Annotated in this window: 103 protein-coding genes, 1 other RNA gene, 1 pseudogene and 1 riboswitch (2 of these 106 only partly in view); of the genes and pseudogenes, 53 read left to right on the top strand and 52 right to left on the bottom strand. The window is 73.1% G+C overall.

The window, feature by feature from the left end; genetic code table 11:
- Positions 1-264, top strand: a pseudogene (locus ACH427_RS02340) (DNA-binding response regulator); its annotated part reaches 123 nt to the left of the window's first position; the annotation flags it as partial.
- 208 nt (positions 265-472) lie between these two features.
- On the opposite strand, the gene ACH427_RS02335 reads toward ACH427_RS02340, so the two are convergent.
- Complete coding sequence (locus ACH427_RS02335) at positions 473-1,432, bottom strand: LysR family transcriptional regulator (protein WP_398867447.1); 960 nt, start codon at positions 1,430-1,432, stop codon at positions 473-475.
- Positions 1,433-1,633: 201 nt separating this feature from the next.
- Here ACH427_RS02335 and snpA point away from each other — a divergent pair, with 201 nt between their 5' ends.
- The gene (gene snpA, locus ACH427_RS02330) at positions 1,634-2,290 is read left to right on the top strand and encodes a snapalysin (RefSeq protein ID WP_398867446.1); all 657 of its coding nucleotides are present in this window, start codon (positions 1,634-1,636) and stop codon (positions 2,288-2,290) included.
- 122 nt (positions 2,291-2,412) lie between these two features.
- Positions 2,413-2,637 (top strand): hypothetical protein, encoded by a 225-nt coding sequence (locus ACH427_RS02325; RefSeq protein ID WP_398867445.1) that lies wholly within the window; start codon positions 2,413-2,415, stop codon positions 2,635-2,637.
- A 152-nt stretch (positions 2,638-2,789) separates the two neighbouring features.
- On the opposite strand, the gene ACH427_RS02320 is transcribed toward ACH427_RS02325, so the two are convergent.
- The 4 genes from ACH427_RS02320 to ACH427_RS02305 all read right to left on the bottom strand — a co-directional run bounded on the left by ACH427_RS02320 (position 2,790) and on the right by ACH427_RS02305 (position 7,127).
- Entirely contained in the window at positions 2,790-3,428 is a 639-nt protein-coding gene (locus ACH427_RS02320) for a DedA family protein (protein ID WP_398867444.1), read from the bottom strand.
- 333 nt (positions 3,429-3,761) lie between these two features.
- Positions 3,762-4,238 (bottom strand): DoxX family protein, encoded by a 477-nt coding sequence (locus ACH427_RS02315; RefSeq protein WP_398867443.1) that lies wholly within the window; start codon positions 4,236-4,238, stop codon positions 3,762-3,764.
- Between the two features lie 58 nt (positions 4,239-4,296).
- Positions 4,297-6,174, bottom strand: coding sequence for an FAD/NAD(P)-binding protein (locus tag ACH427_RS02310; protein ID WP_398867442.1), 1,878 nt, complete (start codon positions 6,172-6,174; stop codon positions 4,297-4,299).
- Positions 6,175-6,458: 284 nt separating this feature from the next.
- The gene (locus ACH427_RS02305; RefSeq protein WP_398867441.1) at positions 6,459-7,127 is read right to left on the bottom strand and encodes an HNH endonuclease family protein; all 669 of its coding nucleotides are present in this window, start codon (positions 7,125-7,127) and stop codon (positions 6,459-6,461) included.
- 363 nt (positions 7,128-7,490) lie between these two features.
- Between ACH427_RS02305 and ACH427_RS02300 the strand changes: the two genes are divergently transcribed.
- Both ACH427_RS02300 and ACH427_RS02295 read left to right on the top strand, forming a co-directional pair.
- Positions 7,491-8,339, top strand: a complete 849-nt coding sequence (locus tag ACH427_RS02300; RefSeq protein WP_398867440.1) for an ABC transporter permease — start codon at positions 7,491-7,493, stop codon at positions 8,337-8,339.
- 183 nt (positions 8,340-8,522) lie between these two features.
- Positions 8,523-9,104, top strand: coding sequence for a TMEM165/GDT1 family protein (locus ACH427_RS02295; RefSeq protein ID WP_398867439.1), 582 nt, complete (start codon positions 8,523-8,525; stop codon positions 9,102-9,104).
- 12 nt (positions 9,105-9,116) lie between these two features.
- Here the strand turns inward: ACH427_RS02295 and ACH427_RS02290 are convergent, their stop codons facing one another.
- Together ACH427_RS02290 and ACH427_RS02285 are read right to left on the bottom strand one after the other, a co-directional pair.
- Positions 9,117-9,629 (bottom strand): DinB family protein, encoded by a 513-nt coding sequence (locus ACH427_RS02290; protein WP_398867438.1) that lies wholly within the window; start codon positions 9,627-9,629, stop codon positions 9,117-9,119.
- Between the two features lie 442 nt (positions 9,630-10,071).
- Complete coding sequence (locus tag ACH427_RS02285; protein WP_398867504.1) at positions 10,072-10,746, bottom strand: HAD-IA family hydrolase; 675 nt, start codon at positions 10,744-10,746, stop codon at positions 10,072-10,074.
- Positions 10,747-11,033: 287 nt separating this feature from the next.
- On the opposite strand from ACH427_RS02285, the gene ACH427_RS02280 reads away from it, so the two are divergent.
- Together ACH427_RS02280 and ACH427_RS02275 are read left to right on the top strand one after the other, a co-directional pair.
- Positions 11,034-13,103, top strand: coding sequence for an MFS transporter (locus ACH427_RS02280; protein ID WP_398867437.1), 2,070 nt, complete (start codon positions 11,034-11,036; stop codon positions 13,101-13,103).
- Between the two features lie 170 nt (positions 13,104-13,273).
- Entirely contained in the window at positions 13,274-15,319 is a 2,046-nt protein-coding gene (locus tag ACH427_RS02275; protein ID WP_398867436.1) for a bifunctional glycosyltransferase 87/phosphatase PAP2 family protein, read from the top strand.
- Between the two features lie 37 nt (positions 15,320-15,356).
- Here ACH427_RS02275 and ACH427_RS02270 read toward each other — a convergent pair whose 3' ends face one another.
- The 4 genes from ACH427_RS02270 to ACH427_RS02255 form a co-directional block, all read right to left on the bottom strand.
- On the bottom strand, positions 15,357-16,046 hold the full coding sequence (locus ACH427_RS02270; RefSeq protein WP_398867435.1) for a hypothetical protein: 690 nt from the start codon (positions 16,044-16,046) through the stop codon (positions 15,357-15,359).
- Complete coding sequence (locus ACH427_RS02265) at positions 16,033-17,049, bottom strand: DUF6114 domain-containing protein (RefSeq protein ID WP_398867434.1); 1,017 nt, start codon at positions 17,047-17,049, stop codon at positions 16,033-16,035. Before ACH427_RS02265 ends, ACH427_RS02270 begins: the two co-directional genes overlap by 14 nt.
- A 1-nt stretch (position 17,050) precedes the next feature.
- Positions 17,051-17,683, bottom strand: coding sequence for a DUF6230 family protein (locus tag ACH427_RS02260; RefSeq protein WP_398867433.1), 633 nt, complete (start codon positions 17,681-17,683; stop codon positions 17,051-17,053).
- Between the two features lie 167 nt (positions 17,684-17,850).
- Entirely contained in the window at positions 17,851-19,089 is a 1,239-nt protein-coding gene (locus ACH427_RS02255) for a cytochrome P450 (RefSeq protein ID WP_398867432.1), read from the bottom strand.
- Positions 19,090-19,370: 281 nt separating this feature from the next.
- Between ACH427_RS02255 and ACH427_RS02250 the strand changes: the two genes are divergently transcribed.
- Entirely contained in the window at positions 19,371-20,540 is a 1,170-nt protein-coding gene (locus tag ACH427_RS02250; RefSeq protein WP_398867431.1) for a steroid 3-ketoacyl-CoA thiolase, read from the top strand.
- 146 nt (positions 20,541-20,686) lie between these two features.
- Here the strand turns inward: ACH427_RS02250 and ACH427_RS02245 are convergent, their stop codons facing one another.
- Positions 20,687-21,151 (bottom strand): NUDIX hydrolase, encoded by a 465-nt coding sequence (locus ACH427_RS02245; RefSeq protein WP_398867503.1) that lies wholly within the window; start codon positions 21,149-21,151, stop codon positions 20,687-20,689.
- Positions 21,152-21,167: 16 nt separating this feature from the next.
- Between ACH427_RS02245 and ACH427_RS02240 the strand changes: the two genes are divergently transcribed.
- The 3 genes from ACH427_RS02240 to ACH427_RS02230 all read left to right on the top strand — a co-directional run bounded on the left by ACH427_RS02240 (position 21,168) and on the right by ACH427_RS02230 (position 22,960).
- Positions 21,168-21,947 (top strand): GntR family transcriptional regulator, encoded by a 780-nt coding sequence (locus ACH427_RS02240; protein WP_398867430.1) that lies wholly within the window; start codon positions 21,168-21,170, stop codon positions 21,945-21,947.
- A 120-nt stretch (positions 21,948-22,067) separates the two neighbouring features.
- Positions 22,068-22,400, top strand: coding sequence for a hypothetical protein (locus ACH427_RS02235; protein ID WP_398867429.1), 333 nt, complete (start codon positions 22,068-22,070; stop codon positions 22,398-22,400).
- A 41-nt stretch (positions 22,401-22,441) separates the two neighbouring features.
- Complete coding sequence (locus ACH427_RS02230) at positions 22,442-22,960, top strand: GNAT family N-acetyltransferase (RefSeq protein ID WP_398867428.1); 519 nt, start codon at positions 22,442-22,444, stop codon at positions 22,958-22,960.
- Here ACH427_RS02230 and ACH427_RS02225 read toward each other — a convergent pair.
- Genes ACH427_RS02225 through ACH427_RS02205 form a run of 5 tightly spaced genes read right to left on the bottom strand, consistent with a single transcriptional unit; the run spans position 22,957 to position 28,670 of the window.
- Positions 22,957-23,799, bottom strand: a complete 843-nt coding sequence (locus tag ACH427_RS02225; protein ID WP_398867427.1) for an ECF transporter S component — start codon at positions 23,797-23,799, stop codon at positions 22,957-22,959. The two genes, ACH427_RS02230 and ACH427_RS02225, sit on opposite strands and share 4 nt — an antisense overlap.
- Positions 23,796-25,535 (bottom strand): ABC transporter ATP-binding protein, encoded by a 1,740-nt coding sequence (locus ACH427_RS02220; RefSeq protein ID WP_398867426.1) that lies wholly within the window; start codon positions 25,533-25,535, stop codon positions 23,796-23,798. Before ACH427_RS02220 ends, ACH427_RS02225 begins: the two co-directional genes overlap by 4 nt.
- Positions 25,532-26,710, bottom strand: a complete 1,179-nt coding sequence (locus ACH427_RS02215; RefSeq protein ID WP_398867425.1) for an energy-coupling factor transporter transmembrane component T — start codon at positions 26,708-26,710, stop codon at positions 25,532-25,534. Before ACH427_RS02215 ends, ACH427_RS02220 begins: the two co-directional genes overlap by 4 nt.
- 32 nt (positions 26,711-26,742) lie before the next feature.
- Positions 26,743-27,396, bottom strand: coding sequence for an SCO2322 family protein (locus ACH427_RS02210; protein ID WP_398867424.1), 654 nt, complete (start codon positions 27,394-27,396; stop codon positions 26,743-26,745).
- Positions 27,393-28,670, bottom strand: coding sequence for a prenyltransferase/squalene oxidase repeat-containing protein (locus tag ACH427_RS02205; RefSeq protein WP_398867423.1), 1,278 nt, complete (start codon positions 28,668-28,670; stop codon positions 27,393-27,395). The genes ACH427_RS02210 and ACH427_RS02205 overlap by 4 nt, the downstream gene beginning before the upstream one ends.
- 212 nt (positions 28,671-28,882) lie before the next feature.
- Positions 28,883-28,968: riboswitch (cobalamin riboswitch) on the bottom strand.
- Positions 28,969-29,248: 280 nt separating this feature from the next.
- Between ACH427_RS02205 and ACH427_RS02200 the strand changes: the two genes are divergently transcribed.
- The 5 genes from ACH427_RS02200 (at position 29,249) to ACH427_RS02180 (ending at position 37,588) form a co-directional block, all read left to right on the top strand.
- The gene (locus ACH427_RS02200) at positions 29,249-30,697 is read left to right on the top strand and encodes an aldehyde dehydrogenase (RefSeq protein WP_398867422.1); all 1,449 of its coding nucleotides are present in this window, start codon (positions 29,249-29,251) and stop codon (positions 30,695-30,697) included.
- A gap of 143 nt (positions 30,698-30,840) precedes the next feature.
- Positions 30,841-33,492, top strand: a complete 2,652-nt coding sequence (gene lanKC / locus ACH427_RS02195) for a class III lanthionine synthetase LanKC (RefSeq protein WP_398867421.1) — start codon at positions 30,841-30,843, stop codon at positions 33,490-33,492.
- A 35-nt stretch (positions 33,493-33,527) separates the two neighbouring features.
- Positions 33,528-33,650: a SapB/AmfS family lanthipeptide gene (locus ACH427_RS02190; protein ID WP_398867420.1), complete on the top strand. Its 123-nt coding sequence runs from the start codon at positions 33,528-33,530 to the stop codon at positions 33,648-33,650.
- 185 nt (positions 33,651-33,835) lie between these two features.
- Positions 33,836-35,524 carry an ABC transporter ATP-binding protein gene (locus ACH427_RS02185; RefSeq protein ID WP_398867502.1) on the top strand — a complete coding sequence of 563 codons (1,689 nt, stop codon included), beginning with the start codon at positions 33,836-33,838 and terminating at the stop codon, positions 35,522-35,524.
- A gap of 366 nt (positions 35,525-35,890) precedes the next feature.
- Positions 35,891-37,588, top strand: a complete 1,698-nt coding sequence (locus tag ACH427_RS02180; RefSeq protein ID WP_398867419.1) for an ATP-binding cassette domain-containing protein — start codon at positions 35,891-35,893, stop codon at positions 37,586-37,588.
- Between the two features lie 39 nt (positions 37,589-37,627).
- On the opposite strand, the gene ACH427_RS02175 is transcribed toward ACH427_RS02180, so the two are convergent.
- Together ACH427_RS02175 and ACH427_RS02170 are read right to left on the bottom strand one after the other, a co-directional pair.
- Positions 37,628-38,239 (bottom strand): response regulator transcription factor, encoded by a 612-nt coding sequence (locus ACH427_RS02175; protein ID WP_398867418.1) that lies wholly within the window; start codon positions 38,237-38,239, stop codon positions 37,628-37,630.
- Positions 38,240-38,473: 234 nt separating this feature from the next.
- Positions 38,474-39,133, bottom strand: a complete 660-nt coding sequence (locus ACH427_RS02170; RefSeq protein WP_398867417.1) for a TetR family transcriptional regulator — start codon at positions 39,131-39,133, stop codon at positions 38,474-38,476.
- Between the two features lie 220 nt (positions 39,134-39,353).
- On the opposite strand from ACH427_RS02170, the gene ACH427_RS02165 reads away from it, so the two are divergent.
- From ACH427_RS02165 to ACH427_RS02140, 6 genes are all read left to right on the top strand, one after another.
- The gene (locus ACH427_RS02165; protein ID WP_398867416.1) at positions 39,354-40,718 is read left to right on the top strand and encodes a glycosyltransferase family 4 protein; all 1,365 of its coding nucleotides are present in this window, start codon (positions 39,354-39,356) and stop codon (positions 40,716-40,718) included.
- Positions 40,719-40,825: 107 nt separating this feature from the next.
- A complete protein-coding gene (locus ACH427_RS02160; protein WP_398867415.1) occupies positions 40,826-41,560 on the top strand; it encodes a methyltransferase domain-containing protein in 735 nt (244 codons plus the stop codon).
- Positions 41,557-42,636 carry a prenyltransferase gene (locus ACH427_RS02155; RefSeq protein WP_398867414.1) on the top strand — a complete coding sequence of 360 codons (1,080 nt, stop codon included), beginning with the start codon at positions 41,557-41,559 and terminating at the stop codon, positions 42,634-42,636. The genes ACH427_RS02160 and ACH427_RS02155 overlap by 4 nt, the downstream gene beginning before the upstream one ends.
- An 89-nt stretch (positions 42,637-42,725) precedes the next feature.
- On the top strand, positions 42,726-43,289 hold the full coding sequence (locus ACH427_RS02150; RefSeq protein ID WP_398867413.1) for a hypothetical protein: 564 nt from the start codon (positions 42,726-42,728) through the stop codon (positions 43,287-43,289).
- A 60-nt stretch (positions 43,290-43,349) separates the two neighbouring features.
- Complete coding sequence (locus ACH427_RS02145; protein ID WP_398867412.1) at positions 43,350-44,153, top strand: maleylpyruvate isomerase family mycothiol-dependent enzyme; 804 nt, start codon at positions 43,350-43,352, stop codon at positions 44,151-44,153.
- 52 nt (positions 44,154-44,205) lie between these two features.
- Complete coding sequence (locus ACH427_RS02140) at positions 44,206-45,603, top strand: M1 family metallopeptidase (RefSeq protein ID WP_398867411.1); 1,398 nt, start codon at positions 44,206-44,208, stop codon at positions 45,601-45,603.
- A gap of 283 nt (positions 45,604-45,886) precedes the next feature.
- On the opposite strand, the gene ACH427_RS02135 is transcribed toward ACH427_RS02140, so the two are convergent.
- From ACH427_RS02135 to ACH427_RS02110, 6 genes are all read right to left on the bottom strand, one after another.
- Entirely contained in the window at positions 45,887-46,897 is a 1,011-nt protein-coding gene (locus ACH427_RS02135; RefSeq protein ID WP_398867410.1) for an LLM class F420-dependent oxidoreductase, read from the bottom strand.
- Between the two features lie 133 nt (positions 46,898-47,030).
- Positions 47,031-47,888: a hypothetical protein gene (locus tag ACH427_RS02130; protein ID WP_398867409.1), complete on the bottom strand. Its 858-nt coding sequence runs from the start codon at positions 47,886-47,888 to the stop codon at positions 47,031-47,033.
- A gap of 164 nt (positions 47,889-48,052) precedes the next feature.
- Positions 48,053-48,997, bottom strand: coding sequence for an N-acetylmuramoyl-L-alanine amidase (locus tag ACH427_RS02125; RefSeq protein ID WP_398867408.1), 945 nt, complete (start codon positions 48,995-48,997; stop codon positions 48,053-48,055).
- Between the two features lie 22 nt (positions 48,998-49,019).
- Complete coding sequence (locus tag ACH427_RS02120) at positions 49,020-49,673, bottom strand: class I SAM-dependent methyltransferase (RefSeq protein WP_398867407.1); 654 nt, start codon at positions 49,671-49,673, stop codon at positions 49,020-49,022.
- Between the two features lie 289 nt (positions 49,674-49,962).
- Complete coding sequence (locus tag ACH427_RS02115) at positions 49,963-50,568, bottom strand: response regulator (protein WP_398867406.1); 606 nt, start codon at positions 50,566-50,568, stop codon at positions 49,963-49,965.
- On the bottom strand, positions 50,565-51,722 hold the full coding sequence (locus ACH427_RS02110) for a sensor histidine kinase (protein ID WP_398867405.1): 1,158 nt from the start codon (positions 51,720-51,722) through the stop codon (positions 50,565-50,567). The genes ACH427_RS02115 and ACH427_RS02110 overlap by 4 nt, the downstream gene beginning before the upstream one ends.
- Before the next feature lie 275 nt (positions 51,723-51,997).
- On the opposite strand from ACH427_RS02110, the gene ACH427_RS02105 reads away from it, so the two are divergent.
- Genes ACH427_RS02105 through ACH427_RS02095 form a run of 3 tightly spaced genes read left to right on the top strand, consistent with a single transcriptional unit; the run spans position 51,998 to position 54,941 of the window.
- The gene (locus ACH427_RS02105) at positions 51,998-52,855 is read left to right on the top strand and encodes a MaoC/PaaZ C-terminal domain-containing protein (RefSeq protein ID WP_398867404.1); all 858 of its coding nucleotides are present in this window, start codon (positions 51,998-52,000) and stop codon (positions 52,853-52,855) included.
- Between the two features lie 56 nt (positions 52,856-52,911).
- The gene (locus ACH427_RS02100; protein ID WP_398867403.1) at positions 52,912-53,988 is read left to right on the top strand and encodes a Zn-dependent alcohol dehydrogenase; all 1,077 of its coding nucleotides are present in this window, start codon (positions 52,912-52,914) and stop codon (positions 53,986-53,988) included.
- An 11-nt stretch (positions 53,989-53,999) separates the two neighbouring features.
- Positions 54,000-54,941: a 3-oxoacyl-ACP reductase gene (locus tag ACH427_RS02095; RefSeq protein WP_398867402.1), complete on the top strand. Its 942-nt coding sequence runs from the start codon at positions 54,000-54,002 to the stop codon at positions 54,939-54,941.
- Between the two features lie 774 nt (positions 54,942-55,715).
- Here the strand turns inward: ACH427_RS02095 and ACH427_RS02090 are convergent.
- Entirely contained in the window at positions 55,716-58,505 is a 2,790-nt protein-coding gene (locus ACH427_RS02090) for a hypothetical protein (protein ID WP_398867401.1), read from the bottom strand.
- A gap of 300 nt (positions 58,506-58,805) precedes the next feature.
- Here ACH427_RS02090 and ACH427_RS02085 point away from each other — a divergent pair, with 300 nt between their 5' ends.
- From ACH427_RS02085 to ACH427_RS02070, 4 genes are all read left to right on the top strand, one after another.
- The gene (locus ACH427_RS02085; protein WP_398867400.1) at positions 58,806-59,843 is read left to right on the top strand and encodes an ABC transporter substrate-binding protein; all 1,038 of its coding nucleotides are present in this window, start codon (positions 58,806-58,808) and stop codon (positions 59,841-59,843) included.
- A gap of 65 nt (positions 59,844-59,908) precedes the next feature.
- A complete protein-coding gene (locus ACH427_RS02080) occupies positions 59,909-60,748 on the top strand; it encodes a Nif3-like dinuclear metal center hexameric protein (RefSeq protein WP_398867399.1) in 840 nt (279 codons plus the stop codon).
- 16 nt (positions 60,749-60,764) lie between these two features.
- On the top strand, positions 60,765-61,508 hold the full coding sequence (locus tag ACH427_RS02075; RefSeq protein ID WP_398867501.1) for a zinc ribbon domain-containing protein: 744 nt from the start codon (positions 60,765-60,767) through the stop codon (positions 61,506-61,508).
- A 5-nt stretch (positions 61,509-61,513) separates the two neighbouring features.
- Positions 61,514-62,692, top strand: coding sequence for a bifunctional RNase H/acid phosphatase (locus ACH427_RS02070; RefSeq protein ID WP_398867398.1), 1,179 nt, complete (start codon positions 61,514-61,516; stop codon positions 62,690-62,692).
- A gap of 40 nt (positions 62,693-62,732) precedes the next feature.
- On the opposite strand, the gene ACH427_RS02065 is transcribed toward ACH427_RS02070, so the two are convergent.
- The 4 genes from ACH427_RS02065 to ACH427_RS02050 all read right to left on the bottom strand — a co-directional run bounded on the left by ACH427_RS02065 (position 62,733) and on the right by ACH427_RS02050 (position 66,111).
- Positions 62,733-63,173 carry a hypothetical protein gene (locus tag ACH427_RS02065; protein WP_398867397.1) on the bottom strand — a complete coding sequence of 147 codons (441 nt, stop codon included), beginning with the start codon at positions 63,171-63,173 and terminating at the stop codon, positions 62,733-62,735.
- A gap of 220 nt (positions 63,174-63,393) precedes the next feature.
- Complete coding sequence (eda, locus tag ACH427_RS02060) at positions 63,394-64,017, bottom strand: bifunctional 4-hydroxy-2-oxoglutarate aldolase/2-dehydro-3-deoxy-phosphogluconate aldolase (RefSeq protein WP_398867396.1); 624 nt, start codon at positions 64,015-64,017, stop codon at positions 63,394-63,396.
- Positions 64,018-64,168: 151 nt separating this feature from the next.
- An RNA gene (rnpB, locus tag ACH427_RS02055) (RNase P RNA component class A) lies at positions 64,169-64,570 on the bottom strand.
- 68 nt (positions 64,571-64,638) lie between these two features.
- A complete protein-coding gene (locus tag ACH427_RS02050; RefSeq protein WP_398867395.1) occupies positions 64,639-66,111 on the bottom strand; it encodes an RNB domain-containing ribonuclease in 1,473 nt (490 codons plus the stop codon).
- Positions 66,112-66,219: 108 nt separating this feature from the next.
- Here ACH427_RS02050 and yaaA point away from each other — a divergent pair, with 108 nt between their 5' ends.
- A complete protein-coding gene (gene yaaA, locus ACH427_RS02045; protein WP_398867394.1) occupies positions 66,220-67,026 on the top strand; it encodes a peroxide stress protein YaaA in 807 nt (268 codons plus the stop codon).
- Between the two features lie 92 nt (positions 67,027-67,118).
- Here yaaA and ACH427_RS02040 read toward each other — a convergent pair whose 3' ends face one another.
- Positions 67,119-67,535 carry a hypothetical protein gene (locus ACH427_RS02040; protein ID WP_398867393.1) on the bottom strand — a complete coding sequence of 139 codons (417 nt, stop codon included), beginning with the start codon at positions 67,533-67,535 and terminating at the stop codon, positions 67,119-67,121.
- 211 nt (positions 67,536-67,746) lie between these two features.
- Between ACH427_RS02040 and ACH427_RS02035 the strand changes: the two genes are divergently transcribed.
- Positions 67,747-69,027, top strand: a complete 1,281-nt coding sequence (locus ACH427_RS02035) for a Bcr/CflA family multidrug efflux MFS transporter (protein WP_398867392.1) — start codon at positions 67,747-67,749, stop codon at positions 69,025-69,027.
- A 31-nt stretch (positions 69,028-69,058) separates the two neighbouring features.
- A complete protein-coding gene (locus tag ACH427_RS02030) occupies positions 69,059-70,093 on the top strand; it encodes a small ribosomal subunit Rsm22 family protein (RefSeq protein ID WP_398867391.1) in 1,035 nt (344 codons plus the stop codon).
- Between the two features lie 196 nt (positions 70,094-70,289).
- Here ACH427_RS02030 and ddaH read toward each other — a convergent pair whose 3' ends face one another.
- Together ddaH and ACH427_RS02020 are read right to left on the bottom strand one after the other, a co-directional pair.
- On the bottom strand, positions 70,290-71,120 hold the full coding sequence (gene ddaH / locus ACH427_RS02025; protein ID WP_398867500.1) for a dimethylargininase: 831 nt from the start codon (positions 71,118-71,120) through the stop codon (positions 70,290-70,292).
- A gap of 122 nt (positions 71,121-71,242) precedes the next feature.
- Positions 71,243-71,425: a DUF6243 family protein gene (locus tag ACH427_RS02020; protein WP_398867390.1), complete on the bottom strand. Its 183-nt coding sequence runs from the start codon at positions 71,423-71,425 to the stop codon at positions 71,243-71,245.
- A 126-nt stretch (positions 71,426-71,551) separates the two neighbouring features.
- On the opposite strand from ACH427_RS02020, the gene ACH427_RS02015 reads away from it, so the two are divergent.
- Together ACH427_RS02015 and ACH427_RS02010 are read left to right on the top strand one after the other, a co-directional pair.
- Complete coding sequence (locus tag ACH427_RS02015; RefSeq protein WP_398867389.1) at positions 71,552-72,160, top strand: TetR/AcrR family transcriptional regulator; 609 nt, start codon at positions 71,552-71,554, stop codon at positions 72,158-72,160.
- Between the two features lie 121 nt (positions 72,161-72,281).
- Positions 72,282-72,995 (top strand): bifunctional DNA primase/polymerase, encoded by a 714-nt coding sequence (locus tag ACH427_RS02010; protein ID WP_398867388.1) that lies wholly within the window; start codon positions 72,282-72,284, stop codon positions 72,993-72,995.
- A gap of 187 nt (positions 72,996-73,182) precedes the next feature.
- On the opposite strand, the gene ACH427_RS02005 is transcribed toward ACH427_RS02010, so the two are convergent.
- From ACH427_RS02005 to ACH427_RS01975, 7 genes are all read right to left on the bottom strand, one after another.
- Positions 73,183-74,049 carry a hypothetical protein gene (locus ACH427_RS02005; RefSeq protein WP_398867499.1) on the bottom strand — a complete coding sequence of 289 codons (867 nt, stop codon included), beginning with the start codon at positions 74,047-74,049 and terminating at the stop codon, positions 73,183-73,185.
- On the bottom strand, positions 74,036-75,004 hold the full coding sequence (efeU, locus tag ACH427_RS02000; protein ID WP_398867387.1) for an iron uptake transporter permease EfeU: 969 nt from the start codon (positions 75,002-75,004) through the stop codon (positions 74,036-74,038). The genes ACH427_RS02005 and efeU overlap by 14 nt, the downstream gene beginning before the upstream one ends.
- Positions 75,005-75,047: 43 nt before the next feature.
- Entirely contained in the window at positions 75,048-76,328 is a 1,281-nt protein-coding gene (efeB, locus tag ACH427_RS01995; protein WP_398867386.1) for an iron uptake transporter deferrochelatase/peroxidase subunit, read from the bottom strand.
- Positions 76,329-76,346: 18 nt separating this feature from the next.
- Positions 76,347-77,477 carry an iron uptake system protein EfeO gene (gene efeO / locus ACH427_RS01990; RefSeq protein WP_398867385.1) on the bottom strand — a complete coding sequence of 377 codons (1,131 nt, stop codon included), beginning with the start codon at positions 77,475-77,477 and terminating at the stop codon, positions 76,347-76,349.
- Positions 77,478-77,578: 101 nt separating this feature from the next.
- Complete coding sequence (locus tag ACH427_RS01985) at positions 77,579-78,457, bottom strand: heme ABC transporter ATP-binding protein (protein WP_398867384.1); 879 nt, start codon at positions 78,455-78,457, stop codon at positions 77,579-77,581.
- Complete coding sequence (locus tag ACH427_RS01980) at positions 78,457-79,530, bottom strand: FecCD family ABC transporter permease (protein ID WP_398867498.1); 1,074 nt, start codon at positions 79,528-79,530, stop codon at positions 78,457-78,459. Before ACH427_RS01980 ends, ACH427_RS01985 begins: the two co-directional genes overlap by 1 nt.
- A 10-nt stretch (positions 79,531-79,540) precedes the next feature.
- A complete protein-coding gene (locus ACH427_RS01975) occupies positions 79,541-80,587 on the bottom strand; it encodes a hemin ABC transporter substrate-binding protein (protein WP_398867383.1) in 1,047 nt (348 codons plus the stop codon).
- Between the two features lie 337 nt (positions 80,588-80,924).
- On the opposite strand from ACH427_RS01975, the gene ACH427_RS01970 reads away from it, so the two are divergent.
- Positions 80,925-82,514, top strand: a complete 1,590-nt coding sequence (locus tag ACH427_RS01970; RefSeq protein WP_398867382.1) for an HtaA domain-containing protein — start codon at positions 80,925-80,927, stop codon at positions 82,512-82,514.
- A gap of 152 nt (positions 82,515-82,666) precedes the next feature.
- Here the strand turns inward: ACH427_RS01970 and ACH427_RS01965 are convergent, their stop codons facing one another.
- Positions 82,667-82,894, bottom strand: a complete 228-nt coding sequence (locus ACH427_RS01965) for a hypothetical protein (protein ID WP_398867381.1) — start codon at positions 82,892-82,894, stop codon at positions 82,667-82,669.
- 133 nt (positions 82,895-83,027) lie between these two features.
- Between ACH427_RS01965 and ACH427_RS01960 the strand changes: the two genes are divergently transcribed.
- The 4 genes from ACH427_RS01960 (at position 83,028) to ACH427_RS01945 (ending at position 85,793) form a co-directional block, all read left to right on the top strand.
- Positions 83,028-83,963 carry a Scr1 family TA system antitoxin-like transcriptional regulator gene (locus ACH427_RS01960; protein WP_398867380.1) on the top strand — a complete coding sequence of 312 codons (936 nt, stop codon included), beginning with the start codon at positions 83,028-83,030 and terminating at the stop codon, positions 83,961-83,963.
- Positions 83,875-84,060 (top strand): DUF397 domain-containing protein, encoded by a 186-nt coding sequence (locus ACH427_RS01955; protein WP_398867379.1) that lies wholly within the window; start codon positions 83,875-83,877, stop codon positions 84,058-84,060. The genes ACH427_RS01960 and ACH427_RS01955 overlap by 89 nt, the downstream gene beginning before the upstream one ends.
- A gap of 218 nt (positions 84,061-84,278) precedes the next feature.
- Entirely contained in the window at positions 84,279-85,133 is an 855-nt protein-coding gene (locus ACH427_RS01950; protein ID WP_398867378.1) for a hypothetical protein, read from the top strand.
- A gap of 135 nt (positions 85,134-85,268) precedes the next feature.
- The gene (locus ACH427_RS01945) at positions 85,269-85,793 is read left to right on the top strand and encodes a hypothetical protein (RefSeq protein WP_398867377.1); all 525 of its coding nucleotides are present in this window, start codon (positions 85,269-85,271) and stop codon (positions 85,791-85,793) included.
- Positions 85,794-85,926: 133 nt separating this feature from the next.
- Here the strand turns inward: ACH427_RS01945 and ACH427_RS01940 are convergent, their stop codons facing one another.
- Both ACH427_RS01940 and map read right to left on the bottom strand, forming a co-directional pair.
- Positions 85,927-86,589: a heme oxygenase (biliverdin-producing) gene (locus ACH427_RS01940; protein WP_398867376.1), complete on the bottom strand. Its 663-nt coding sequence runs from the start codon at positions 86,587-86,589 to the stop codon at positions 85,927-85,929.
- Positions 86,590-86,733: 144 nt separating this feature from the next.
- Positions 86,734-87,591, bottom strand: coding sequence for a type I methionyl aminopeptidase (gene map, locus ACH427_RS01935; protein WP_398867375.1), 858 nt, complete (start codon positions 87,589-87,591; stop codon positions 86,734-86,736).
- A gap of 69 nt (positions 87,592-87,660) precedes the next feature.
- On the opposite strand from map, the gene ACH427_RS01930 reads away from it, so the two are divergent.
- Positions 87,661-87,888: a hypothetical protein gene (locus ACH427_RS01930; protein ID WP_398867374.1), complete on the top strand. Its 228-nt coding sequence runs from the start codon at positions 87,661-87,663 to the stop codon at positions 87,886-87,888.
- A 266-nt stretch (positions 87,889-88,154) separates the two neighbouring features.
- On the opposite strand, the gene ACH427_RS01925 is transcribed toward ACH427_RS01930, so the two are convergent.
- On the bottom strand, positions 88,155-89,486 hold the full coding sequence (locus ACH427_RS01925; RefSeq protein WP_398867373.1) for an MFS transporter: 1,332 nt from the start codon (positions 89,484-89,486) through the stop codon (positions 88,155-88,157).
- 55 nt (positions 89,487-89,541) lie between these two features.
- On the bottom strand, positions 89,542-90,168 hold the full coding sequence (locus ACH427_RS01920; protein ID WP_398867372.1) for a hypothetical protein: 627 nt from the start codon (positions 90,166-90,168) through the stop codon (positions 89,542-89,544).
- A 118-nt stretch (positions 90,169-90,286) separates the two neighbouring features.
- On the opposite strand from ACH427_RS01920, the gene npdG reads away from it, so the two are divergent.
- Complete coding sequence (npdG, locus tag ACH427_RS01915) at positions 90,287-90,991, top strand: NADPH-dependent F420 reductase (RefSeq protein WP_398867371.1); 705 nt, start codon at positions 90,287-90,289, stop codon at positions 90,989-90,991.
- Positions 90,992-91,305: 314 nt separating this feature from the next.
- Positions 91,306-91,494 carry a hypothetical protein gene (locus ACH427_RS01910; RefSeq protein ID WP_398867370.1) on the top strand — a complete coding sequence of 63 codons (189 nt, stop codon included), beginning with the start codon at positions 91,306-91,308 and terminating at the stop codon, positions 91,492-91,494.
- On the opposite strand, the gene ACH427_RS01905 is transcribed toward ACH427_RS01910, so the two are convergent.
- Positions 91,487-92,293, bottom strand: coding sequence for a site-2 protease family protein (locus tag ACH427_RS01905; protein ID WP_398867369.1), 807 nt, complete (start codon positions 92,291-92,293; stop codon positions 91,487-91,489). The two genes, ACH427_RS01910 and ACH427_RS01905, sit on opposite strands and share 8 nt — an antisense overlap.
- A gap of 153 nt (positions 92,294-92,446) precedes the next feature.
- On the opposite strand from ACH427_RS01905, the gene ACH427_RS01900 reads away from it, so the two are divergent.
- Positions 92,447-96,160: an AfsR/SARP family transcriptional regulator gene (locus ACH427_RS01900; RefSeq protein ID WP_398867368.1), complete on the top strand. Its 3,714-nt coding sequence runs from the start codon at positions 92,447-92,449 to the stop codon at positions 96,158-96,160.
- A 27-nt stretch (positions 96,161-96,187) separates the two neighbouring features.
- Here the strand turns inward: ACH427_RS01900 and ACH427_RS01895 are convergent, their stop codons facing one another.
- The 3 genes from ACH427_RS01895 to panB all read right to left on the bottom strand — a co-directional run bounded on the left by ACH427_RS01895 (position 96,188) and on the right by panB (position 99,078).
- Positions 96,188-97,018, bottom strand: coding sequence for an ABC transporter permease (locus tag ACH427_RS01895; protein WP_398867367.1), 831 nt, complete (start codon positions 97,016-97,018; stop codon positions 96,188-96,190).
- A complete protein-coding gene (locus ACH427_RS01890; protein ID WP_398867366.1) occupies positions 97,015-98,034 on the bottom strand; it encodes an ATP-binding cassette domain-containing protein in 1,020 nt (339 codons plus the stop codon). Before ACH427_RS01890 ends, ACH427_RS01895 begins: the two co-directional genes overlap by 4 nt.
- Before the next feature lie 174 nt (positions 98,035-98,208).
- On the bottom strand, positions 98,209-99,078 hold the full coding sequence (gene panB, locus ACH427_RS01885) for a 3-methyl-2-oxobutanoate hydroxymethyltransferase (RefSeq protein WP_398867365.1): 870 nt from the start codon (positions 99,076-99,078) through the stop codon (positions 98,209-98,211).
- A 157-nt stretch (positions 99,079-99,235) separates the two neighbouring features.
- On the opposite strand from panB, the gene ACH427_RS01880 reads away from it, so the two are divergent.
- From ACH427_RS01880 to ACH427_RS01850, 7 genes are all read left to right on the top strand, one after another.
- Positions 99,236-100,846, top strand: a complete 1,611-nt coding sequence (locus ACH427_RS01880; protein ID WP_398867364.1) for an MFS transporter — start codon at positions 99,236-99,238, stop codon at positions 100,844-100,846.
- Positions 100,843-101,508: a TetR/AcrR family transcriptional regulator C-terminal ligand-binding domain-containing protein gene (locus ACH427_RS01875; protein WP_398867363.1), complete on the top strand. Its 666-nt coding sequence runs from the start codon at positions 100,843-100,845 to the stop codon at positions 101,506-101,508. Before ACH427_RS01880 ends, ACH427_RS01875 begins: the two co-directional genes overlap by 4 nt.
- Positions 101,509-101,813: 305 nt before the next feature.
- Positions 101,814-102,755, top strand: coding sequence for an endonuclease/exonuclease/phosphatase family protein (locus tag ACH427_RS01870; protein WP_398867497.1), 942 nt, complete (start codon positions 101,814-101,816; stop codon positions 102,753-102,755).
- Positions 102,756-102,900: 145 nt separating this feature from the next.
- Entirely contained in the window at positions 102,901-104,130 is a 1,230-nt protein-coding gene (locus ACH427_RS01865; RefSeq protein WP_398867362.1) for an MFS transporter, read from the top strand.
- Positions 104,131-104,183: 53 nt separating this feature from the next.
- Complete coding sequence (locus ACH427_RS01860; RefSeq protein WP_398867361.1) at positions 104,184-104,423, top strand: DUF2277 domain-containing protein; 240 nt, start codon at positions 104,184-104,186, stop codon at positions 104,421-104,423.
- An 83-nt stretch (positions 104,424-104,506) separates the two neighbouring features.
- Entirely contained in the window at positions 104,507-104,758 is a 252-nt protein-coding gene (locus ACH427_RS01855; RefSeq protein WP_398867360.1) for a hypothetical protein, read from the top strand.
- Positions 104,755-104,877: a hypothetical protein gene (locus tag ACH427_RS01850; protein ID WP_398867359.1), complete on the top strand. Its 123-nt coding sequence runs from the start codon at positions 104,755-104,757 to the stop codon at positions 104,875-104,877. The genes ACH427_RS01855 and ACH427_RS01850 overlap by 4 nt, the downstream gene beginning before the upstream one ends.
- 183 nt (positions 104,878-105,060) lie before the next feature.
- Here ACH427_RS01850 and ACH427_RS01845 read toward each other — a convergent pair whose 3' ends face one another.
- Positions 105,061-106,815, bottom strand: a complete 1,755-nt coding sequence (locus ACH427_RS01845; protein ID WP_398867358.1) for an NAD+ synthase — start codon at positions 106,813-106,815, stop codon at positions 105,061-105,063.
- 184 nt (positions 106,816-106,999) lie between these two features.
- Between ACH427_RS01845 and ACH427_RS01840 the strand changes: the two genes are divergently transcribed.
- A complete protein-coding gene (locus ACH427_RS01840; protein WP_398867357.1) occupies positions 107,000-107,476 on the top strand; it encodes a DUF4234 domain-containing protein in 477 nt (158 codons plus the stop codon).
- Between the two features lie 62 nt (positions 107,477-107,538).
- On the opposite strand, the gene ACH427_RS01835 is transcribed toward ACH427_RS01840, so the two are convergent.
- Together ACH427_RS01835 and ACH427_RS01830 are read right to left on the bottom strand one after the other, a co-directional pair.
- Positions 107,539-109,113 carry a multicopper oxidase family protein gene (locus ACH427_RS01835; protein WP_398867356.1) on the bottom strand — a complete coding sequence of 525 codons (1,575 nt, stop codon included), beginning with the start codon at positions 109,111-109,113 and terminating at the stop codon, positions 107,539-107,541.
- Between the two features lie 85 nt (positions 109,114-109,198).
- On the bottom strand, positions 109,199-109,597 hold the full coding sequence (locus ACH427_RS01830) for a DUF6153 family protein (protein ID WP_398867496.1): 399 nt from the start codon (positions 109,595-109,597) through the stop codon (positions 109,199-109,201).
- Positions 109,598-109,729: 132 nt separating this feature from the next.
- Here ACH427_RS01830 and ACH427_RS01825 point away from each other — a divergent pair, with 132 nt between their 5' ends.
- Together ACH427_RS01825 and ACH427_RS01820 are read left to right on the top strand one after the other, a co-directional pair.
- Complete coding sequence (locus tag ACH427_RS01825) at positions 109,730-111,199, top strand: APC family permease (protein ID WP_398867355.1); 1,470 nt, start codon at positions 109,730-109,732, stop codon at positions 111,197-111,199.
- Between the two features lie 131 nt (positions 111,200-111,330).
- On the top strand, positions 111,331-112,197 hold the 5' portion of the coding sequence (locus ACH427_RS01820; RefSeq protein WP_398867495.1) for an alpha/beta fold hydrolase. The gene runs 3 nt beyond the window's last position; only the first 867 of its 870 coding nucleotides appear in the window; its start codon is at positions 111,331-111,333; its stop codon lies beyond the right edge, outside the window.

Here is a 112,197-nt window from a genome sequence, read left to right as displayed (position 1 = left end):
CTGCGCCGGATGGTCGCGGCCCGCACGCTGGGCTCCGCCGCGACGCTGCCGAAGGCGGCGCTGACCGGGCGGGAGGAGGAGGTGCTGCGCCTGATGGCCACGGGCCTGTCCAACCCGGAGATCGCGCGGTCCTGCACGGTGAGCCTGGAGACGGTAAAGACGCACGCCGGGAACGTGCGGACCAAGTTCGGCGCGCAGAACCGCACCCACGCGGTGGTGATCGCCTACGAGTCCGGCCCGGTGGTGCCGGGCCGCGCCGGCTAGCGCCCATCCGGACGGGCCTTGCCCGATCGCCGGGCAGAGCTTCTCCGCCACGCGGCGCGCCGCGTGAGGCGTCGGCCGCCTCTCCGGAGGTACCCGCAGCCGCGGGGCGGCCGGCTCAAGAGTCATCGGACACGGCCTGGCGCACGGGCGTCGGACGACCAGGGCAGGCGCGTCCGTCAGGCGCGGCCCGTCGGCCGCCGCGCGGGCATCAGCCGCGGAGGAGCGGGACGCCCCTCATGTCCAGCCACGTGCCGTAGGCCGCGCTCCGGGAGGCCGCCTCCGTGTAGGCCGCCTCCAAGTCGGTGAAGAGCGCGTCCAGTTCGGGCAGGGGGAGGGCGCAGGCGCGGGCGGCCAGGGAGAGTTCGGTGGTCAGGGGGTCGCCGTGCAGGGGGCGGACGACCGTGCCGGGGGCCGGTTCGGCCGTGGGCTGGCAGGGGCGTACGGCCTCGCCGGAGGCGACCAGGTCCGCGGCGGTGGCGTTGTCACGGACGTGGATCAGCCGGGGGTCGAGCCCGATCCCCGCGAAGGCCCGGCACAGCGCGGCCCATTCGTGATCGGCGGTCGGGTCCACGATCCAGGAGTCGTCGGCGAGTTCGGCGAGCTTCACCACCGGCCGGCCCGCGGCGGGGTGCCCGGCGGCGAGGGCGACGAACCTCGGCTCCCGCGCGGTGAGCACGCGCCGCTCGACACCGCCGGGCACGTCCAGCGGGAAGCCCTCGGTCTCGTGCACGAAGGCCACGTCGAGCTGGTGGGTGGCGAGCAGTTGGAGCAGTGTGTTCGCCGATACCTCTATATGGATGGTGATATCCGTATCGGGCAGTCGCTCGTGGAGGCGGCGCAGCCACCCCGTCACCACCCGGCTGCCGACGCTGCCCACCCGCAGCCGCTCACCGCCCGTGCGGACAGCGGCATTTCGGGCGGCCGTCACCAGGGCCGACATCTCGGCGACGATGGGCCGCGCGCGGAGCAGCACGGTGTGGCCGAGCGGCGTGGGGTGGCTGCCGGTCTGGCCGCGGGTGAAGAGGAGACCGCCGACGGCACTCTCGATGCGGCGGAGTTGGGTGGTGAGGGAGGGTTGTGTCATGCCGAGCCGGAGCGCGGCCTTCCGCACACTTCCGGTGTCGGCAATGGCGCAAAGCGCGCGCAGATGCCTGACCTCGAGCTCCACGGGGGGAGCATAACCGCACCTCGGATGTCACACCAGGCACATCGGGGGCAGGGTAGGTGATTGGACGGAGCTATGGCCAATTGGCATCATCCGTATCACTGATATCTCGTCAGAGACTGCCCGGGACCAGCAGTTCACCGACGCGCTCCGGCCGACCCACCACCAGCGGCCGGGGCTCTCGGAACGAATGGAGTCCCCCACATGAATCGCTCCACCATGGTGCTCTCGGCCGCCCTCGGTCTCGGTCTGGCGGCGGCGCTGTCCGTCCCCGCCACCGCGGCGACCGTGGCCGAAGGTTCGCACGCAGTCACCCGGTCGTCGTACGTCGGCTCGGCGGCCGAGCAGGCCGGCAACAAGGCGTTCTTCGAGGCCGTGATGAAGTCCGCGAAGGCCAAGGCCGCCAAGTCGCCCGGCCTGAAGACCGTCACGGTCACCTACGACCCCAGCAACGCGCCCAGCTTCCAGCAGGAGATAGCGAACGCGGCGCAGATCTGGAACAGCTCCGTCCGTAACGTCCAGCTGAGAGCCGGTGGCAACGCCGACTTCTCGTACTACGAGGGCAACGACTCCCGCGGCTCGTACGCCCAGACCGACGGCCACGGGCGCGGCTACATCTTCCTCGACTACCAGCAGAACCAGCAGTACGACTCCACCCGCGTCACCGCCCACGAGACCGGGCACGTGCTCGGCCTGCCCGACCACTACCAGGGCCCGTGCAGCGAGTTGATGTCCGGTGGCGGCCCCGGCCCGTCCTGCACCAACCCCTACCCGAACGCGCAGGAGAAGAGCCGCGTCAACGCGCTGTGGGCCAACGGTCTGACGGCGTTCGACAAGGACGCCTTCGCCAAGGTCCACTGATCCGGCCGAGGTCCCGGCGACCTCCGGCGGATGATCGTCCAGCGGTCCGGTTCCCCCGTGGAGCCGGGCCGCTGTGCCGTTCCCGGGCGCCGCCCGCCCGCGGAGGGCGCATACTGAGGACAATGACGAAGCCAGCAGCGCACCGACGGTTCCTGCCCACCAGCCCCTTCAATGCTCCCGCCGCACCCGTCCCGGTGAAGCACTTCACCGTGGGGGACCGGGTGACCCACGACCGCTACGGCCTCGGCCGGGTCATCGGTGTCGAGGAGGACGTCGCCGTGCTCGTCGACTTCGCCTCCCGGCAGGAGCGCATCCCCGGCCCGTACACCAAGCTGACCAAGCTCTGAGCGCGGCGGAGGCCCCGCGGGAGCGTCCCGCCGCGGGGTGCCCGCTCATGAGGAGAACGCTCGCGGGGGCGGCGTAAGCACGCTCGTACCGATGCGGAAGGCCCGCCTCGGCCGGGCGGCGCGGCCGTGTACGGCCGGTGCCGTAACGGTCCCTACCGCGCCTGTGCCTCACGGTGGCGGGGGTGCTTCACCACGAACGCGGCGCCGAGCCCGGCCGCGAAGAGGGCGAAGAAGGAGACGGCCGTGCCGAGCCAGGTGGCGCCCAGCCACTGCCCGCCGAAATAGCCCAGGCTCACGCTGTACGCCGCCCAGGTCAGCCCCGCCAGCGCCGACCAGGGGAGGAACTCCGCCACCCTGCGGTGCATGACGCCCGCGCCGAGGCTGACGACCGACCGGCCGGCGGGCGCGAACCGGGCGACGACCACGAGCGGGCCGCCGCCGCGCAGCAGCGCCGTGCCGAGCTTGGCCTGGGCGGCGGTGAGGCGGCGGGAGCGGGCGATGGCCCGGTCGAAGCGGTCGCCGCCACGCCAGGCGAGGCGGTAGGCGACCATGTCGCCGAGCACCGAGGCGGTCGCCGCGCACATCACGAGTGCGAACATCTCGGGGAAGCCCGCGTGACCGTGTGCCGCGTCACCGACCGCGCCGGCCGCGGAGCCCGCGGCCGTGGTGGCGGCGGTGATCACCAGCACGCCGCTGGGCAGCACGGGCAGGAAGACGTCGAGGAGTACGGAGATCCCGACGATCACATAGATCCATGGGGTGTCGGCCAAGGCCCCCAACTGCTCCAGCACGTCCTGATCTCCCGGTACGGTCCCCCGCCGCGACGTCGCAGGGGAGCGGCAGGGGCGGCCTTCACAACCGCACAGCGTACGCCTGGGACTCCTGTGACATGAGCGCGGGGCCGGTGATGTTGTTTGAATCACGTGCCGGAGTTGCGCCGGTGTGGGGTGTTGCGCGGACGGCGGCCCGGGGCCGGGCGCCCGCGCCGGACGGGCCCGCCCCTGGCCGAGTTCAGCCGGGAACGAGCCCGTCCGGCGAGCGAGGACACCGCCGCACAGCGGTGGTGCGGAGGATCCGGCCCGCGGATCAACGGCAAGGCCGGCCGGATCCGGGGCGGGGCCGGGTCAGCGCGTGCGGCGGAGGACCCGGTCCAGGGAAAGGGCCCCGGGGCCGGTGAAGACGAGCAGCAGGAAGGCCCACGCGAACATCGCGGACGCCTCGCCGCCGTTCTGGATCGGCCACAGGGCCATGCTCTGGTGCACGTCGAAGTACGCGTACGCCATCGAGCCGGAGGAGATCAGGGCCGCGCTGCGGGTGCCGACGCCCAGCAGCACGAGGACGCCGCCGACGAGCTGGATGACGGCCGCGTACCAGCCGGGCCAGGTGCCCGCCGCGATCGTGCCGCCGACGCCCGCGGCGCCGCCGAGCACGCCGAAGAGGGACGCGGCGCCGTGGCAGGCGAAGAGCAGGCCGACCACGACGCGGAACGCCGAGAGGGCGTACGGCCGGGCGGCGTCGAGCCGTTCGGTGAGCGTCAGGGCCTGGGCCGTGCCGCCGACGGCGGTGCCGGCGGACGTGGGGGAAGCGGTGGTGGGGGGCATCGCGGAAGTGCTCCTCGTGTCGGGGACAGGAACGCCGAGGAGCACAGGTTAGGTACACCTAATCGATACTTGCAAGTTCAAGCTCTTGGGGAGTCGCCCCCGATGACCACCCACGACACGTTCGCAGCACGGCCCGCGCCACCGCGTCGGCGTCCGCGAGCGTCACCGAATTCACCCCCGGACGGGCGCCCGCCGCCGTCACCCAGCGCACCCCTTCCGTCGGCACGCCCACCGCGAACCGGCGCGGATGCGCCCGCCCCCGCGCGTCGATCAGCCGGTAGGGGCTCGGCGTGACGTCCAGGCCGCCGGTGACATGACCGCCCACCCGGTGCGCCCGGCACTGGCCCGTCCGCAGCAGCCCGGCCAGCAGGGCGTCCCCGGTGCGCCGCACATCCGGCGTCGGTAACCGCGCCTCGATGACGGTCGTCACGGACACGGCGGAGCCGGGCACCACCGCCGAGCGCGCGGTGAAGGCGCCCGGCGTGCTCGTCGTCACCCCCAGTCCCGGCCCCAGCACCTCCAGCACGCCCGCCTCGATCAGCGCGGCCGTCTCCTCGATGCGACGGCGGGGCGGGCCGATCGACAGGAAGGCGTTCAGCGGCGTGTACCAGCCGTCGAGGTGCTCCCGGTGCGAGGCGCCGGCCAGTCCGCCGTGGTCGACGATCTGCCGCAGCTCGTTGCGCAGGTCGCGCAGCACGTCCAGCGCCGCCTTGACCGGGCCGCGGACATTGCCCGCGCGGGCCCGTTCCGCGTCCTCGCGCAGATGCGCCAGCAGCCAGGCGCGGAAGTCCCGCCGTCCCCCGAAGCGCCGGTCGCCGTACGGCCGGGCCAGTGCCGCCCAGTCCCAGCGGTCGCCGGGCGCGATGCCGAAGCCGTCGAGCACCTCCCGTACGCCCGCGGAATCCCGGGCGAGCGCCGCCGCGAGGAAGCGCTCGCGGAACCGGCCGACGGGCCGCCCGCCGCCCGCGAGCAGCGTCGCGTAGTGCACCGCCTCGACCTCCGCGGCCACCAGCGGCCACACCTCGGCCAGGAAGTCCGGCGCGTCACCGGCCGCCGCGCGCTCGCGGAACCCGTCGATGACCTGCGGCGTCAGCAGCAGCGGGGTGTGCCGGGCGTACGCGCCCTTCTGGTTGTCGCCGCGCGCCTGGTACGGCACGCCGCGCCGCGATCCCGCGTACAGCCGGGGCTCCCGGCCCGACGGGCGGTAGACGAGCCCGCCGTCGCGCGCGGCGAAGGTGCCGCCGCGGCCGGTCGTGAGCAGCGCGAGGTGGTCGAAGAAGTTCAGCCCCAGGCCGCGCAGGAGCACGGCCTCGCCCGGGCGGACGCCGGCGAGATCGACGTCGGCGGGGTTGGCGGGCGGGACGTGCCGCAGTCCGTGGCGGGCGGCGTGAGCGGCGAGCCGGGCCTCCTCCCCGCTCGCGACCGCGGGCAGGTGCCCCTGGGCGAGGACCACGGCGGCCAGTCCGCGCAGCGTGCGGCCGCTGTCGAGGGTCAGGCGCTGGAACGGCGGCCGCTCGTCCGCCAGGCATACGGCCTTCGCCCGGTGCACCCGGACCGTCACGTTCTCCGGCGCCGTCCGCACCGTCCGCGCGAAGGCCCACGCCAGATAGCGCCCGTAGCACGCGCGCGTCGGATAGTCGTCCGGGCCGAGGCTCCCGCCCGCCCACGCGTGCAGGCTCGGCCCCGGGCGTATCGGGCCGGCGCACTCCACGCTGTCGTCGGTGAACACCGTGACCTGCGCGGCCACGGTGTTCATCAGCAGCTCCGCGGGCTGGTCGACGCGCCAGACGCTCCCCGGCCCCGGCGGCGCGGGGTCGACCATATGGATCGTCAGCCGCGCGTCCGGGGCGAGTTCGGGCGCCGAGGCGCAGATCCGCTCCAGCACGCCGGACCCTCGCGGGCCCGCTCCGACGACGGCTATCGCATGGTGCGCCACAGTGCTCTCCCGGGGGCCGAGGGCGGCAAGGTCGGCCCATCATGGCGGCGGGTCGGAGCACGTCGAACGGATTCCGCGGTTCACCGGAAGCGGGTCCGCGCGTGGTGGTTGACTTACCCCTTCCGAGTGAACCGCGCGTGGCGCCGCGCGGGGTGGGGAAGTCCTCGGTCGGTCCTCAACTTCCCTGCTGTGAAAAGGAGTCCGCATGCGGCGACTCATCGCTGTCGTCCACGGGGTCGCGGCGTGGTTCGGCTTCTCGGGGCGGCGGTGAGGGCCGCGGCCCGTCAGCAGCCGCCCAGCACCTTCTCCATCGCGCTCTTCTCCGCGGAGTCCACGCTCAGCTTGTAGTAGTGCTTCACCGTCACCCACATCTCCACGTATGTGCACCCATAGGACTTCAGCGGCGGCATCCACTGCGCCGGGTCCTTGTCGCCCTTCGCCTGGTTCACCCGGTCGGTGACCGCGATCAGCTGAGGCCGGGTCAGGTCGTTGGCGAACGCCTGTCGCTGGGCCGTCGTCCACTTGGCGGCGCCCGAGCGCCACGCCTGCGCGAGCGGCACGATGTGGTCGATGTCGACGCTCTGCGCGTCGGTCCAGGTCGCCCCGTCGTACGCGGAGTGCCAGGTGCCGGACACCGCCGCGCACTTGGCGTCCTGCTTCACGCTGTCACCGTCGCGCTGGAGGACGACCTCGCGGGTGTTGCACTCCCCGTGCTGCGTGATCCAGTGCGGGAACTTGGCGCGGCTGTAGCCGTCCATCGACCCCTCGGGCTGCACGGTGAGCTCACCCAGATACGCCCGGGCCGTCGCGGCGTCCGCCGGGGCCGGGGGCGCGGCCTGCGCGGCGGGTCCGTCGAGGACGAGCGATCCGACGAGCGCGGCGAGCCCGCCGGCGACGGCCGCGCGACGCGCGTAGACGCGGCGCGGGGAAGTGGGGGTGCGCATTCCGGGCATGAGAACTCCCTTGGTGGGGGGTGATGGCCACTGGGGTGCGGCCATGGTGGCGACGGCCGGTTTCCGGGGGGTGTTGGCCAGGTAACAGCGTGACGACGCGATCATGTCAACGCAAGGGGTTGCGAACGTGAAGTTGATCCTGGCCGAGGGGCATCGCCCGCGCGGGTGAGGGGAGTTCGGCCCGGCGGCGGGCTGCCGCCGCGCGCTCGCGTCGGCCACTTCCCGGCCAGGCCGGCCCCTGAGGACAGCGCCCGCTTCCCGGCCGTCCGGCATGTGGGCACACCGCCGCGCGGCGGCGGTGCGGGAGCGACACCACCCGCGGCACCGGCCGTGGAATCCGCGGCCCACCGCCTAAGGTGAGGCGTGCTCGCCGCCGCAGCCCTCCTGCCCGTCAACACCACTCTCGGCGTGGTCCTCGCCGTCCTGCTCGTCGCCACCACGGGGGTCGCCGCCCTCGCCCGGCTGGCCGACGGACGAGGGCGTGGCTACGCCCGCGCGATCGCCGTCGCCGGGCTGCGCGCCGCCGTCCAACTGGCCGCCGTCTCCGCGCTGATCGGCTGGGTGGTCCACGCCCTGCCGCTGCTGCTGTGCTTCGTCCTGCTGATGTTCGCCGTGGCCGTACGGACGGCCGGGCGCCGCGTCACGGACAACGCCACCTGGTGGTGGGCGGCCGTGCCGATCGGCGCGGGAGTGCTGCCGGTGGTGGTCACACTGCTGCTCACCGGGCTCGTCCCGGTCACGGGCATCGCCCTGATCCCCATCACGGGCATCCTCATCGGCGGCGCGCTGACGGCCACCGTCCTCGCCGGGCGGCGCGGGCTGGACGAGCTGCGCACCCGGCACGGCGAGGTGGAGGCGGGGATGGCGCTCGGCCTGCTCGACCGCGAGGCGCGGCTGGAGGTCGCCCGGCCCGCGGCCTCCGACGCGCTGCTGCCGGGCCTGGACCAGACGCGCACGGTGGGGCTCGTCACACTCCCGGGTGCCTTCGTGGGCATGCTGCTGGGCGGGGCGTCGCCGACGCTCGCGGGGGCGGTGCAGCTGTTCGTCCTGGTCGCGCTCATGGCCGTCCAGACGGTGGCGGTCGCCGTCACGCTGGAGCTGATCGCGCGCGGGGTGCTGCACCGGGAGCCGCCCCCGGGCGGCCCCCGGTGGTACGGCCTGAAACGATTCCGCGGCTCATCGCGTACTCTGAACGGAGCAGAAGGGGAGTAGCTCTTCGCCGGACCGTCGACATACTGCTGGGTCACACCAGCCGGCGCCCGGAGGCAGACGGAAGTCTTCCGTAGGCCAGCGAGACCTTCGGCCGCAGTGTCCATGACGCTGCCGTGCCGAAGCGACCCCTGGATTCCCGCAGGTCTCTCGGTACGGCGGTCCCACCTACCGAGGAATCCTCCTGTGTTCAGCTTCACCGTCGCCGCCCTGGTCTTCGGCGTGATCTTCCTTGCCGAACTCCCCGACAAGACGGCTCTCGCCTCCCTGATGCTCGGCACCCGCTACCGCGCCTCGTACGTCTTCGCGGGCGTCGCGGCCGCCTTCCTCGTGCACGTCGTCCTGGCGATCGCCGCGGGCAGCCTGCTGACCCTGCTCCCGCACCGGATCCTCCAGGTGATCGTCGGCCTCGCCTTCCTCGCGGGCGCGGCCGTGCTCCTCTTCAAGAAGGACGACGACGAGGAGGAGATCGCCAAACCCGCCGACCAGTCCTTCTGGAAGGTCTCCGGCGCGGGCTTCATGCTGATCCTGGTCGCGGAGTTCGGCGACCTCACCCAGATCATGACCGCGAACCTCGCCGCGCGCTACGACGACCCCGTCTCGGTGGGCGTGGGCGCGACGCTGGGCCTGTGGGCGGTGGCCGGCCTGGGCATCGTGGGCGGCCGCACGCTGATGAAGTACGTCCCCCTGGCCCTGATCACGAAGATCGCGGCCCTGGTGATGCTGGCCCTGGCGGGGTTCAGCCTGTACGAGGCGGCGGTGGGCTGACGGGGCCCGCTCTCAGGCCCCCACCGTGCCGTCGACGCCCTCGCGCAGGAAGTCCGCGTGGCCGTTGTGGCGGGCGTACTCGTGGATGAGGTGGAGCATCACCAGGCGGAGCGAGACGTCCGCGCCCCAGCGGGGCTGATAGCCCGTCACATCGAGGGATTCCGCGGCCCTTTCGATACGGCGCGCGTGCTCCACCTCCGCCTGCCAGGCGGCGAAGGCTTCCGAGCGGGTGGCGGAGCTCACGTCGTAGGCCGCCTGGTAGTCGCCCTCGGCGGACCAGACCAGGGGGATGTCCTCCTCGCCGCCCATCACCCGGCGGAACCAGGTGCGCTCGACCTCCGCCATGTGCCGCACGAGCCCGAGGAGCGTCAGGGCCGAGGGCGGCATCGAGCGGCGGCGCAGGTCCTCGTCGGAGAGGCCGTCGCACTTCATGGCGAGCGTGGCGCGGTGGAAGTCGAGAAAGGCCCGCAGGGTCTCCCGCTCGCCACCGGTGAGGGGCGGCCCGACGCGTTCGGTGGTTTCCATGGCTGAGCCCTTCCGGTGGCGAAGGGGCCCACTTTATGGGGGGCTGGGCTGTGGTGCCGTTTCTTTTTCGGTAGCCGGGGGCGCCTCGGCTTCGACGACCCCGGCATGACGATTTCGTCATGCGCTGCGGATGTGGTGACCCCTGAGAAGCGAGAGCTCTACGAGCACCCGCGTGCCTTCGCCGAACACTTCACGCCGCCCCCGCTGTTCAGCCCCCATATCGAGATCAGCGACGGCCGGATCGTCAAGATGAGGACCCCGGCGGGCCGTCACGGCCTGGCGGCCTTGCGCGTCGAGCGTCAGCTTCAGCCGCGATTGCCGGAGGGCGTCGTGGCCACGACCACCGGTGACATCGAGGAAGCGGGCCTCGGGTGCGGACGGGACGCGGCGTTCGTGGTCACGCCCTCATCCTGCCTTCGGGCTCAGGCCGAGCGGAAACCGCTCACTTCCCGACGTGCAGGGCGATCCCGCCCTCCGGGAGCGCCTCCACCCGTACGTGCGTGAGGTCCGGCACGGCCACATCCGGGCCGTGGGCCGCCGCGCGGGGGCCCACGCCCACGACGCGCATGCCGGCGGCCCTGCCCGCCGCGATGCCCGCCTCGGAGTCCTCGAAGACGACGCAGTCGGCGGGGTCGAAGCCGAGGTGCGCGGCGCCCTTGAGGAAGCCCTCGGGGTCCGGCTTGCTCGCGCCCACGGACTCCGCGGTGACCCGCACCCGCGGCATCGGGAGCCCGGCCGCGCCCATGCGGGCCTCGGCGAGGCCGCGGTCGGCGGAGGTGACCAGGGCGTGCGGCAGGGCGGCGAGGGCGGCCATGAAGGCCGGGGCGCCGGGGACCGGCACGACACCGTCGACGTCGGCGGTCTCGGCCGCGAGCATGCGGCGGTTGTCGGCGTGGTTCAGCTCCATGGGGCGGTCCGGGAGCAGCACGGCCATGGTCGCGTACCCCTGGCGGCCGTGCACGACCTTCATCACCGCTTCCGCGTCCAGGCCCTGCTCGTTCGCCCAGGCCCGCCAGCAGCGCTCGACCACGGCGTCGGAGTTGACGATCGTGCCGTCCATGTCCAGGAGGAGGGCGCGGGCCGTCAGGGTGGTCGGGGTGGGGGCGTTGGCCGGCATCGGCGACTCCAGGGCGCGGGAGGAAGACAAGCGGCTCCGCCCGCCGGTCAGGGAATACGAGCGGAGCCACTTTGTTCCTTAACGATACAAAAAGTCGTGCGGAACTCCAACAGCCCAGGTCCAGCCTTGATCGCGGCAGTGGTCGCCCCGGTCATGAGCTGCCAATGGCCTACCCCGGGGGGCCGGGCGGCCCGATCCGGAAGACGATGGGACGGGAGCACGTGCCGGCCGCCCGGACCGGGTGGCCGCACCCGAGCGCCATCCGAGTCGCACCCAGGAGACAGCGCATGGCGGACGAGACCCCGGGCCCCTCCGTGGCCGCCGCGGAGCCCGTGCCCGTACCCGGCGAGGGCCAGCCCCGGCGCACCGTGCTCGTCGCGATCGGCGCGCTGCTGCTCGGCTTGCTGCTGGCGGCCCTGGACCAGACGATCGTCTCCACCGCGCTGCCCACGATCGTCAGCGACCTCGGCGGCCTCGACCACCTCTCCTGGGTCGTCACCGCCTATCTTCTCGCGTCCACGGCCGCGACCCCGCTGTGGGGCAAGCTCGGCGACCAGTACGGGCGCAAGAAGCTCTTCCAGACGGCCATCGTCATCTTCCTGGTCGGCTCCGCGCTGTGCGGGCTCGCCCAGGGGATGGGCGAGCTCATCGCCTTCCGCGCCCTGCAAGGACTGGGCGGCGGCGGGCTGATGGTGCTGTCGATGGCGATCGTCGGCGACATCGTGCCGCCGCGCGACCGCGGCCGCTACCAAGGGCTGTTCGGCGCCGTCTTCGGCGGTACGAGCGTGCTCGGCCCGCTGCTCGGCGGCCTCTTCGTCGACCACCTGAGCTGGCGCTGGGTCTTCTACATCAACCTGCCCATCGGCATCGTCGCGCTCGGCGTGATCGCCGCCGTCCTGCACATCCCGGTCCGCCGCACCCCGCACCGCATCGACTACCTCGGCACCTTCCTCATCGCCGCCGTCGCCACCTGCCTGGTGCTGATGACCTCGCTCGGCGGTGTCACCTACTCCTGGTCGTCCTGGCAGGTCATCGGCCTCGGGGTGCTGGGGGTGGCGCTGCTGGTGCCGTTCGTGCTCGTGGAGCGCCGCGCCGCGGAGCCCGTCCTGCCGCTGAAGCTGTTCCGGATCCGGACCTTCTCGCTCTGCTCCGTGATCGGCTTCGTCGTCGGCTTCGCGATGTTCGGCTCCATGACCTATCTGCCGACCTTCCTCCAGGTCGTGCGGGGCGTCTCGCCCACTCTGTCGGGCGTGCACATGCTGCCGATGGTGGCGGGCATCCTGATCTCCTCCACCGGCTCCGGACAGATCGTCAGCCGCACCGGCCGCTACAAGGTCTTCCCCATCGCCGGCACCGGGCTGATCGCCATCGGCCTGCTCCTGCTGCACCGACTGGATCCGGCCAGCGGCACGGCCGAGATGAGCGGCTATTTCTTCGTGTTCGGCTTCGGGCTCGGCCTGGTCATGCAGGTGCTCGTGCTCATCGTGCAGAACGCCGTGGGCTACGAGGACCTCGGCGTCGCCACCTCCGGCGCCACCTTCTTCCGGTCCATCGGCGCCTCCTTCGGCGTCTCCATCTTCGGCACGATCTTCACCGGCATGCTCGGCCCCCGCATCGCCGACGCGCTCGCCGGCGCGCACCTGCCGCCCGGCCTCACCCCGGAGCGCCTCAAGGCCGACCCGCGCGCGGTCGCCGCGCTGCCCGCCGGGCCGCGGGCCGGGGTGCTCGACGCCTACTCCACGTCGATCACCGACGTCTTCCTCTACGCGGTCCCCGCCGTCCTCGTGGCCTTCGTCCTCGCCTTCCTCCTGCGGGAGGAGCCGCTGCGGGGCAGCGTCACCGCCCCCGACACCAGCGAGGTCCTCTCCAGCAACCCCGTCGAACGCACCTCCCACGAGGAATGTGCCCGCGCGCTCTCCCTCCTCGGCAGCCGCGAGGGCAAGCGCCGGGTCTACGAGGAGATCACCGAACGGGCGGGCCTCGACCTCCACCCCGCCGCGAGCTGGATGCTGCTGCGCATGAACCGGTACGGCTCCGCCGAGCCCGCCCTGCTCGCCGAGCGCGTCGACATCCCCTTGCGGATCATCACCGAGGCCGCACGGCAGTTGGAGACCCGCGGCCTCGCCGCACGCGAAGGACTCCCGCTGGTTCTCACCCCCGAGGGCCGAGAGGTCGCCGGACGCCTCTTCCGCGCCCGCGAGGAGTCACTCGCCGAACTCCTGGGCGACTGGTGGTCCAAGGACCGCCCCACCGACCTCCACCGGCTCGTGACCGAACTCAACGCGGAACTGTGCGGCTCGGACTCGGAACAGCCCCACAACGGCCCGGCGAAACGGGATCACGATCCGCGGCGGTGAGGCGCCCGGCATTTTCGCGGACAACGCGCCGCCAGCCGTACGGATTCGGCCAGTTGTGGGACCTTGTCAGGTGACGCGGGGGTGACCTGCGTCTGTTCTCCAGGACTCAGTAAGGTCTCAAACAGCCCTACGAGGGTGACCTGGCTGGGCGACCGGAGGAGTGGCGGGGCGTGGCGAATGCACAGCGGGCCGGGCTGGGGAGTCTCCCGGCGTCGAGGTCGCGAACGGGCCTGGCCCTGGGTCTGTTGTGGCTGCTCGCGGGCGTGCTGGCCGTCCGTCAGGCCGCGGTGGTGCTGCGGCTCCCTCCGGAGCGACGCCTGACCGACCTCGAACGCTGGATCGGTGACAACGGTGTCCTCCATGTGAAGGGCTCGCTGTACGACACCGACAAGTTCACCGGCACCCCCTTCGCCGGCCTCGTGCTCAAACCGCTGACCAAGGCCGCCGAGCACAGCCTCGGCATCGGCTGGACGCTGGGCACCCTCCTGCTCGTCGTCGCCCTCGCCCTGGTCGCCGCCCGCTCGCTGCCCGCCCCGGTCAGCCGCCGCACCGCCCTGCTCGCGGCCCCCGCCGCGATCATCCTGGCCGTGCTGTCGCTGCCCGTACGCAACACCTTCACCCTCGGCCAGACCAGCATCATCCCGGTGCTGCTGGTGGTCCTCGCGTGCTGCCTGCCGCGCCTGGCCCGCGGCTCCGGCGTCCTGCCCGGCGTGCTCGTCGGCCTCGCCGCCGCGCTCCAGCCCGCCGTGCTGCTCTTCGCCGTGCTGCTCCGGCTGACCGGGCGCCGCCGCGCCGCCGTCACCGCCGGCCTCACCTTCGCCGCCGGCACGGCCGTGGCCTGGGTGACCATGCCGGACGACTCATGGACGTACTGGATCCACCACGTCGCCGGGGCCGGCCTCGGCGACGCGCCCGACGGCCTCGCCAACCAGTCGCTGCACGGCCTGCTGCTGCGCATCGGCCTGCACGGCCCCGCCGAACTCACCCTCTACGGCCTGCTCGCCGTCGCCGTCACCGCGCTCGGCCTGCGCCGCGCCGTCCGCTACGCCCTCGACGGCCAACTGCTCCTGGCCACCGCCCTCACCGGCTGCGTCGCGGTCGCCGTCTCGCCCACGGCCTGGCAGCACCAGCAGCTGTGGATCCTGCTCGCCGTCGTCGGCCGGGTCGGCAAGCGCCGCGCCGACCGGCTCGTGTGGCCCGTGCTGATCGTCCTCGTGATGACGCTGACCAGCACGGTCCTCATGCCCGACAACCCCGTGCTGCGGCCCGTCGGCGACAACGCGCCGCTGCTCGCCGCGCTCATCGCGGCCTGCGCGGTGCCCTTCCTCCCGCGGACGTCACCGCTGTGGGACCGGCCGGAGCCGACGGCGGCCACCGAGCCGCAGCCGGGGCGCTTCTCCTGGGTGCCGCTGCTCCGCTTCTGGAAGCGGCCGCTGTCCCGGCCGAATGTCCTCCTGGAGCTGATGCTGATACGGGTCGGCTATTTCGCCTACTCCTACATCCGCGGCAGCGCGCCCGACGAGCGCTCCCTCGCGGAATCCCACGGCCGGCAGATCCTCGGCGCCGAGGAGTTCCTGCACATCGACGTCGAGCACCGCTTCAACCACTTCGTGGCGAGCGTCGGCTGGCTCACCGACAGCATGGATTACTACTACGGCACCTTCCACTTCCTGGTGCCGGTCTCGCTGCTGGTCTATCTCTACGTGCGCCGCCCGGGCACCTACCGCTGGGCCCGCACGGCCCTGTCCATCGCGACGCTGATGGCGCTCGTCGGCTTCTGGGCCTACCCGCTGGCCCCGCCGCGCCTGATGCCGGGCCGCGGCTTCATCGACACCGCCAACGGCCCGCAGGATCTCTCCCACCCCGACTTCGGCGCGCTCACCGAGCTCTCCAACCAGTACGCGGCCATGCCCTCGCTCCACATCGGCTGGTCCCTGTGGTGCGGCATCGTGATCGCCGCGGTGGCGCCCAGGGGGTGGCTGAGGTGGCTGGGCATGCTCTATCCGCTGATGACCTTCTCCGTCATCGTCGGCACCGCCAACCACTACGTCCTGGACGCGGTCGGCGGCGCGCTCGTGGTCACCGCGGGCTTCGCCGTCCAGTACGTGCTGACCGGGCCGGGCCAAAAGGCCCTGGGCAAGGTGCCGGGGGCGCGGAGCGCGAGCGACGCGCTGGCCGCCCCGGAGCCGACGGAACCGGCGCGGAGCACGGGCTGAACCCCCTTCCCCGCGCCGGTCCTTGAGGCGGTGCGGGTCAGCTGTTCACCGTGATCTGCGAGGACGGGTCGGTCGCGTCCGTGATGTCGTACGTGGCGTTGAAGAGCGACGACGTGGTGGCCGTCGGACAGCCGAAGCCGCCGGTGACCTTCACCGGAGCCGCGCCGTCGGTGACGACGAGCTGCGACGGCGCTCCGTTGTCGAAGGTGGCCGCGAGGTCCGCGGACGCGTCGGGCGCCGCGGTCACCGTGCAGCTGACCAGCCCGCTGGTCTGCACGACCAGGCCGCCGGTGGGGATGGAGAGGGTGGCCGTCGCCGGCGTGCCGTACTGCATGGCCACGCTCCAGGCGCCGGACGTGGTGACGGTCGCGCTCACGCCCGCCTGACTGGTGGTGCACGAGGAATACGTGGGCGAGTTGATGCTGCTGACGACCGGGCCCGAGTCGTTGTGGTTGGCGGGGGCGGCGGGTATCTGGTTGTTGGCGTCGCCGCCGCCCGCGGTGGGCTGCGAGCCGGAGACCGTGCAAGTGACGAGCACCGGGCCGAGCTTGAAGGTGGCCTTTCCGTTGAGCGTGGCCGCGAAGTAGTGACCGGCGGGGGCGACGGTCGTGGACCCGGCGTCGGAGGTGTGCGCGCCCGCGGTCCCGGTGAGGGCGAGCCCGGAGGCGAGGGCGAGTCCGGCGCCGGACGCGAGCAGGGCGCGGGTGCGGGGTCTACGAGCGGTCATCGGAACTCCTCTGGTGCGGAAGGTGCGGACGGGGACGGTGATCGAGGTGTTGCCCGGGGCCGGTGCCGGGTGACGGCTCGGCGGGGGTCCAGGGCTTGATCTCGGGGCTGGGCCCGGCGGGTGGCCGGGGCGCGGGGCGCTCCGGCGGGGGTGGGTGCGGGGCGTCGTCCGGGCTGGACCGGGCGTCGGGCGCGGGCCCGGCCGGGGGGTGGTCCGGAGGGGCCGGGGGTGGTCCGGGCCGGACGTCCGGTGCGGGCCCGGCCGGGTGCGCGGCCGGATCGCCACGAGGCTGAGCGGCCGCCGGTCCGGAAGTCGCGTCCCCCTCGGGCCGCGTGCCCGGGCCGCCGCCGGGGGTCGAGGGCCTTTGGCCCGGGCCCGCGGCCGTCGCTTCTGAAGGCGCCTCGCTCCCGGCCGGCGTCAGGTCTCTGGGCGTGGTGGCGCCCCGGCCGCTGTCCCGGTCGTCGCGCTCGTCGGCCGATGGCCGAGGCTCCTCGCCCGGAGGCGCGGGCGGGGGATCGCCCGGGGCCACCCCGGGGCCCGTGGCCGCGGGTCCGGGGAGCGGGCCGTCCGGCGTTCCGGGTTCGCCTGCCGGGGTTCCGCCGGCGTCAGCCGGCTCCGGCTGTGCCGGCGACGGCTGCCAGGCGAAGATCATGCCGCCGCCGACCACACCCATGAGCGTTCCGATCAGGAAGCCGCCGAGGTTGGACATGACGAGCGCGGCGGCGGCGACCATGACGGTCACGATCCCGGCGAGCGTCCGGTACTGCGGCGCGAACCACGCGCTGAGGCCCATCAGGACCATGACCAGGCCCATCAGGACCGACGGGATGCCCGCGATCCCCTGGTGCAGCATGATCTTCAGCGGGGCGAGCGGAATGGCACAGATCTCCAGGCCGGCCAGGGTGGCGAACAGGCCGCCCCAGAAGGGGCGTCCCTTGCGCCAGCGACGCCAGGCCAGCCAGGGGTGGCGTGGCGGCCGGCCGGACTCGACGCCGACCGCCACGTCAGAAGCACTCCCGCTTGCCCTTGGCGATGTCCATGCTCAGGCCGGAGAGGGTGAACGTCGCGGCGTTGGTCGCCCAGGCGACCTGCTGGAGATCGTTGATGGTCACATGGTCGGCCTGCTGGGCGAAGAGCCCCTGCATGCCCTGCGCGTTGTTCGGCCCCTTGTCGAGCGTGGAGGCGTCCCGGCCGATCTCGAGCTGCTTGAACTCGGCGTTGCCCCGCAGCTGCGTGGCGTCGACGAACAGGTCCTTCGCCTTGACCGGGTCCTTGCCGCCGCCGGCCTTGAGGTTCAGCGAGACGTCGCCGATGAAGGGGATGCCGATCACCACGGACTGGCAGAGGTCCCTCAGCTCGGCCTTCTTGATGGCCGTGATGGCGACGGGCAGCAGGTCGCCGGGCTTGTCCTTGCCGACCTGGCCGTCCACGCCGCCGTACTGCGCGAAGCCGTCGCCGTCCAGGCTCTTGGCGCTGACCTTGAACTGCTGGCCCGACACGGCGAACGAGGCCGCCAGCGCCCCGTCCGCGAGCGCGATGGCGAGCGCGGCCGTGGCCGCGAAGCCGGGCACGGCCAGCACGGCGAACTTCCGCCACCTGACGCGTCCCGTCACCGGTCTTCCTTGGGCGTCCTTCATGCGATGTCCTCTCGGTGAGCCGCGTACGAGCGGGGGAGTGGCGTGACGAACGTGCCTGGCCCGGAGGTGTACCCGAGAGTAAGTCCACCCGTGTCCGTCGGCAAGGTCTTGGTACGTACCGATTCAGGCCGCGGTAAAGGAAGTTGACGTCGCGTCAGGGATGTGGATCAGTCCGGCGCGTAGCACACCCGCAGTTCCTTGATCCCGTTCAGCCACGCCGACCTCAGGCGCCGTGGCTCACCGGCGAGCCGGATGTCCGGCAGGGTGTCCGCGATCGCGTGGAAGATCAGGTCGATCTCCAGCGCGGCCAGCGACTTGCCCAGGCAGAAGTGCGGGCCGCCCCCGCCGAAGCCCAGGTGGGGGTTGGGGTCCCGGGTGATGTCGAAGACCTCGGGGTGTGCGAAGACCTCGGGGTCGTTGTTGGCCGAGGCGTAGAAGATCCCCACCCGCTGCCCCGCCTTGATCTTCGCGCCCCCGAGCTCCGTGTCGCGCGTCGCCGTCCGCTGGAAGGAGACGACCGGCGTCGCCCACCGGACGATCTCGTCGGCCGTCGTCGCGGGCCGCTCGCGCTTGAAGAGCTCCCACTGCCCGGGGTGGGTGAGGAAGGCGTGCATGCCGTGGCTGATGGCGTTGCGCGTGGTCTCGTTGCCCGCGACGGCCAGCAGCAGCACGAAGAAGCCGAACTCCTCCGAGGCCAGATTGCCCTCGTCCTCCGCGGCCACCAGCCGGCTGACGATGTCGGCGGCCGGGCACTCCTTGCGGGCGGCGGCCAGGGACATCGCGTAGGAGATGAGCTCCATCGCGGCCGTCGCGCCGACCTCCTCGGTGATGGCCAGCTCGGGGTCGTCGTACGCGACCATCTTGTTGGACCAGTCGAAGATCCGCGCCCGGTCGGCCTGGGGGACGCCGACGATCTCGGCGATGGCCTGGAGCGGGAGTTCGCAGGCGATGTCCGTGACGAAGTTTCCGCTGCCGCCCTCGCGGGCCTCGGCGACGATCGCGCGGGCGCGCTCGCGCAGCGCGGCCTCCAGGGCCCGGATCGCGCGCGGGGTGAAGCCGCGCTGGACGATCTGGCGGACACGGGTGTGCTCGGGCGGGTCCATGTTGAGCATGATGAGCCGCTGTACGTCGATCTGTTCGCGCTGGATGTGCTCGTGGAAGCGGATGATGGAGGTGTTGCGGGCGGCGGAGAAGAGCTCGGGGTGGGTGGAGACCTCCCTGACGTCCTCGTACCGCGTGACCGCCCAGTAGCCGTCGTCGTCGAAACCCGCTATGCCGTGCGGCTGGGCGTTCCACCAGACGGGTGCCGTCCGCCGCAGGGCGGCGAACTCCGGGAGCGGCACCCGCTGTTCGTAGAGGCCGGGGTCGGTGAGGTCGAACCCTTCGGGCAGCGCTGGGCAGGACATCGGCCACCACCTCCGTACGCCTGACGGGGCATCAGGTGTGCCCCGACGGTAATGAGGGGGCCGTGGAGTGGCAAGGGCGGGAACGCCATCTGTTGCTCGGGCCGGGGGTTGCGCCACCCTTGCGTACCGGGGGTAGCAGTCATAAGACTGCGAACGGAAGTAGAACGCGTACCAGTTCGGCGGGGGGCCGGGGCCGGCTCGGCAGCGGCGGGCCCCGAGGAGCGAGAGGCGTGAGCCCGGGGCGCCGGGACGCCCTGCGGATGCCACGAAAGGACGCCACCATGGCCGCGGAACCCGTCATCGTCGAAGCCGTACGCACCCCCATCGGCAAGCGCGGAGGAGCGCTCGCCAACCTCCACCCCGCCTATCTGCTGGGCGAGACCTACCGCGAGCTCCTCGCCCGCACCGGCATCCAGCCCGACTGCGTCGAGCAGATCGTCGGCGGTACGGTCACCCACGCCGGCGAGCAGTCGATGAACCCGGCCCGCACCGCCTGGCTGGCGATGGGCCTGCCCTACGAGACCGCCGCCACCACCGTGGACTGCCAGTGCGGCTCCTCGCAGCAGGCCAACCACCTCGTCGCCAACATGATCGCGAGCGGCGTCATCGACGTCGGCATCGGCTGCGGCGTCGAGTCCATGTCGCGCGTCCCGATCGGCAGCGGCTCCCGCAACGGCCCCGGCAAGCCCTTCCCCGACGAGTGGAACGTCGACCTGCCCAACCAGTTCGAGGCCGCCGAGCGCATCGCCCGCAGACGCGGCCTCACCCGCGAGGACGCCGACGCGCTCGGCCTGCTCTCCCAGGAACGCGCCGCCCGCGCCTGGTCCGAGGAGCGCTTCAAGCGCGAGACCTTCGCCGTGCAGGTGCCGACGACCGAGGAGGAGCAGCTCGCCGGGCAGGGCATGTGGCGCCTCGTCGACCGCGACCAGGGGTTACGCGACACCAGCATGGAGGCGCTCGGCGGCCTGAAGCCCGTCATGCCCGCCGCCGTCCACACCGCGGGCAACTCCTCCCAGATATCCGACGGCGCCTGCGCGCTGATGTGGGCCTCCAAACGCATGGCCCGCGCCCTCAGGCTGCGCCCCCGGGCCCGCGTCGTGGCCCAGGCCCTCGTGGGCGCCGACCCCCACTTCCACCTCGACGGCCCCATCGACGCCACCCGCGCCGTCCTCGGCCGGGCCGGCATGTCCCTCAAGGACATCGACCTGGTGGAGATCAACGAAGCGTTCGCGTCGGTGGTGCTGTCCTGGGCCCGCGTCTTCGACCAGGACCTGGAGAAGGTCAACGTCAACGGCGGGGCGATCGCTCTGGGGCACCCGATAGGAGCGACGGGCGCCCGGCTGATCACCACGGCGCTGCACGAACTGGAGCGGGCGGACAAGGAGTTCGCCCTGATCACGATGTGCGCGGGCGGTGGCCTGGCCACGGGGACGATCATCCAGCGGCTGTGAGGGCGGCGATCCTTCCGGGGCGAGGGCGGGGCTGTCCTGTGGGGCGCGGCAACCACTCCACATCGGGGAGTGCGGGCCTGAGGTCCGCGAGCATGTCGGGGGCGACCGTGTGCCAGTGCCCCTCGGCCGCGTGCATCGCCCGGTGACTACGCCGGTATCAGCCGACGGCCGTCGTGGATCCGCACGTGCGGGGCGTCGTCGCTGAGAGCGTCCAACAGCCGTACTGCGTACGCCTCCGTCATCGCCTTGGACACCTCCTCCGGTGCCATCCAGGAGACGTCGAGGGACTCGTCGGAGGTGTGTGCGCTGCCGCCGACGGGAGTGCAGCGGAAGACCAGGGCGACGATGCCGCGTGTCATGTTCTTGTAGACGCCGGTCAGTCGCTGCACCTCGACCTCGATGCCCGTCTCCTCCAGCACTTCCCGGCGGGCGCCGGCTTCCGGGGACTCCGCGATCTCCAGGATGCCGCCGGGCAGCTCCCAGTGCCCGTTGTCGGCCCGCCTGATGGCGAGAACACGCCCGTCCTCGCGCACGACGGCTCCTGCCACCGAGACGGAGTGGAGCGGTGTGGACCTGCGAGACTGGGGTGCCGTACTCATGTGGACGAGGATAGAAGGGCAGAGATCCATGGGCAGCGAGGCCCTTCGGCACTCGGGGAAGCCGCGATATCTGCAAATCGCAGACGATCTCGCCGATCAGATCCGTACGGGCGTGCTGGCCCCCGGTGTCAAGCTCCCCAGTGAGTCCGAGGTGATGGAACGCTACGGAGTCTCGCAGGGCACGGTCCGCAAAGCCGTCGCCGAACTGCGTACGGCGGGCCTGGTGGAGACCCACCACGGACGAGGCACCTACACGAGGAGCCTGGCCCCGGTGACAAGGAAGTCCTCTGACCGTTTCCGTCGCTCCCATCGCAGGGCGGGCAAGGCTGCCTATCTGGTCGAAGTCGAGGCGGCGGGACACACCCCTGGCGTTCACATGCTCTATGTCGGTCCCGTGGGTGCTCCGGCGGACATTGCCGAACGACTGGGCGTCACCGAGGGGAGCAAGGTTCTGGCACGCCGCCGCCGGTACTTCGTCGATGGCGTGCCGACAGAGGAAGCCACGTCGTATCTGCCCTGGCCGATAGCCGAGGCCGTTCCCGAACTGCTGAGAGACAACCCTGGTGGGGGCGGTATCTACGCCCGGCTGGAGGAGCACGGGCATCACCTCGCCGAGTACGTCGAGACGGTTCGCGCCCGGTTGGCCACCAAGCAGGAGACGGCCGCGCTGCGGCTCAGCCCCGGCGCTCCGGTGATCCACCTCGTCCGCGCTGCGGTAACGGACGAGGGCGACGTGGTGGAAGTCTGCGACACGGTCATGGCCGCGGACCGGTTCGTACTCGACTATCGGATCCCGGCTTGTGACTGACGCATCACTGATGAAGCGTCAGTCACCCTGAAGAGTGAATGAGTTGACTGCTTCGCCCAGATGCCGGTTTCCTTGCGGGAGGACTTATATACATGAGTGCATAAGCTGGGGAGGGGTGCCGTGACGTACCGAGTGGGCGCATACGTGGTGGACACCAGGGAAGAGAAGCTGGCCCAAGTGATCGGGCACCGCGGCTCCCACGTGCAGGTGCGCAGACCCGGCGGGGGGCTCGAATGGGAGGTTCCCGCAGGCGCGTTGCGGCTGGCCATGGGTGAAGAGTGTGCGGCCTTCCGCGCCCTGGCCAACAGCGACCGCGGGGCGGGTTGCGCCCGGTGCGCCGAGCTCGACGCGGCCTGGCGCGAAGCGTGCGCGGCCGGGGAGCGTACGAGCGCGGCGGCCGACGCCCTGAGCCGGTTCCGCAACCACTGGCGGCTGGATCACGCGCCCCGGTAAATCCGGGCGCGCCCGCGAACCCGCCGTGCGACCATGCCGCCATGACCCGTACGACCACCTGGACCGTCGCCCCGCAGTCCGTTCGCTCCCCTGAGGCCGTGGCCCTGATGCGGGAGTACATGACCGAGATCGCCGATCGCTGGTTCCTGCTCCACGAAGGCCGCACCACGACGCGCGAGGAAGTCCAGGGGTACGTCGCCGAGGAGCCGCACGACGATCTCGACCCGCCCCACGGGGTGTTGCTGATCGCTCGGCGGGACGGGGAGCCCGTGGGGTGCCTGGGGCTGCGGTGGTTCGATCAGGAGCGCGGGACCGCCGAGTTGAAGCGGATGTACGTGCGGTCCGCCGCGCGCGGGCTCGGGGCCGCGCCCGCGCTGCTCGCCGCGGCCGAGGGCGTCGCCCGGGAGTGGGGCGCGCGGCGGATCGTGCTGGACTCCCGGAAGGATCTGGTGGAGGCGATCGCGCTGTACGCCCGGCACGGGTTCGTCCCCGTACCCCGCTACAACACCCCTGAGGAAAACCCCTACGCCGAGGTGTGGATGGGCAAGGAGCTGCGCTAGCCCGGAGGCTCGGCGAACCCCACCGGCGCTTCGAATGCCGCCCTCCGTGTCGCGCGCCGCAGCGCCTTCAGGATCGTCGGGCCCAGGGCGAGCGTGCCGACGACCGTCACGACCGCGCGGGGGAGGTCCCAGCCCAGGGACGTCGCCAGGCAGTACGCGACGAAGCGCCCCAGGTTCTCCGGCAGCGGGTCGCCGGGGACGAACGAGATGCCCGTGGCCAGGGAGCCGATGTACGGCCAGCCCTGGAGGTTCATCACCGTGCCGTAGCACAGGGATGCCACCGCGCCGTACGCGGCGAGCAGCAGCACCTCGCCGCGGCCGCGCAGCCGGTCCGGGCCCGGGAGCAGGCCCGCGCCCATCGACACCCAGCCCATCGCCAGCATCTGGAACGGCATCCACGGTCCCACGCCGCCCGTCAGCAGCGCCGACGCGAACATCGAGACCGAGCCCAGCACGAAGCCGAAGCCCGGCCCCAGGACCCGGCCCGAGAGGACCATCAGGAAGAACATCGGCTCGATCCCGGCCGTGCCCGCGCCCAGCGGCCGCAGCGCCGCGCCCGCCGCCGCCAGCACACCGAGCATCGCGATGGCCTTCGCGTCCAGGCCGGTGTCGGCGATCGTGGCCGCCACGACGGCCAGCAGCAGCGGGAGCAGCGCGGCGAACAGCCACGGCGCGTCCTGGGAGTGGGCGAGCCCGGACGCGGAGTCGGCGAGGAGCGGCCAGCCGAAGGCCATGACGCCGATCGCGGAGATCAGGGCGAGCGCGGTGACGGACCGCGGACCGAGGCGGACGGCTCGTGCCTGGCGGTCCGCGCGCGGGCGCTCGGGGTTCCCCTTCACGCCGTCCCCTCCGCAGCTTCCAGCGCCCCGCGCACCTGCGGAACCGTCAGCCACGGCAGCGGCGCCAGGATCTTCGCCACCTGGGGGGCGAAGGCCGGGGACGCGACCACGACCTCCGCCGTCGGGCCGTCCGCGACGACCTCGCCGTCGGCGATCACGACGACCCGGTGCGCCAGCTCCGCCGCCAGCTCCACATCGTGCGTGGCCAGCACGATCGCCCGGCCCTCGGCGGCCAGCCCGCGGAGGATCTCCACCAGGCGCTCCTTCGCCGCGTAGTCCAGACCGCGCGTCGGCTCGTCCAGGAGGATCAGCGGCGGGCGGGCCGTCAGCACCACGGCGAGCGCGAGCGCGAGGCGCTGGCCCTCGGAGAGGTCCCGGGGGTGCGTCGCGTCGGCCACGCCGGGCAGCAGGTCGTCGACCAGCGCCCGGCACGTACCGGGCTCCGCCCGCGCGTCGCCGTCCGCCGCCTCGCACTCCCCGGCGACCGTGTCCGCGTACAGCAGGTCGCGCGGCTCCTGCGGTACGAGGCCCACGTGGCGCAGGAGTTCGGCGGGGGCCGTGCTGTGCGGTTTGAGGCCGCCTACGCGTACGGAGCCGGTGGTGGGGCGGTGCGCGCCGACAAGGGTGCGCAGGAGGGTGGACTTGCCGGCGCCGTTGCGGCCCATGAGGGCGATGGTCTCGCCTTCTCGTACGGTCAGGTCGACGTCGCGCAGGGCGGTGAGATGTGTGTGGCGGATGGTGAGGCCGGTGGTTTGGGCCGGGGTGGGTGGCTCGGGGGATTTTTCCCCTGCCCGCCCCTTCCCGGAATTGGGGGCAAGCCCCCAAGCCCCCGTTGCCCTCAAGCGCCGGACGGGCTTGCGGGGTTGCCCGGAGCCGGGCTCGTCGGCACGCTCCGAGGCGGGTCCGGGGCGGAGCCCCGATGTTGTCAGCCGCTCGCGCAGCGGAGCCGCCGCGCGGCGCGCGTCGCGTACCGACAGTGGCAGCGGCGACCAGCCCGCCAGTTTGCCCAGGGCCACCACCGGCGGGTGGACCGGCGAGACCGCCATGATCTGCGCCGGGTCGCCGACGACCGGTGCCGCGCCGGGCGCGGGCAGCAGGATGACCCGGTCCGCGTACTGCACCACACGCTCCAGGCGGTGCTCGGCCATCAGCACCGTGGTGCCCAGGTCGTGGACGAGGCGCTGGAGCACGGCCAGCACCTCCTCCGCCGCGCCCGGGTCGAGCGCGGACGTCGGCTCGTCGAGCACCAGCACCTTCGGGTGGGTGGTCAGCACCGAGCCGATGGCCACGCGCTGCTGCTGGCCGCCGGAGAGGGTGGCGATGGGCCGGTCGCGCAGGGTGGCGAGACCCAGCAGGTCCAGGGTCTCCTCCACCCGGCGGCGCATCACGGCGGGCGCGACGCCGAGGGACTCCATGCCGTACGCGAGCTCGTCCTCGACCGTGTCGGTGACGAAGTGGGCCAGCGGGTCCTGGCCCACCGTGCCCACCACGTCGGTGAGTTCGCGCGGCTTGTGCGTGCGGGTGTCGCGGCCCGCGACGGTGACGCGGCCGTGCAGCGTGCCGCCGGTGAAGTGCGGTACGAGCCCGCTGACCGTGCCCAGCAGCGTCGACTTGCCGACGCCGGACGGGCCGACGAGCAGGCACAGTTCGCCCTCGGGCACGGTGAGGTCCACCCCGCCGAGCGCGGGCGCGGCGGTGTCGTCGTACGTGACCGACACCTGCTCGAACCGGATCACTGCGGGTCCTCCTCGGACGGGGTGCGGGTGGCGGGGGCCGGTGCCGCGAAGGCAGGGATCAGGCCCAGCAGGACCGACGCCGCGGGCCAGAGCGGCAGTTCGGGTGCCGCCAGCGGGACGGCAGGGGGGTGGAGCGCGGCGGGCGCGAAGGAGTTCGCGTGGATCATCAGGGCCGCGACCGCGACGCCCGAGCCGGAGACCAGCCAGGCGCGCACGCCCCAGCGGTCCGGGCGGTAGCGGGTGCGGACCGAGCGGCGGCCGCCCAGCCACAGCCCGGCCAGCGCGGCGGCGAGCCCGGCGAGCAGCACCGGCAGGCCGTAGCCCGCGCCCACGTCGCCGAGCAGGCCGTAGGTGCCCGCGCAGACGCCGAGCAGCCCGCCCAGCGTCAGCGCCGTCGTCGTGTGCCGGACGGCGGGCGGCACGTGGGCGGTGCGGCCGTAGCCCCGGGCGTCCATCGCCGCGGCCAGCGCCACCGAACGCTCCAGCGCGCCCTCCAGCACCGGCAGCCCCACCTGGAGCAGGGCCTTGAGGCCGCGGTCCGGGCGGCCGCGCAGGCGGCGCGCGGCGCGCAGCCGCTGGACGTCGGAGACGAGGTTCGGGGCGAAGGTCATGGCGACGACGATCGCGACGCCCGCCTCGTAGAGCGCGCCCGGCAGGGACTTCAGGAGCCGGGCCGGGTTGGCGAGCGCGTTGGCCGCGCCGACGCAGATCAGCAGGGTGGCCAGCTTCAGCCCGTCGTACAGCGCGAAGACCAGGCCCTCGGCGCTCACCCGGCCACCGATCCGCACGCCCCGCGCCCAGTCCGGGAGCGGCACTTCCGGGAGGGTGAGCAGGATGTGCGTGCCGGGGATCGGGGAGCCCAGCACGACCGCGAACACCAGCCGGATGCCGACGACGGCCAGCCCGAGCTTGAGGAACGCGCCGTACGAGCGCCCCCACGGCGCGTCCGTCCGCCGCGCCGCCACGACATAGCCGGCGACTCCGATGAGCAGCCCGAGCAGCAGGGGGTTGGTGGTGCGCGACGCGGCGGTGGCCAGCCCGAGCGCCCACACCCACCAGGCGCCGGCGTGCAGCGCGTCGGCGCGGTGGGTGCGGTGCGCGGCGGGCGCGGCCTGCGTCGTCGGGTGGGTACGGCGGGGCAGCCGGCCGCCCGGTCCGCGCAGGACCTCTGCCACCGGCCGCGGCCCCTCGCCCCGCACGCCCGCGCTCATCCGCGCTTGCGGCGGCGGGCCTGCCACACCCCGGCGGCGCCGAGGACGACCACGGCGGCGATGCCGCCGATCAGCCCGGCCGAGGGGCCGCCGGAGGAATCCGAGGACGTGGCCTCCGGCTTCGTGCTCTCCGTGTTCTTCCTGCCGCTCACCTGCTCACCGCAGCCCGACTTCGGGTAGCCCGCGATGGCGCACAGCAGCGCCGCGGAGTTGTAGCGCAGCGGCTTGGCGGCGGCCGCGAGCGCCTCACCCGCGCCGGCGTCCTCGCCGACCCGCGCGCACGCCGTACGCGCCGGGGGCGGGGTCTCGCCGGCGGGCGCGTCGGCGGGCGTGCCGAAGTCCAGGACGACGGCCACGCGCTTGTCGCCGTCCTTGGCGGGCGTCCGGTCGCACACCGCCCCGAAGTCGGGGGCGGTGCGCGGCTTCGCGGCGTTCTTCGCGTCCTCGCTCACGGCGAAGCGGAAGCCGATGGTGTCTCCGTCGGCGGGACGCGCGGTGGCCGGGCCCTGGGTGGCGTACGCCCAGTCCTTGCCCTGCCCCTCCCAGAAGGACCAGTAGCGGTAGCCCGCCGCCTGGGCGGGCGCGACGGTGAGGGCGGCGAGGATCCCGGCGAGCAGCAGGGCGGCCAGGGACCGGTGCCCGGCCCTCACGGCTGGTTCTTCTTCTTGCGGCCGCTCAGCAGGAAGCCCGCGCCGACGCTCGCGACGAAGAAGATGCCGACGACCCACCAGACGCCCAGGCCCTTGTCGTCCTTCTTCTCTTCCTTCTTCTCGTCCTTCTTCTCCGAGGGGGAGGCGGCGGCCTCCGCCTTCGGGCCCGTCGCGGTGAGCTGGGAGACGAGGTCCGCGCCGCCGAAGTCGCGCGGGTCCGCCCCGGCCGCGTGGGCGGCGAGGACGAGCTGGGCGTAGGCGGCGGGGCCCGCCTGCTTGGCCCAGGCCGCGGAGTTCTGCTCCAGCCACTTCAGCGGCTTCGCGGCGGCGTCGCGGTGACCGCCCGCGGCGAGGGCGATGACGGCCTCGGCGGTGTTGCCGTAGTCGGGGGCGGGCTTGTCGGCACCGGGCTGGGCGGCGACCAGGTGCGGGCCGTCCTGCTCCTTGTCCATGACCCGCGCGAGGTACGCGGACGCCGCGTCGGCCGCGGCCTTCGGGTCGGACGTCCCGGCCTCGTCGCCCTTGCAGGACAGCGGCTTCGGGTCGGTGTTGTCCTTGCCGGCGGCCGGCACGGCGTAGCCCTTGCCGAGCCCGGCGAGGGCGGCCGCGGCCGTGGCGTCGGCGTTGGCGGCGAGCTTGCCGGACTTGTCGGGCTGATAGGCGAAGGCGCCGCGGTCCGCCTCGGCGGCGTCGCAGCCCAGCCCGAAGGTGACGAGCCCGTCGTAGGCCGAGGCGCCCCGCTTGGAGGTCACCTTCCTGGGGTCCTCGCCCGCCGCCGCCAGCGCGCCGATCACGATCGAGGTGGAGTTGGCGTCGCTGGGGCCGCCGGGGTTGTAGGCCCAGCCGCCGTCCTCGTTCTGCGTGGACTTCAGCCACCCCACGGCCTTGGTCACGGCGCCGCCGTGCCCGCCGAGCGCGGCGAGCGCCTGGACGGCGGCGGCCGTCGCGTTGCTGTCGAGCGGGGTCTTCGCGTCGCACGCCTTGCCGGCGTCGGCGCGGTAGGCGGTGAAGCCGCCGTCCGCGCACTGCTGCCCGGCCAGCCACTCGATGGCCGGCTTCGGGGACGCCACGCCCGCCGTGTGCTGCGCGAGGAGGGCCAGGGACTGCCGGAAGACACCGTCGAACTTCGGGTCCGAGGAGCCGAACAGGCCGGGGGCCGCCGGGGACGGGGACGCGTCGGCGGACGCGGCCGGTGCCAGGCCCGCGCTCAGGACGGCGGCGGTGGCCAGAGCCGCGGCGCCGCGGCGCGCGTGGACGGCGAAGGAGGGGGCCATGGGGTCGGTGTGCCTCTCGGTGGGTGTCACTGCGGTGGACCGGCGTCGCCGGCGTACGAGGGGGTACGGGCGTCACAGCCGCGCACGGCAGCCCCTCCGCGGTTCGCTCCGCGGTGGCACCGGGCTCGGCTCCGCATACCTCGACGGTGCCGGTGGACCGGGCGGCGCCGCGGTGCGGTGCCGCCCGGATCCGGGAGCCTGCCGCCTGGCCCGGGTGGTCCGGCTCGTACGGCCGCGCCGTGGCGGGCCGTAGTCACGGTTGCGGGTCAGCGCCGGATTTGCACCGGCTTTCCCCGTTCCGAGGCGGGATGAAGTTGTCACGGACACTTTACGCTCGCCGTCCGGCCGCCGTGTCACGCTGCCCCGGCTGCCCGCGCTGCCCCGGCTGCCCGCGCCGCCCCCGCGCTGCCGCTCGGTCCGTGGGGCGCCGCTCGGCGGCCGTGGGCCGGTGGGGGCTGATCGCGTGGTTCCCCGCGCCCCTGGCGGGGGCGCATCACCGTTGCCCACTCACGCGGGACCTGGTATGCCGTAGCTGACTGGGCGTCAGGAAAACCGGAACGCGCGGGAGGCGGCGGGGCATGACAGAGATCGTCGAGTACGGACAGCTCTTCATCGGCGGCACGATGACCGACCCGGCGGGCCGGGGCACCATCGAGGTCGTCTCCCCGCACACCGAGGAGGTCATCGGGCGCGTGCCCCACGCCGGCCGGGAGGACGTCGACCGGGCCGTCGCCGCCGCCCGTACCGCCTTCGACACGGGCGTCTGGGCCGACCGGCCCCTCGCCGAGCGGATCGAGGTCGTCACCCGGATCAAGGACGGCATCGCCGCCCGCCACGAGGAGATCGCCGAGGTCATCTCCGCGCAGAACGGCTCGCCCCGCTCGTGGAGCGTCCTCGCGCAGGCGCTCGGCGCGGTGATGGTGTGGGACTGCGCGATCGGCGTCGCCCGCCAGATCCCCTACGAGGAGCGGCGGGACGGGGTGCTCGGGCCGCTGCTGGTGCGGCGCGAGCCCGTCGGGGTGGTCGCGGCGATCACCCCCTGGAACGTCCCGCAGTTCGTGGCCGCCGCGAAGCTCGCGCCCGCGCTGCTCACGGGCTGCTCGGTGGTGCTCAAGCCGTCCCCCGAGACGCCGCTCGACGCCTACATCCTCGCCGAGATCGCCGCGGAGTCCGGGCTGCCGGAGGGCGTCCTGTCGATCCTGCCCGCCGGACGCGCGACGGGGGAGTACCTCGTCGGGCACCCCGGGGTCGACAAGGTGTCCTTCACCGGGTCGGTCGCCTCCGGCAAGCGTGTCATGGAGGTCGCCGCCCGCAACCTCACCCGCGTCACCCTGGAGCTCGGCGGGAAGTCCGCCGCGATCATCCTCCCCGACGCCGACCTGGAGGCCGCCGTCGCGGGCATCGTGCCCAGCGCCTGGATGAACAACGGCCAGGCGTGCGTCGCCCAGACCCGCATCCTCGTCCCCCGCGTCCACTACGACGAGCTGGCCGGGCGCTTCGCCGCGGCCGCCGGCGCCCTCGTCGTCGGCGACCCCCTCGACCCCGCCACCCAGGTCGGCCCCCTCGTCGCGCGGCGCCAGCAGCGCCGCTCCCTGGACTACATCGCGCTCGGGCAGCGCGAGGGCGCCAAGGTCCTCGCGGGCGGCGGCCGCCCGGCGGCGCCCGCCCGCGGCTGGTACGTCGAGCCCACCCTCTTCGGCGAGGTCACCAACTCCATGCGGATCGCCCGCGAGGAGATCTTCGGCCCCGTCATCTGCCTGCTGCCCTACGAGGACGAGGAGGAGGCCGTGCGCATCGCCGACGACTCCGACTACGGCCTGTCCGGCAGTGTCTGGACCGCCGACGTCGAACGCGGCATCGCCATCGCCCGCCGCGTGCGCACCGGCACCTACTCGGTGAACACCTTCAGCCTCGACATGCTCGGCCCCTTCGGCGGCTACAAGAACTCCGGCCTGGGCCGCGAGTTCGGCCCCGAGGGCTTCGCGGCCTACCTGGAGCACAAGATGATCCACTTGCCCGCTTCGTAGGCCCCTCGTCCCTCCGGATCAACTCCCGGATCCCTCCCCACCGGTTACTCATGAGTTCCGCACTGCCTGTTCATGACAGTTGGGACTGGCCCGCCCCCGCGCGCCGTGGAAATCTCGACGCAACACAGCCGAGGGGGCAACCGATGGACAAGCGGTACGAGGTCTACTGCCTGGCCGACAGGCACTTCTACGAGACCCCGGACCGCTTGCCCTCCGCCGGGAAGGGCGCCGAGGGGACGGGTCCGAGCGCACTGTTCGAGACCGCGCGGCGCCCGGTCCCGGCCGGCTGGGACACCGCGCGCAGCGGCGACTGGCTCCACCTCCGGCCACTGGACGCCACCGGCGAGCCCCGCCCCGGGCAGCCGCTCCAGGGCTGGAAGATCCACGTCTCCGCGACGGCGGACACCGCGGACAAGACCGCCGCCGACGTCTGGGACTACTGCGTCGAGCGGCGCATCCCCTTCAAGTTCGTGCCCGGCCCGCACCTGCTGCACCTGCGCAACACCAAATACGCCGGGCGCGACCACAGCGGGAAGTTCATCACGATCTACCCCGACGGCGAGGAGCAGCTGCGCACCACGCTCACCGAGCTGCACGCGGTCGTCGGAGGCCGCCCCGGCCCGTACGTCCTCACCGACCTGCGCTGGCACGAGGGCCCGCTCTACGTCCGCTACGGCGCCTTCGCCCGCCGCTTCTGCGTCGACGACCGCGGCACGCTCGTGCCCGCCGTCGAGAACGCCGAGGGCCGGCTCGTGCCCGACGAGCGCACCCCCGCCTTCCAGGTGCCCTCCTGGGTCACCCTCCCCGCCTTCCTCGAACCCCACCTCGCGGCACGCAACGCCACCACCGTCGGCGACCTGCCGTACCGCATCGAGAAGGCCCTGCACTTCTCCAACGGCGGCGGCGTCTATACGGGCACCGACACCCGCGACGGCCGCAAGGTCGTCCTCAAGGAAGGCCGCCCGCACGCCGGGCTCGCCTCCGACGGCGCCGACGCCGTGGCCCGGCTGGAGCGCGAGAAGGCCGCGCTGGAGCGGCTGACCGGCCTCGGCGTCGCCCCCGAGGTCCGCGACTGGTTCACGCTCGGCGACCACAGCTTCCTCGTCATGGACTTCATCGAGGGCCGCACCCTCAACTCCTTCTTCGCCGAGCGCCACCCGCTGCTCACGGCCGAGCCCGACCCCGCCGCCACGGCCGACTACACGGCCTGGGCGCTGCGCGTCCACCGCGCGGTCGAGGAGGCGGTCACCGCCGTGCACGCCAGGGGGCTGGTCTTCAACGACCTGCACATGTTCAACATCATGGTCGCGCCCGACGAACGCTCCGTCGCCCTCATCGACTTCGAGGCCGCCGCCCCCGCCGCCGAACACGGCCGCCAGGTCGTCGCCCACCCCGGCTTCTTCGCGCCGCCGGACCGCAGGGGCCCCGACGTGGACCGCTACGCCCTGGCCTGCCTGCGGCTCGCGCTGTTCATGCCCGTCACCACGCTGTTCGTCATCGACCGGGGCAAGGCCGCGCACCTGGCCGAGGTGATCGCGGAACAGTTCCCCGTGCCACGGGAGTTCCTCGACGAGGCGGTCGCCGAGATCACCCGCGACGCCGAGCCCGGTACACCGGCGCGTACGGGCCGGGCCGCCGCCACGCCCGCGCTGCCCGCCACGGACGACTGGCCGCGCGCCCGTGACTCGATGGTCCGCGCGATCCTCGCCTCCGCGACACCCGACCGTGACGACCGGCTGTTCCCCGGCGACATCGCGCAGTTCGGCGACGGCGGCGGCCTCGGGCTCGCGCACGGCGCCGCCGGGGTGCTGCACGCCTTCGCCGAGACGGGCGCGGAGCGCTACGAAGCGGGCGAGCGATGGCTGCTCGACCACACCGACCCGCTGCCGCCCGGCACCCCGCTCGGCCTCTACGACGGCATCGCCGGGGTCGCCCTCACCCTCGACCGCCTCGGCCACACCCGCCGCGCCCTCGACCTCACCGGGGCCCTGCTCGACGAGAAGTGGCAGCGCCTCACCTCCGACCTCAGGAGCGGCCTCGCCGGCATCGGCCTCGCCCTCGACCACCTCGCGTCGACCACGGGCGAACAGCAGCTCCACGACCGGGCCGTGGAGGCCGCCCAGCTCCTCGCCGACCGGCTGAGTGCCGACGCGGCACCGGCCGCCGGCCGGGACCGGCGCCGCGCCGGGCTCACCCGCGGCAGCGCCGGCCAGGCACTGCTCTTCCTGCGGCTGTACGAGCGCACCCGCGCCCCCGCCCTGCTCGACCTCGCCGGAACGGCCCTGCGGGCGGACCTCGACCGCTGCGTACGGCGGGACAACGGCGCCCTCGAAGTCGACGAGGGCTGGCGGATCATGCCCTACCTCGGCGACGGCAGCGTGGGCATCGGCATGGTCCTCGACGACTACCTCGCCCTGTGCCCCGAGCCCGACCCGGTCTTCACCGACGCGCGCGAGGGCATCCTCATGGCGGCCCGCTCCCGCTTCTACGCGCAGCCCGGCCTCTTCCAGGGCCGCGCCGGGATGATCCTGCACCTCAGCCGCACGACGACACCGGGCGCCACCCCGGAGGACCTGGCCGCCCAGGTGCGGGCCCTCTCCTGGTTCGCCATGGCCTACGAGGGCGAACTCGCCTTCCCCGGGCACCAGATGATGCGCCTGTCCATGGACCTCACCACCGGAACGGCGGGCTGTCTCCTCGCCCTGGGCGCGGCCCACGGCGGCACCGCCCAGCTCCCGTTCCTGCCGCCCTCGCGGGCGCCCAAGAGCCGGCTCCATGCCGTTGTGGAGTCGTGAAAGAGCAAGAACCCGTCCCCACGAAAGGAACGATCATGGCACTTCTCGACCTGCAGAACATGGACTCCGAAGAGCTGCACGGCGGTGGCGGCGGCGGTGCGAGCACCGTCAGCCTGCTCTCCTGTATCAGCGACGCGAGCATCCTGCTCTGCGTGTGACGCGACTGTCCACGGCGTCCCACGGGATGTGACCGGGCCCGGGCGGACCTTCCCCACGCGGGAGGGCCCGCCCGGGCGCACGACGGAGGTGACGGCGGGTGGTGCGGACGGAGAACGCGCGCGAACTCCCGGGGACCGCGCAGCGGGAGCCGCGCCGCGCCGCGGCACACCGGAAGGCCCGGCTCCTGTCCGCCGGGGACCGGGTGCTGCTCGACACCGCCCGCCACAGCGCCGTACGGGCCACCGCCCTCACCCTCCTCGCCCTCGCCTCCTCCGGCGTGGCCCTCGCCCTGCCCGCCGCCCTCGGCCACACCCTCGACCTCCTCCTCGCCCGGCGCGCCGGCGCCGCGAGCGGCTGGGTCCTCCTGTGCACCGCCCTCATCTGCGCGCCCGCCGCCCTCGACGCGCTCGACGGCCTGCTCACCGGCACCACCACCGCGCGCTCCACCGCCTGGCTCCGCCACCGCCTGCTGCGCCACCTCCTCGCCGCCGGACCCCGCGCCACCGCCCGCTTCGCGCCCGGCGACCTCGTCACCCGGCTCGTCGGCAACGCCGCCGACGCGGGCACCGCCCCCACCACGCTCGCCGGAGCCGCCTCCTCCGCCGTGCCCCCCCTCGGCGCCATCGTCGCCCTCGGCCTGATCGACCCCTGGCTCGCCGTCGCCTTCCTCGCCGGGGCGCCCCTGCTGGCCCTGCTGCTGCGGGCGCTGGCCCGCGCCGCCTCCGACTGCGTCGCGCGGTACCAGCACCTCCAGGGGGACATCGCCGGACGCCTCGTGGAAGCCGTCGGCGGAGCCCGGACGATCGCCGCCGCCGGGACCGCCGGCCGCGAGCGCGAACGGATCCTGGCACCGCTCCCCGGCCTCTCCCACCAGGGGCACCGCATGTGGCGGGTCCAGGGCCGGGCCGCGGCCCAGGCCGTCACCGTCGTGCCGCTCCTGCAGATCGCCGTCCTCGCCGTCGCCGGACTGCGCCTGAACCAGGGCCTGCTGAGCGTCGGCGACCTGCTCGCCGCCTCCCGCTACGCGGTGCTCGCCACGGGCGTCGGCATGCTCGTCGGCCACCTCAACGCGGCGGTCCGCGCCCGCGCCTCCGCCGGCCGTGTCGCCGACGTCCTCGCCGTGCCGCCGCTGCCGTACGGGCCGAGGGTCCGCCGACTGCCGCCCGGCGACGGCACGCTGGAGCTGCGCGGCGTCGGCGCCGTGCGCGGCGGCAGGCACGTCCTGCGCGACCTCGACCTGATCGTGCCGGGCGGCACCTCACTGGCCGTCGTCGGCCGCTCCGGCACCGGGAAGTCCGTCCTGGCCACGCTCGCCGGACGGCTGGCCGACCCGGACTCCGGCGTGGTCACCCTCGACGGGATCCCGCTGCCGGAGCTGGGCCACGACGAACTGCGGCGCGCGGTCGGCTACGCCTTCGAACGGCCCGCGCTGCTGGGCGGCACGATCGGCGGCACGCTGGCCTTCGGCGTGCGCGACCCGGGCCCCGGCGCGGTGACGGCCGCGGCCCGCGCCGCGTCCGCGGACGGCTTCGTCCGCAGGCTCCCGCGGGGCTACGCCACCCCCTGCGCCGAGGCGCCCCTCTCCGGCGGCGAGGCCCAACGCCTCGGCCTGGCCAGGGCGTTCGCCCACGCGGAGCGCGTCCTGATCCTGGACGACGCGACCTCCAGCCTCGACACGGTCACGGAGCACGAGGTCGCCACGGCCCTCGTCCGCGACGTGGCCGCCCGCACCCGCCTCGTCGTCGCCCACCGCGCGTCGACGGCGGCCCGCGCGGACGCCGTCGCCTGGCTGGACGACGGGCGCGTCCGCGCGGTGGGCACGCACGAGGAACTGTGGCGCCGCGCGGACTACCGGGCGGTGTTCGGTGAGTAGGCCGGGCGCGGCGGGTGATCCCCTCCTCGCGCCACCGCCGCGCGGCGGCGACGGCGGGCACCCCCCGCTACCGCCGGGAGGTGCCCCCACGGGCCGGCTGTCGCCCGGAGCGCGCTGGAACGCGCGCCCGCGGCGGCCGTATCGAGTCGGCCCGGCGGCGGAGGCCGCCGTGTTCCACAGCTGTGTGCCGCGGCCGGTCCGCGGCCGGGCAGCGGTGCGCCGGGTGCTGCCCGGGCGCCGGGCGGCGCGGCCGGGGGACCCGTGGGCCGCCGCCCCGGGCCCGGCGGAGCGCCCGGCGCGGGGAGGGGGGAGACCGGGGAGCAGACCCGCCCGCCGCCCGAGCCGCCACCCCGCAGGGAGCCCCGGATGACGACCGAAGCCACACCTCCCCCGTCCACACCTTCCCTCTCCCGGCGGGGACTGCGCTTCCTCGCGGCGCGCCGCCGGGCGCTCGCCTGGCTCGCCGCCTGGTCCGCCGTCGAGGCCGCGCACACCTTCGCCACCGGATACGCCCTGGCCAAGGCCCTGGACAGCGGATTCCTCGCCCACCGCCCCGGCGAGGGGCTCGGCTGGCTCGGGCTCGCCGCGCTCGCCGTCGTCGTCGGCGCGTACGGCACCGGCCGTACGTACCGCGGCGTGGCCGCCCTCGTCGAGCCGCTGCGCGACCGGCTCGTGGGCCGCGTCGTGACGCGGGCGCTGCGGGACGCCGACGGCGCGGCCGTCTCCCGGCTCACGCATCAAGTGGAGATCGCCCGCGACACGTTCGCCGGGCTGGTGATGGTCTCGCGGTCCTTCGTCTTCACGGCGGCCGGGGCGCTGGTGGGCCTGTCCCTGCTGGCGCCCGTGCTGCTGGTGGTCGTGGTGCCGCCGCTCGCGCTCGGCCTCGGGCTGTTCCTGGCGACGCTCCGGCCGCTGGCCCGCCGCCAGGAGACGTTCCTGGCCACGGACGAGGCCATCGCGAAGTCCCTGGGCGAGGTGGCCGGGGGGCTGCGGGACATCACGGCGGGCGGCGCCGAGGCACGCGTCCGCGCGGAGACGGGCGCCCTCGTGGACGAGGAGTTCCGCGCCTCGCTCGCCCTGGCCCGCTGGTCCGTGCTGCGCGTCGTCGCACTGGCCGTCGCGGGCCGCCTCCCGCTCGTCCTGCTGCTGGTCACCACCCCGTGGCTGCTGGACCGCGGCGTCACCCCGGGCGCGCTCGTCGGCGCCCTCGCCTACCTCACGCAGTCGCTGCTGCCCGCCCTCCAGGACCTCGTCCACGGCCTGGGGGCGAGCGGTTCGCGGCTGGCCGTGGTCCTGCGCCGCCTGACGGACGGGCCGCCCGTGCCACCGCCGCCCCCGGCACTCCCCGAACCCGCGGCCGCGGCGGTCGAGTTGCGGAATGTCACCTTCTCCTACGGCGACCACGCCGACCCCGTACTCCACGCCCTCGACCTCGTCGTGCCCGTCGGCGGCCGGCTCGCCGTCGTGGGCCCGTCGGGCGTCGGCAAGTCGACGCTGGCCGGGCTCGTCGCCGGGCTGCTGGAGCCGGGGAGCGGCGAGGTGCACGTGGCCGGGGGGCGCGCCGGGCGGGTCCTGATCCCGCAGGAGGCGTACGTCTTCTCCGGCACGCTCGCCGACAACCTCGGCTACCTCCGCCCGGACGGCGTGCCCGAGGAGGAGCTCCAGGCCGCGGTCCGGGCCCTCGACATGACCGGACTCGTCGACCGGCTGGGCGGTTTCACCACCCCCCTCACCCCCACGGAACTCTCGGAGGGCGAGCGCCAGCGCGTCGCCCTGGCCCGCGCCTATCTGTCGCCCGCGCGGATCGCGGTCCTGGACGAGGCCACGTGTCACCTCGACGCGGAGACGGAGGCGCGGGTGGAGCACGCCTTCGCGCACCGGCCCGGCGGCACCCTGATCGTCATCGCCCACCGCATGGGCTCGGCGCGCCGCGCGGACCGGGTGCTGGTGATGGACGGGGCGCGCACGGTCCTCGGCACCCACGGGGAACTGCTGGCGGAGTCGGAGCTCTATCGTGATCTGACGGCGGAGGTGCACCCGGACAGGCTCGGTTCGGCGTCGTGAAGCGGTGCTTCCGGAAGCCCCCGGAAGCACCGCTCGGGCTCAGACCCAGCCCTCCACCCGCGAGATGCGGATCGCGTCCACGCGGTTGCGGGCTCCGGTCTTGCGGGTGATCGCCGCCATGTAGTTGCGCACCGTGCCGTTCGACAGGTGCAGGCTGCCGGCTATCTCCCCGATGGAGGCGCCCTCGGCCGCGAGGGAGAGGACGGTCAGCTCGCGGTTGGTCAGCGGTATGTCGGAGGCTTGCAGGAAGCTGTAACCGAGGGACTCGTCGATATAGCGCTCGCCCTTCGCCACCCGCCTTATGGCCTCGAAAAGCCGGCCAGGTGAAGCGTTTTTGCTCAAGTACCCCAAGGCCCGCTCCTCGTACGCCCGGCGCAGTGGCCCCGGCCGTTCCGCCGTCGCCAGGGCCAACAGGGCCGTCGCGCCGTCCCCGGCGTCACACCATGCCGAGAGCTCCCGCAGGCCGTACGGCCCGCCGGCCTCGGGGCTGTCCATGTCCACCACGCACACATGGGGGAGCAGCACCCGTGACTCGGCCACGGCGTGGGTCCAGGAGGACGCCGAGACCTCCAGGTCCGGCTCTCGTCCGATCAGCGCGGCCAGGGCAGCGCGCAGCAGATGGGTGTCGTGCACCAGCAAGACCCGGATCACGTGTCAGCCCCCGCCCTCCCGCCACCCCGGTGCGGCGATCGCCGTACCGGGCACTTCAAATTCATACCGGCGGGTGCCACAGCCACGGGCGCGGATAACTGACCTGCGGGGGGCGCAAGGGCGCACACTTCGCGCCATGCGCGCCCCAAGTTCACTCGAACGCGCCCCCCGGAACCTCTTGCCAGTGGAATGTGGATACGGGCGTCCTGGGGCAAAGCGGGATGAAGCAGGTGATCAGCGGGGGGAGTTGAGGCTGATGGGGTCGATGAGCCGGCAAACCGTCTCGATGTCGATCTTCACCTGGGCGATGGAGGCCCGCCCGGAAAGCCAGGTGATCAGTGCCGAGTGCCAGGTGTGCTCGATGACGCGCACGGCGGAGAGCCGCTCGGGGGTGGGCGGTCCGGCCGCGCCCGCGGGGCCCATCGCGTCCAGGATGATCGCCGTGGTCAGCCGGGAGACGGTGTCGACCTCGGAGCTCACGGACCGGTCGGCGAAGGTGAGGGCGCGCACCATCGCGTCCGCGAGGTGCGGCTCGCGCTGCATCGCGCGGAAGGCCCGCATCAGCGTCTGGGCCACGCGCGCCGCCGGGTCCTCGTCCGTCAACGGCCGCTTGCGCAGGGTCTCGTGGAGCTGCTGGAGCTGGTCCTGCATGGTGGCGACCAGCAGGTGGATCTTCGAGGGGAAGTAGCGGTAGAGCGTGCCGAGCGCCACGTTCGACGACTCGGCGACCTCCCGCATCTGCACGGCGTCGAAGCCGCCGCGGGTCGCCAGCCGGGTGGTGGCATCCAGGATGCGCCGCCGCCGGGCCTCCTGACGCTCCGTCAGCAGTGGTCTGGGCAGCGGGGAAGGGGCGGCCGACGCCGGCGTCGGAGCCGACCTGGAGTCCGTAGTCATATGTCCCATTCCGTGGCAAGCCGTCCGGCGCTGTCCGTGGGGCCCGGACGGCACAGCATGGCAGGGGCGAAGCCGTGGCGCGAATCACCCGATCCGGCCCGCTCCACCGGCCGTCCGGCCGGTAGATTCAAGGCTTCCGGACTACCCAGTCTGAAACTTGTTCTAGATTAGCGCGACCGGTTACGCTCCGGCGGGAACAGCAGCGAGAAGGAGGCCGGGAGTGACCGCGGAGGCCACGGAGGCAACGCTCGCGCACGACGACCACCCCGTGGACAGGGGCGGTGACCGCCCGCTGCGGATCGCCCTGCTCACCTATAAGGGGAACCCGTTCTGCGGTGGCCAGGGTGTCTACGTACGCCACCTCTCCCGCGAGCTCGCCCGGCTCGGTCACCACGTCGAGGTCATCGGCTCGCAGCCCTATCCCGTCCTCGACGGTGACGGCGCCGCCGGCGGCGGCCGGGTGAGCCTCACCGAGCTGCCCAGCCTCGACCTCTACCGCCAGCCCGACCCCTTCCGCACGCCCGGCCGCGACGAATACCGCGACTGGATCGACGCGCTGGAGGTGGCCACCATGTGGACCGGCGGCTTCCCCGAGCCGCTCACCTTCAGCCTGCGGGCCCGCCGTCACCTCGCCGCGCACCGCGGCCGGTTCGACGTCGTGCACGACAACCAGACGCTCGGCTACGGCCTGCTCGGCGGACCCGCCGCGCTCGGCGCTCCGCTGGTGACCACCATCCACCACCCCATCACCGTCGACCGGCAGCTCGACCTCGACGCCGCGGCCGACTGGAAGCGGCGCGCGTCCGTGCGCCGCTGGTACGGCTTCACCCGCATGCAGAAGCGGGTCGCGCGGCGGCTGCCCTCCGTGCTGACCGTCTCCGGCTCCTCGCGCCAGGAGATCGTCACCCACCTCGGGGTCTCCCCGGACCGGGTGCACGTCGTGCCCATCGGCGCCGACACCGAGCTCTTCTCGCCCGACCCGTCCGTGCCCGAGGTGCCCGGCCGGATCGTCACCACCTCCAGCGCGGACGTCCCCCTCAAGGGCCTCGTCCACCTCGTCGAGGCACTGGCCGTCGTGCGCGCGCGGCACCCCGCCGCCCACCTCGTCGTCGTCGGCAAGCGCGCGGAGGACGGCCCGGTGGCCCACGCCATCCGGCGGTGCGGCCTCGAAGGCGCGGTCGAGTTCGTCAAGGGCATCACCGACGCGGAACTCGTCGGCCTGGTGCGCTCGGCCCAGATCTCCTGCGTCCCCTCGCTCTACGAGGGCTTCTCCCTGCCGGCCGCCGAGGCGATGGCCACGGGTACACCGCTGGTCGCCACGACGGGCGGGGCGATCCCCGAGGTCGCCGGGCCCGACGGCGAGACATGCCTCGCGGTGCCGCCGGGCGACCCCGGAGCGCTGGCTTCCGCGCTGCACCGGCTGCTCGGCGACGAGGCGCTCCGGCGCACGCTCGGCGCGGCCGGCCGCGAGCGCGTGCTGTCCCGTTTCACCTGGCGGCAGGCGGCCATCGGGACCGCCGAGCGCTACCGCTCGGCGATCGCCCGGCAGGGCACCGCCGCCGCGGTGGCGGGGCGGCGCGGCTGATGTCGCTGCCCGCCCGCCCCTTCCCGCAGCCGGGTCCCGGACGGGCCCGGCCACGCCGCGTCCCTCCGCCCCCATCGACCTGACCCGCCGGACGAAAGCAAACATTCGTGCTGACCGTCGATTTCTCCCGCTTCCCGCTCGCCGCAGGCGACCGCGTCCTCGACCTGGGGTGCGGCGCGGGCCGGCACGCCTTCGAGTGCTACCGGCGAGGCGCGCGGGTCGTCGCCCTCGACCGCAACGCCGAGGAGATACGCGAGGTCGCCAAGTGGTTCGCGGCCATGAAGGAGGCCGGTGAGGCCCCCGCCGGCGCCACCGCCACCGCCATGGAGGGCGACGCCCTCGCCCTGCCCTTCCCCGACGAGAGCTTCGACGTCGTCATCATCTCCGAGGTGATGGAGCACATCCCCGACGACAAGGGCGTGCTCGCCGAGATGGTCCGCGTCCTCAGGCCGGGCGGCCGGATCGCCGTCACCGTGCCCCGCTACGGCCCGGAGAAAGTCTGCTGGGCGCTCTCCGACGCCTATCACGAGGTGGAGGGCGGCCACATCCGCATCTACCGCGGTGACGAACTCCTCGACAAGATGCGCGAGGCGGGCCTGGCCCCGTACGGCACCCACCACGCCCACGGCCTGCACAGCCCCTACTGGTGGCTCAAGTGCGCCTTCGGCGTCGACAACGACAAGGCGCTCCCCGTCCGCGCCTACCACAAGCTGCTGGTCTGGGACATCATGAAGAAGCCCGCGGCCACCCGGGTCGCCGAGCAGCTCCTCAACCCCGTCATCGGCAAGAGCTTCGTGGCGTACGCGACCAAGCCGCACGCGCCCGCCGGGGAGCGCGCGTGACCAGGGCCGGCCGCGGGCCGGACCGCACCGACCGCCTCGTCCTGTCCGGCGTCCTCACCGCGGAGCAGGCCGCCCGCACGGTGGCCGGCATCGCCGCCGCGCAGCGCGAGGACGGCGCCATACCCTGGTTCCGCGGGCACCACCTCGACCCGTGGGACCACGTCGAGGCCGCCATGGCCCTGGACGCCGCGGGCGAGCACGCCCGCGCCGCGGCCGCCTACCGCTGGCTCGCCGAGCACCAGAACCCCGACGGCTCGTGGTACGCCGCGTACGCCGACGGCGACGCCGCCGAACCCACCGACCGCGGCCGCGAGACCAACTTCGTCGCCTACGTCGCGGTCGGCGTCTGGCACCACTACCTCTCCACCGGCGACGACGCCTTCCTCGACGGCATGTGGCCGACCGTCTTCGCCGCCGTCGAATTCGTCCTGCGGCTCCAGCAGCCCGGCGGCCAGATCGGCTGGAAGCGGGAGGAGGACGGCACGGACGTCACCGACGCGCTCCTCACCGGCTCCTCCTCGATCCACCAGGCGCTGCGCTGCGCCCTGGCCATCGCCGAGCACCGCGAGGAGCCGCAGCCGGACTGGGAGCTGGCCACCGGCCTGCTGGCCCACGCGATCCGCGAGCACCCCGAGCGGTTCCTCGACAAGAGCCGCTACTCCATGGACTGGTACTACCCGGTGCTCGGCGGCGCGCTCTCCGGTCCCGCGGCCAAGGAACGCATCGAGGAGGGCTGGGACCGCTTCGTCGTGCCGGGCCTCGGCGTCCGGTGCGTCCTGCCGAACCCCTGGGTGACCGGCGGCGAGAGCTGCGAACTCGCCCTCGCCCTCTGGGTGATGGGCGAGTCCGACCGCGCGGTGGAGATCCTCCAGTGGATCCAGCACCTGCGGGCCGAGGGCGGCCTCTACTGGACCGGCTACGTCTTCGAGGACGACGCGATCTGGCCCGAGGAGCTGACGACGTGGACGGCCGGCTCCCTGCTGCTCGCGGTCGCGGCACTGGGCGGCGACGAGGCGACGACGGCGGTCTTCGGCGGCGAGCGGCTGCCCGTCGGCCTGGAGCCCGACTGCTGCTGACGCCGTGCCCGCGGTGAGCGGGGCGAGGACACTCGAACGGGTCTTCCCTGTGGCGGCGGCGCGCCGTACAGGGGACCCTTTTCGGAGGGATGTCGCCCCCACCGGAGGTCACCGTGAATCGCCGTGCCGTCATCGCCGTGCCCCTCGTCTGCGGTCTTCTCTTCGTCGGTGCGGGATGCGGCGGCGGGAAGAAGAAGGAATCGGAGAGCACGAGCGGCCCCACCCCCACCAGCTCCGTGGAGAAGCAGAAGTTCGCGAAGACGCGCTTCGTGACCAATGCCGGGCTCGCCGCGGGAGCCGCGTACCAGTGGGTCATCAAGCCCTACCGGAACGGCGCCTTCAAGAAGGGCGCCGACGGCCGCACCGTCGCTCTGGTGAAGGCGGGCCTCGCGGGCACGTTCTCGTACAACCGCTTCAAGGCCGCCGTGAACAACGCCAAGGGCGACCCGACCCTCGCCAAGGCCGTGGCGCCGCTCAGCGCGGGCATCGACTCGCTCAAGGGGCTGACCACGAAGTTCCGCAAGGGCGACGCCACCGACAGCGACGCCGACTCCTTCGACAAAGTCATCAACAACGTGAAGGACGCGGGCAAGGGCGCGGGCGCCCCGGTCACGGACCAGGTGCCGTCCTACTCCGACATCCAGAAGGGCTGAGCCGCCCGAACAAGGGGCGCGGGCAAGGCTGTTGTCAGTGGCCCTCTCTACAGTGGCCCCATGACGAAACTCAGCTATGACCGTTACTGTTCCGAGGTCCTCGCCCAGACCGCGCTGATGCGCGCCGCGCTCCGGGGCGCCGACCTCGCGGCGACCGTGCCCACCTGCCCGGACTGGACCCTGGCCCAGCTCGTGCTGCATGTCGGCCGGGCGCACCGGTTCGCCGAGTCGCTGGTGCGGACGAGGACCACCGAATTCGAGGTGCGCGCCGAGGAGTTCTCCGCCGAGTCCGGCCCCGGCGACCCGTCCCCCGGCGACGAGACGGCCCTCGGCGGCTGGCTGCTGGCAGGGGCGGAGACCCTGGTCTCCACGCTGCGCGAGGCGGGCGCGGATGCCCCGGTGTGGACGTTCGCCGAGAGCCGCACCGCGGACTTCTGGGCCCGCCGGATGACGCACGAGACGGCCATCCACCGGGCCGACGCGCAGCGGACGGCCGGTATCGAGTTCACCATCGATCCCGAGGTGGCGGTGGACTGCCTGGACGAATGGCTGGAGATGTCCACCTACCCCGCGGTGCTGGAGCGCAAGCCGGAGCTGAAGGGGCTGCTGGGCCCCGGCCGCACGATCCATCTGCACGCCACGGACACCCCGGCGGAAGCGGCGGCGGAGTGGTTCGTCGATCTCACCGGTGAGCGCATGGCGTGGCGGCGCGGCCACGAGAAGGCGGCCGTCACCGTGCGCGGGCCGGTGGCCGACGTGCTGGCGGTCTTCTATCATCGGCAGCCGATAGCCGACGGCCGCGTCGAGGTCCTGGGCGACCGCGCGCTGCTCGACCTCTGGCTGGAGACGGCCAGCTTCGGCTGAGCGGCGCCCGGGTGAGAGCATCGCGGGTATGACCGGTATACCCAGATCCTCCGTGAGCCGCACGGCTCCGCGCCGCCGGCGTCGGCTGAGGCGCGGGGTGCTGCTGCCCGCGGCCCTGATGCTCGTCACCTCCTGCTCGGCGGGGAGCGACAGCGGGAAGGCGGGCGCCGCAGGGGCCGGCGACCCGCTCTTCCCCCGTCTGGGCAACGGCGGTTACGACGTCCAGCACTACGGCCTGACGCTGGACTACGCACCGGAGGGCAACCGGCTGCACGCCACCGCCGTCATCACCGCCCGCGCCACCCAGGACCTGGACGCCTTCAACCTCGACCTCAAGGGCATGAAGGTGCGCGACGCCCGCGTCGACGGCAAGCCGGCCGGCACGGCGCGCAAGGGCGCCGAGCTGACGGTGAGGCCCGGCACGACGGTGGGCAAGGGCCGCGAGTTCCAGACGGTGGTCGTCTACGAAGGCGTTCCCCAGGAGATCACGGACGCGGACGACTCCCTCGAAGGCTGGGTGGAGACGGACACCGGCGCCGCGGCCCTGGGCGAACCCACCGGCTCGACGGCCTGGTTCCCAGGCAACCACCACCCCTCCGACAAGGCCACCTACGACATCGAGGTGACCGTGCCCGAGGGCTACACCGCCGTGGCCAACGGCGAGTTGAAGCGCAAGGAGGTGCGCGGCGGCCGCGCCACCTTCTCCTGGCACAGCCCCGAGCCGATGGCGAGCTATCTGGCGAGCGTCGTCGTGAACGAATTCGAGGTCACCACGACGAAGGCCGGCGACCTGCCCGTCTATATCGCCACCCACCCCGAGGAGGCCGCCGCCGCACCGCGCATGGCCAAGCTGCTGCCCCGCGCGATCGAGTGGGCGAGCGGGCTCTTCGGCCCGTACCCCTTCTCCTCGGCCGGAGCGGTCATCGACCACAACGAGTACGTCGACTACGCCCTGGAGACCCAGACCAAGCCGTACTTCGACGAGGCACCGAGTGACGCCATCGTGGTCCACGAGGTCGCCCACCAGTGGTTCGGCAACTCCGTCACCCCGCGCACCTGGCGCGACATGTGGCTCAGCGAGAGCTTCGCCCAGTACGCGGAATGGCTGTGGGAGGAGAAGGAGGGCGGCCGCTCCGCCCAGCGCATATTCGACGACTTCTACTCCGGCAAGGATCCGGAGAGTTCGGGTATCTGGGCGTTTCCGCCGGGGAAGCCCACGGCGGAGACGATTTCCGATCCGCCGGTTTATGGGCGGGGGGCGATGTTGTTGCATGAATTGCGGCGGGGTGTGGGGGATGAGACGTTTTTCGCTATCGCGCGGCAGTGGGCTTCCGATCACCGTTATGGGAACGGGGATACGGCTGAGTTCATCGCGCTGTGCGAGGGGAAGGCGGGGCGGAGTTTGAAGCGGCTTTTCGACGGGTGGCTTTGGGGGGAGGGGCGGCCGTGAGGGGGTGCGGGTTGCTTCCGCCCGCGGCGGGCCTTTTTCCCCGGCCCCGCCCCTTCCCGAACTGGGGGCAAGCCCCAGCCCCCCAGCCTCCAGCAACACGGCTTCGCCGCGTTGTCCTCAATCGCCGGACGGGCTGGATATCCAGCCCGTTGGGGGCACCTTCCAGCGGTAGCCGGGGGAGATTGAGGACGCGGCCGAAGGGCGCTGGGGTCCGGGGTCTCCCCGGTTTCGGGAAGGGGCGGGGTAGGGGAAAAAGCGCCGCAGGCCAACGGACCCGCACCCTCTAAGCGTTGAGCTCCGCCAGAACCCGAAGCGTCCCCACATCCCGCGTCACCACCAGCAGATCCGTCACCGGCCCCGCCCGCCAGAGAGCCAGCCGCTCCGCGAGACGCGCCCGCGGCCCCACCAGAGAGATCTCGTCGGCGAAAGCGGATGGTACGGCGGCGACCGCCTCCTCGCGGCGGCCCGCGAGGAAGAGGGCGCGGACGCGGGCGGCCTCCTCGGGGAAGCCCATGCGGGCCATGAGGTCGGCGTGGAAGTTGCGGCTCGCGTGGCCCATGGCGCCGATGTAGAAGGCGAGCATGGCCCGCACCGGCCGCAGGCCCTCGGCCACGTCGGCGCAGAGGCGGGCCTGGGCGAGCGGGGCCACCATGAAGCCTTCGGGGGCGCTGGCGAGAGCCGCCGCGTGGAGATGGGTGCGCAGCGGGGACCAGTAGAGCGGCAGCCAGCCGTCGGCGACGCGCACGGTCTGCGCGATGTTCCGGGGGCCTTCGGCGCCCAGCAGGACGGGCAGGCCGGGCCGCAGGGGATGGGTGACCGGCTTGAGCGGCTTGCCGAGGCCCGTGGCACCGGGGCCGGTGTAGGGTAGCGGGTGGTAGCGGCCGTCGAGGGCGACCGGCGCCCGGCGCCGCAGCACCTGCCGTACGACCTCGACGTATTCGCGCGTCGCGGTCAGCGGGCTGTCCGGGAAGGGGCGCCCGTACCACCCCTCCACGACCTGGGGGCCCGACAGCCCGAGGCCGAGCAGCATCCGGCCGCCGGAGAGGTGGTCGAGGGTCAGCGCGTGCATCGCGGTCGCGGTCGGGGCGCGCGCGGCCATCTGCGCCACCGCCGTGCCGAGCCGTACGCGCCGGGTGTGCGCGGCGATCCAGGTGAGGGCGGTGAAGGCGTCGGAGCCCCAGGACTCGGCCGTCCACACGGAGTCGTAGCCCAGCCGCTCCGCCTCGACGGCGAGCTCGACGTGGCGGGGGTCGGGGCCGCGGCCCCAGTAGCCGAGCGCGAGTCCGAGCCGCATGGCCACCTCCGTTGAGCTGACGGAGCGTCAGTTATGCGACTGTACGGACCCGCCCGGCGCGGGACAAGGCGCGGGACAAGACGACGGCCCGCCGGGAAGAACCCGGCGGGCCGTCGAGAAGGGCGGGCGCGCGTCAGCCGCGCTGGATGCCCGTGGTGTCCTGGAGCACACCGCGGCGGCCGTCCTGCGTCTGCGCGACGAGGGCCTGACCGCGCTGGTCGACCGCGAGGTACCAGGTGCCGGGCGCGAGCTCGGCGACCGGCGTCGGGGAGCCGTCCTCCGCGTAGAGCGGACGGGCCACCGGCACGGCGAACCAGAACGGGGCGAAGTCCGCGGCCGGAGCGGCGGGCTGCGCCGCGGCCTGCGGAGCGGCGGCGGCCGCCTCGCCCATGCCGTGGTCCGCACCGTGCTCCTGCTGCCCCGGCTGGCCGCCGTACGAGGGCTGCGCGCCGTACGGGCCCGCGGCACCGGGCTGCTGCATGCCGCCGGGGTAGCCGTAGCCCGGGTTCGGGCCGACGCCGTACGGACCCGGGGCCTGCGGGCCGGGGGTGCCGACCAGCGGGGCCTTGAGCGCCGGGGTGCGCGGCGTGAGCACCGCGGCCGCGGCGAGCGCGAGGTTGGCGATCAGACCGAGGATCTGGCCGACACCCGCGGACACCTGGGAACCGCCGCCGACGATCGTCCACAGCGAGGACCACGCGGCGAACACCGCGAACGCGGTGCCCCACTGGTCCAGGCCCATGCCGACGAGCTTGCGTCCCTCGGGCTGGAAACGGGCGGCGACGATGAGCGCGGCGGCGATGATCCCGGCGAGGAAGATCGACGGCAGTACGGGGAACAGGCCGGACTTCCAGCCGTTCGGCTCCGTCGGGCAGAACGACGACTGCGCGCCGCAGTCGTACGAGTAGAAGCTGAGGAACGAGGCGATGAACAGCAACACCGCTGCTCCGATCACCACGCCGTCGCCTCGAGTGAGGGAGCGGATGTTCACCTAAAGTCCTTTGTCAGTGTTGATCAGTGTCGTCGCTGTCGCCGGTACGCGAGATGCGAGGGGGCGCGGGGGTGGCCCCCCATCGTACGGGTGAACCTATCGCCTGAACGGTCGGGGCGTCTCCTTCGTATCACCCTCGTGACATGCCCGTGGCCTGCCGGTACTTACCTCCGCAGGAAGTCCGCGACACCGTTCGCGATCCCTTGCGCCGCTTTTTGGCGCCATGCCGGGTCGGTCAGCAGAGCGGCGTCCTGAGGGTCGCGCATATTGCCGCACTCGATGAACACCTTGGGCACCGTCGAGAGGTTGAGGCCCCCGAGATCCGAGCGGGTGTCGAGCCCGGTGCCGCCGCCGATGTAATTGGACGGCGCGCTTCCGGTCGTCCGTACGAAGGTGCCGGCGATCCGCTCGCCCAGCTCCTTCGACGGCCCCACGATCGGCCCGGTGTCCGCCCGGCCGGCCCGCACCGCGGCGGGGAGGATCACATGGAACCCGCGGTCGCCGACGGCCGCGCCGTCCGCGTGCACGGAGACGGCGGCGTCCGCGTGCGCCTTGTCGCCGATCTCGGCCCGCTCGTCCACGCACGGCCCGTACGGCCGGTCGCCGTCGTGGGTGAGCCGCACCTCGGCGCCCTGTGCCTGGAGGATCTCCCGGATCCGGTGGGCGACGTCGAGGCTGAACGTCGCCTCCGCGTAACCGGCGTTCGTGGAGGTGCCGGTGGTGTCGCACTCCTTGCGGCCCGTGCCGATGTCCACGGAGCGGTCGATCTCCGCGGTGTGCTCGCTGTTGTGGATGTTGTGCCCGGGATCGACGACGACCACCTTGCCCTTGAGCGGGCCGTCGGCGCTCGGGGTGCCCTCCGTTTCCGGCGCCGCGGACGGCGACGGCCCCTTCGACACGGACGCGGACGCGGGGGCCTTCGGGGACGGGCCCGTACGGTGCGCGGACGGTGCCGCGGACGAGGCGGCGGCCGCCGCCGGCCGCTTGCCGCCGTCCGCCGAGCCACTGCTCGCGCCCCACAGCAGCCAGCCCAGGAGACCGGCCGCGACCACGGCCGCCCCGGCTACGAGCGCGCGGGGAGGGACGCGGGGAAAAGTGCCTCTGGACATCCGGCGATGCTAGCGCCGCGGCTCAGACGCCGGGACCGGTACGGCGCAGAACGTGCAGCGAGCGCTTTACCGAGACTTCGGTGAACGCCCCGGACGCAAGGGCCCTGCGGTACACGCGGTACGGGGCCTGGCCGCCGTCCGCCGGGTCGGCGAAGACGTCGTGGATCACGAGCAGCCCGCCCTCGGCGAGGTGCGGGGCCCAGCCCTCGTAATCGCCCGTGGCGTGCTCGTCGGTGTGCCCGCCGTCGATGAACACCAGCCCGAGGGGCGCGCCCCAGACCGCCGCGACCTGTGGCGACCGGCCGACGACCGCGATGACGTGCTCCTCCAGACCCGCCTTGTGCAGGGTGCGCCGGAAGGTGGGCAGCGTGTCCATCCGGCCCACCTCGGGGTCCACGACCGTCGGGTCGTGATACTCCCAGCCCGGCTGCTGCTCCTCGCTGCCGCGGTGGTGGTCGACGGTCACCACCGTCGTCCCGGCCTCCCGGGCGGCGTCGGCGAGCAGGATCGTGGACCGCCCGCAGTATGTGCCGACTTCGAGGAGCGGGTGGGGGTGCGCGGCGGCCGCGGCCTCGGCGGCTTCGTGGAGGGCGAGCCCTTCGTCGAGCGGCATGAAGCCTTTCGCCGCCTCGAACGCGGCGAGGGTTGCGGGTTTGGGGGGCACGGTTTCCTCCATGGCGGGTTGGTGAGGCCATGCTCTCCTACGGGGCGGGGGCTCCCGAGTGCGGGCCGGTTCGCCGCCCGCGGCGGGAGCGGCCTGCTGCCGCGCCCTCAATCGCCGGACGGGCTGGATTCGGCGGATGTGGGTGCGCGATTCAGCCCGTCCGGCGTTTGAGGACAACGCGCGAAGCGTGTTGCTGGGGGCCTGCCCCCCCACGCGGCGGAGCCGCACATCAGACGCAGCCGGGAAGGGGCGGGGCAGGGGAACGAGCGCCGCAGGCCGACGGACCCGCACCCAAACCCCGCTACAGCCACCCGTTCTGCCGCGCCGCCCGCACCGCCTCCATCCGGTTCCGAGTGGCCGTCTTGCCGATCGCCGCCGACAGATAATTCCGCACCGTCGCCGGTGACAAGTGCACCTTCGCCGCGATGTCCGCGACCGTCGCCCCGTCCACCGCCGCGGCCAGGACGTCGCGTTCGCGTTGAGTGAGAGGGTTCGGGCCCGCGCTGAGGGCGGCCGCGGCCAGGCCGGGGTCGATGACGCGCTCGCCCGCGAGCACCTTGCGGATCGCGGCGGCGAGATCCTCCACCGGGCCGTCCTTCACCAGGAAGCCGGACGCCCCGGCCTCCATCGCCCGGCGCAGATAGCCGGGGCGGCCGAAGGTCGTGAGTATCAGCACCCGGCACTCCGGCAGCGCCGACCGCAGGTCCGCGGCGGCGTCCAGGCCGCTGCGGCCGGGCAGTTCGATGTCGAGGAGGGCGATGTCGGGCCGCGTCTCGCGCGCCTTGGGCAGGATCTCGTCTCCGTTGCCGACCTGGGCGACGATCTCGATGTCCTCCTCCAGCCCGAGCAGCAGCGCGAGCGCGCCCCGCATCATGCCCTGGTCCTCGGCGAGCAACACCTTGATCATCTCTTGCGGTCCTCCTCGGACTCCGAGTCCACTGGCAGTTCTGCGACCAGCCGGAACCCCCGCCGTCCGTCCGGTCCGCACGTCAGGGAACCACCCGCGACGGCCAGTCGCTCGGCCAGCCCCTTCAGTCCCGTGCCGCAGCTCTTCGCGGGTGCGTCCGAGCCTACGCCGCGCCCGTTGTCGGTGATCTCCAGGCGCACTTGGTCGGTTTCGCCGCGCACCTCCACCGTGCAGCGCCCGGCGCCGCTGTGTCGTACGACATTGGTGACGCCCTCGCGCACCACCCAGCCGAGCAGCGCCGCGGACTGCGGGGGCAGCGGGGGGCCCGACTGGCGGATCTCGGCTTCGATTCCGGAGGCTTCGAGGAGCGAGCCGGCGCGGTCGAGTTCGGTGGTGAGGCTGCCCTCGCGATAGCCCGTGACGGCCTCGCGGATCTCGGTGAGCGCCTGCCGCCCGACGGCCTCGATGTCGGCGGCCTGGCCGAGCGCGGCGTCCAGGTCGCGGGGCGCGAGGCGGCGTACGGCCTCCGCCTTGACCACGATCACGGACATGGTGTGGCCGAGCAGGTCGTGCAGGTCGCGCGAGAAGCGCAGCCGCTCCTGCTCGACCGCGCTGCGGGCCAGTTCCTCGCGGGTGGCGCGCAGTTGGGCGACGGTCTCGAAGAGGGTGAGGATCGCGGCGGTGACAAGACCGGAGAGCATGGTGCCGTAGCCGATGGTCAGCGACTCGCTGGGACTGCCGCGGAAGCTGCCGATGAGCCCGGCGGAGCCGGACAGGACGAGGACGACGACCCCGAGCAGGCGCCCGTTGCCCTCGCGGTTCCTGAGCACGATCCCGCTGGCCAGCGACAGCAGCGGGAAGCACAGCAGCCAGTCGCCGCCGTAGCCGACGGTCAGCGCGTAGGTCACGGCCGCCAGCCCGGCGAGCGCCACGTGCGGCGTCGGGGTGTAGCGGCGCCGCTCGTCGAGGCTGGTGAGGACCGCCACGCTGTAGAGCACCGCGAAGGCGAGCACCCCGGCGCCGCCCAGCCAGGGCAGCGGTACCTGCCCGTGGAAGAGCGCCTGGACGTCCTCGGTGAGCATGAAGAGCCACGGCAGGAAGGCGTATTTCCCCGGTGGTCTGTGGCGTGCCGCCGACTTGGCGCTGTCGTTCATGCTCCGACCTTAAGCACCACCGTGGTGACCTGGGCAGATGCAAGTGTGGGCGACGATCCGTGACATTTGTCGTAAGGCCCGGCGCCGCCGGGGACCGCCCCGCCCGTGGCCTTCCCACCCTCACGGCGATCGGCTATACATGGGTCCCATCGGGTCGGCTAGAACGCGTTCTACGTCGAGCGTGTCCCGGGCCGACCGGCAGTGACTCCGGCGCGGGCGGCGGTGCGGACGGCCGGGACGGGGTCTCCACCTCGCCGCGAAGGAGCCCTGCCCCGATGCCGATCGACGCAGCGCAGGCGGTCGCCGCCGAGCCCCGTACCACCCGACTCTCCTGGGATCACAAGGACATCCAGCTCTACCACCTGGGCATCGGAGCGGGCACCCCGGCCACCGACCCCGCCGAACTCCGCTACACCCTGGAGAGCAGGCTCCACGTCCTCCCCAGCTTCGCGACCGTCGCGGGCGGCGGCATGGCGCTGGGCGGCGGCCTCGCCGCGCCCGGCATCGACATCGACCTCGCCGCGGTCCTGCACGGCGGACAGCACATCGCGCTCCACCGGCCCATTCCCCTCCGCGGCAGCGCCACCCATACCTCGCGCGTCACCGCCGTCCACGACAAGGGCAAGGCCGCCGTCATCGTGCTGCGCTCCGACGCCGCCGACGCGGACGGGCCGTTGTGGACGAGCGAGTGCGAGATCTTCGTCAGGGGCGAGGGCGGCTTCGGCGGCGAACGCGGCACGTCCACGCGGCTGGACGTGCCCACGACCGCCCCGTCCGTCACCGCCGAGCGCCCCGTCCGCGAGGACCAGGCCCTCCTCTACCGCCTCTCCGGAGACTGGAACCCCCTGCACGCCGACCCCGAGTTCGCCGCCGCCGCGGGTTTCGACCGGCCCATCCTGCACGGCCTGTGCTCCTACGGCATCGCCCTCAAGGCGGTCGTGGACACGCTGCTCGGCGGGGACGTCACCCGCGTCCGCTCCTACGCGACCCGTTTCGCGGGCGTCGTCTTCCCGGGCGAGACGCTCCGCGTCCGGGCCTGGAGCGTGGGGCCGGGGCGGATCCAGCTGCTGGTGACGGTGGCGGAGCGGGGGGACGCGCCCGTCCTGACGGACGCGGTGGTCACCCACGACTAGGGCCGGCCACCGCCCGGAACGTGCTGGAACGCGCCCCCACATCCAAGGAGTCCGCCATGCGCGCAGCCGTACTGCATCAGACCGGGCAGGACAAGCTCGACGTCCTCGACTCCGTCGAGCCCACCGGGTTCGGGCCGGGCAAGGTGAGGATCCGGATGCGGGCCACCGGGCTCTGCCACTCCGACCTCTCCGCCATGTCCGGCGTCCTGCCGCAGCCCGCCCCCTTCGTCCCCGGCCACGAGGGCGCCGGGGACGTCGTCGAGACCGGCGACGGCGTCGCCGGACCGCGGCCCGGCGACCGCGTCCTCGTCTGCTGGCTTCCCGCGTGCGGCAGTTGTCCGGCCTGCCGGCGCGGACAGTCCCAGCTCTGCCTGGCCGGATTCATGAACTCCGGCACCCCCAACTTCCGCCACGGGGACACCGACGTCTTCGGGTTCGCGGGCACCGGCACCTTCGCCGAGGAGATCGTGGTGGACGCGGGCTGCGCCGTGCCCATCCCCGACGACCTGCCGTACGACATCGCCGCCCTCATCGGCTGCGGCGTCACCACGGGCCTCGGCGCCGCCCTCAACACCGCCGCGGTGGAGGCCGGTTCGTCGGTCGCCGTCATCGGCTGCGGGGGCGTGGGGGTCTGCGCCGTGCAGGGCGCGCGCGTCAGCGGAGCGGCCCGCATCGTCGCCGTCGACCCCGTCGCGTCCCGGCGCGAGGCCGCCTTGCGCTTCGGCGCGACCGAGGCGGTCGCGCCCGGCGCCCTCGACGAGGCCGTCGCCCGGCTCACCGGCGGCGAGGGCTTCGACTACGTCTTCGAGGTCGTCGGCAAGTCCGCCACCGCCCGCGCCGCGTACGGGGCGACACGGCGCGGCGGCACGCTGTGCGTCGTCGGGGCGGGCGCGATGGACGACGACTTCCGGATCAACATGTTCGAGCTGTTCTTCGACGAGAAGCGGATCCTGCCCTCCCTCTACGGCGGCGGGTCCATCACGCGCTCGTACGAACGCGCCATCGCCCTGTGGCGGGCCGGACGGATCGACCTCGCCGGACTCATCACCCACCGTGTCCCGCTCGCCGGGATCAACGACGCCCTCGACCAGATGCGCTCGGGCGAGGCGCTGCGCACCTGCGTCGAGATCTGAAAGGGGGCACCGTGGCGACATCCCTGGCGGGCCGCACCGCGATCGTCACCGGCGCGGGGCGCGGCCTCGGCCGGGCCGAGGCGCTCGAACTGGCCCGGCTCGGCGCGCACGTCATCGTCAACGACCACGGCCGGCCCGGCCGCGACGGCTCCGGCGCCGCGTCCGCCGGGCCCGCGGAGCGGGTCGTCGCCGAGATCAGGGCGGCCGGCGGCCTCGCCACCGCCCACGCCGGTGACGTGGCCGACTTCGCGCAGGCCCGGGAACTGGTGGAACTGGCCGTCCGCAGCGGCGGATCGCTCGACATCCTCGTCAACAACGCGGGCATCCTCCGCGACCGGATGGTCTTCTCGATGACCGAGGACGAGTGGGACTCCGTGATCCATGTGCACCTCAAGGGGCACTTCAACACCACGCGCTTCGCCGCCGCGTACTGGCGGGAACGGTCGAAGGCGACCGGCCGCCCGGTCTACGGACGGATCGTCAACACCTCGTCGGAGGCGTTCCTCGCCGGCTCGGCGGGCCAGCCGAACTACGCGGCCGCGAAGGGCGGCATCGTCGGCCTCACCACGTCGACGGCGGAGGCGCTGCGCAAGTACGGGGTGACGGCCAACGCGATCTGCCCCCGGGCGCGGACCCGGATGACGGAGGACGTCTTCGCCGGCATCGGCGTCCCCGAGGGCGAGCCGGACGCGCTCGCGCCCGGGCACGTCTCCCCGCTCGTCGCCTATCTCGCCTCCCCGGCGGCCGCCGGGGTGACCGGGCAGGTCTTCGTGGTGCACGGCGGGATGGTCGCGGTGCTGGAACGCCCCCGGATCGCGGCGCAGTTCGATGCCGCCGAGGGCATCTTCGGGGTGGAGGAACTGGAGACGGCGCTCACGCCGTACTTCGCGACGCGGCCGCTGGGCGAGACGTTCGCGGCGAAGGAGATTCTGGGCTTGAAGCGGCGGCCGTGACGGGGGGGCACTCTTTGTGCGTTGTCCTCATGCCGGACGGGCTGATGGCGTGCTGCTCGGGTGCGCCGGCGGCGGGCTTTTTCCCCTACCCGCCCCTTCCCGAAACTGGGGGCAAGCCCCCAGACCCCCAGCAACACGGCTTCGCCGCGTTGTCCTCAAACGCCGGACGGGCTGGATATCCAGCCCGTCCGGCGTTTGAGGACGCGGCCGCAGGCCGCTCCCGCCGCAGGCGGCAACGGACCGGCAGTCGGGGGTCTGGGGCACGCGCCCCAGTTTCGGGAAGGGGCGGGGCTGGGGAAAAGCCCGCCGCAGGCGCCGACTGACCCGCAGCCGAGGACTGGGCGGGAGCCCCGAGCCGGACGGGCCGGAAGCCACTGAGCTCAGCGACTTCCGGCCCGTCGGCCGGCCAGATCTACTACCTGTCCGTTCTGCGGTGCTTGCCGTGCGCAGGCGCACTGGCATCTTGCGGTGAGGCCGGGCCACGGTGCCTGCCGGAGCCGGCGGCTGCGGCCTGGGCGGCCTCGAGAGGGCGCGCTTCGGTCGTGTCGGTTCGGGCGTCGGGCATGGGGAAAGTCACTCCGTCGGATGGGGTCTGCGTGCTCTGCGCTCGGGGGCCATGGCAGTGGCGCACGGCGTCGACGGAAGTCAACACACTTTCCGCGCACGACCGTCCGGTCCACTCCGGTGTCCGTCCGGTACAGCTGCGCAGCCCCCGCCCGATACTAACGGGACCTTGATCGCCTAGCCACCCGGTCCGTCGGCGAGTCGCCCCGCTCAGGGATGGGGATTCCGCCCGAGCGGTGCCTGTTGCAGGGGCACGGGCCGGGACGGGCACTCGTACCCCCGCGTGGCCGGAGCGGGCCGGGCGGCCGCCGACCAGGCTTCCGGCATCGCCGCCGGCCGCCCGGGGTAGACGGACGGCGGCACAGCGGTCCACACCTCGGGCTCCACCCGCTGCGCCGGCGGCCCGAGCACGGGCCCCTGCACGGGCACGGGGATCAGCCCTTGGGCCGCCGTGTCGCAGGCGGCGGCCCGCACGGGATCCGGCGTGGCGAGCGGTCTGCGGGCCGGAGCAGGCCCGGGGGAGGGATCCGCCAGATCCCGGAGCACGCTCCGGGCGGTCGGGACCGCCGGGCGCATCGGCTCGGGGTCCGGGGTCCGGGGCCGGCCGGTGGCGTCGGTCGGCCTGTGCCCCGACGGGACCGGATCCGGGGTCATGGGGGCGGGGCCCGCCGCTTCGCGCGACGGGATCCGGACCTGGTCGTGGGCCGAAGGAGGGGCGGCGGCGGACGGGTTCGCCGGATGGGGGGTCAGGCCCAGGGCTCGGTCCGGCGCACTCATGGAGACGGAGGCGGCCGGGCTCGCCTGGCCGGGGCGCGCGCCCTGGGCCACGGGTGCCGGTTGCCCCAGCGGGGCGGAAGCGAAGGGACGCGCCGGGCCGGTGTGCGGCACGCGGCCCCGGTCGGCGGACGGCCCCGTCGCCTCAGCGGGCACGATCCGGGGCTGCCCGTCGGGCTGTTGCCCCCGGTCGGCGGTTGCCGGCCGCTCCAGCGGACCGGCGTCCGGAGGGAGGGTTCGGGGGGCGGGTACGGCGTCCGCCGGCCTGTCCTGGCCGGGGCCCGGTGCGCCCAGCTGGGTCATCGGGTCGGGGGTGAGCGGCCGGGTCGCGGAGGTGGACGGGCCCGCCGGGGCCCGGAGGGAGGCCGATTCCCCCAGCGGGGACGGGCCGGGAGGAATGTTCCGGGGGGCGGGGGTGGTGGGGCTCGGTGGGGTGTGACAGCCCGGGGCCCGGACGGGTGCGGGTTCCCCGAGCGGGGCCGGGGTCCGCATCGGGTCGGCAGGGAGACGCCGGGGTGCCGAGGCGGTCGGGTCGGCAGGGTTGTTGCCCGGGGCCTGGAAGGAAGTCCGTTGTTCCAGCGGGTCGGTGGTCCGAGGCGGGGGCGTGGGGCTCGGTGCCTGGGCCGGGTCGGTGGGAGACGGGTTGGAGGGCGCCGGTGCTCCCAGCGGCGTCGGGCCGGGAGGGAGGTGCCGGGCCGCGGGGGTGCTGCCCGGTGCGGGGTCTCCCAGCGGTGCCGGGTCGGGGGTGAGCGGCCGGGTCGCGGAGGCGGACGGGTTTGCCGGGGTGTTGCCCGGGGTCCGGAGGGGTGCGGGTTCTCCCAGCGAGCCCGGGGTCCGGATCGCATCAGGAGGGACGTGCCGGGCGGCGGGACCGGCTGGGTGGGGGCCCCGGTCCGAGAGTGACGGGGCGGTGGGGGCCGGGCCCCCCGGCGTACCGGGCGTGGGGTTCGGCACGCGTGCCCGGTCGGCGGCCGATGGGGCCGGAGGCGCCGGTTCCCCCAGCGGCGGCATGGGGCCTGCCAGGCGAGCCCGGTCAGGAGGCGCCGGTGCCCCCCGCGAGGGCAACGGGCTTGTCCCGCCGCCCCGTTCAGAAGGCGCCGGCTCCCCCCGTGAGGGCCTCGGTGTCCCCGAGGGGCCGGGGGGCGCCGGGGACGGGTTCGGCCCCCGGGGGTGGCCGGCGGCCGGTGGGGGTGCGGGGGCTCCCTGAGGGGCGCGGGCCGTATCCCGGTCCTCGCCGCGCGCCCGGTCGCGATCCGTGTCCGGGAGGCGCAGGCGGGCCAGGCCGCAGCGCACGTACGGCGTCACGTACGGCAGGCGGAGCTCGCCGCCGGCGGTCCACAGGCCCGTGCCCACCAGCCAGCCCGCCGGGGCGGGGAACTGCTGGAGGCGGCGGGCCGCCGGGCGCCACACGCCCACCCAGCTGCCGGTCGGCCCCTCGATGCGGAACGCCACCGCGCACCCCTCGGGCGCCAGCTCCTGGCCGGGCTGCGCGGCGAAGGGGGTGAGCACGGCGTTGGGCAGCCGCAGGCACTCCGGGAAGCGCACCGGCCGCGCGGAGCCCAGCACCCCCCAGCCCAGCCGGTCGTGGCCGGGCGCGTCCGAGCGGACGAGCAGGAGACCGCTGTACGGGTCGGCCAGCAGCAGCCGGTCCTGGCTCTCCTCGGTGATCTGGAGGAGGGGACTGATCTCGCCACCGCGCCCGAGATCGACGATCACGGTCTTCGTGCGCCCGTCGTGCTCGCGGTCGAGGGCGAGCAGCCGGCCCGTACGGTCGAGCCACGCGCCGCCCGTGCAGCGGCCCCCGACCTCGGCGATCCGCTCGGGACCGAACGCGCCGCCGTGCAGCAGCCACAGCGCGGTGGAGCGCTCGTGGTGCACCAGGCCGTACGCCGCGGTGCCGCCGGGCGCCGGTGGCAGCAGGGACAGCCGCTCGCACTCCACGGCTCCGACCTGCAGCTCTCCGGTGCCGGGGCCGGTGGGGTAGAGCAGCGAGACCGTGTGCCGCTCGGCCACCTTGCGCCGGATCAGGACCCGGCCGTCGGAGAGCGGCAGCACATCGCTGTCGGGCTCCTCGGGCTGGGTGCCGGGCAGCGGCACGGCGTACGGTTCGGGGCCGTCGAGCGTCCAGCGCTCCGGAAACCAGCCACCCGTTCCGCCGTCGAGGGCCAGCCGCGCGGCGTACGAACCGTCCGCTGTGACCGTGAATGCCGCGCGTCTCATGTCCATCGACGCACTCCGTGGGGTGCTCTGTGGAGTGCTCTGGGGGGCACAGACCGTCATGAGAAACGTCACCTCCGGCACTGAACGTAGTTATCGCACTACCTGCCGAACAATGAGAGCGGGTCCGCTTCACGCGTAAGGGTGGCGGATGTCCGATTCGCCTGAGCGATGGGGGGTGGGTGTGCTTCGTGCGGTGCCGTCCGATTAAGGTAAGGCGTACCTAAGTGGCTGGACCGGCCGTCTTGACGGCCGCTCGACGGGTATGCCTCCGAACCCCGTTCGCACCCCTCACTCCTGGAGCACGTGATGTCCCTTCGCCGCCGCGGCACCGCCGCCGTCGCCCTCTCCATAGCCGCCGCGCTGTCCCTCGCGGCCTGCGGCTCCTCCGACGACGGCAAGGACTCGGCGGGCAAGGACGGTGGCAACGGCTCCAAGGCCGTGGCCGAGGGCGGCAAGGACTTCGGCAAGGCCGGCGAGCAGACGAGGAAGATGGGCACGGACGCGGCGCCCGGCCGGTTCCCGCGCACGGTCACCCACGCGCTGGGCACCACGGAGATCAAGGAGCGGCCCAAGCGCGTCGTCGTCCTCGACGTCGGCGAGCTCGACAACGTCGTCTCGCTCGGCCTGAAGCCGGTCGGCTGGGCGCCCACCGAGGGCAGCCAGGGCATCCCCGACTACCTCAAGAAGGACGCCGGGGAGCCCAAGAGCGTCGGCACCATCAACAATCTCGACCTGGAGGCCATCAACGACCTCCACCCCGACCTGATCCTCGGCAGCAAGCTGCGCGCGGAGAAGAGCTACAAGAACCTGTCGAAGATCGCGCCGACCGTGTTCTCCGTCCGCCCGGGCTTCACCTGGAAGGAGAACTACCTCCTCAACGCCGCCGCCCTGGACCGGACCGCCGAGGCGAGGAAGAACCTCGACGCCTACGAGGCCAAGGCGAAGAAGCTCGGCGAGGACGTCGGGGAGAAGAAGCCGACGATCACCATGCTGCGCTACATGCCGCAGTTCACCCGCCTCTACGCGGGCCAGTCCTTCATCGGCACCGTTCTCAAGGACGCCGGCCTGCCGCGTCCGAAGAACCAGCAGGGCGACAAGCTCGCCGAGCAGATCAGCCCGGAGAACATCGATCAGGCGGACGCCGACTGGATCTTCACCGGCGTCTACGGCGACCCCGACAAGACCAAGCGCGACAGCGCCCAGGACAACCCCCTGTGGAAGAACCTGAAGGCGGTCAAGGACGGGCACGCCAAGGACGTCAAGGACGAGACCTGGTACCTCGGCCTGGGGGTCACCGCCGCGAACAGCGTCCTCGACGATCTTCGCGGCTTCCTGGTGAAGTAGCGCCCGGAGCGGTCGCCCCCCGCGCGATGGCCGTGCGGGCACGTCGGACAGGTAGCCTTTCCCCCGTGCCCGCACTGTCTGAAGTCATCGCCGCCCTCGACGCTCTGTGGCCCCCGGAGCGGGCCGAGCAGTGGGACGCCGTCGGCACCGTCTGCGGCGACCCCGAGGCCACCGTCGGCCGGGTCCTCTTCGCCGTCGACCCCGTACAGGAGGTCGTCGACGAGGCCGTGAAGCTCGGCGCCGACCTGCTCGTCACCCACCACCCGCTCTATCTGCGGGGGACGACCACGGTCGCGGCCTCCACCTTCAAGGGCCGGGCCGTGCACACCCTCATCAAGCACGACATCGCCCTGCACGTCGCGCACACCAACGCCGACCGCGCCGACCCCGGCGTCTCCGACGCCCTCGCCGGCGCGCTCGACCTGCGCGTCACCGGACCGCTGGTGCCCGACCCGGCCGACCCCGAGGGCCGCCGCGGCCTCGGCCGGATCTGCGCGGTCGACCCGCCGGTGAAGCTCTCCGAGTTCGCCGAGCGTGCCGCCCGGCGGCTGCCCTCCACCGCGCAGGGCATCCGCGTCGCGGGCGATGCGGACCGTATGATCCGCACGGTCGCCGTCTGCGGCGGCTCCGGCGACTCGCTCTTCGACGAGGTGCGGGCCGCGGGCGTGGACGCCTACGTCACCGCCGATCTGCGCCACCACCCCGCGTCCGAGGCCCAGCAGCACAGCCCGCTCGCCCTGGTCGACGCCGCGCACTGGGCCACCGAGTGGCCCTGGACCGAGCAGGCCGCCGCCCAGCTCGACGAGATCTCCGACCGTCACGGGTGGGGCCTGCGCACCCACATCTCCCGTACGGTCACCGACCCCTGGACCGCCCACGCGGCGTCCTCCTTCCCGCACAAGTAACCACAGGAGCCCCCAACTGAACGCCGCGCCCGCCGACCAGATCCGCCTTCTCGACCTCCAGGCCCTGGACACCCGCCTCGGACAGCTCGCCCACAAGCGCAAGAGCCTGCCCGAGCACGCCGAGATCACCTCGCTGGAGGCCGACCTCATCCAGCACCGCGACCTCCTCGTCGCCGCGCAGACCGAGGAGAGCGACACCGCCCGCGAGCAGTCCAAGGCCGAGTCGGACGTCGACCAGGTGCGCCAGCGCGCCGCCCGTGACCAGCAGCGCCTGGACACCGGTGTCGGCATGTCCGCCAAGGACCTGGAGAACCTCCAGCGCGAGATCGCCTCGCTCGCCAAGCGCCAGGGCGACCTGGAGGACGTCGTCCTGGAGGTCATGGAGCGCCGCGAGTCCGCGCAGGAGCGGGCCACCGAGCTGACCGGCCGCGTGGAGTCCGTGCAGGCCAAGGTCAACGACGCCGTCGCGCGCCGTGACGCCGCCTTCGCCGAGATCGACGCCGAGGCCGCCTCGGTCGCCAAGCAGCGTGAGATCGTCGCCGGTTCCATCCCGGCCGACCTGCTGAAGCTCTACGACAAGCTGCGCGTCAAGGAGGGCGGCGTCGGCGCGGCCCGCCTCTACCAGCGCCGCTGCGAGGGCTGCCGCGTGGAGCTCGACATCACCGCGTTCAACGAGGTCCGGGCCGCCGCCCCGGAGACCGTCGTGCGCTGCGAGAACTGCACCCGCATCCTGGTCCGCACCTCCGAGTCGGGCCTGTAGCAGCCATGGCGCATCGCTTCGTCGTCGAGGCCGACGGAGGGTCCCGGGGCAACCCGGGCCCCGCCGGCTACGGCGCGGTCGTGCTGGACCCGGCGACGGGCGAGGCGCTCGCGGAGGCCGCCGAGTACATCGGCACGGCCACCAACAACGTCGCCGAGTACAAGGGCCTCATCGCCGGACTCCGGGCGGCGAAGGCCCTCGACCCGGAGGCCGTCGTGCTGGTCCGGATGGACTCCAAGCTCGTCGTGGAGCAGATGTCCGGCCGCTGGAAGATCAAGCATCCGGACATGAAGCCGCTGGCCGCCGAGGCCCGTACGGTCCTCCCGGCCGGGCGTGTCACCTATCAGTGGATCCCGCGCGAGCAGAACAAGCACGCGGACCGGCTCGCCAACGAGGCCATGGACGCCGGACGGCTCGGCAGGCAGTGGGAGCCCGGCGCGTCCACCGCGGCCGTCCGCGAGCGGCCGGCCCCGGAACCCGTCATACCCGCGCTCCCGGACGAGCCCGCGCTCGCCGAGCCCAAGGCCGCGCCCGTCGGCTGGGCGGCACCCGCCGACCTCGGTACGCCCACCACCTTCGTCCTGCTGCGGCACGGCGAGACGGCCCTGACACCGCAGAAGCGGTTCTCCGGCAGCGGTGGCGACGACCCCGCGCTCTCGCCCGCCGGGCGCCGCCAGGCCGAGGCCACGGCGGCCGCCCTCGCCGCCCGCGGCACCGTCCAGGCCGTCGTCACCTCGCCGCTGCGGCGCTGCCGGGAGACGGCCGCCGCCGTGGCCGCGCGCCTCGGCCTGGAGGCGCGCGTCGAGGAGGGCCTGCGCGAGGCGTCCTTCGGCGCCTGGGAGGGCCTGACCTTCGCCGAGGTCAAGGAGCGCCACCCCGACGACCTCGACGCCTGGCTCGCCTCCGCCAAGGCCGCGCCCACCGGCGGTGGCGAGAGCTTCGCCACGGTGGCCCGCCGGATCGCGCTCACCCGCGACAGGCTCCTCGCGCGCTACGCGGGCCGGACGGTCCTCCTGGTCACGCACGTGACCCCGGTCAAGACCCTCGTCCGCCTCGCGCTGGGCGCCCCGCCGGAGTCGCTGTTCCGGATGGAGCTGTCCGCGGCCTCGCTCTCGGCGGTGGCCTATTACGCGGACGGCAACGCCTCCGTACGGCTGCTGAACGACACGTCGCACCTGCGATAGCGGCACGACGGGCTCCCGCCGCCGGCGGGAGCCCGCCCGGCTACTCCGCGACGCGCAGGGCTATCGCCTCGTTCAGGGCCGCGAGCGCGGCCAGGCGCTGCTGTTCACGCTCCTCGATGGCCTGGGGGCTCTCGCCCGTCGCCGCGACGCGCGGGCACGTCGGGCACTGCCAGCGGTCGGGGGCACCCATGGGCGGCGGTGTCATGGCGACAGCGCAGTGGGGGCACTTCACGATCACTCCTTCCACATGGCCGCACGACGCGCAGACCCACACGGGGCCCTCGGCGTCGTGCTGCCGCCACGCCGTCCTCAGACAGCGCGGGCAGCCGGTGGTGACGATCCCGGCGCGGCTCATGACTGGCGGCTCCGGGGTGGTGTCCGCGTACTCGATGATCCGGGCCCTGATCCGGGCGTCCGTGGTGTTGGCCATCCTGAGCAGGTGTGCGACTCGCGAGCGGGCCTCGTCAACGAAATCGTTCATGGCGAGCAGCAGGCTACGCGGAAGGAGCGCGGGTCAGGCGCGGTGATCACGGCTCAAGAGCGGATGTTTGCGGGCCGCGGGAGGGTGGCGGTGCAGGTACGGCGGGGCCATGGCGTTCGATGGCGTTCCATGGCGCGTTTCCAGGATTGACCCTTTCGGACGACACCGGACCGGTGGGCTGAGGTGACCGCTGCGTGATCGCGGGGCCCGTGGCGCCGGTTCAGCCGCGCAAGGAGGCGGCGGCGCGGGCGAGTTCGGTCACCCGGGCCCAGTCCCGCTCCGCGAGGGCGTCGGCGGGCAGCATCCATGTGCCGCCCACGCAGCGGACGTTGGGCAGGGCCAGGTAGGCGCGCGCCGTCTGCGGGCCGATGCCGCCCGTCGGGCAGAAGCGGGCCGCGGGCAGCGGCCCGGCGAGGGATCTGAGGAACGCGGGCCCGCCCGCGGCCTCGGCGGGGAAGAACTTCATCTCGCGCACGCCGCGCTCCAGCAGCGCCATGACCTCCGAGGCGGTCGACACCCCCGGCAGGAACGGCACCCCCGCCGCCGTCGCCGCGGCCAGCAGCCGCTTTGTCCACCCCGGGCTCACCAGGAACCCGGCCCCGGCCGCCGTCGCCGCCTCGGCCTGATCGGGCGTCAGCACGGTCCCCGCCCCGACGACCGCCTCCGGCACCTCCGCCGCGACGGCCCGTATCGCCTCCAGCGCCGCGCCCGTACGCAACGTGATCTCGACCGCCCGCAGCCCGCCCGCCACCAGCGCCCGTGCCAGCGGCACGGCGTCGCCGGCGTCGTCGAGCACGACCACCGGCAGCACGGGAGCGAGGCTGAGCACGTCACGGGGTGGCATCACGCACGGCATCCTGCCGTGGGGGAGTGGGGTGCGCAATGGTGGTTGCGGAGGGCGCAACGCGGGGCCTCGCGCCCGGCCCGGGGCATACGGCGAAGGCCCCTTGTCCTGCCGCTTCGGCAGGACAAGGGGCCTCGCTCAAGATGGCCGACGGACGAGTCGGCCTGTACGCCGGGTTCTGTCTCCCGGTCGCCTCGCGGCGGCCGGGGAGGCGGCCATCCATCTAGACCTGCCGTTGCCGACAGGTTCGTGCGGTCTACCCGCGGACTCGGGCCGGCAGCCCTCGGTCGTCCGCGCAGGGCCGCCGTGAGGCGACCCCTCTTGACCTTGCTCCGGGTGGGGTTTACCTAGCCGTCCGGGTCACCCCGGACGCTGGTGGTCTCTTACACCACCGTTTCACCCTTACCGGAAGCCTCGCGGCCTCCGGCGGTCTGTTTTCTGTGGCACTGTCCCGCGGGTCACCCCGGGTGGGCGTTACCCACCACCCTGCCGTGTGGAGCCCGGACGTTCCTCGGGAGATCCGAAGATCCCACGCGGCCGCCCGGCCGGCTCGTCCGCCGTGCCGACCATGTTACCTGGCGTGACGCAGCCCCCTGGACCTCGCTGCCCGAGCCCGGCCGGTCACGCCGGAGCGAACCAGAGCTTGTCCCGGCCCGGGTCCGCCTCGATCACCCGGACCCGCATCCGGTGGCCCAGCCGCAGGGGCGGGCCGTCCCCGTCGCCCTCGACATGGCCGACCACGGCGGGCTCGTAGAGGTGGACGGTGCCCGCGGTGGGGCGCTCCTCCTGGACGTCGACGACGTACGCGTCGAAGACCTGGCCGATCCGGTCGCGCAGCAGCGCCGCCTCGACCAGGTCCACGCACTCCCGCTCCACCTCGGCCGCCCGCCGCGCGCCCGTCTCCATCTCGCCGGGCAGGGCGTCGAGCGCGGCCCGCACCCACTCCGGCGGGTCGGTCCCGGCGGCCGCGGCCAGGCACAGCTCGCCCGTGTAGCGGTCGACGAGGCGGCGCAGCGGGGCCGTGCAGTGGGCGTACGGCGCGGCGAGCGCGGCATGGGCGAGGGCGGCCGGGTCGCTGGGCACGGGGTGGGCGGACGGCCGCTCGCGGTCGAAGACCGCGTACCCGGCGCCGCGCAGGAGGGCGGTGCACTCCTGGAGGAAGGCGGCGTGCTGGGCGTGGGCGGGGTCGAGGGCGCGGATGACCACGGCGTACGGCATGTTCGCGGGCCAGTTGACGCCGAGGGCGCGGGCCACGCGGCGCAGCCGGCCGACGGCGGACTCGGGCGCGGGCGGGAGGGTGCGCAGGATGCCGGTGCCCGCGCGGAGCATCAGCTCGGCGGCGGCCATGCCGGTCATCAGGGATATCTGGGCGTTCCAGCCGTCGGCGGGCAGGGGCGCGCGGTATTCGAGGGCGTAGTGGTTGCCGCGGCGGACGATCTGCTGCTCGGGGACGTCGAGGGAGACGCCGCCGCGGGCGCGCTCCAGCTCCTCGCGGCGCAGCCCGACCTCCCGCAGCAGGCACAGCGGTTCCTCGGCGGCGCCGGAGTCCACGGCGCGCTGCACGCCCGCGTAGTCGAGCCTGGCCCGGCTGCGGACGAGGGCGCGGCGCACGTCGGCCCGCTCGACCTGGCCGTCCGGGTCGAGGTCGAACTGCCAGAGCAGGGCGGGCCGGGTGTGGTCCGGCAGCAGGCTGGCGGCGCCCTCGCCGAGGACGTCCGGGTGCAGGGGCACGCGCCGGTCCGGGTAGTAGAGGGTCATGACGCGGCGGTGTGCCTCGGCGTCGAGGGCCTGGCCGGGGCGGACGAAGGCGGTGACGTCGGCGACGGCGTAGTGCACCCGGAAGCCGCCCGTCCCCCGGCGGGCGAGGAACATCGCCTGGTCCAGGTCGCGCGAGTCGGGCGGGCCGATGGTGAAGAGCGGCAGATCGGTGGCGTCGCGCGCCGGGAGCCGGGGCCGCGCCGCCGCCTGCTCGGCCTCCGCGAGGACCTCGGCCGGGAAGTCCACGGGTGTCCCGGACCGCGCGCGCAGCTCGCGCAGGGCGGCCCGCAGGGGCGTGCCGTCCGTGTCGGTCACGTGGATCGGCCGGCGGGGCATGACATCGAGCGTAGGCGGGGCGCGGGCGCGGGGCACGGCGGGAGCGGCGCGCGGCGTTAGGCTGCCCCGGGGCCGTACCGGAAGAAGAACCACTGGAGGAGATCGACCGTGCTCGTGCTGCTGCCGCCGTCCGAGGGGAAGGCCACGGCCGTCGAGGGCGGGCCCGGGGCCGCCCTCGACCTCGGGGCACTGTCGCTGCCGGGGCTGTCCGGGGCGCGCGAGGCCGTGCTGACGGAGCTGGTGGAGCTGTGCGCGGCCGACGCGGACAAGGCCGCCGAGGTGCTGGGGCTCTCGCCCGGCCTGCGCGGGGAGATCGCGAAGAACGCGGGCCTGCGCACGGCGGGCGCCCGCCCGGCCGGTGAGGTCTACACCGGCGTGCTGTACGACGCGCTGGGCCTGGCAGGCCTGCCCCCGGCGGCGCGCCGCCGCGCGGAGGCGTTCCTGCTGGTCTTCTCCGGGCTGTGGGGCGCGGTGCGGGTGGGCGACCCGATCCCGTCGTACCGCTGCTCGATGGGCGTACGGCTGCCGGGGCTGGGCGCGCTCGGCGCGTACTGGCGCCGCGCGATGGAGCCGCACCTGGCGGAGGCGGCGGCGGACGGGCTGGTGCTCGACCTGAGGTCGGCGGCCTACGCCACGGCGTGGAAGCCCAAGGGCGAGGTGGCGGGCCGCACCGCGACGGTGCGGGTCCTCCAGTCGAAGATCGTCGACGGGGTCGAGAAGCGGTCCGTGGTGAGCCACTTCAACAAGGCGACCAAGGGCCGCCTGGTCCGCGACCTCCTGACGGCGGGCATCGTCCCCGCCGACGTGCCGGAGCTGGTGACCGCGCTGCGGGACCTGGAGTACACGGTGGAGGCCGCGGCCCCCGCCCGCGCGGGCCGGCCGTGGGCGCTGGACGTCGTGGTGACGGAGGTCTGACGGGGCCCGACGGGGGGCTGACGGAGGTCCGACCGGGCTCCAGGACGGCCGAAGGCCCCGGTGGGGGCCGGGGCCTTCGGGGCCGCGGCCGGTCAGCGCACCGTGACCGTGAACTCCGGGGACGTCGCCTGGCCGCCCGTGACGCGGAGGGAGTTCTTGCCCTTGATGCCGAGCTTGACGCGCATCGAGTAGGCCGAGCTCTTGTCGACCGCGACGGTGGCGGGGAGCGACACCCACTTGGAGCCCTGCTTCTGCTGGAGGGTGACCTTCGTGCCCGCCTTGATGCCGGTCGCCTTGCCGGAGACGCGGAACTCCTGCCAGGCGTTGACGCCGGCCGTGCTCGCCTGCGCGGTCAGCGCGGGCCGCGCGGATATCCCGGCGGAGGGGGAAGCGGAGGAGGAAACGGAGGGGGAAGCGGACGGGGCGGCGGCGAAGGCGGCGGTCGCGCCGCCGGTGACGAGGGCGGCGCTGAGAGCACCGGTGAGGGCGAGGCGGTATGCGCGGTTCATGGCGTGTTCCTCCCTGTAGACCTGATTCATGGCCTTCATCGAGGAACACGGGAAACGTGGGGCCCGGGTTGCCTGTGGATGCCATGTAATTCAAGGGAGTTGAGTTCCCTGCGGCTCTTCACGGGCCTTCCGGCGCGGGCCGGGCCGCCGGTGATCATGTCACCATGGTGGACTGAATGGTTGATCCGACAACTACCGTGGAGTGCGACGCATGACGGACCCCGGCCGCGGCACAGCCGCGCCCCAGCGTGCCCCCGAGGGCGGCTCCGGCGACCGCATGGCCGCGGCCCGGCGCACGGGCCTGCTCGTCACCCTCGTCCTCGGCGGTCTCACCGCCCTGCCGCCGCTGTCCATGGACATGTACCTCCCGGCGCTGCCGGAGGTCACCGACGCCCTGCACCGGCCCGCGGCGACCGTCCAGCTCACGCTCACCGCCTGCCTCCTGGGCATGGCGCTCGGCCAGCTCGTGGTCGGTCCCATGAGCGACAAGTGGGGGCGCAGGCGGCCCCTTCTCGCCGGCATGATGATCTACGTCCTCGCCACCGCCGTCTGCGCCTTCGCGCCCACCGCGGAACTGCTGATCGCCTTCCGCCTCGTGCAGGGGCTGGCGGGCGCGGCGGGCATCGTCATCGCCCGGGCCGTCGTGCGCGACCTCTACGACGGCGACGCCATGGCCCGCTTCTTCTCCACCCTCATGCTGATCTCCGGGGTCGCCCCCGTCGTCGCCCCGCTCATCGGCGGACAGGTGCTGCGGATCACCGACTGGCGGGGCGTCTTCGTCGTCCTCACCGTCGTCGGCCTGCTGCTCACCGTCGTCGTCTGGCGCGGCCTGGGCGAGACGCTGCCGCCCGGGCGGCGCCAGGCCGGCGGGCTCCGCGAGACCCTGCGGGCCATGGGCGGGCTCCTCGGCGACCGCGTCTTCACCGGTTACATGCTCTCCGGCGGCTTCGCCTTCGCCGCTCTCTTCGCCTACATCTCCGCGTCGCCGTTCGTGATCCAGGACATCTACGGGGCGTCCCCGCAGACCTTCAGCCTGCTCTTCGGCCTCAACTCCATCGGCCTCGTCATCGTCGGCCAGATCAACGGCAAGGTGCTCGTCGGGCGCGTCAGCCTCGACAAGGCGCTCGCCGTCGGGCTCGCCGTCGTCACCCTCGCGTCCGTCGCCCTGCTGCTGATGGCCTCCGGCGTCTTCGGCAAGGCGGGACTGGCACCGGTCGCGGCCGGGCTGTTCGTGCTGATGTCGGCGATGGGCCTCGCCATGCCGAACACCAACGCCCAGGCGCTGATGCGCTCGCGGGACGCGGCGGGCTCGGCGTCGGCCCTGCTGGGCACGTCGACGTTCGCGCTCGGGGCGGTGGCCTCGCCCCTGGTGGGCATCGCGGGCGAGGGCACGGCCGTGCCGATGGCGGTGGTGCAGGTCGTCTGCGCGGTGGCGGCGGTGCTGAGCTTTGTGTTGCTGTGCCGGCCCTGGCGGGCCCGGTCCGGCAGCTGAGGACGTCCGCCCAGACCGTAGAATTCTGCGAATGCACGCCCCCCACCCCCTTCCCGTCGCCGACAATCTGCGGTCCGCGCTCGCCGCGGTGCTCGACGGGCTGCCGCCGCGCGTCGCCGCGCAGGCCGTCGAGCGGCTGATCGCCAGCTACCGGGGGCGCACCCCGACGCACACTCCCGTGCTGCGGGACCGCTCCGACGTCGTCGCCTACGCCGCCTACCGCATGCCCGCGACCTTCGAGGCCGTGCGGTCGGCGCTGGAGGCGTTCCGGGACCGGCTCCCGGAGTGGGTGCCCGCCACGCACGTCGACGTCGGCGGCGGCACGGGCGCCGCGAGCTGGGCGGTGGCCGCCGCGTGGGAGGGGCACGAGCGCCGCACGACCGTCCTCGACTGGGCCGAGCCCGCCCTCGCGCTCGGCGCCGAACTGGCCGGCGCCGCGCACGACGCGGGCCTGCGCGCCGCCGAGTGGCGGCGGCAGACCATCGGCAGCGCCCTGGCGATCCCCGACGGGACGGACCTCGTCACCGTCTCGTACGTCCTGGGCGAGCTCACCGAGGCGGACCGCCGCGCGGTGACCGACGAGGCGGCCCGCGCCGCCCGTGCCGTCGTCCTGATCGAACCGGGCACGCCCGACGGCTACCTCCGCGTCATCGAGGCCCGCGACCGCCTGATCGCGGCCGGGTTCCGCGTCGTCGCCCCCTGCCCGCACAGCGCCGCCTGCCCCATAGAGCGGGGCACGGACTGGTGCCACTTCTCCGCCCGGGTGAGCCGCTCCTCCCTCCACCGGCAGGTGAAGGGAGGCTCGCTGCCGTACGAGGACGAGAAGTTCTCGTACGTGGCCGCGGTGCGCGACCTCGACGTGCCCCCCGCGCCGGCCCGCGTCGTACGCAAGCCGCAGATCCGCAAGGGGCAGGTCCTGCTCGACCTGTGCACCCCCGGGAACGGCCTCACGAGACAGACGGTGACGAAGCGGCACGGGGCGGTCTACAAGGCGGCGCGTGACATCGACTGGGGCGAGGAGTGGGGCGACGGCGGGGCGCCTGGAATCGGCCCGTCCGGCGCTTGAGGACGCTCCCGCGGACTTCGTCCGGGGGGACCCCCAGGGCCGCTCCCGCCGCAGGCGGCGAACCGGCCCGCGGCTCGGGGCGCGAGTCCCCCACGCGGCGGAGCCGCGCATGGGATGCGGCCGGGAAGGGGCGGGCAGGGGGAAGAGCCCGCCGCGGGCGCACCGGTCCGCGGCCGGCGCGCGACCTGAGCCACCGTCACCGCAATTCCAGCGTGCAGCACTTCACACTCCCGCCCCCCTTCAGGAGCTCGCCCAGATCCAGCCCGATCGGCTCGTACCCCCGCGCCCGCAAGGGCCCGAAGAGCCCCACCGCCGCCTGCGGCAAGAGCACATGGCGGCCGTCGGACACCGCGTTCAGGCCGAGCGCCGAGGCGTCCTCCTCGGTGGCGATCAGCGCGTCGGGGAAGAGCCGCTCCAGCACGGCCCGGCTGCCGGGGGAGAAGGCCCCGGGGTAGTACATGACCTCGTCGCCGTCGAGCACGCACAGCGCCGTGTCCAGGTGGTAGTAGCGCGGGTCGATCAGGTCGAGCCCGATCACCGGGCGGCCGAAGAACTCCTGTGCCTCGGGGTGGGACAGCGGGCTGCTGCGGAAGCCGCGCCCGGCGAGCAGCCAGGAGGCGGTGACGGCGAAGTCGCCCTCGCCCTCGTTGATGTGCTCCGGTTCGAGGACGTCGCGGTAGCCGTGCGCGCGGAACCACTCCGCGTGCGCGGCCGCCTCGGCGGTCCGCTCGGGATGGGCGAAGCGGGCGCCCAGCACCCGCCCGTCGACCACGGTGGCGCCGTTGGCGGCGTAGACCATGTCGGGCAGCTCGGGGCGCGGTTCGAGCACTTCCACCGTGTGCCCGAGGGCGAGGTACCGGTCGCGCAGGTCCTCCCACTGCGCGAGCGCGAGGCGCAGGTCGACCGGCTTGGCCGGATCCATCCAGGGGTTGATGGAGTAGGTGACCCTGAAGTGGGTCGGGGGGCACATCAGATAGCGCCGCGGCCCGGCGGCCCGTCGTGGGGCGGCGGTGGCAGGTGGAGCGATACGCAAGGAGAGCTCCTCACGGTGGTGTGGGGCACGTGCGGGGTTGTGGCACGTGCCCCAAATCGTCCTCGCTCCAAGGGCTTTGGCACATGAACCGTACGGGTGGTTTACCCGTGACCCGCTCACGCTCCGGTGGTTTTGCCCCTTCCCTCGCGCAACTTCCGTAGCAGTTCCCGCTTCTGGGCGTTCGCGTCCGCGCCGCCCCCGGTGCGGCCGCCCCGGCCGCCGCCGCGGAGCGCGCCGCGCGAGAGGTTGCTGCGGGTGCCGCCGACTCCGAGCATGTTGCCCGCGCCGCCCCGGCTCATGGGATCCCCTTCCGGTCTTGTGAGACGCTCCGTCTCGCTTCACTCGTAAGGCTGAACGAGACGCACCGTCTTGTCAAGACGATACGTATCGGTTCGTGGGATGCGCGTGCTCGCTAGGATGCGGCCATGTCCCAGAAGACGCCCGCTCCCAAGAGCCCCGACGTCAGCCGCCGCAGCGAGCGCTCCCGCCGTGCGATCCTCGACGCGGCCCTCGAACTGGTCGCGGAGGTGGGGTTCACCAAGCTCACCATCGAGGCCATCGCCGCCCGCGCCGGCGTCGGCAAGCAGACGATCTACCGCTGGTGGCCCTCGAAGGCCGCGGTCCTCTTCGAGGCGGTCGTGCCCGAGGGCATCGACCCGGCCGACATCGAGCTGCCCGACACCGGTGACCTGGAGGCCGACCTCAAGCTCGTGCTGCGGGCCACGGTGGACGACCTCACCAGCGAGCGCCTCGACGCCCCCACCCGCGCCCTGCAGGCCGAGACGCAGAACGACCCCGAGCTCGGCCGCGCGCTCACCGAGAAGGTCCTCGAACCCCAGCTCCAGGCGTACGTCCGCCGGCTGCGCGCCGCCCAGCGGGCCGGGCAGCTCGCCGAGGACGTCGACCTGCGGATCGCCCTGGAACTCCTGGTCGGCCCGCTCTTCCACCGCTGGCAGACCCGCACCCTGCCGCTGACCCACGCCTACGCGGACACCGTCGTCGAGCTGGCACTGCGCGGCCTCGCCCCCCGCTGACGGCGGCGCGGGGGGCCGCGCGAGCGGTCCGTCTCACACCGTCCGGATACGTCCGACGGTCACACCAGGCCCCGGATGGTGGCAGCATTGAGGCCGGACCGCGGTCGAAGTGAGGGGATAGATGGAACGCAAGAGCAGGTTCTCCCAGTGGCTGCGCCGCCCCAGGAGCGGAGCGGGCGGCGATACGGGTACCGGAGCGGCCTCGGAGGCCGCCCGCGAAGAACTGCTCCTGGCCGCGGCAGCCGCGGGCTTCCCACTGGCCCCCGCCGCGCACCCGTCGGGCTACGGCTGTTCCTGTGAGCGCATCGGCTGTCCGACGCCCGGCCGCCACCCCGTCTCCTTCGCCTGGCAGACCCTCGCCACCACCGACGCCGAACAGGTCACCAAGTGGCTGCGGGCCCAGCCCGAGGCCAATTTCATCACCGCCACCGGCATCGCCCACGACGTCCTCGACGTCCCCGCCGAGGCCGGCCGCAAGGCCCTCGACCGGCTGGGGGCGGCCGGCGTCGAGGTGGGCCCGGTCGCCACCGTCACCCCCGACCGCATGCTCTTCTTCACGGCCACCCGCGGCACGCCCGACGACGAGGACGAGTGGTGGCCCTGTGAGCTCGACTGCCACCCGGAGACGCTGGACGAGCATCCCGGGCTGCGCTGGCATTGCCGTGGCAGCTACGTTCTCCTGCCGCCGTCGCGGCTGCCGTCCGACGGACAGGTGGCTTGGCTGTACGGGCCCGAGCGGGCTCTTCCAGACCCGTTGTCGTTGCTCGAGGCTCTGACGGATGCGTGTGCGCAGGTGGAACACCACGAGTCCGCGGCGTGGCCGATCGGGCGATAGCCCTTGGCGGGCGGCTTCTTCAAACGCCGGACGGGCTGGTCATGACTGAGCTCAGCCGTAACCAGCCCGTCCGGCGTTCGAGGACAACGCGGCGAAGCCGTGTTGTCGGGGGGTCCGGGGGCCTGCCCCCAGTTTCGGGAAGGGGCGGGGCCGGGGAAAAGCCCGCCGCAGGCGCCACGCACCTGGACTACTCGCCCTTCACACCCGTCACGCTCTCGATCCGGTTCAAGAACACCACCGCCCCCGAAGACTTCGGAATCCGCACCGCCGACTCCGACACCTTCGTATACGTCACGGACCGCTGAAGATCACCCCGCAGCAGAGCCTTCATCCGCGGATCGGTGATCGCGGGCCGCAGGCCCTGGGCCATCGTGCGCCGTTCACGGTGATGCGCGGTGAAGAAGGCGAGCGCGCCCCCGTCGGATGTGCGCAGGGCCGGTGCGGGGAATCCGTCGGCGGCCTCCGGAGTGTCGATGAACTCCGTCCAGAACGTGGGCGTCCGCCTGATCTTGTCGCGGTCCTCGCGCAGACCGGTCGTGCGCGGCCCCGGCGCGAACGTCCGGCCGCTGCCGGTCCGCAGGAAGCCGGTGTACGCGGCGCTCACCGCGTCCGGCGCGACGGCCAGGCCCGGGTCCTTGCCCTTGGCGGCCGGCACGGCCTCGGCGTAACCGTCCTTGTCGGTCGCGAAGGACGGCACCTTGTCGGGGCTGAGGATCGACAGATAGGCGGCCCGCCAGGGCTCCTTGACGCCGTCGCGCAGGAAGACCACGAACCAGCGGTTGCCGTCGCGGTTGCTGCGGGTGTCGGCGAGGAAGAACTTCGGCCAGCCGGCCTGCTTGGGGATCGTGAAGCGGGCGTCGTCGAGGACGAGGGGCGGATAGCCGGGGTTGCCGCCCGGCGTCAGCGCGCTCTGCGTCGTCATGTCGGCGTTGCCGATCTCGGCGAGCGGACCGCTCTCGACCCGGGCTATGACACCCGGGTCGAGCTTGCGGTACGCCTCGTTGTAGCCCTCCGTGAAGCGCTGGAGGACCTTGGGGGCCTCAGCCCTGTCCACCGCCGGGATGATCTCCCGCTCGCCGTGCACCGTCACGCACCCGGTCGCCGTCAGCAGCAGCGCCGACACGGTCAGCACCGCCGGGGCTATCGGCGATCGGCGGGACGGCCGGGGTCTCATGGGACGTCGACTCCTTGGTGGCGGCTCGGGACGGCGCCACCCTACCCGGGGCGAAGAAGACGAGGAGGGTGGGTATCAGATACAGCGCCCACACCGCGACCTGGAGCCAGGTCGGGTCCGGCTGGAAGTTGAAGACGCCCTTGAGCAGGGTGCCGTACCAGCTGTCGGCCGGGATCTGCTCGCTGATGTCGAACGCCTTGCTGCCCAGCCCCGGCAGCGCGTCGGCCTCCTGGAGGTCGTGGAAGCCGTACGCGAGCACGCCCGCCGCCACCACGATCAGCATGGCGCCGGTCCAGGTGAAGAACTTCGCGAGGTTGATCTTCAGCGCGCCGCGGTAGAACAGCCAGCCCAGCACCACGGCCGTCAGCAGGCCCAGCAGCGCGCCGACCAGCGGCCGTACGCCGTCGTCCGTCGCCTGCACGGCCGTCCAGATGAACAGCGCGGTCTCCAGGCCCTCCCGGCCCACCGCGAGGAAGGCGGTGACGACCAGCGCGGTGGTGCCCATCGCGAGCGCCGCGTCGAGCTTGCCGTGCAGCTCCTTCTTCAGGTGCCGCGCGGTGCGCCGCATCCAGAAGACCATCCACGTCACCAGGCCCACCGCGACGACCGACAGCGAACCGCCGAGCATCTCCTGGGCCTTGAAGGTCATGCTCTGCGAGCCGAACTGGAGCAGCGCGCCGAAGCCCATGCTCAGCAGCACGGCCACGGCGATGCCGAGCCAGATCGGCCGCAGCGCGTCCTTGCGCCCGGTCTTGACCAGATAGGCGACGAGGATGCAGACGACCAGGCTGGCCTCCAGGCCCTCGCGCAGACCGATCAGGTAGTTGCCGAACACGCGGCTTCCCCTTCCTTCGAGAGATCCGTCAACAGGCCGCCGTTCACGCGAAGAGCGCCTTGCCCCACCAGTCGTCCTTGCCGCGGACGCCGGGCGGGACGGCGAAGACCGCCGAACCCACGTGCTGGATGTACTCGTTGAGGGCGTCCTTGGCCGCGAGCCGCGTCTGGAGCGGCACGAAGCCGTCGCGTACGTCCTTCTGGTACGCGATGAAGAACAGGCCGGCGTCCAGACGGCCCAGGCCGTCCGTGCCGTCGGTGAAGGAGTAGCCGCGGCGCAGGATCGTCACGCCGTTGTTGCTGTCCGGGTGGGCCAGCCGCACGTGCGCGGTGTCCTTCATCGCCCTGAGGTCGGGCTCGTCGTGCTCGCGCTGCTTGCCCTGCGGGGCGCCCTCGGCCTTGTCGCGGCCGAAGACGTCCTCCTGCTCCTTGAGCGAGGTGCGGTCCCAGGTCTCGATGTGCATGCGGATGCGGCGGGCGACGAGGTAGGAGCCGCCGACCATCCAGTCGGGGCCGTCCTTCTCGCCGACCCAGACGTACTTGCCGAGGCGGTCGGTCTCGGTCCCGGCGATGTTCCGGGTGCCGTCCTTGAAGCCCAGCATGTTGCGCGGGGTCTGGGCGTCGGGCGTTGTGGAGGACGTCTTGCCGAAGCCCAGCTGCGACCAGCGGATCGCGACCCGGCCCATGCCGATCCGGGCGAGGTTGCGGATCGCGTGCACGGCGACCTGGGGGTCGTCGGCGCACGCCTGGACGCACAGGTCGCCGCCGCTGCGGGCCGCGTCGAGGTTGTCGCCGGGGAAGGCCGGCAGGTCGATCAGGGCCTTCGGGCGGCGGGACCTGAGCCCGAAGCGGTCCTTGCCGTCCTTCTCGAAGAGGCCGGGACCGACGCCGAAGGTCAGCGTCAGCCGGGAGGGCTTGAGGCCGAGGGCCTCGCCCGTGTCGTCCGGCGGCAGCTCCTCGTTCTCGCTGATCGCGCCCTCGCCGACCTCGTGCCCGGCCGTCATCCGCGCGGCGGCGGCCGTCCACTCCTGGAGCAGCTTCACCAGCGCGGCGCGGTCGGTGGTGGTCACGTCGAAGGACGCGAAGTGCAGGCGGTCCTGCACGGGGGTGGAGATGCCGGCCTGGTGGTCGCCGTAGAACTCCACCGCGTCGCCCCCGGAGGCGGCGGGCGAGGTGTCGTCGCCGACGCGCAGCGCGGCGACGGTCCCGCCGGCGGCGGCCGCGCCCAGCGCGAGCCCGGCACCGCCCCAGCCCAGCACGGAACGGCGGGAGGGCGCGGCGGACTTGTCGGCCGTCACTTCTTCCTTCTTCTTTTCGTCAGTCATGAAAGGTCGTCCCCCGCATTACTTCGCGACGGCCGCGGCGAGCTTGGACAGCGGCTCGGAGAGGGCGTTGACGGCGTCGGACAGCTTCTTGCGGTCGTCCTTGCCGACGGTGTCGTACGCCTTGAAGCCGTCGCCCTCGCGGTAGTCGTCGAGCGCCTTCTTCACCGCGGCGAACTGCTTGTCCAGTTCCTTGGTGAGCTCGGGGTCGTGCTTGGCGGCGACCGGCTTCAGCAGCCCGTACGCCTTCTCGGCGCCGTCCACGTTGCCCTCGAAGTCGACGAGGTCGGTGTGGCTGTAGCGCTCCTCCTCACCGGTGATCTTGTTCCGGTAGACCTCGTCGAGGAGTTCCTTGGCGCCGTTGGCCATGCTGGTCGGGGTGATCTCGGCGGTGCCGACGCGCTTCTGCCAGTCCTTGAGGTCGGTCATCAGCTGGTCGGCGAGCTTTTTGTCGTCGTCCGTGATCTTCTTGTCGTCCCAGAGCGACTTCTCCAGCCGGTGCCAGCCGGTCCACTTCTGGTCCTTCTCCAGGCCGTCCTCGCGGACGTCCACCTTCGGGTCGATGTCACCGAAGGACTCCGCGACCGGCTCGGTCCGCTCCCAGCCGACGCGGGAGAGGGCGTAGGTCTTCTTCGCCTCGTCCAGGTCGCCGCTCTTGACCGCGTCCGCGAACTTCTGGGCCGCGGGGATCGTCTCGTCGGCCTGCTCCTGCGCGTACTTGCGGTACTCCGCGACCGCCTTGTCCAGCTCCGGGTCGCTCTTCTTCGCCGCGCCGCCGCCGGTCACGGTGATCTTCTGACGGATGCCGTCGCCCTTCATGCCGGGCTTGCAGGCGATCTCGTACGCACCGGCCTTGATGGTGGCGGTGATCTCCGCCTTGGTGCCGGGGCCTATGTTCTCGCGCTCGGTGACGATCCGGTCGTCCGGGGCGTAGACGTAGACCTCGGTGACCTTCGAGCCCTTGTTCTGGACATTGATCTTGACGTGCCCGGCCGGGAAGGTCGTTGTGGAGACCTCGCACTTGTCGTCGGACGCCGTGACGTTGACGGCGTCGGAGCCCTTGCCGTCCGACTTCTCGGCACAACCGGACACGGCGGTCAGGGCCGCTGCCGCCGCGACGGCGGTGACGGCGGAGGTGCGGAGGACTCGCATACGGGGCTCCAGGCGTGCTCAAGGAGGATGGAGCTGAACTCGGACGAGATGGCCGAATCAGCGTGGCCTATTTAGGCCGCCCTAACTTATCTGAGGCTTGCCTATCCTGTTCCCCGATCGGCGCGTGATTCTGCTCTCACGGGGCAACTGCCGCCCTCCCGTCGCGGGACCACCAGAGGTTCGCCGGTGCGCGGATGAGCGATGACCTCCACCGGCTGCGCGTAGACCCGGCTCAGCGATGCCGCGTCGAAGACCGCGGCCGGCGGACCCTCGGCCGCGATCCGGCCCTGGTGCAGCACGGCCACCCGATCCGCGTACGCCCCGGCGAGGCCCAGGTCGTGCAGGACGACCACCACCGCGTCACCCGCCGCGGCCCGCTCCCGGCACACCCGCAGCACCAGTTCCTGGTGGCGCAGGTCCAGCGCGGCGGTCGGCTCGTCGAGCAGCAGCAGCGGGGCGCGCTGCGCGAGGACGCGGGCGAAGGAGACCCGGGCCCGCTCCCCGCCGGACAGCGCGGCGAAGGGCCGGGCGGCGAAGCCGGTCACCTCCGTGGCGGCCATGGCGCTCCGTACGGCCTCCTCGTCCTCGTCCTCCGCGTGGGTCCCGGCCCAGGGCGCCCGCCCCATCCGTACGACGTCCCCGACCGGGAAGGGGAACGACAGCTCCGCCGACTGCGGCAGCACGGCCCGGCGCAGCGCGAGGTCGGCGGGCGTCCAGGCGCCGGCGGGCCGCCCGTCGATCCGGACCTCGCCCGACTCGGCGGGCAGGTCGTGGGCGAGCGCGGCGAGCAGGGTGGACTTCCCGGCGCCGTTCGGCCCGACGAGCGCGAGCACTTCGCCCGCGACGACGGCCAGTTCGGCCTCGGAGAGGACGGTGCGCCCGCCGAGTCGCACCCGCAGCGCCCGCGCCTCGGCTCGTACGGTCCCGATGGGGGCGGGGAGCGGGGGGTGGGGCGTACGGGACCGGAAGAGGGAACGCATCAGGGCCGACCTCCTTGGCCGTGCCGCGCCTTCCGCAGCAGCCAGAAGAAGAACGGGCTGCCCAGCAGTGCCGTCAGGACGCCCAGGGGGAGTTCCGCCGGCTGGGCCGCCGTGCGGGCGGCGAGGTCGGCGGCGATCAGGACGAGCGCGCCGCCGAGCGCGCTGCCCGGGACCAGGAAGCGGTGCCCCGGGCCCGCCGCCATGCGCAGCAGGTGCGGCACCAGCAGCCCCACGAAGGTGATGATCCCCGCCACGGCCACCGCCGCCGCCGTCAACAGCGCCACCACCAGCACCAGCACGAGGCGCAGCCGCTCGACGTCCACGCCGAGGTGCCGCGCGGGCCGCTCCCCGAGCGCGAGGAGGTCCAGCTTCCGCGCGTACCAGGGCGCGACGGCCAGCCCGGCCAGCGCGCACGGCAGCACGGCGAGCACCTTCGGCCACGTCGCCTGGGCGAGCGAGCCCAGCTGCCAGAAGGTGATCTGGGTGACCTGAGCGCTGTCCGCGAGGAAGACGCACAGGCCGATGAGGGCACCCGCGAAGGCGTTCACCGCGATGCCGGTGAGGATGAGGGTGACCACTTCCGTACGCCCGCCGGACCGCGACAGCGCGTACACCGCCAGCACCGTCACCAGCCCGCCCGCGAACGCGCAGGCCGTGACCGTCCAGTTGCCGAGGAAGGTCAGGCCGAGCGCGATCGAGGCGACCGCGCCGACGGCCGCGCCCGAGGAGACGCCGATGACGCCGGGCTCGGCGAGCGGATTGCCGAACACGCCCTGCATCAGCGCCCCCGCGCACCCCAGCGACGCCCCGACGAGGAGCGCGAGGGCCACGCGCGGCAGCCGGACGTTCCACAGCACGCTCTCGCCGACCCGGTCCAGCGGGTGCCCGCCGAGGCCCACGCGGTGGAGCAGCGAGCGGAGCACGTCGCCGACGGCGATGTCGTACGCGCCGAGACCCGCGGAGAGGAGGCAGAGGCCGAGGAGCGCCCCGGCCATGCCGAGCGTGAGGAGCGTGCCGGTGCGGCGGCGCGGGGCGTCCTCGGCCGTGGCCGTCGGCTCCGGCGGTTTGGCCAGGAGGGTCACGTCAGGACTTCTTCGGATGGAACTGCTCGATCAGGGAGGTGAGCACGGTGTCGGTGCGGGGGCCGAAGCTCAGCAGGGTGCCGTCGTCGGCCGAGGCGACGCGGCGGTCCATCCCGGCGGGGGTCTGGGCCACGCCCGGGATCTTGAGGAGGCCGTCCACGCCGCCGACCGACTGGAGGCCCTTGTCCATGACGAGCAGGACGTCGGGCGCGGCCTTGGCCAGGGCCTCGCTGGTGACGGGCGTGAAGTCCCGCTTCAGCCCCGACTCCACGCCCGCGTCCGCCCCGCCCGCCGCCTCGATGAGCGAGTCGGCACCGGAGCCCGGGCCGCCGAGCATGTAGACGGACGCCGAGCCACGCAGATAGAGGAAGGCGACGCGGGGCTTCTTCGCGTCGTGCGGGATGCCCTTCCGCGCGGCGTCGAGGCGCTGCTCGGTGCGCTGGCGCAGCTCGTCACCGGCGGTCCGGACGCCGAGCGCCTCGGCGACCTTGCCGATGCGCGGCCCGACGTCGGACAGCTTCTTCGCGGGGTCGAGCACGACGACGGGAACCCCGGCGTCCCGGATCCGGCCGACGGCCTCGGCGGGCCCGGTGGTGGTCTCGGCGAGGACGAGGGTGGGCTTGAGCGAGAGGACGCTCTCCGCGGAGACGTCGTGTCCGCGGGTGACGACGGGAAGCTTCTTGGCCTGGTCGAACGTGGCGGTGACATCACGGGCGACGACGCGGTCGCCGAGGCCGAGCGTGAAGACGGTCTCGGCGAGCCCTCCGGTGAGCGGCACGATCCGGTCCGTGGCGCGCACGGTCACGTCGTGGCCGTCGGCGGACCGTACGGTGACGGGGAGTTGGGCCCGGTGCGCGCTCGCGAGCGGCTCGATGCCGGTGCTCTCGGCGGCCGCGCTCCGGGCCGGTCTCGCGCCGTCGCCGCCGCTGTCCTTGGAGGAGCAGCCGACGAGGCCGATGAGCGCGGCGAGGACGGCGAGCAGGGCGACGGGTGCGCCCGCGCGGCGTGGGGTACGTATCGAGGGGCCCGTCGACTGCCGTTGAAGCACGGTTCCACCTTTCGCTCCGGCCGGGGACTCCGGCGTGATGGGAATTAACTTAGGTTAGCCTTACCTAATCTGCAACTGGGTGGGGTGGGGTGGCGCGATTGCTTCCGCTTGGGTGCCGGGGTGCCCGTGTTCCCGGTGGTACGCAGGGGCTGGGCGGCGTCCGCAACGCGGGTATCTGATTCCGTTTCGGGGAAATGACCGGGGTGCCCGGTGTCGTCCGTGACGCACCCTCATGCGGCTCGGCCGACCCGGCACTTCCCCGGTCCCCGGTGACCTGATGTCATGGGGCATCGAACACTGATCCCAGCTGCCTCAAGTTTTCCCAGGAGAGCCGAACATGACCGTCACCGCACGCCGTGCCGCCCTCGCGGCACTGGCCACGGCGACCGCCCTCGGGGCGACCGTGCTGACCGCGCCCGCGTACGCCGCGGAGGCGCCGCATGCTCAGCCGAAGGCCGATGCGCCGACGCAGCTCACGGAAGGCAAGCTCACGTGGGGTGTGAAGAAGTCGCTCCGTGAGGACATCAAGACGAATGGGCTGATCACCCCGACCGGCGTCCAGCAGGCCAAGGACAACGGCGAATTCACCTTCACCGAGGACAAGGCCAGTTACGACACGTCGACCCAGGCGATCAGCGCCACTTTCAAGGGCAGCGTGCAGTTCCAGGGGCACCAGAAGGCGGACAAGAGCTACAAGTTCGACCTGAAGCTTTCCGATCTGGAGGTCGTCACCGCGCCCAAGTCGCAGGGGAAGGGCTCGATCAAGGCCACTGTGACGAAGGACGGCAAAGAGACGAAGAAGGTCCAGATCGCCACTCTGGATTACGTCGAGCATGGCGTCGCGGATGCTCCGTACAGCTTCGAGAAGATAGCCGCGAAGCTGACGAAGGCGGGTGCGGAGGCGTTCACGCACGAGGGTGAGGACGGCAAGAAGGAAGAGCCCTACAAGGCGGAGGAGGAGATCGACCCGATCGCCTTCTCGGGTGCGAAGGCGGTCACGGGCGAGCCGACGGACAAGGGAAACAACGCCGGGAACCAGGGCAACGAAGGCAAGAACAACGGAAACACGGGCGGGGCCAACGGCGGCCAGAACGGCAAGGATTCCGGCGACGCGAACAAGGAGGATAGCCAGAAGGCCGAAACCAAGGTCGTCGACGGCAACCTCGACTGGGGGCTGTCGGAGACCCTTCGTAAGTACGTCGACGATTCGAACGGCAAGGCCACGGTCTCCGGTGGCGCGGAGCGCTTCAAGGGGGGCTACCGATTCACCAAGGGTGAAGGGAAGTATGTCGCCAAGGACTCGACGCTCGATGTCACGTTCAAGGGCGCGGTCCGCTTCACCGGCCACGGGAGCAAACTGGACCTCCAGTTTACCGATTTCAAGCTCAACGTGACCGGCAAGACCGGCACGGTCAGCGCCAAGGTCACGTCCGACAGCGACACTGTCCTCGCTGACAAGGCCACGCTCGCGGAACTGACGGTCGTGGATCCCCTTGAGCTCAAGGACGGCGTGTTGGGGCTTTCGAAGCTTCCGGCGAAGCTGGCGAAGGGCGCGGGGAAGGCGTTCAAGTACGGGAGCAGAGATATCGTCAAGGAGGGCGACGCCCTGGACCCGCTGACGGCCAACGTCGCGACGGTCAATGGTGCGAAGCTCCCTGACATGCCGTCGGACACCGGCTCCGACAAGTCCACCGACACCACCGGCAACACCGGCGCGACCGCCACCAACACCTCCACCACCACGGGCGGCACCGCCTCCACCGGTGGCACGGCCACGGCGACGGACACCACCGCCTCCGGCGCGCTCGCTTCCACCGGCGCCAACACGCCCACCGGCCCGCTCCTCGGTGGCGCGGCCGCGCTGATCGCCGTCGGTGGCGGCGCGGTCTACGCGGCGCGCCGCCGCAAGGCCGGCCAGCAGGGCTGACGTCCAGTGCCTCGCCCACATGCCTTTTGGGGAGAAGCGTGTGGGCGGGGCGGTCGGGCCTGCTCGATGACGGCGGACCACGTGCCCCGGGTGAGGTGGCAGGTCCCGTCCGGGTGGGCAGTGGGCGGGCAGCCCGCCCAAGGGTCTCGGTATCAGCCCACGCCCCAAGGCCCGAGTCCGAGGACTCGGCGTTCCTCGTCCGTCGCCAGGCGGACGGACGCTGCCGGTGCCGTCCAGCGCTCCGTGCTCCCCACCCCCGCGAGCGTGTATGTCTCGCCGTCGAACGCGTGGGACACACCCAACCGCCCGGTGGTCTTGTCCACCACCAGCGCGCCGGACCGGTAGCCGGTCCACAGTGCCGCGCCCGTCGTCTCCGTCATCTGTTCGAGCCTCCGTGTGTTCCGCTCATGGGGAGCGGGCATCAAGCTTGAGGCTCAGATTCCACCGGCTGCCGCTACGCTGACCAGGGCTCCAGCCATTCCAAAGCAGGCTGGAATATGGGGAGTTGAACACATGAGCGATGAGTCGGGCCCGTCGGAGTCGCCGGTCCGGACGTTCGGTGTGGAGATCAAGTACGCCCGTGAGGCGCGTGGGTGGTCGCAAGCCATGCTCGCCGACAAGCTGTGCTGCCAACAGCCTTACGTCAGCAAGGTCGAGACGGGCCAGCAACTGGCCAGCGCCCAGTTCGCCGAGCAGTGCGACAAGGTCTTCGGCACGCCTGGGGTCTACACCAGAATGCGTCAGCGAGCGGCGGACGCGGGCAATCCGGCGTGGATGATCCCGTATCTCCAGTTGGAGCGTGAGGCGGCGGACGTCTGTGACTACTCGCCTGTCCTGGTGCCAGGCATCTTGCAGACCCCCGAGTACGCCGAAGTCGTCTATCGGGCGGCCCGCCCAGAGGACGCGACCCTACAGATCATGCAGCGCGTAGAGGACCGCATGCGGCGCCGGGAAGTATTCGAGCGGCCCAAGCCCCCTTCCTTCTGGGTCATCCTGCAAGAGGCTGCGCTGTGGTCCGGTCTGGGTGGTGCTGATGTGATGCTGAGGCAACTCCGGCACTTGGTGGCGGTGTCCGGGCATCCCCGCATCACGGTTCAGGTGCTCCCCTTCGGAGGAGTCCCTCCACGGGGAACGCCGTTTATCTTGCTCAGGCAGCAGGACGGGCCCGAAGTCCTGTATGCGGAGAGCTACGTGCAGGGGCAAGTGCATGACCGATCGGAAGCGGTCGCCGAAGCGCGCGCGACCTTTGAGCGGTTGCGCGCGAATGCCCTGTCACTCGATGACTCTCTCTCCCTTGTCCGGCATGTCATGGAGGCGTACAGAAATGAGCACCACCCTCGACCTCACCCGTGCGATATGGGTGCGGTCCAGCTACAGCGACGGGAACGGCGGAACCTGCGTCGAATGGGCCCCCGCGTTCGCGGCATCCGGCGTCGTCCCCGTCCGTGACAGCAAGACCCCGCAGAACCCCGCGCTCCTGCTCCCGGCCGGTGCCTGGTCCTCATTCGTCTCCGCCGTCCGGGGTGACGCGCTCACCGCGTTCTGACCTCTCTGGCCGAGAGCGCGGCGCAGCGTCGTGATGACGTCCACCCCGGAGACAGGCAGTCGCGCGAAGGCGCTCGGCCACGTCGAGCCGGCGGAAGCCCCAGGAGTCGAACTGAACCGGTACGCCCATCAGTTGGACATGTCTACGGCCTCCCTCCCCCGGGCGCCCGTCGTACTCTGCCCGTGTACGGGGCCGTGAACGCGGGCAGGGGGGGCTGTATGCGCCGGACGCACGAGATGGTGGCCATGTCGTACGGACGGGAGGAGCTGCGGCTGCTGGGCGTCCGCCCCGGCTCGTCCGCCCATGACGCCCGGGATCTCCGGCTGTCCATGACGCTCGAGGGCGACTTCTCCGCCGCGTTCGCCGAGGGGGACAACTCGGCTGTGTTGCCGACCCGCAGCATGACCAACACGGCCGCCGCCCTCGTCCACGATCACTTGGGATCCTGCATCGAGCGGATCGCCGCGGCCGTCGCGGAACGCCTGCTGCTCGCCTGCCCGGCCGCGCACGTCGCACAGGTCGCCGTGACCGAGTGCCCGTGGGCCCGCGTGTCCGGCAGCCGCCACACCTTTACCGCCGGCCCGTCGGACCTCTGGCTGACAGAGGCGAGGGCCCAGCGCGGCCGGCCCGTCACGGTGGCGAGCGGGGCGAGCGGTCTGCACCGGGCGGTGACGACGGGATCGAGTTTCACGGACTTTCTCGTCGACGAGTACACCCTGCCGCACCAGGTGGCCGCCGAGGACCGGGTGCTGCACCTGTCCGGCGAACTCCGGTGGGAGTGCGGCGAACCACCCGATGACTACGACGCGTTGCGTGCTGAGGTGCTCGGCGCCTTCCTCGGCGCGGCCGCCGATCAACGCAGCCGTTCCTCCCAGCACTCCGCGTATCTGTCGGCGACGGCCGTGCTGGAGGCGTGCCCCCTGGTGAGTCAGGTCGGCGTCCGCTTCGTGCACCACGCCCACGCGCCGGTGGACCTTTCCCCCTTCGGACGCGGCGAGCCGGGTTCCGTGTGGCTGTCCACGGACTCCTCCTACGGGGCAGGAACCGTGACGGTGCGGCGCGGAACGGCTTGAGCGCAGGGGCGCGCACCCTGGTGCACGCGTCAGCACGTGCTTCCGAGGGCCCTGAACGGTGCGAGTCGCCCGGCACGTCCCGGGTAGAGGGACCACCGTGTCGTCACTCGGGGCGTGAGGTCGGAGGAGGGGAACATGCGAAGTCGGCGGCGTGTGGGGGCCGGTGCCGCGGCGGCGGTTCTGACGCTGGTGGCCCTGGCGGGAAACGCGCCTGTCGCCCAGGCCCACGGCTACGGAGAGCGGCAACCATTCGTGTGCCTGGGCCAGTACCGGACCTCATGGACGCCGGGTCTGACGCTCGCGACCCGGCCGGCGAGAATCTCGACAACCGAGTCCTACACCTGCGCGGACGGCCGGGCCGCCGGCAGCTTCAACGGCACCCTGTCCGCCTCCTGCCTGCAAGTGAACGGCTCGCCGTTCAGCGAAGTCATCCGCTATGCCGACGGCGGCACGTCCGTGATCGCCTACACGGAGAATCTCAGGGCCCGCGCGGGAGCCGCCAGCCTCAACACCCTCCACGGCCATGTGACCGAGGGCCGCTATCGCGGACACGCCGTCCTCCGCACCGCCCAGTTGCTGCACGAGGGACTGCCGACGGAGTGCCTCACCCCCGTCGGGCTGCGGCACGGCGCGGGACTCGCCGAGCTCGTCATCACGTGAGAAGGCGGTCTCCCGGGGCGCCACGCTCACCACGTTCTGCCTCAGGTCCCCGCGGGGCCGGGTGGCACGGCCCTGAGCCGAGAACCCGGCCCGGAGCGATTGCCCCGCACCCGGCAGCAGACCCGCGGGAAAGCTACGCGCTCAGCGGGAATTCCTGGCCGAGCTCAAGGAACACCGCGGTGTTCAGCGCGAAAGCGCGCTTGCACTCGTCGATCACGCGCTGCTTCTCCAGGTCGTCGACCGGCAGCGCGTCGAGCAGTTCGCGATACTCCCGCTTGAACGCGGCGGGGTTGCCGATGCCCTCGAAGACATAGAAGCGGACGCCGTCGCCCTTGCGCGCGAAGCCCCACGTCTTCTCGGCGGTGCCGCGGATGATCTGGCCGCCGGAGAGGTCGCCCAGATAGCGGGTGTAGTGGTGGGCCACATAGCCCGCGGGCCACTCGCGGGCGCACTCCTCGACGCGCGCCGCGTAGGCCGCCGTCGCCGGCAGCGGTGTGGCCTCCGTACGCCAGCCCGGCCCGCCGAGGTGGGTGAGGTCGCGCTCCAGCTCGGGCGTGCGGGTCAGCTCGGGGCGTATGAAGGGGCCCGCGACCGGGTCGTCCGCGAGGGCCGCCGAGGCGGATTCCAGGGCGCGGTAGACGAACCAGAGCTGCTCCGTATAGCGCCGGTAGGCGGCGACGCCGAGCCGCCCGCCGAGCATGTCGCTCATGAACGACGAGTTCTCCGCTTCCGTGTGCTGCTCGTGCGAGGCGGTGCGGATCAGCGTGGAGAACGGCGTGCTGGCGGGCGCGTCCAAGGCGGACCTCCGGGGACCGAGGGGCGGGAGCGACGGAACGGGGCGCGCGGGCGCGCTCGCGTCACCGATTCTCTCTACTTAGGCTTACCTAAGTCAATATTTTCCCGACGTGCTGTCGGTAAAACCTTACCGCCCCCGGCCGCCTTACGGCAGGGTCAGAATCTCCGCCCCGGAGTCCGTCACCACCAGCGTGTGCTCGAACTGCGCGGTCCGCTTGCGGTCCTTCGTGACGACCGTCCAGCCGTCCGCCCACATGTCGTACTCGTACGTCCCCAGCGTCAGCATCGGCTCGATGGTGAAGGTCATCCCGGGCTGGATCAGGGTGTCGTGGTGCGGGCTGTCGTAGTGCGGGACGATCAGGCCGGAGTGGAAGGACGAGTTGATGCCGTGACCGGTGAAGTCGCGGACGACGCCGTAGCCGAAGCGCTTGGCGTACGACTCGATGACCCGGCCGATGATGTTGATGCGGCGGCCGGGCTTGACGGCCTTGATCGCGCGGTTCAGCGCCTCGCGGGTCCGCTCGACCAGCAGGCGGGACTCCTCGTCCACGTCACCGCACAGATAGGTGGCGTTGTTGTCGCCGTGCACGCCGCCGATGAAGGCCGTCACGTCGAGGTTGACGATGTCGCCGTCGCGCAGCACGGTCGAGTCCGGGATGCCGTGGCAGATCACCTCGTTCACGGAGGCGCACAGCGACTTGGGGAAGCCGCGGTAGCCGAGCGTGGAGGGGTAGGCGCCGTGGTCGCACATGTACTCGTGCGCGACGCGGTCCAGCTCGTCCGTCGTCACGCCCGGGGCGATGAGCTTGGCCGCCTCCTCCATCGCCCGCGCGGCGATGCGGCCCGCGACCCGCATCCGCTCGATCGTCTCGGCGCTCTGGACCTCGGCGCCGTCGTACGGCGTCGGCATGTCCTTGCCGACGTACTCGGGCCGCGGGATCGAAGCGGGCACGGGACGGGTGGGGGAGAGCGTCCCCGGACTGAGAAGCGACTGGCCAGACATGTCAGCGAGTGTATCCAGGGCACATCGGGGAGCATGTGGGCGAGAGCACGATGAGTGTTGGGAGAGCTGATGGCACTGTTCAAGCGGCGCGCGGCCGGCCAGGCGGGGGAGTGGTACTACTGCCTCAAGCACGGCGTGGTGGAAGAGGGGCCGGAGTGCCGGGCCGCGGACCGGATGGGTCCCTATGGGTCGCGCGAGGAGGCGTCCCATGCGATGGAGACGGCGCGTGAGCGCAATGAATCGTGGCAGGAGGATCCGCGGTGGAATGACGAGGGCGGGCGTCCGCCGGGGGAGTGACCGGGGTTTGGGTGCGGGTTGTTTGTGCGCGGGGCTTGTTCCCCAGCCCCGCCCCTTCCCGAAACCGGGAGACCCCGGACCCCCCAGCAACACGCTTCGCGCGTTGTCCTCAAACGCCGGACGGGCTGATGTGGCTGAGCTCAGCCCTTCCAGCCCGTCCGGCGTTTGAGGACGCTTCCGCAGAGCGCTGGGGTCCGGGGTCTCCCCGGTTTCGGGAAGGGGCGGGGCTGGGGAACAAGCCCCGCGCACAAACAACCCGCACCCCATTACGCCGCCTCGGCCATCGCCTTCGCCGCACGCAAACGCACCGCGTGCTCATCCGTCCTGCCGTCATAAGCCATCAGCTTCGGCAGCGCGACAGCCAGCAAGCCCACCGACGCCACGCACGCCACACCTCCCGCCCAGACAGACGTCCGCGCGTTCGTCAGTGAAGCCATGCCGCCCGCGCGGACCTGGCCGATCTGCGGGCCCAGGGAGTAGGAGAGCATTTCTATGCCCGCCAGGCGGCCGCGGAGTTCGTCCGGGATCGTCTGGTCCCAGATCGCGGAGCGGAAGAGGCCGCTGACCATGTCGCAGCCGCCCGCGACCGCGAGGAAGAGCAGGACGAGCCAGACGTTGTGCATCCAGCCGGCCACGGCCATCGCGGCGCCCCAGCCGAGGGCAGCGAAGACGACCATCCGGCCGTGCCGGTGGACCCGTGAGGCCCAGCCGCTGGTCAGGCTCACGACGAGGGAGCCGACCGCGCCGGCGGAGTACATCAGGCCCAGTGCCCAGGGCGTGCCCAGGTCGTCCGCGAGGAAGGGGAAGATCGCGGTGGGGAAGGCGAACAGCATGGCCGCCATGTCGATGGCGTATGTGCCGAGCAGCTCCTTGCGGCTCCACGCGTAGCGGCCGCCCTCCAGGATGCCGCGCAGCGACGGCTTCTCCGCCTCGCGCGCGGCGGGGGAGGGGGCGAGGCCGAGGAGCAGCAGGCCGGAGACGGCGTACGAGGCGATGTCGAGCGTGTACGCCCACGGCAGCCCCGCGAACGCGATGATCAGGCCGGCCAGGGACGGGCCCGCGATGGCGCCGAGCTGCCAGCGCATCGAGTTCAGGGCGATGGCCGCGGGCAGCTGGTCGTGCGCGACGATGCGCGGCACGATCGCCTGCATCGCGGGGCGCTGGAGCCCGCTCAGGGCGCTGGTCAGCGCCGCCACCACATACAGCGGCCAGATCATCGGGTCCGGCAGCAGCGTGTTGAGCAGCAGGATCACCGACAGGACCCCGAGCCCGGCCTCGGTCCACAGGATCAGCTTGCGGCGGTCCATGGCGTCGGCGAGCGCGCCGCCGTAGAGGCCGAAGACGATCAGGGGAACGAGCTCGACCGCGCCGACCGCGCCCACGGCGAGCGCCGAGCCGGTCAGCTCCTTGAGCTGAAGGGGCACCGCGATGAAGGTCAGGAACGTGCCGAAGACCGTCACCAGCCCGGCCAGCCACATCCGGCGGTAGTCGGGGGAGGAGCGCCAGGGGGACAGGTCGGGCAGCAGTGCGCGCAGGCGGCGGCCGGGCACGGGGGCGGAAGGGACGGATGGTTCGGAAGGGGGGTCTTGCGCAGTCACGGGAGACCATGGTCCGTAACGGGGCCATGCGGAGCAAACCGATTTAACCCGGCGGTCACCAGCGGGGCGGTGGCGGGGCCGTCAACTGGTCGGCGAGACGGGCCAGCCGGTCGCGGAAGCGGCGGCCGCGCTGCTCGGGCAGGCTGTTCTCCCCGGCGGCGGCGCTGACCAGGTGCTGCACGGTGTCGAGGTCGAGCTCGGTGGTGGTGGAGGACGGCGAGGGGGGCACGGTCAGCCGGTCGTGGGCGAGGGCGCACAGCTCGGAGTCCGTACCGTCGGAGGTGCCGTCCAGGGCCAGCACGGTCGCCCCGCCGCGGCGCACGTCGTGCACCCGCTCCAGCAGCTCCGCGCCGGGCCGCTCGGCCGTCACCACCAGCAGCGTCTCGCCCCGGCGGGCCGCCGCGAGCCGGCCGAGCCCGACCGACAGGTGCGCGGGGCCGCCGGGCGGGACCCGGTGCCGCACGAGGGTGGGCGACAGCTCGGGCAGGCCGGACCAGGCGGCCTCGTCGTCCAGGTGGGCGGCCAGGTGCCAGGGCTCGTACTCCGCGGTGCCGACGAGGAGCAGGCCGCCGTGGTGGCGGGTGACCGAGGTCCGGAGCGTTGCCGCGAAGCGGCGGGTGGACTGGAGCCATTCCGTTCCGGCGAGGACTTCGCGCAGGAGCGCGACGCGTACGGCATCCATGCGGCCGGATTGTGCCGTGCCGGGGTGCCGTCCGGGGGCGGGTTACCCGGGGTCTCACCCGTACGGGCCGGGAAACGCCGGAGGCGATACCTCCGGGCCTGCGTGACAGGATCGCCCCATGACTACTTCTGACGACACGAAGAAGGCCCCCGCCAAGGACCCCTGGGACCTGCCCGACGTCTCCGGGCTCGTGGTCGGCGTGCTCGGCGGCACCGGTGACCAGGGGCGCGGGCTCGCCTACCGGCTGGCGAAGGCCGGACAGCGGGTGATCATCGGGTCGCGGGCCGCCGAGCGCGCGCGGACCGCCGCCGAGGAGCTGGGCCTGGGCGTCGAGGGCGCGGACAACGCCGAGTGCGCGCGGCGCAGCGACATCGTGATCGTCGCCGTGCCGTGGGACGGGCACGCGAAGACCCTGGAGTCGCTGCGCGAGGAGCTCGCCGGGAAGCTGGTGATCGACTGTGTCAACCCGCTCGGCTTCGACAAGAAGGGCGCCTACGCGCTGAAGCCGGAGGAGGGCAGCGCCGCCGAGCAGGCCGCCGCCCTGCTGCCGGACTCGCGGGTGACCGCCGCCTTCCACCACCTGTCGGCGGTGCTGCTGTCCGACCCGTCGATCGCCGAGATCGATACCGATGTGATGGTCCTCGGTGAGGCGCGGGCCGATACGGATGTCGTCCAGGCGCTGGCCGCTCGCATTCCCGGCATGCGGGGGGTTTTCGCGGGGCGGCTGCGCAACGCGCATCAGGTGGAGTCGCTGGTCGCGAACCTTATTTCTGTGAACCGGCGGTACAAGGCGCATGCGGGGTTGCGGGTGACTGACGTTTAGGCGGGTGCGGGTGCGGGCGGGGTGCGCCTGCGGCGGGCCTTTCCCCAGCCCCGCCCCTTCCCGAAACCGGGGAGACCCCGGACCCCAGCGCCCTTCGGGCGCGTCCTCAAACGCCGGACGGGCTGAATACTGCGGACCGTAGCCGCGTATCCAGCCCGTCCGGCGTTCGAGGACAACGCGGCGAAGCCGCGTTGCCGCAGGCGCAACGCCCCCGGCAACCGACCGAACCCCCGCCACCCGCCAAGCGCAGCGCCCCGTGGGGGACAATGGCCAGGATCGTACGCACATGCGCCCCCGGACAGGAGCCGTCCCCCATGCCCCGCCTCGCTCTCTACGCCCTCGCCGTATGCGTCCTCGCGGCGGTGGCGGCCGTCATCTCGTTCGTCCAGGGCAGCTGGCTCGGCGTCGTCTGGATCCTGCTGCTCGGCGTCTCGTCCAACATCGCCTGGTACTACGTGCGCAAGGCGAAGAACGACCGCGCCGCCGAGCAGGCCGCTAGCTGATGACGATGTCGGCCAGCCGCGGGATGTCGGGCGTGCCCTGCCAGAAGCGGAACAGCTGCCTTCCCCAGTAGGTGTCCCACTCCGTCACGCCCAGGCCGCGCAGCAGCGAGTTGATCGCGTCGAAGAAGGCGTGGTTCACCTCGGGGATCCACAGGAAGCCGAAGACCGCGAGCAGGCCGAACGGCGCGAACGGCTCGACCTGCCGCCGGATGCCGTGGGACAGCCAGGGCTCGATCACGCCGTAGCCGTCCAGGCCCGGCACCGGCAGGAGGTTCAGGATCGCCGCGGTGACCTGGAGCAGCACCATGAAGCCCAGGGCGTAGCGGAAGTGGTCCGGCACGCCGTCCATGGCGTCCAGCCAGAAGGGCGCGGCGACGACGGCCGCGAAGAGGGCGTTCGTCAGCGGGCCCGCGGCCGAGACCAGGCTCTGCTTCCAGCGGCTGCGGATGCGGTGCCGCTCGATGAAGACCGCGCCGCCGGGCAGGCCGATCCCGCCCATGATCACGAAGATCACCGGCAGCACGATGCTGAGCACGGCGTGCGTGTACTTCAGCGGGTCGAGGGTCAGATAGCCCTTCGCCCCCACCGAGATGTCACCGCCGAAGAGGGCCGAGCGCGCGTGCGCGTACTCGTGCAGGCAGAGCGAGACGATCCAGCCCGAGACGATGAAGAGGAAGACGGCGAAGCCGGGGCTCGCCGAGAAGTCCGTCCACACCGCCCATATGGAGACCGCCATGATGGCGACGAGGGCGAGGAAGACGGGGCTCACCCGCCGTTCGCCGCGGGCCGCTGTCGACATAGGTGTGCGCTCCTGAAGGTTTGGCCTGTGCTGCCGGGAATGCCCCGGGTGTACGAACGTACGGGGCGAACCGTACTTCCTCCCGCCTCGTCCGCGTAACGCCTGCCGGAGGCGGTGAAAAAACCGGGTGGACGGGCCGGGGAGAATGGGATCGTGCGTTACGGCATCCTCGGTACCACCCAGGCCCATTCCGACGACGGCCGCCCCACCGGCGTCGGCGGCCCTCGGCTGCGCGCGCTCCTCGCGGCGCTCGCCCTGCACCCGGGGCGCACCCGCACCGCGCAGGCGCTGATCGACGCCGTCTGGGACGGCGAGCCGCCCGCCGACGCGGCCGGGGCGCTCCAGGCGCTCGTCGGCCGGCTGCGGCGCGCGCTCGGCCCGGACGCGGTGGCCTCTGTGGACGGCGGCTACCGCCTGTGCGCCGAGCCCGAAGACGTCGACCTCCACCGCTTCCAGCGGCTCACCGACGAGGGGACGGCCGCGCTCGCCGCCGGTGCCCCCGAGCGGGCCGACGCCCTGCTCGGCGAGGCCCTCGCCCTCTGGCGCGGCCCCGTACTCGCCGACCTGCCCGGCCGCTCGGCCATGGCGGGCCGCTACGAGGCCCGCCACCTCGACGCCCGGCGCGGCCGCCTCGCCGCGGCGGTCGCCCTCGGGCGCGCGGAGCGGGTCCTTCCGGAGCTCGCCGAGCTCTGCGCCGACCACCCCCTGGACGAGCCGCTGCACGCCCTCCGCCTCCGCGCCCTGCGCGCCGCGGGCCGCCCGGCGGAGGCCCTCGCGGCGTACGAGACGGTCCGCACCGCGATAGCCGACCGCCTGGGCGCGGACCCGGGCCCGGAACTGCGCGCCCTGCACGCGGAGCTTCTGTCGGGGACGCCACCCCAGGACCCGGGCCGGGCGCGGCTCGGCGCTTCCGCGCGGGGTGGTGCGCCGCTTCGGGGTGGTGCCTCTGGGACGCATGCCGGTCCCGCGCCGGGCGGGGCTTCCGCGCCGGGCGGTGAGCCTTCGGACTTCGGCGGCGGTGCCTCCGGGACACATGCCGGTGCCGCGTTGGACGGGGCCCCCGCGCTGGACGCGGCTTCCGCGCAGGGTGGTGCTCCCGCGCCGAGTGGGACCACAGGTGCGCACGCCTCTCCCGCCCCGCCCGCCGGGCCCGTGCCGGGCGAAGCCGCCGCGCTGTACGGCGGGCACCTGCCGTACGGCGAGCACCTGCCGTACGGCGCTCCCGCACCGCCCGCCGCCGCGGCCGCGCGCCCCTCGGCCGCGCCCGGCGCGGCCTCCGGTCCGTACGCCCCGCCCGCGCCGTACGACGCGCCCCGGCACGGCAATCTCCGGGCCCGGCTCACCTCCTTCGTCGGGCGGGAGGGGGATCTGGAGCTCATACGCGGCGACCTCGGGCGGCACCGGCTGGTGACGCTGCTCGGGCCCGGCGGGGCCGGGAAGACGCGGCTGTCCCAGGAGGCCGCGGAGGCGGCCGTCAGGAACGGCGGCTGGCCGGACGGCGTGTGGCTCGCCGAGCTCGCGCCCGTCGACGACCCCGGCACCGTGCCCGAGGCCGTGCTCACCGCGCTGGGCGCGCGCGAGACCGTCGTGCGCGGCACCACCGCCGAGGGCGTGCGGGCCGCCGAGGCCGCCTCGCTCGACCCGCTGGACCGGCTCGCCGAGCACTGCGCGCCGCGCCGCATGCTGCTCGTACTCGACAACTGCGAGCATGTCGTCGACGCCGCCGCCCGCCTCGCCGAGACCCTCCTCGCGCGCTGCCCGGAGGTCACCGTGCTCGCCACGAGCCGCGAACCCCTCGCTGTACCAGGCGAGTTGGTGCGCCCGGTGGAGCCGCTGCCCGACCCCGTCGCGCTGCGACTGCTCGCCGACCGGGGCGCCGCCGCCAACCCGGCCTTCCGCGTCGAGGACGACCCCGAGGCGTGCGCCGAGATCTGCCGGCGGCTGGACGGCATGCCGCTGGCCATCGAACTGGCCGCCGCCCGGCTGCGGATGCTCACCCCCCGCGGGCTCGCCGACCGCCTCGACGACCGCTTCCGGCTGCTGACCTCGGGCAGCCGTACGGTCCTGCCCAGACAGCAGACCCTGCGCGCGGTCGTCGACTGGTCCTGGGACCTCCTCGACGGGCCCGAACGGGCCGTCCTGCGCAGGCTGTCCGTCTTCTCCGGCGGCTGCGACCTCGGCAAGGCCGAGGAGGTCTGCGGCTCGGACGAGGAGGCGGACGGCGAGGGCGCCGTGCGCCCGCGGGACGTCGCCGCGCTCCTCGGCTCGCTGGTCGACAAGTCGCTGGTCGTCGCCGCGCCCGCCGCCGACGGCGACATGCGCTACCGCCTGCTGGAGACGGTGGGGGAGTACGCCGCCGAGCGGCTGGACGAGGCCGGGGAGCGTACGGCCGTCGAGCGCCGTCACCTGGCCGCCTACCGCGAGCTCGCGCGCACCGCCGACCCGCTCCTGCGCGGTCCCGCGCAGCGCGTCTGGCTGGACCGGCTGGAGCTCGAACACGACAATCTGCGCAGCGCGTTGCGCCGCTCCGTCGCCGCGCGGGACGAGCAGGAGGCGCTGTGCCTGGTGCTCTCCCTGGCCTGGTTCTGGCAGCTGCGGGACCACCGCGGTGACGCCCGCACCTGGTCGGAGGCGGCCGCGGCGCTGGGCCCGGACCCCTTCGCCGATCCCGTGGAACCGGCACCTCCGCTGTATGTGGGCTGCACCGACGCGCCTCCGCCGATGTCGCCGGAGCTGCTGACCGAGGCCCGGCGCCAGGTGCGGATGATCGCGCTCGCCAATGTCGAGAGCAACATGCTGGTGATCGGCTCGCCCGCGATGAAGCAGCGGATGCGCGGCGTGCTGGAGGCGTACGGCGAAGGGCAGCCGCAGAACTGCCGTGTGCCGGGCTTCATGTGGTTCTTCGCGATCCTGATGTCCGGCGACTTCGAGGGCGTGCAGGCGGCCGTGGACTCGGGCGTGGCGCGCTGCCGCGAGCTCGGCTACGACTGGGAACTCGCCCACGCCCTCCAGCTCCGCGCCAAGATCCTCAACGATCGCAAGGGCCGGCTGGCGCAGGGCGCGCGGGACGCCGAGGAGGCCCTGGAGATCTTCCGCCGGATCGGGGACGGCTGGGGCGTGGCCGAGGCGCTGGCGGGGCGCGGCGAGGCGTACGAGCGGCAGGGCGAGTTCGAGCTCGCGGCACAGGCGTACGGCGAGGCCGTCGAGCAAGTGCTGGAGCTCGGCGCGACGGGCGAGATGCCCGCGCTCCGCGCCCGGCTGGCCGAGGCGCTGCTGGAGACGGGAGCCATCGGCCCCGCGGAGGGGGAGGCCATGCTCCGGCAGGCGATCAGGGAGGCCGACAAGGCCAACCCGGAGGCTTCCGCCTTCGCCCGGGTGCAGCTCGCGAGCCGGATCGCCCGCGACGGCCGCACGGTGGAGGCCCGGGAGATCTTCGACGAGCTGATGGCCGACTTCACCAAGGGCGTCCTCGTGGTCTTCCAGAGCCTGATGCACGGTCAGCTCGGCTGGCTCGACATCCTGGAGGGGAAGCCCGCCGATGCGCTGGAGCGGCTGCGGACCGGGCTCGCGATGACCGAGGACGCGCTGGCGCAGCTCGTCCTGCCGCAACTGGCCTCGCTCCAGCTGAAGTACGCGGCGCTGGCCTACGCCGAACTGGGCGGCGCGGGACACGCCGCCACCGCGGCCCGTCTGCTGGGTGCCTCCGAGGCGCTGCGGCCCGTCGACTACTGCCCGCCGTCCTTCGAGCGCGAGACGGTGGAGCGTGTGCGGGCCCTGGCCCGCCCGGCGCTCGGCGTCCCGGCCTACGAGCGCGCGTACGCCGAGGGCGGCGGCCTCACCATGGAGGAGGCCACCGCTCTCGTATGACGCGACCCCCGTGGCCCCGTCCGGCCGTCAGGTCTTCCTGCGGAAGCGGGCGACGGCCAGCGGCGCGGTCACGGCCGTGATGGCCACGGACCAGGCGAGGACCATCCACACCGAGTGGGCCACCGGGCCGCCCCTGATGAGATGGCGCGCGGCGTCGGCGAGGTTGGACAGCGGGTTGTACTTCGTGAAGCCCTCCAGCCAGCCCGGCATGTTCGTGGTGGGCGCGAAGATGGAGCTGCCGAACTGGAGGGGCATCAGGACGAGCATGGCGATGCCCTGGACGGCCTGCGGCGTCTTCATGGTCAGGCCCAGCAGGATGAATATCCACATCAGGGAGGCGCCGAAGACGATCGACAGCGCCACCGCGGCCAGCAGGTGCAGGACCGAGGTGCTGACGGTCAGGCCCAGGGCGAAGCCCATGGCCAGCAGGATCGTCGTCGCGATGAGCATCCGGCCGACCTCGACGACGATCTTCGCGACGAGGACGGAGGACCGGGCTATCGGCATGGTGCGGAAGCGGTCCATCACCCCCTTCTTGAAGTCGTCGTTGATGCCCGTGCCGACGGCCATGGAGATGTTCATCCCCATCATCGCCATCAGGCCGGGGACCAGGTAGTTCAGATACTCCCGCTCATGGCCCTTGCCGCCGATGGAGCCGCCGAAGACGTAGGTGAAGAGCAGGATGAAGATGACCGGCATGAGCACGGCGTCGAACATCGACTCCGGGTCCTGCTTGATCTGGAGCATGTTGCGGCGCGCGAGCGCGCCGATGTGGCGGAGGTTGGACCGGAGGCCGATCCGGCCCTCGCCTGCGGCCTTTCTCACCGGCGCGCCCGCCGTTGCCGTTGCGGTGCTCACGCGGCGACCTCCTGAAGTGCCTCTGCGTCGTCGCCCTGTGCCGCCGGGGCGGATGCCTTCTGGCCGGTGATGGCCAGGAACACCTCGTCGAGGCTGGGCAGATGGGTGCCGATGTCGGCGACGGCGAAACCGCGCTCGGTCAACAGGCCGATCACCGCGGTCAGTTGCTCGTCGCTCAGCAGCGGGACGCTGACCGTGCCCGCCGCCTCGTCGGCGGTCGCGCCGCTGACGCCGTCCAGCCCGGCCTGGGCCAGCGCGCCCACCATGCGGGACAGCTCGCCGCGGTCGGCGGGCCGGATCACCAGGGTGCGGCCGCCGACCTTCGCCTTGAGCTCGTCGACGCGGCCGCCCGCGATCACCCGGCCGCGGTCGATGACCGTCAGCTCCTGCGCGAGCTGCTCGGCCTCCTCCATGTACTGCGTGGTGAGCAGGACGGTGGCGCCCTCGGCGACCATCCGCTGGACCTCCTCCCACACCTCGTTGCGGGTGCGGGGGTCGAGGCCGGTGGTCGGCTCGTCCAGATAGAGCACGGCCGGCTGGCCGATCATGGACGCGGCCAGGTCCAGCCGGCGGCGCATGCCGCCGGAATACTGCATGGCGGGCCGCTTGGCCGCCTCCGTGAGGGAGAAGCGCTCCAGCATGGCGTCGGCGCGGCGCCGGGCGTCCTTGCGGGAGAGGTCGAGCAGTCGCCCGATCATGTAGAGGTTCTCGAAGCCGGAGAGCTTCTCGTCGACCGAGGCGTACTGCCCGGTCAGCCCGATGACCCGGCGCAGCTGCCGGGGCTGGGTGAGTACGTCGTAGCCCGCGACGCGGGCGGTGCCCGCGTCGGGCCTGATGAGGGTGGACAGGGCGCGGACCAGAGTGGTCTTGCCCGCGCCGTTGGGGCCCAGCACGCCGAGGACGGTGCCCTCGCGTACCTCCAGATCGACCCCGTCCAGGGCCTTGGTGGCACCGAAGTGCTTGACCAGGCCCCGGACTTCGACGGCGTTTCCGCCGCGGTTGTCTTTTCGCGTCATGGGGTAACCGTGACAGGACCCACTGACAATCGGCCTACAGCCGGCCGACAGGTGGCCGACGCGGTCGCGAGACCGGGGGGGCTTCGCCCCCGAACCCCGCCCCGCCCTTCCTCCGCGGACCGGTGCGGGCTGGTCGCGCGGTTCCCCGCGCCCCCTTACCAGGCGCTCTCACCGTCAGTGGAAGGAGTGCTCCTCCGCCGGGTAGACCTCGCCCACCACGTCCGCGCCGAACGCGCGCGCCGCCTCGCCCAGCGTCTCGCGCAGTCGCGCGTACTGCTTCACGAAGCGCGGCACCCGGCCGGCCGTCATGCCCGCCATGTCCGTCCACACCAGCACCTGCGCGTCGCACTCCTGCCCCGCGCCGATGCCGACCGTCGGGATGTGCAGGGTGCGCGTGACCTCCGCGGCCAGCTCCGCCGGGACCAGCTCCAGGACGACCGAGAACGCGCCCGCGTCCTGGACGGCCTTGGCGTCGCGGAGCAGCTGCTGGGCCGCCTCCTCGCCGCGGCCCTGCACGGGATAGCCGCCGAAGGCGTTGACCGACTGCGGGGTCAGGCCGATGTGGGCCATGACCGGGATGCCGGCCTCGACCAGCAGCCGGATCTGCTCGGCGGACCGCTCGCCGCCCTCCAGCTTGATCGCGCCGACGCCCGCCTCCTTCACCAGCCGGGTGGCGTTGCGCAGCGCCTGGACGGGGCTCTCCTGGTACGCCCCGAAGGGCAGGTCGGCGACGACGAGCGCGCGCCGGGTGCCGCGTACGACGGCGGCGGAGAGCACCGCGATCTCGTCCATCGTGACGGGCACGGTGGATTCGTAGCCGAGGTGACAGTTGCCCATGGAGTCGCCGACCAGCAGGACGGGGATGCCGGACTCGTCGAAGACGGAGGCGGTCAGCGCGTCGTAGGCGGTGAGCATGGGCCACTTCTCGCCGCGCGCCTTGGCGGCGGCGATGTCGCGGACGGTGATCCGCCGGGAGCTCTTCCCTCCGTACAGCGCCTTGGGATCGGCCGGGCTGCTGTCGGGGGTGTTCGGGACATGCGTCATGGCGGTGGCTCCTGTGATGTCGTCTCGAGGCGCCCTGACGGCGTCCCCGGATCACCTCCATGCTGACACGCCACGGCTGGGCAGACCAGAGCGGTCCTTCGCAAAGACTTTCCAATACGAGACGGGTGCGTATCGAAAGGAACGTAGGCTGGTCCGCATGTCGACTGATACCCCGGCCCGCCGGGTTCCCGAGGCGGTCCACCGCAGACGGTGGGCGATCCTGACGGTGCTGCTGTTCAGCCTCCTGATCGTGGTGCTGGACAACTCGATCCTCAATGTGGCGATGAAGACCATCGCCTCCCCGGCCCCCGACGGCCTGGGCGCGACGCAGAGCCAGCTCGAGTGGGCGATCAACTCCTACACCCTGGTCTTCGCCGGAATACTCTTCACCGCGGGGCTGCTCGGTGACCGCCTCGGGCGCAAGAAGGTCCTGCTCTTCGGCATGGTGGTGTTCGGCATCGGCTCGGTGCTCTCCGCCTTCGCCGGCTCCTCCGGCGAGCTGATCGGCTTCCGCGCCGTGATGGGCTTCGGCGGCGCCTTCGTGATGCCCGCGACGCTGGCCATCATCATGAACGTCTTCGAGCGCGAGGAGCAGCCCAAGGCGATCGGCATCTGGGCCGGCGCCGTCGGGCTCGCCATCGCCATAGGGCCGATCACCGGCGGCATCCTGCTCGACCACTTCTGGTGGGGCTCGGTCTTCCTGGTGAACGTCCCGATCGTGATCGTCGGTCTGATCGCGATGGTGCTGCTCGTCCCCGACTCCAAGGACCCGCGGCCGGGCCGCCTCGACCCGGTCGGCGTGCTGCTGTCCGTCGTCGGCCTCGTCCTCCTCGTCTACGGGATCATCAAGGGCGGCCAGCTCGCCGACTTCACCCGGCCCGAGGTCTACGGCACGGTCGGCGGCGGCCTGCTGGTCCTGATCGCGTTCGTCCTGCACGAGCGGCGCAGCGACCACCCGGCCATCGACGTGCGGTACTTCCGCAACCCCGCCTTCTCCGCCGCGGTCTCCTCCATCTCGCTGGTCTTCTTCGCGCTGATGGGCACGACCTTCTTCATCGTCTTCTACACCCAGAGCGTGCGCGGCTACACCCCGCTCCAGAGCGGCCTGCTCCTGCTGCCGCTGGCCGCCGCCCAGATGTTCTTCGCGCCGCGCGCCCGGCTCGTCGTCGACAAGTTCGGTGCCAAGGCCGTGTGCACGACCGGCATGCTGCTGGTCGCCGCCACCACGGCGGGCTTCCTGCTGCTCGGCACCGACACCCCGATCTGGGTCCTGGAGGTGCTGTTCTTCCTCCAGGGCACGGCGATGGCGCACATCATGCCGCCCGCCACCGTCTCGATCATGCAGTCGCTGCCCCGCGAGAAGGCCGGTTCCGGCTCCGCCGTGAACAACACCTTCCGGCAGGTCGGCGGCGCGCTCGGGGTCGCGGTGCTGGGCTCCCTGCTCTCCACCACCTACCGCGACGGCATCTCCGGCGACCTCGACGCCGTCCCCGGCCTGTCCGGCCCCGCGCGGCACGCCGCGGGCGAGTCCATCGAGGCCACCCTGGGCGTCGCCGAGAAGCTCGGCCCGCAGGGCAAGGCGCTCGTCGGCCCGGCCAACGACGCCTTCATCCACGCCATGCACGTCACCGTGCTGGGCTCCGCCGGCGTCGCCCTGCTCGGCGCGGCCGTCGTCGCGCTCTTCCTGCCGGGCCGGAAGGCCACCGCCGAGAGCGGGGCGGACACCCGGCCCGGCGCGGAGAAGGAGCAGGCGGGAGCGGGCACATGACCGGGCGGGCACCGGGCGGGACGACGACGGCCGGGGCGGTCCCCCTCCCGGCGGCGGAGCCCGCCGAGCGGCGCGGCCGCCCGCGCAACGCCGCCGTCGACACCACCGTCGTCGAGACCGTCCTGCGCCTGCTGGAGGAGGGCGTCACCATGGGCGAGCTGTCCATGGAGCGGATCGCCCGCGAGGCGGGCGTCGGCAAGGCCACCCTCTACCGGCGCTGGGCCGGCAAGGAGGAGCTGATGCTCGACGTCCTGCGCTCCATGGACGACGCCCTCCCCGAGCTCCCGGGCACCTCCGCCCGTGACGACCTCGTCGCCGTCCTGGAACTGCTGCGCAGGCGCGGCCTCGCCAAGCGCTCCTCCGCCGTCCTGCGCACGGTCATCAGCCAGGTCCAGGCCCACCCCAAGCTGTGGAAGGAATACCACCAGACGGTCATCCTCGCCCGGCGCGCGACGGTCCACGCGGTGCTGCGCCGCGGCATGACCACCGGCGAGCTCCGCGACGACCTCGACATCCAGCTGCTCTCGGACCTCTTCGTCAGCCCGATGCTCTCGCGGGCCATGCTCCACGAGTGGGAGGACCTGCCGGAGGGGCTCGCCGAGGAGATCGTCGACGCCGTCATGGAGGGCGCGCGCCCCCGGGCGGAGGGCCCCGCCCACTGACCCGCCCGACCCGGCCGCCGCCCCGCGAGGACCCGCGGGGCGGCGGCCGCGCTCGAATATGCCCGTTGTGTCACAGCCCGCCCGCACGGCCCGCCCACCGGAACCCGGCCGGGCCGCGGACACGTCCTTGAGACCGACACCCCACCCCGGGGTGGAGGGCACGCCCCGGCACCGGTGATCACCTATCGTCGTGCGGGGGCCGCAGCGGATGATCAGTGAGGCAGTCGATGGCGCAGGCGTACATGCAGGAGACGGGTCGAGACGGGAACGGTCCGGAGCGGGCCGGCGCCCGGGCCCGGCGCCTCATGGGCCAGTGGCGCGGCCCGGGCGTCTGGCGCCGTGGCCTGGTCGTCGCCGCCTTCGCGGTCCTCCTCGGGCTGCTGATGCTGCTGCACACCCACCTCCCCAACCGGGTGGGCAACCTCGGCAGCCTCACCGAGACCTTCCTGCCGTGGCTCGGCCTCGGTATACCGGTGCTGCTCGTCCTCGCCGTGCTGCGCCGCTCCGCGACCGCGCTGATCGCCCTGCTGCTGCCGGCGGTCGCCTGGGTCAACCTCTTCGGCGGGCTGCTCACCGACAAGTCCGGCAAGGGCGGCAACTTCACCGTCGCCACCCACAACGTCAACGCCGAGAACCCCGACCCGACCGGCACCGCCAAGGACGTCGCCGCCTCCGGCGCGGACGTGGTGGCGCTGGAGGAGCTCAAGGCGTCGGCCGTCCCGGCGTACGAGAAGGCCCTCGCGAGCAGCTACAGGTACCACTCCGTGCAGGGCACCGTCGGCATCTGGAGCAAGTACCCCCTCGAACTCGTCCAGCCCGTCGACATCCGCATGGGCTGGACCCGCGCCCTGCGCGCCACGGTCAAGACGCCGCAGGGCCCCGTCGCCGTCTATGTCGCGCACATGCCGTCGGTGCGCGTGAAGTTCAACGCGGGCTTCACCGCCGGACAGCGGGACAACAGCGCCGAGGCGCTCGGCCAGGCCATCGCCAAGGAGCCGGAGAAGAAGGTACTCCTCCTCGGCGACCTCAACGGCACCATGAACGACCGCTCGCTCGCCCCCATCACCTCGCAGCTGCGCTCCGCGCAGGGCGCCGCGGGCGACGGCTTCGGCTTCAGCTGGCCGGCGGGCTTCCCGATGGCGCGCATCGACCAGATCATGGTGCGCGGCATGGACCCCGTCTCCGCCTGGACCCTCCCCAGGACGGGCAGCGACCACCTGCCGGTGGCCGCGCGGATGAAGCTCTGACCGAGCCGTTCACCTGATCGTTCACCAAAGGGAACGACAGCGGGAACATCCGCCTGGGAGGCTTTGTTCTCCGGGGGAACTTTCCGTGGGCGGCAGGCCCACGTCCCCCGCGGGAACACATCCCCCCTCGAAAGGCTGTCCCCTCATGCCCCTGGCGCTGCTCGCCCTCGCGGTCTCCGCCTTCGGTATCGGCACGACCGAGTTCGTGATGATGGGGCTGCTGCCCAACGTCGCCGACGACCTGGGCACGTCCGTCCCCACCGCCGGCTACCTCGTCTCCGCCTACGCCCTCGGCGTCGTCATCGGCGCCCCGCTGCTCACCGCCCTCGGCTCCCGCGTCCCGCGCAAGCTCATGCTCGTGCTGCTCATGGGGCTCTTCACCATCGGGAACCTCGCCTCCGCACTCGCCCCGTCCTTCGGACTGCTCATCGCCGGACGCGTTCTCGCGGGGCTGCCGCACGGTGCCTTCTTCGGCGTCGGCGCGGTCGTCGCCGCCCGCCTGGTGCGCGAGGGCCGGCAGGCGCGGGCGGTCGCCACGATGTTCCTCGGCCTCACGGTCGCCAACATCGTCGGCGTCCCCACCGCCACCCTGCTCGGCCAGCACCTCGGCTGGCGCGCCACCTTCCTCGTGGTCGCGGCCATCGGGATCGTCGCCATGGCCGCGCTCGCCGCCCTCGTCCCGCGCGTCCCGCGCGAGCGGAGCGAGGGCCTCGGCCAGGAGCTGCGCGCGCTGGGCGACCGGCAGGTGCTGCTCGGCCTGCTCACCGCCGTCTTCGGCTTCGCCGGGGTCTTCGCCGTCTACAGCTACCTCGCCTCGATGACGACCGAGGTCACCGGCTTCGCCGAGTCCTCCGTGACGATCGTGCTCGCCCTCTTCGGCATCGGCATGACCCTCGGCGCGCTGATCGCGGGGCCCCTGACCGACCGGGCGCTGCGCCCCACGCTGTACGGATCGCTGGCCGCGCTCGCCGCCGTCCTCGTGCTCTTCGACTTCACCGTCCATGTGAAGTGGGCGGCGCTCGTCACCGTGGTGATCCTCGGCGCGGTCGGCTTCATGACCACCACGCCGCTCCAGATGCTCGTCATGAACAAGGCGCGGCAGGCCCCCACCCTGGCCTCCGCCTCCAACCACTCGGCGTTCAACCTGGCCAACGCGGGTGGCGCCTGGCTCGGCGGCGTCGCCATCGCCGCCGGCTGGGGCTGGAGCTCCCCGACCCTGGTCGGCGCGGTCCTCGCGGTCGTGGGCCTGGCCGTCGCGGTCACCGCCGGTCTGCTGGACCGCGACCGCGCCGGCACGGCGGGCGCGTCCCGGGTCGTCGCCTCCGGCGACCGGCCGGGCGACCGGGCCGCCGAGTCCGCGGGCGTCCCGCGCTGACAGCCCTTGGCCATGGGCGGCGGGTTGTCAGTGACGCGCGGCACACTGGGGGCATGTGCCGCAGTATCAAGACCCTCAGACCGCCGGTGACGCCCGAGGCGGGCGCCGAGGACATCCACGCGGCGGCCTTGCAGTACGTACGGAAGGTGTCCGGCTTCCGGGCACCCGCCGCCCACAACCAGGCGGTTTTCGAGCACGCCGTGGACGCCGTCGCGCTGGCGACCAAGGCGCTGCTCGACGGCCTGGAGATACGGGGCGGCCCGGGCGCCGGGCGCCGCCCCGCCACGGGGTGAGCCCGGCCCGGCCCGACCGGTAAGCGACCGGTAAGCGGGATCGACAGAGGCGAGAGAGGGAAGGGGAGTGGTCCCGGCAGGCCATGACACAGCCGACGCTCACCGAAGGCCAAGTATCAGCGATCCGCCAGTTCTGCGTGCAGGGCGGCATCCACCTGGAGATGTCGTCCGGGGTGCCGGTCGTCGTCCCGGTGCGCAGTGGATTCCCGACCTGTCCGGAGTGCGGCCGGCTGCCGTCGTCCGTGATGCTGGAACCGGGCACGCTCACGGGCGGCCGGATCACCTATGAAGGATGCGGGCACGTCTTCAAGATCCCACGGGGGGCGCAGACATGAGCGATGACGAGCGGCAGCCACAGCAGCCGTGCCAGCACTGTGAGGGCAAGGGACTCATCGCCCAGCCGGACGGTTCGGTCGTGGTCTGTCCGGAGGCCAACGGCCCGGGGCACTACTGATCGGGGCGGATGCCGGGGCTCGCGTTCGCCGTCGGGCGCGGGCCCGTTGCCGTCCGCGGCGGGGCCGCCCTCCGGGCGAGTCCGCGATCGCCGGACGGGCTGATATGGCTCGGGCCGTGCCCCAGGACCACGGCCCTTGCGATCCAGCCCGTCCGGCGAGCGCGGACACGGCGCGCACCGCGCTCAGGACGTCTCGCGCCAGCGGTTCGTGATCGGCAGGCGGCGGTCCTTGCCGAAGCCCTTCGCGGAGATCTTCGTGCCCGGCGGGTACTGCCGGCGCTTGTACTCCGCGGTGTCGACCATCCGCAGCACCCGCGCGACCAGCTCCGCGTCGAAGCCCGCCGCCACGATCTCCGCCCGGCCCTGGTCCCGGTCGACGTACCGCTCCAGGATCCGGTCCAGCACCTCGTAGTCCGGCAGCGAGTCGGTGTCCACCTGGCCCGGCCGCAGCTCGGCGCTCGGCGGCTTGGTGATGGAGTTCTCCGGGATCGGCGGGGTCTCGCCGCGCTCCTCGGCCGCCCGGTTGCGCCAGGTGGCGAGCCGGAAGACCCAGGTCTTGTAGACGTCCTTGATCGGCCCGTACGCGCCGACCGAGTCGCCGTAGAGCGTGGAGTAACCGCAGGCCAGCTCCGACTTGTTGCCCGGCGCGAGCACGATGTGCCCCTCCTGGTTGGAGACCGCCATCAGCATCGTGCCGCGCAGCCGCGACTGGAGGTTCTCCTCCGCGAGGCCGGTGAGCCCCAGCGCTCCCATGTACGCGTCGAACATCGGCGCGATCGGCACGGTCCGCAGACGCAGGCCGGTGCGCCGGGCGAGCTCCTCGGCGTCGGCGAGGGAGTGCTCGGAGGAGTAGCGGGACGGCATGGCCACGCCGTGCACGTTCTCCGCGCCGAGCGCGTCGCACGCGAGGGCGGCGACCAGCGCCGAGTCGATGCCGCCGGAGAGCCCGATCACCACGCTGCGGAAGTTGTTCTTGGTGACATACGCGCGCAGGCCGATGACCAGCGCCTCGTACACCTCCTCGTCGTCGCCGAGCCGCTCCGCGACCGTGCCCGCCGCCTCCGCCTCGTACGGCGGGAGCGGGTCGGCGGTCAGCACGACGTGGTCGATGCGCAGACCGTCGTCCACCACCCCGGAGGGCGCCTCGGGCGCGGCGGCCGGCAGGTCGAGGTCGATCACCACGCAGCGCTCCTCGAACTGCCGGGCGCGCGTGAGCACGTGGCCGTCGCGGTCGACGACGATGGTGTCCCCGTCGAAGACCAGCTCGTCCTGGCCGCCGGTCATCGCGAGGTACGCCGTCGTGCAGCCCGCCTCCTGGGCGCGCTTGCGGACGAGCTCCAGCCGTGTGTCGTCCTTCTCGCGCTCGTACGGCGAGGCGTTGACCGACAGCAGCAGCCCCGCGCCGGCGGCGCGGGCGGCGGGCACCCGGCCGCCCTCCTGCCACAGGTCCTCGCAGATCGCGAGCGCGACGTCGATGCCGCGCACCCGCACCACCGGCATGGTGTCGCCGGGCACGAAGTAGCGGAACTCGTCGAAGACGCCGTAGTTGGGCAGGTGGTGCTTGGCGAAGGAGAGTGCCACCTCGCCCCGGTGCAGCACGGCCGCGGCGTTGCGCGGCGCGCCCGCCGGGCGGCCCAGCCGGGGCTGCGTCCGCGTGCTGCGGTCGAGGTAGCCGACGACGACCGGCAGTTCGCCCAGGCCCTCGGCGGCGAGCCGGGCGGCGAGCGAGCGCAGTGCCTCCCGGCCGGCCTCGACGAAGGAGGAGCGCAGCGCGAGGTCCTCCACGGGATAGCCCGTCAGCGCCATCTCGGGGAAGGCGGCCAGGTGGGCGCCCCGCTCGGCGGAGTGCCGGACCCAGCGGACGATCGACTCGGCGTTCCCGGCGAGATCACCGACGCAGGAATCGATCTGATTCAGAGCGAGACGAAGTTGAGGCACGGCGCCCAGTCTAATCGTCTGTCTGACGCGATCTAGGGGAGCCGACCGCCGAGCCGATGCCGTGGCGGGTGCATGTGATCTTGTGACAAGCTTCGCGGGTTGCTCCTGGCATATGCCGTGAGCATGTCTTGTTCGAAGTTCTTCCTAGGAGACCGCGTTGAGCACGCAGGGCTACCCTCCGGCCATGCCCCCGCAGAACCCGTACGGTGGTGCGGGCTATCCGCAGCAGGCGCCGATGGGCTACCCGGCCCCGGGGCCCGCCGCCTACGGCTTGTCGATGAAGCGCCGCAATCCCTTCGCCGCCTGGCTGGGCCTGCCGCTGATCACCCTCGGCATCTACGGCATCGTCTGGCACTACAAGGTCAACAAGGAGATGGCGCAGTTCGACAGCCGGCGGCACATCAACCCCGCCATGTCGGTGCTCGCCATCACGCTGGGCCTCTTCCTGATCGTTCCGCCGTACGTCTCGATCTTCAACACGGGCCGGCGCATCTCCGAGACGCAGCGCGCCGCGGGCCTGTCGCCCTCGTGCAGCGGCGGCCTGGGCCTGTTCCTCGCGTTCTTCGGCTTCCACGCGCTCTACTACCAGATCGAGCTGAACAAGGTCGTCGACCACTACGGCCGGCTCGAGCCCGGCACCCAGGTGCCGCTGGCCGTCTGAGCCACGCCGTACGACAGCCCGCGGGGCCCGCGCCGAACCGGCGCGGGCCCCGCGGCCGTCGGTCAGCGCCGGTAGCCGAGGACCGTCATCATCCCGGACTCCGCGTGGTAGACGTTGTGGCAGTGGAGCATCCACAGCCCCGGGTTGTCGGCGTCGAAGTCGACCTCAAGGCGCGCTCCCGGGCGGACGATCGCGGTGTCCTTGCGCGGCCCGCCGCCGGGCAGCGCGAAGGTGTGGCCGTGCAGGTGCATCGGGTGCCACATCGTCGTCCTGTTCACGAAGGCGAGCCGGACCCGCTCGCCCGCCGCCACCGGATAACGCTGATCGGGCGCGTACTTCCGGTTGTTGACCGCCCAGTCATACTTCGCCATCGAGCCCGTGAGGTCGAGCTCGATCGTGCGGTCCGGCCGGCGGCCTCGGAGCCGCACGCTCCGGTCCGCCTTCAGCCGGTCGGCCGTCAGCAGGGTGCCGTCCAGCTCCCGTGGCCGGGCGGCCGCCCCGGGCGCCCGGCCGCCGCCCGTGCGCAGCACCGCCAGCGCGGCGGCCTTCTTGCCCTCGGCCAGCGCCGTCAGCGGGAACACCCCGTCCCCGGCCTCGACCAGCACGTCGTACCGCTCGCCCATGCCCAGCAGCAGCGCGTCCGTCTCCGCGTGCTCGACGGGGAAGCCGTCCGTGTGCGTCACCGTCATCCGGTGGCCGCCGAGCGCGACCCGGAAGGCCGTGTCGCCGCCCGCGTTGACGAAGCGGACGCGGATGCGGTCGCCGGGCTTCGCGGTGAAGGTCTCCGGGGCGTCGGGCGTCCGTCCGTTGACGAGGTAGTGCGGGTACGCGACGTCGCCCGCGTCCCCGCCGAGGAGCGGGCTGGTGGCGCCCATCATCATCCGGGGCGGCCCGGCCGGGGCCGGGGAGGACTGCCCGGCGCCCATCGCCATGCCGGACATCTTCCCCATGCCGTGCCCGCCGTGGTCCATGCCCTCCATGCCGCCCATGCCCCGGCTCAGTTCGGCCAGCACCCCGTCGGGCGTGCTGCCGTCCACGCCGTCGACCCAGTCGTCCAGGACGACCACCCACTCCTTGTCGTAGGAGAGCGGCTCCTTGGGGTCCTCCACGATCAGCGGGGCGTAGAGCCCCCGGTCCTGCTGGACGCCCGAGTGCGGGTGGACCCAGTAGGTGCCGGGGTGCGTGACGGTGAAGCGGTAGGCGTACGAGGCTCCTGGCCGGACCGCGCGCTGGGTGAGGCCGGGGACGCCGTCCATGTCGTTGCGGAGCGCGAGCCCGTGCCAGTGCAGGGAGGTGGCCTCGGGCAGGTGGTTGGCGAGGGTCACCGCGAGCGTGTCGCCCGCGGTGACCCGGATCTCCCGGCCGGGCAGCCGGTCGCCGTACGCCCAGGAGTCGACCGTACGGCCGCCCAGGTCGAGCCGGGCGCGGGTGGCCGTCAGCTCCACCTCGCGTACGGGGCCGGTGCCGCGCTTCGCCTCGGCGGCGGCGACCTCCTCGCCGTCCGGGGCGAGGTAGCCGACGGAGGGCGCGGCCGCGGCCGGACGGCCGTCCGGGCTCCCGGAACAGGCGGCGAGCAGTCCGCTTCCGGCAGCGGCGAGTCCCGCGCCGAGCACGGCGCGGCGGGTGGTGGAAGACATGGGGGAAAGCACCTCGTGGTGTCGGGTCCTGTGAAAGAGGCAGCGGTGCGTGCCGCCGCGCACGGGGGCGCGACGGCACCCGCCGCTACACGCGCAGGACCGACAGCCGGGCGAGGGCCTTGTGCCGTGGTGGCGGTGGGATGGGCCGGAGGGCGAGGAGCAGCCGCGCGCGGAGCGCGGGCAGGGCCGCGGCGGCGCGGCGCAGCGCGGCCGCCCCGAGGAGGAGCACGAGCGCGAGGAGGGCGGAGCCGAGCACGGCGAGGCAGACGGACATGGGGTCCGTGCCGTGGCTCTCGCCGTGGACGGAAGGGGCCCGCGGGGGAGCGGCGTGGTGGGCTTCCGCCCGCATCGTGTGCGAGCCGGCCGCCGGGCCGCCGTGCTCCGCCGGGTGCCCCAGCGAGTGCATGGTCACGATGCCCAGCAGCAGCGCGGTGAACAGCAGCAGCCGGACGCACCGGGCGGCGGCCCCGCGCCGTCCTGCCATCGCCTGTCCCCCGAACTCCTGACGCACCTCCGCGGCACCTTACCCCCTCGGGGTATGGCTTCTCCAGGTGTCGCGGATGGGATCATTGGGACGCACACGACCGACGCCCCGCCGAAGGACGCTCCACCTCACATGACCAGCACGGACCAGGTGAGGGACGACCGTCCCCTCGCCGCGGGCGCCACCACCCCGGGCGCCACCCAGACGCAGTTCATCTCGTGGGTGACCCTCGCGATGATGACCACGGCGTCGGTCGCCAACCTGCGGCCCTCGCCGTCCATGGCGATCTACGGCCTCGCCGCCGTCTTCCTCTACGTCGTACCCGCCGTGGTCTTCCTGCTGCCGACCGCGCTGGTCTCCGCCGAGCTCGCCTCCGGCTGGACCGGCGGCGTCTACCGCTGGGTGAGCGAGGGGCTCTCCAAGCCGCTCGGCTTCCTGGCCGTCTGGTGCCAGTTCGCGATGACCATCGCCTACTACCCGAGCCTGCTGGCCTATGTGGCGAGCACGTTCGCGTACGTCATCGACCCCCGGCTCGCCGGCAACGGGCTCTACGTCGCCCTGGTCATCGTCGTCGTCTACTGGTCGGGCGTGCTGATCTCCTCGCGCGGCACGAAGGCGGTCGCCGGGCTGGCCGGCGCGGGCCTGGTGATCGGGACGCTGATCCCCGGCGTGGTGCTCGTCGTGCTCGGCCTGGTCTTCCTCGGCCAGGGCAACGCCCCCGCCGCGCCCATGGACAGCGGCCACTTCCTGCCGCCGTGGACGGGGCTCGCCAGCCTCGTCCTGATCGTCAACAACTTCCTGTCCTACGCGGGCATGGAGATGAACGGTGTGCACGTCGCCTCGCTGCGCGAGCCCGGCAGGCAGTTCCCCCGCTCGGTCTTCGCCGCCACCGGACTCGTCCTGCTGATCTTCATCCTCCCGGCGCTCGCGATCAGCTGGGTGATGCCGGGCGAGAACCTCAGCCTGACCGCGGGCGTGATGCAGGCGTTCCAGGGCTTCTTCGACCACTTCCACGTGGGCTGGCTGACCAAGGTCGTCGGGGTGATGCTCGTCGTGGCCGCGCTCGGCGGCATGCTCGCCTGGCTGGCGGGCCCCTCCAAGGGCCTGCTGATGGTCGCCCGGCAGGAGGGCTATCTGCCGCCCGTCCTGCAAAAGCTCAACAAGCACGGCGTGCAGCGGAACATCATGGTCGCGCAGGGCGTGCTCACCACCCTCATCGCGCTGCTCTACGCCTTCATCCCCGATGTCTCCAGCGCCTACTGGATCTTCTCGGTGATCACCACCCAGATCTATCTGGTCGTCTATCTGCTGATGTTCGCCGCCGTCGTCCGGCTGCGGACCACCCAGCCGGACCGGCCGCGCGGTTTCCGCGTCCCGGCCGTGCGGCTGGTGGCGGGCGTCGGCTTCGCCGCCTCGATCGCGGCCATGTGCATCGGCTTCGTCCCGCCGGACCAGTTCGGCGGCGGCCCGCTGTGGCGCTACCTCCTCACCGTGGGCGGCGGCCTGCTGGTCCTCGGCTTCCTCGCGCCGCTCGCCCTGCTGAAGCTCCGCAAGCCGCACTGGGTGGCACCGGAACACCGCGCGCAGGCGGCCGGGGAGTAGCCGCCCCGCCACCACGGCATTCCCCGGCGAGGGGGCCGTGGCGCGGGCGGCCGCCGCGCGCCGGTACGGTCGTCCTCGTCGCGCTCCGCGCGGTGTGGACGGACGGTCACAAGGGGGACGGTGTGGACGGTATGGAGCGGCCACCAGGGCACATGCTGCGGGTCGGCGGGGTGCCGCTGCACGTCGTGTGCGAGGGCTCGGGGCCCGTGTGCGTGCTGAGCGCGGGGCTCGGCATGGGCTGGTTCGACTGGGACCCCGTCGTGCCGCTGCTCACCGGGCACCGCACCGTCGTCCGCTTCGACCGGCCCGGCCTCGGCTTCAGCGCGCCGCCCCTCGAACCGCCCACCGCCGCCGGGGAGGCCGCGCGGATAGCGGGCGTCCTCGACGCCCTGGGGCTCGGCGGACCGGCCACGGTCGTGGGCCACTCGCTCGCCGGCTTCCACGCCGAGGCGTTCGCCCGGCTGCACCCGCGGCGCACGGCCGGGGTCGTGCTGGTCGACAGCAGCGTGGCGGAGGAGCGCGGGGCCGCGCCCGCCCGTGAGCTGCGCACCACCGCCGCGCACGCCCGGGGCCTGGTCCTCGCCGCCGCCGGGCTGCCCCGCGCGCTCGGCCCGTCCCTGCGCAAGCTCACCGTCCGGGCCGCCTCCGTCACCCGCCAGGACCCGGCCCCCGCCGAGCTGGTGCGCCGCACCTACGGGACCGGCCGGGTGCTGCGCGCCCTGCTGATGGAGAACGCCCGCTACCGCGACGTCGCCGCCGAGCTCCACGAGCTGCGGGACCGGCACCCGATGCCGCCCGTGCCGGTGACCGTCCTCGCGGCCTCCCCGGGCACCGGATCCGCCGTGGAGCGCCGCTGGCTGGAGCGCCAGCGCGCCCTCGCGACCCGCCTCGACGGCCGCTTCGAGGCGGTGGCACCCGCGGGTCACCTGCTGATGTACGACCGCCCGCAGGCGATCGCGGCGGCCGTGCTGGCCATGCCGATGGTCCCCGACGGCACC

This window comes from Streptomyces sp. NPDC020379, assembly GCF_044387105.1.
In the GTDB taxonomy this organism is placed as follows: Bacteria; Actinomycetota; Actinomycetes; order Streptomycetales; family Streptomycetaceae; genus Streptomyces.
The sequence above is the reverse complement of the archived record's forward strand: the minus strand, read 5'-3'. Positions and strand labels throughout refer to the sequence as shown.

Excerpts from the sequence above, each read along its gene's own strand:
- ACH427_RS01965 (WP_398867381.1), bottom strand. The coding sequence starts at position 82,894 with ATGACGGAGACGACGGGCGCGGCACTGTGGACCGGCTACCGGTCCGGC.
- ACH427_RS02090 (WP_398867401.1), bottom strand. The coding sequence starts at position 58,505 with ATGGACATGAGACGCGCGGCATTCACGGTCACAGCGGACGGTTCGTAC.
- ACH427_RS02020 (WP_398867390.1), bottom strand. The coding sequence starts at position 71,425 with ATGAGCCGGGGCGGCGCGGGCAACATGCTCGGAGTCGGCGGCACCCGC.
- ACH427_RS02010 (WP_398867388.1), top strand. The coding sequence starts at position 72,282 with ATGGAACGCAAGAGCAGGTTCTCCCAGTGGCTGCGCCGCCCCAGGAGC.
- ACH427_RS02270 (WP_398867435.1), bottom strand. The coding sequence starts at position 16,046 with ATGACCGCTCGTAGACCCCGCACCCGCGCCCTGCTCGCGTCCGGCGCC.
- ACH427_RS01880 (WP_398867364.1), top strand. The coding sequence starts at position 99,236 with ATGTCGACTGATACCCCGGCCCGCCGGGTTCCCGAGGCGGTCCACCGC.
- ACH427_RS02110 (WP_398867405.1), bottom strand. The coding sequence starts at position 51,722 with ATGAACGACAGCGCCAAGTCGGCGGCACGCCACAGACCACCGGGGAAA.
- ACH427_RS01910 (WP_398867370.1), top strand. The coding sequence starts at position 91,306 with ATGCCCCGCCTCGCTCTCTACGCCCTCGCCGTATGCGTCCTCGCGGCG.
- ACH427_RS02190 (WP_398867420.1), top strand. The coding sequence starts at position 33,528 with ATGGCACTTCTCGACCTGCAGAACATGGACTCCGAAGAGCTGCACGGC.
- ACH427_RS02065 (WP_398867397.1), bottom strand. The coding sequence starts at position 63,173 with ATGAACGATTTCGTTGACGAGGCCCGCTCGCGAGTCGCACACCTGCTC.
- ACH427_RS02200 (WP_398867422.1), top strand. The coding sequence starts at position 29,249 with ATGACAGAGATCGTCGAGTACGGACAGCTCTTCATCGGCGGCACGATG.
- ACH427_RS02040 (WP_398867393.1), bottom strand. The coding sequence starts at position 67,535 with ATGAACCGCGCATACCGCCTCGCCCTCACCGGTGCTCTCAGCGCCGCC.
- ACH427_RS02100 (WP_398867403.1), top strand. The coding sequence starts at position 52,912 with ATGCGCGCAGCCGTACTGCATCAGACCGGGCAGGACAAGCTCGACGTC.
- ACH427_RS01930 (WP_398867374.1), top strand. The coding sequence starts at position 87,661 with ATGGCACTGTTCAAGCGGCGCGCGGCCGGCCAGGCGGGGGAGTGGTAC.
- ACH427_RS02145 (WP_398867412.1), top strand. The coding sequence starts at position 43,350 with ATGACGAAACTCAGCTATGACCGTTACTGTTCCGAGGTCCTCGCCCAG.
- efeB (WP_398867386.1), bottom strand. The coding sequence starts at position 76,328 with ATGACTGACGAAAAGAAGAAGGAAGAAGTGACGGCCGACAAGTCCGCC.
- lanKC (WP_398867421.1), top strand. The coding sequence starts at position 30,841 with ATGGACAAGCGGTACGAGGTCTACTGCCTGGCCGACAGGCACTTCTAC.
- ACH427_RS02290 (WP_398867438.1), bottom strand. The coding sequence starts at position 9,629 with ATGGAAACCACCGAACGCGTCGGGCCGCCCCTCACCGGTGGCGAGCGG.
- ACH427_RS01825 (WP_398867355.1), top strand. The coding sequence starts at position 109,730 with ATGACCAGCACGGACCAGGTGAGGGACGACCGTCCCCTCGCCGCGGGC.
- ACH427_RS02305 (WP_398867441.1), bottom strand. The coding sequence starts at position 7,127 with ATGCCCGGAATGCGCACCCCCACTTCCCCGCGCCGCGTCTACGCGCGT.
- efeO (WP_398867385.1), bottom strand. The coding sequence starts at position 77,477 with ATGCGAGTCCTCCGCACCTCCGCCGTCACCGCCGTCGCGGCGGCAGCG.
- ACH427_RS02205 (WP_398867423.1), bottom strand. The coding sequence starts at position 28,670 with ATGGCCCCCTCCTTCGCCGTCCACGCGCGCCGCGGCGCCGCGGCTCTG.
- ACH427_RS02325 (WP_398867445.1), top strand. The coding sequence starts at position 2,413 with ATGACGAAGCCAGCAGCGCACCGACGGTTCCTGCCCACCAGCCCCTTC.
- ACH427_RS01945 (WP_398867377.1), top strand. The coding sequence starts at position 85,269 with ATGCGAAGTCGGCGGCGTGTGGGGGCCGGTGCCGCGGCGGCGGTTCTG.
- ACH427_RS02285 (WP_398867504.1), bottom strand. The coding sequence starts at position 10,746 with ATGCCGGCCAACGCCCCCACCCCGACCACCCTGACGGCCCGCGCCCTC.
- ACH427_RS01865 (WP_398867362.1), top strand. The coding sequence starts at position 102,901 with ATGCCCCTGGCGCTGCTCGCCCTCGCGGTCTCCGCCTTCGGTATCGGC.
- ACH427_RS02070 (WP_398867398.1), top strand. The coding sequence starts at position 61,514 with ATGGCGCATCGCTTCGTCGTCGAGGCCGACGGAGGGTCCCGGGGCAAC.
- ACH427_RS02135 (WP_398867410.1), bottom strand. The coding sequence starts at position 46,897 with ATGCGGCTCGGACTCGCGCTCGGCTACTGGGGCCGCGGCCCCGACCCC.
- ACH427_RS02125 (WP_398867408.1), bottom strand. The coding sequence starts at position 48,997 with ATGTCCAGAGGCACTTTTCCCCGCGTCCCTCCCCGCGCGCTCGTAGCC.
- ACH427_RS01840 (WP_398867357.1), top strand. The coding sequence starts at position 107,000 with ATGCCCCCGCAGAACCCGTACGGTGGTGCGGGCTATCCGCAGCAGGCG.
- ACH427_RS01985 (WP_398867384.1), bottom strand. The coding sequence starts at position 78,457 with ATGCGTTCCCTCTTCCGGTCCCGTACGCCCCACCCCCCGCTCCCCGCC.
- ACH427_RS01830 (WP_398867496.1), bottom strand. The coding sequence starts at position 109,597 with ATGGCAGGACGGCGCGGGGCCGCCGCCCGGTGCGTCCGGCTGCTGCTG.
- npdG (WP_398867371.1), top strand. The coding sequence starts at position 90,287 with ATGACTACTTCTGACGACACGAAGAAGGCCCCCGCCAAGGACCCCTGG.
- map (WP_398867375.1), bottom strand. The coding sequence starts at position 87,591 with ATGTCTGGCCAGTCGCTTCTCAGTCCGGGGACGCTCTCCCCCACCCGT.
- ACH427_RS02260 (WP_398867433.1), bottom strand. The coding sequence starts at position 17,683 with ATGAAGGACGCCCAAGGAAGACCGGTGACGGGACGCGTCAGGTGGCGG.
- ACH427_RS02115 (WP_398867406.1), bottom strand. The coding sequence starts at position 50,568 with ATGATCAAGGTGTTGCTCGCCGAGGACCAGGGCATGATGCGGGGCGCG.
- eda (WP_398867396.1), bottom strand. The coding sequence starts at position 64,017 with ATGCCACCCCGTGACGTGCTCAGCCTCGCTCCCGTGCTGCCGGTGGTC.
- ACH427_RS02085 (WP_398867400.1), top strand. The coding sequence starts at position 58,806 with ATGTCCCTTCGCCGCCGCGGCACCGCCGCCGTCGCCCTCTCCATAGCC.
- ACH427_RS02230 (WP_398867428.1), top strand. The coding sequence starts at position 22,442 with ATGACCCGTACGACCACCTGGACCGTCGCCCCGCAGTCCGTTCGCTCC.
- ACH427_RS01950 (WP_398867378.1), top strand. The coding sequence starts at position 84,279 with ATGCGCCGGACGCACGAGATGGTGGCCATGTCGTACGGACGGGAGGAG.
- ACH427_RS02035 (WP_398867392.1), top strand. The coding sequence starts at position 67,747 with ATGACGGACCCCGGCCGCGGCACAGCCGCGCCCCAGCGTGCCCCCGAG.
- ACH427_RS01920 (WP_398867372.1), bottom strand. The coding sequence starts at position 90,168 with ATGGATGCCGTACGCGTCGCGCTCCTGCGCGAAGTCCTCGCCGGAACG.
- ACH427_RS01890 (WP_398867366.1), bottom strand. The coding sequence starts at position 98,034 with ATGACGCGAAAAGACAACCGCGGCGGAAACGCCGTCGAAGTCCGGGGC.
- panB (WP_398867365.1), bottom strand. The coding sequence starts at position 99,078 with ATGACGCATGTCCCGAACACCCCCGACAGCAGCCCGGCCGATCCCAAG.
- ACH427_RS02250 (WP_398867431.1), top strand. The coding sequence starts at position 19,371 with ATGGCCGCGGAACCCGTCATCGTCGAAGCCGTACGCACCCCCATCGGC.
- ACH427_RS02255 (WP_398867432.1), bottom strand. The coding sequence starts at position 19,089 with ATGTCCTGCCCAGCGCTGCCCGAAGGGTTCGACCTCACCGACCCCGGC.
- ACH427_RS02120 (WP_398867407.1), bottom strand. The coding sequence starts at position 49,673 with ATGGAGGAAACCGTGCCCCCCAAACCCGCAACCCTCGCCGCGTTCGAG.
- ACH427_RS02240 (WP_398867430.1), top strand. The coding sequence starts at position 21,168 with ATGGGCAGCGAGGCCCTTCGGCACTCGGGGAAGCCGCGATATCTGCAA.
- ACH427_RS01870 (WP_398867497.1), top strand. The coding sequence starts at position 101,814 with ATGGGCCAGTGGCGCGGCCCGGGCGTCTGGCGCCGTGGCCTGGTCGTC.
- ACH427_RS02170 (WP_398867417.1), bottom strand. The coding sequence starts at position 39,133 with ATGACTACGGACTCCAGGTCGGCTCCGACGCCGGCGTCGGCCGCCCCT.
- snpA (WP_398867446.1), top strand. The coding sequence starts at position 1,634 with ATGAATCGCTCCACCATGGTGCTCTCGGCCGCCCTCGGTCTCGGTCTG.
- ACH427_RS01835 (WP_398867356.1), bottom strand. The coding sequence starts at position 109,113 with ATGTCTTCCACCACCCGCCGCGCCGTGCTCGGCGCGGGACTCGCCGCT.
- ACH427_RS01970 (WP_398867382.1), top strand. The coding sequence starts at position 80,925 with ATGACCGTCACCGCACGCCGTGCCGCCCTCGCGGCACTGGCCACGGCG.
- ACH427_RS01855 (WP_398867360.1), top strand. The coding sequence starts at position 104,507 with ATGACACAGCCGACGCTCACCGAAGGCCAAGTATCAGCGATCCGCCAG.
- ACH427_RS02030 (WP_398867391.1), top strand. The coding sequence starts at position 69,059 with ATGCACGCCCCCCACCCCCTTCCCGTCGCCGACAATCTGCGGTCCGCG.
- ACH427_RS02105 (WP_398867404.1), top strand. The coding sequence starts at position 51,998 with ATGCCGATCGACGCAGCGCAGGCGGTCGCCGCCGAGCCCCGTACCACC.
- ACH427_RS01860 (WP_398867361.1), top strand. The coding sequence starts at position 104,184 with ATGTGCCGCAGTATCAAGACCCTCAGACCGCCGGTGACGCCCGAGGCG.
- ACH427_RS01850 (WP_398867359.1), top strand. The coding sequence starts at position 104,755 with ATGAGCGATGACGAGCGGCAGCCACAGCAGCCGTGCCAGCACTGTGAG.
- ACH427_RS02315 (WP_398867443.1), bottom strand. The coding sequence starts at position 4,238 with ATGCCCCCCACCACCGCTTCCCCCACGTCCGCCGGCACCGCCGTCGGC.
- ACH427_RS02180 (WP_398867419.1), top strand. The coding sequence starts at position 35,891 with ATGACGACCGAAGCCACACCTCCCCCGTCCACACCTTCCCTCTCCCGG.
- ACH427_RS02050 (WP_398867395.1), bottom strand. The coding sequence starts at position 66,111 with ATGCCCCGCCGGCCGATCCACGTGACCGACACGGACGGCACGCCCCTG.
- ACH427_RS01905 (WP_398867369.1), bottom strand. The coding sequence starts at position 92,293 with ATGTCGACAGCGGCCCGCGGCGAACGGCGGGTGAGCCCCGTCTTCCTC.
- ACH427_RS01960 (WP_398867380.1), top strand. The coding sequence starts at position 83,028 with ATGAGCGATGAGTCGGGCCCGTCGGAGTCGCCGGTCCGGACGTTCGGT.
- ACH427_RS02280 (WP_398867437.1), top strand. The coding sequence starts at position 11,034 with ATGGCGGACGAGACCCCGGGCCCCTCCGTGGCCGCCGCGGAGCCCGTG.
- ACH427_RS02015 (WP_398867389.1), top strand. The coding sequence starts at position 71,552 with ATGTCCCAGAAGACGCCCGCTCCCAAGAGCCCCGACGTCAGCCGCCGC.
- ACH427_RS02150 (WP_398867413.1), top strand. The coding sequence starts at position 42,726 with ATGTCGCCCCCACCGGAGGTCACCGTGAATCGCCGTGCCGTCATCGCC.
- ACH427_RS01875 (WP_398867363.1), top strand. The coding sequence starts at position 100,843 with ATGACCGGGCGGGCACCGGGCGGGACGACGACGGCCGGGGCGGTCCCC.